Consider the following 115,343-nt stretch of genomic DNA (forward strand, 5'->3'; position numbering starts at 1 on the left):
GCAAGATTAATACCACACCCCGTTTCAGCAAAAACCGTCTGGCCGACGCATCCGAACGCTCGGAATTATGCTTTCTCAATGATAGATAAGCGGACGTTCCCGATAAAAAAACGAACGTAGGCGCACATAAATGCGTAATCCATCGGGTCATAAAAATGGCCGGTGTTGTCGTCGCTAAATCGGTAGGATTTTGAGTTAGAGCTGGTACATGTAGCAAATCGCGAACGTGATCCAGGGCCATGATAACCATCACCAGACCGCGTGTTACATCAATTGCTGTTACTCGCTTCATTTTCGGTATAGAGTTTACTCAATCAGTAGCTGTTTACTTCTTTTTGTACCGGCACTGCGTATTGTCCGACTTCACGTAATACGACTTGTAGTTTAGTGCTTTCGGGTTTGTACATCCCTTAAGGTCAAGCACTTCTACTTTCTGGAAATCAATCGCGTGGCTCTCAGCTTGTAGGGCAATATAGCCTTCGCTGAGGGGCGTGTTGGCCCGGCTAATCCAATAGTCGGCATTGTCAATATGGGCTATTTTCCAGTCGTGCCCGTCGTTTACGAACCCGCCCCCTACTTCGGGTCGTTCGTAGGTCAGAACGGTGTCGCCCTCAACGATATGGTGCACGATTGAATCCCCTAATACAATCGCTTCAGCTGTCACCCATCGGTCGCCATCGTAGGTTTTCGAATCGGAATCAATGCAGTGATTGGGATCAAGCTTGTCGTGCACATATACCTGCGTACCGGGCGTACAGAGATTTCCGGTATGACGTGGTCCCTGTCCTAAACCACCCAGCAACTGCACTTCCAGCGATACCGGAAACGTTTGCCCAATTGACACACTTTTTGCCGACTGTGAATGAACCATTACACCACTGTTGCGAACGTTCCAGGTATCACCACCGGGCGTTTGATTGCCCACAAACCGATAGGTAAACCGTACTTTGTAGTACGAAAAAGGTTTGTTGTAGTACATGTGGCCGTATTTGCCATCGAAGGTTTTATATTGATCGTAGGCAATACGCAGAATACCGTTTTCGACACGAAACGTATTTTTATAGTTGTCGTTCAGTGGCTGTCCGGCAATTTTGATGTCCCAGTTTTTAAGGTCTTTCCCATTAAAAAGCTGAATCCACTCTTGTTGGTTAGCCCCTTTTTGGGCAACTGCCGCCGGGAAGGTTATACATAATAAAACGAAACTGCTGAGTGCAGATAGCCATGATTTCATGAATTGAACTGTTAGGAATGGTGAATAATACGTGATGAGTCTTCTTGAATTTTAAGGCTACACGGTGCATAGAAATAAGTATGGTGAGCAGCTTCAAGTTTTATCGGGCCGCTTCAAGTTATTTTAAGACCTCGACCGTGTTCAGCTCCGGCCCTCCGCCGTGATTGGCAGAACCGGCAACGATATAAATTTTGCCATCATGCACAACGGCTTGTGTACCATGACGCCCCTGTTGCATTCTCGGCCCGGAAGTCCAGCGATTAGTTTTTGGGTCTAGTGCTTCGGCTTCGTTATGCGCCAGTAATTGCACCGTTTCTCCCCCAATAATCCACACCTTGCCGCCCTGTGTTACTGCTGTAGCGCCAGCCCGTTGCGTTGGAATGTTGGACGTCGCGGGCAGTGTTTCCCAACGACCCGTTTTAAAATCGTATACATCTACCTCCGCAATAGTTGTTTCCAGCACTTTATTGATACGAGCCGTCGAACTACGACCACCGGCCAGATACATCTTGTCCCCTACAACAGCGGCAGCAATATGATCGCGGGTGCGGGGAGCGTCGGGCAGGCGTTTCCACATATTCGTCTGCGGGTCATATTCATCCAACCAGGCGACATGGCCATCATAGTGTCCATCAATGATACCGCAGGCCATGTAAATTTTGTCTTTGTATACGACAACGCCCGCCGATCCCCGAAGCCGTTCTTTAGGAATTTCTGCCCCGGTGCGCCATTTGCCCTGTTTAGGACTATAAATGTAAATAGTTGAGATCGGGGTTTCGTGAGGATACTGCCCCTGAAAAGCGCCGATAACGTACAGCTCACCTTTATATGTAACAGCCTGAAAGTGGTTCATTTCGACTGGTGGCGTAGGAAGTGTCTGCCAAACGAGCGTTTTCAGATTCAGGGCCTCCAAAGGTTTTATACCACGACCGCCAACTGCATATAGGCTATCACCGATTAGCGCAGCCGCATTTTCATGACGGGTAGAGCAGGTGTTTTTCGTTGTAACAGGTTGCCAGGTTTGGGCTTGACTAGTAAAACCACTACCAATCAGACACAGAAAATAGAGGCTTTGTAACTTCATAAACAATAAGGTAGAAAGGATAAACGTGACTGATTAACAAACCACAATTTCAGGCGATTTTACTCTAAATTAACGTCCTTTTACATATCCTGACTATAAGCACTATATCTTGGGTAATTTGGTACGCCAGCCGATTGACCGGACCAACAACTTTAAACAAGCCGAAGAACGTTATCGCACGTTTGAGGATTGGGAGCGCAGCGACTTGATCAATGCCCTTTCGGGTGCTTAGAAAAATATTCAGGACAAGATGATTGAGTTGTTCGGTCAGTGTAATGCAAACTACGGTCGGCATTTACAAGAAGGCTTACATCAGATGGCTGGTGGTAACGGACAATAACCTCATGGTCAGGCAAGCGAATAGGCCAGTTATGAAGCAATTCACTAGATCGAAGAACTGGCGCACGAAGCGAAGCGAAGCCGTATTGATTTAGTTTGGTGAAGTGTGTTTAAAAGCTCCCGGACTAGTAATGTGAAAGCTTTTTGCCTTTTTATCCAACCGGAATTACGGTTGAGTTTTTTATGTCGGCCATAACGAAAAAACTGCTGATGTGGAGCGTACCGGGAATGATCGATAACTGTTCCTGATAAAAGTAATTGTATGTTTCCATGTCCCGGCTGACGATTTTGAGCAAATAATCGAAATTACCCGATACCCGGTTGCATTCCAGCACGTCGGGAAGCTCCCGAACGGCCGCTTCGAAGTCGGCAAAGGCGTCGCGTGTTTGTCTGTCAAGCGTCACCTGACAGTAAATCATCAGCAAATTTCCGAGTTTTTTCTTGTTAAGAATGGTGACGTATCGATCAATAACACCCTCACGTTCGAGCCGCTTAATACGTTCATGAACGGGTGTTTTCGATAGATTAATCTGCTGCCCAATCTCCTGAATAGTTAATCTGGCGTTTTGCTGTAATAAATTCAGAATGCTACGATCAGTTTTGTCTAGAATGTCCATAGCGGCATTTTTACGTCGTACTGAAGATGAGGGACCAGTTATTAGATTCATTTCCTACAAAATAATTATTTATTAGTCATATTTCCTAAAAAACAACTTTGTACTAGAAAACAATTATAGTCCATTTACCTTTGTAGTAGGCAATTGAGCAACCTTCCAAACGCATTTGTACAGCATGGTTATTGGTGTTCCCAAAGAAATAAAAAACAATGAAAACCGCGTTGCACTAACGCCCGCTGGTGTAACAGAACTGCATAAATATGGCCATATGGTCTATGTGCAGGTCAATGCCGGTGAAGGTAGTGGCTTTGAGGATGCAGAATACATTGCAGCTGGCGCTATTATGTTGCCAACTATCGAAGATGTCTATGGCATTGCCGAGATGATTATGAAGGTTAAAGAGCCCATTGAGGCTGAATATGACCTGATTAAGCAAGACCAGTTGCTGTTCACCTATTTCCACTTTGCGTCGTCGGAAGAACTAACGATGGCTATGTTGGCGAAAGGTGCTGTTTGCTTAGCGTATGAAACTGTAGAGCGACCTGATCGCAGCTTGCCATTACTAATTCCGATGTCGGAAGTAGCAGGCAGGATGGCCGTTCAGGAAGGCGCTAAATATCTTGAAAAACCGCTGAAAGGCCGGGGGATTTTACTTGGGGGCGTGCCGGGTGTAAAACCGGCCAACGTACTTATTTTAGGTGGTGGCATTGTGGGTACACAGGCCGCTAAAATGGCCGCCGGATTAGGGGCGCATGTTACCATTATGGATGTCAGTTTGGCGCGTCTGCGTTACCTGTCAGATATTATGCCGCCGAATGTGCAGACAATGATGTCGAACGAATACAACATTCGCGAGATGATTAAAGTCTGCGACCTAATTATTGGTGCGGTACTAATTCCGGGGGCTAAAGCTCCGCACCTCATCACGCGTGAGATGTTAAAGCTAATGCGGAACGGTACTGTATTAGTAGACGTAGCTGTTGACCAGGGCGGTTGCATTGAAACTTGCCGTCCAACTACTCACGAAGATCCAACCTTTATCATTGACGGTGTAGTTCATTACTGCGTCGCTAACATGCCTGGTGCTGTGCCTTATACAAGCACCCTTGCGCTAACCAATGCGACATTACCCTATGCATTGCAATTAGCAAACAAAGGCTGGCAAAAAGCCTGCCGCGATAATATAGATCTCAAAATGGGATTGAATGTCGTGGATGGCAAAATTGTTTATAAAGGAGTTGCTGACGCATTTAATCTACCTCTGACGGATGTAAGCACTATGCTTGTGGAAGAGGAAGTAAGTCAATAAAAATATTACTAATTCATCGACAGACGTAGGCTGCATTCGCAAGAGTGCAGCCTTTTTTTCTTAATTTGATGGCGAATCAATCAGTTATTGTATGAATACGCAATCAAAAGTAGCCGTACCGACACTCTATGAATGGGCTGGTGGTATGGAAAAATTTGAGTCTTGGACAGACTTGTTTTACCAGCGAGTTCAGGAAGATTCGGTGCTGGAACCAGTCTTTCATGGTATGTCACCCGATCATGCCCGTCATGTAGCTCATTTTATTGCCGAAGTGTTTCGAGGACCGGCCAATTATAGTCGTGAGGAGGGCAGTCATTATGAAATGATTCATCACCATTTGGGCAAACACTTAACCGAAGTTCAACGTCAACGCTGGATTGGGTTGATTCTGGATACTGCTGATGTAGTTGGCCTACCCGACGACCCGGAGTTTCGTTCGGCTTTGGTTGGCTATCTGGAATGGGGTTCCAGATTGGCTGTCATTAATTCAAAGGTTGATGTAATTAGTGAGCCAATGGATGCACCTATGCCAATCTGGGGCTGGGGCGAAACAGGCGGGCCCTACATTCCTTAGAGTACGTTTACAGTCGCTTCATTTGCCAGTCTGATGCTCAGGCGAAACAGGCAGGTCTTTCATTCTTTGAATACACTTACAACATCTGCTTTACCAACGTACTCCACTCCTCTTCCAGCGGCCCTTCGAAAAAGGGAGCTCCGGCTCGCCGGTACCAATAATTAGCATTGAAGCGATCACCTTCTTTGCGATGTAGATACGCATGCAGCTGATCGTAGCGCGGCTCGCCTTCATGACTTTGTGCAATGTTGTGGGCTTGTTCCCATTTACCGTTGGCATCATACCAGAGCCCCTGTACTACCGGATGCACAGCCGTTGGGGGTTGGGGTTGCGAAAGAGTAGCTATAAACTGGTCGAATGTCATCATTTCTTATTGGCGATTATACACTATCAAACTACCAATCAGTTTGTTAGAGCCAATTATTACGCATAATACCGTTAAGTTGTTCGTAGGGAATAGTTAGCTGAATTGGACCAACTGCATAGGCGGCAATTTCGTAGGAGTTATAGTAAAAAATCATACCCTTACTACTCATACCCACATTGCCCGGCAGGAAAAATCGTCCGTCTCGCAGAAAATAACCTTGCTCTTCAAGATTATTCTGCGGCAATAAATCCTGTTGTTTCCGAAACGCTTTTTCAACCACGTTGAGTAATGCCGTTGTATCAGATACCATGTCAGCCAATGTTAGTATCTGGCCGGTTTCCCGATCGAAGTTGTAAAAAGACATGCTGAAATTTGGATGAGCACCGCCCGTATAAGCAAACGTTTCATACTTGACCGTTAACATTTTAGGTCCGGCATGAACCGTATCGGCGGTGGTTTTCACTTCCCAGCAGCCGCTGAAGCCGCCCATATCTTTTCGCACAATTTCGTAATCAGTAGCAAATAGAGCTGCAGCTTTGCCCAAGTCTGTCTGGGCGTCAGGATGTCCGGCTATAGTTGCACTATCGAGCCAGCCAACAATGCTGCTCACTGCCAGACGGTGCAAACTATCATTGATTTTTCGCGCGCCTGCTGTATTATCTTTCAAAAGAATATAGGTAACAGAAACGTCTACACCAGCATTTTTGGTTGTATCGCAATGGTTCGACCCAGCAAATATATAATGCTGTTTATCTAAAACCGGTGGCCCAGAATCTGTAGAATGACAAGCAGAAAATATATTGATTGAGCCGCAAAAGAATAGGACCAGAAAATACTTCATGAGTAGGTTGCAGTAATCGAAACAAGTGGGTCATTCGTTTATTTATGCCAACGACCCAGGTGTTACACACTACAAACTTAACAAATCTTTAAACCGGATAGCTTGTCGGCGGCTAATTTCGATTTTATCACCCCCTTTTAACGTAACTAATAGGCCTCCACTAAACCAGGGTTCAATTTTTTCGATCCATTGCAAATTAATGATGTGCTTGCGGTTAGCCCGAAAAAAAGTGGATGGGTTGAGCCGGTCTTCAAGGGCATTTAATGATTTGAGTACCAGTGGTTTTTGATCGTCGAAATACAGCCTGACATAGTTTCCCATCGACTCGAACAACCGCACTTTACCTAGTTTGACAAACCAGCATTTTTCACCGTCTTTTACAAATACCTGATCATTTTCGCCTAATATTTTAGTCGATGTGCCCGACGATACAGCCCCTTCCGGAATGTGCTGCTCCTCCTCTACACGATGAATAGCTTCCGACAGTCTCGCTAGTTCGACGGGCTTGAGCAAATAGTCGAGTGCGTTGAACTCGAAGGCTTTGATGGCATATTCATCAAAAGCAGTTGTAAAAATCACCTCCGGGGTTTTCCCTTCGATAGACTGTAACAACTCGAAACCATTTCTACCCGGCATCTGAATGTCTAGAAACAGGAGATCGGGCTCTAGCTCTTCAATCATGGGCAGCGCTTCATCGGCATTGGCAGCTTCGCCAATAATCTGAATTTTGGGGAAGTTTTCGAGCAGCCGACGTAGTTCGTTGCGGGCTAATCGTTCGTCGTCAATGATAAGAGTTTTCATAAAGAAAGGATGAATGAAGAGTTAAGGACGTGATGAATAAAGGCTAGTGAACTGTTCCTGACGGCACCGAGTACATCTTCATTCTCTATTCTTTACTTTTTCTCGTCGGAATATGCCCTCCGACTGAGCAGGAATAGTAATGTTGGCACAGACAACCGGTCCGCCGTGGTGCGATCCGTCGTCAGGATTATCATCTTCCTGAAAAATATGAAACTGGGCATCAGGACCATAAAGCAATTCAAGACGTTGTGATGTGTTCGCCAACCCAAATCCACCTGAGGCTTTCTTATCGCCCAGAACCCCCGTATTGCGAATGATAATATGCAGTTTATCAGCGACAAGGCTGGATTTTATCTCCACAAAACCACCGCCAACAGCTGTTGATACGCCATGTTTAATCGCATTTTCAACCAACGTTTGCAGCATCATGGGGGGCACTTGCCAAAACAGCGTTCGACCATCGAGTTCGATGTACGAAGTCAGGCGTTCCTCATAACGAACTTTTTCGAGGGCTAAATAATCCTCTACCGTTTTAATTTCCTCGCGCAGTTCAACGGTTTTGCGCCGGTCGGCCAATAGCGAGTTTCGTAATAAATTAGAGAGTTGGGTAATGCTCTGCTGTGCTTTTGTGGGATTTTCGTAGACCAATGCCCGAATGCTATTCAACGCATTAAATACGAAATGCGGGTTCAATTGCGACCGCAGCACCTTAGCTTCTGTTTCTCGAATGCTTGTTTTTAGCAGAATTTTCTCAATTTCGGCACTACGGTTCTCCTCAACGTAATGGTAAGCGGTATAACTCAATACCCAGGCGAGCATAGTTTTACCCCAACTCATAATATAGCCAAATAGTGGCCAGGGTTCGTCCATTAGGTGTTGTGGAACAATTAGCCGATCCATAGGCAGGTTCACCATTGTCATAATCAGAGCCAGCACAAAGACGGATAATAATACCCGTGGGGCTAACTGAAAAAACGGCAACCGCACCCAGTTCCACCGCTGAATCATAAGCCGGTAGAGGTGCGTTAGCGTAATGCCAAGAAAAATATTTACAATGGCTAAGTACAGTTCATCAGCTTGGAAGCCATCTTCGAGAAGATAGGCCAAATACTCCACCAGAATAAGGAGCGACCAACCGAATAACTGACAAAACCAATATATTTTTTGCTTAGACATACTATCTATTACGGCCCCACTACCAGTCAATTAGCGAATATACAGCACTATAACCCAGATAAATGGGATACTACACCAATGGAAGAAAAGGAGGAAGGCCGGACCGCCAAGCGGAAGAGGGCACACTCCTACGCCATTGCCAGCGACAGCAGATGGGCGGTGTCGTTAGCCAGTTCGATGGTAAAGACAGCCGAATCATAATCGTATTGGAGCTTGTAAAGGCACAAATTGCTATGCTCGAACTGATCCATTTTTGCGAGTGGCAGTTCGGTAATCCAGCACAGCAGAATACGCATGGCACGACCATGCATTGCCACCAAAACAATTTCTTCTTCGGGGTGCGAGAGAATGACATTAATAGCTTCTCTCTGGCGAGTGGCAACCTGTTCGGGGCTTTCTCCTTCGTCGGTTGACTGCGTGGTATTACCCGATTCCCAGGCTTCGATCAGCTTTCGGTAGTACTCATTATCCAGGTTACCAGGCGCTTTGCCCTCCATAGTACCCCAGCTAATTTCGTTCAGGCCGGTTAGTTTTTCGTAAGGCAGCCCTAATTCAATAAAAGGCTCGGCGGTTTGGTAGGTGCGTTTCAGACCAGATATATAAATCTTGCTGAATGGCACATGCTGATAGGCCTGAAAAAATGCCTGTGCCTGCGCCCGCCCCATATCGTTGAGGTCTGAATCAACGCCACTGCCCTGTACTATACCCCGCCGGTTATAGTCGGTTTCGCCGTGGCGAATCAGATAAATTGTTTTTTGTGTCAAGCGTAGTGCCTTGCCAATTGGCAAATTTTCTCAAATTTGAGTGCAAAATTACAAAAAACGCGCTCTTTATGAAAGCTGGCTTTGACCTTACTACACTTGATTTTCTTAATACCGATTCTATTGGTACTCTCCTTGGTATTGAGTTCGTTGAAGCGGGCGATGGTTATTTGATTGCGCGGATGCCCGTTGACAAACGCACGCACCAACCTTTCGGCATTCTACACGGGGGCGCGTCGGTGGTGCTGGCCGAAACACTGGGCAGCGTAGCTTCCTGGATGCTCCTCGAAGATCCTGCCAAACAACGGGCTGTTGGTCTGGAAATCAACGCTAACCACATCCGTTCGGTGCGCGAGGGCTGGGTTTATGGCCGCTGTACGCCTATTCATACGGGCCGCACTACCCACGTCTGGGATATTCGCATTACCGATGAACAAGGCAAATTGGTGTGCGTAAGCCGGTTAACAATCGCCATAATTGGGAGTTAGAAACCCGTTGCCAATTACGGTACGCACACCAACTTATGGACTATTGATGAGCCAACGCGAAGGCATTTTCAGGATCGGCAAAAAATATAATTATCTGCGCTGGTTTGTATTGGTGTTGCTTTTTCCAGCAACGGTAGGGATTCCCTTCATGATTGCTACCGATAAGCAGATCTATCCCGATCTCAATCTATTAATGATTTGTTATTTAATAGCGAGTTTCCTCTGGATGGCCCTTCTAATTGAATTCGGTCAAAAAACTCTCCGTATAGAGTTGTACGAAGACGAGTTCCTTGTTAAGAAATGCTGGCAGAAAGCCCGCCATTTTCCGTACCAATCTATTCTAAACTATAATGAGCAGCCTTCAAGAATCGAACCGTTTAAGGAATTAACCATCTATCTGTCAACTAATTGGTTTATTATAAGGTCGAATGAATTCGCCGATTATGATTACAAAAAAGACCAACTTACTCATTATGCACAGCCTGATTCGTATAAAAAGGTTGTGACGCTGGCCGAACGGAACCGGCTTCGGTGGGCCATAAGCGGATTAGCTCTTCTCATTCTGGCAACTATCACATTCGGATACCTTGCGCACAACCCCACCGATGAAAAGCCAGCCAGACTCAAAACCGTAACCGACATCGTTGACCAAATTAGGGAAAATAGAAACAAAGGGAATCTAAATGGTTTTACGCTTCAGCTTCACCGCTGGCCAGATTTCTCGTTTTATGTAAGTCGCCGAGATTACACAGCAGATATACGCTCGTTAAAACAAACCGTCGCCTTTAGAGACTCCATTATATTAATCGTTCGGGAAAGCGATTATCGCAAAAAACTAGTGGGAACCGAACCCCTCAGCTTTGGGGATAAATACGACAACTACAAACAGATTAAGGTTTTTGGTGTCAATCAGGGCGATTGGGTTCATCTCCGAACAGATGAATTAGTTTATGAGCCAACCCACACGAATCCTCTTCAGCGCAGCTTTCTACTCAGTATTTTGCTATTGTTCTGTTGGGTAGGGTGGGTTTACATAGATCGGCATGAGGTTCTACAGCCAGATTGATAGATGACCCCGCTGACTTTTTCCGTACCTTCGCGCTTTAATCGTCGAGACGAAAAACTCGTCAACAACAACAGTATGATTCAGAAAATACGGCGCGAGGATGCTCTTGATTACCACTCGAAAGGTCGTCCGGGGAAACTTGAAGTCATTCCGACCAAAGAATATAGTACCCAACGCGACCTTTCGCTAGCCTACTCGCCGGGGGTAGCGGAGCCTTGTCTGGCCATTGAGGCCAACCCGGACGACGCGTTTAAATACACGGCTAAAGGAAATCTCGTCGCCGTAATCAGCAATGGTACGGCTGTGTTAGGACTGGGTGATATTGGCCCCGCAGCCAGTAAACCCGTCATGGAAGGCAAGGGTCTGCTGTTTAAGATTTATGCCGACATTGACGTGTTCGATATTGAGTTGAATACGAAGAATGTAGACGAATTTGTCCGCACAGTTAAGATTATGGAGCCGACTTTTGGTGGCGTCAACCTCGAAGACATCAAAGCTCCGGAGTGTTTCGAGATTGAGGAACGGCTCAAACGCGAGATGAATATTCCAGTCATGCACGATGATCAGCACGGTACGGCCATCGTGAGCGGAGCTGCCCTTCTCAACGCCCTGGAGTTGGTTCAGAAAAAAATAGAAACGGCTAAGTTTGTAATTTTGGGGGCTGGTGCTGCGGCCATTTCGTGTGCCCGCCAGTACGTTGCGTTGGGGGCCAACTACGAGAACATGGTGATGTTCGACGTAAATGGGCCACTCCGCACTGACCGCACCGACCTGAGCGAGATTATGCGTCCTTTTGCTACAACTCGTGACATCCATTCGCTGGCCGATGCCTTTATTGGGGCCGATGTATTCGTTGGCTTATCGAAAGGAAACATCGTCAGTCAGGATCACATTCGCTCAATGGCACCCGACGCGATTGTGTTTGCAATGGCCAACCCTAACCCCGAAATCAATTACGACGATGCGATGGCGGCCCGACCGGATATTATCATGGCAACGGGTCGCTCAGATTACCCCAATCAGGTCAACAATGTACTCGGCTTTCCTTATATTTTCCGGGGTGCGTTGGATGTACGGGCCACGGAAATCAATGAAGCAATGAAGTTGGCGGCAACGTATGCACTGGCTGACTTAGCAAAAAAGCCCGTACCTGATCTGGTAAATCTGGCCTACGGCGAATCAAATATGGTTTTTGGACGAACCTATATTCTACCCAAGCCCGTTGATCCGCGTCTGCTTTCGACAGTGGCCCCGGCTGTGGCGAAAGCTGCGATAGAGTCAGGTGTGGCGCGGCTACCCATCACCGATTGGGATGCTTACGAGCAACAACTGGCCCGACGACTAGGGCAGGACAACCAGATTTCGCGGGTAATTCTGACGAAAGCCAAAGCAAACCCAAAACGGGTAGTCTTTGCTGACGCCGAGAATCTAAAAGTATTGAAAGCGGCACAACAGGTTCGGGATGAAGGCATTGCGCACCCAATCCTGTTAGGCGATCGGACTAAAATCGAACAACTCATTAAGGATAATAGCCTTGATTTAGGGCAGATTCCAATTGTTGACCCACGCGCGCCCGAACAGGACAATCTGATACAGCGATTTGGCGAGGTCTATTTCGAGAAACGTAAACGCAAGGGCGTCAACGCTACCGAAGCTCGGAAAATGATGTATTATCGCAATTACTTCGGGGCGATGATGGTTGAAACGGGTGAAGCTGATGCGTTGATTTCGGGTCTGACCCGTAGTTACCCGGATACGATCCGACCGGCTTTGCAGATCATTGGTATAGAACCGGGCGTGAAGAAAGTGGCGGGGATGTACATTCTGCTAACTAAACGTGGACCGCTGTTTTTCTCCGACACAACGGTCAACTTCAACCCGACCGCCGAAGAGATTGTCGAAATTACCGAACTGACTGCCCAAACGGTCGAGCGCTTCAATATCAAGCCGCGTATTGCGCTGGTAACGTACTCTAACTTCGGTAGTGCCAAGGGCGACGATGCGGAGAAAATGAACCGAGCCGTCGAAATTCTGCAACGGAAACACCCGGATATGATTGTAGATGGTGAAATTCAGGCACACTTAGCGTTTAATACAGAGTTGCTTCAGCAAAACCATCCGTTCAGTAAGCTTGTGGGTGAAGGGGCTAATACACTTATTTTCCCGAACCTTTCAGCCGCGAACATAGCCTACAACTTAATGAGTGAAGCCGCCGGTTTCGACACCATCGGCCCCATTCTGCTTGGCATTCGCAAACCAGTATATGTACTGCAACTAGGTTCGTCGGAGCGCGAAATAGTCAATATGGTAGCTATAGCAGTAGTCGAAGCACAAGGAAAATAATTACGTATTATAAATGATGAATTATGAATGATAAGTCATGAATGCTTCGCGTCAAACCATTCTTAATTCATAATTCCATCACATGGCAAGAATCTTAACCGGTATTCAAAGCAGCGGTCGGCCACACTTAGGCAACATTCTGGGGGCGATTAAACCCGCCATTGACTTATCGAAACAGGCGGATAATGAGTCGTTCTTATTCATAGCCGATCTCCACTCCCTGACAACGATCAAAGATGGCCCGACCCGCCGGGAGTTTACGCGGGCGGTAGCCGCTACATGGCTGGCATTTGGATTAGACACGGAGAAAAATACGTTCTGGCGGCAATCGAGGGTGGCCGAGCATACAGAACTGGCCTGGCATTTAAGTTGCTTCACGCCCATTCCAATGCTCAATAATGCGACCTCATTCAAGGAGAAATCAGACCGATCAAGTGGTCCGGTCAACACCGGTTTGTTCGTATATCCGGTCTTACAGGCGGCTGACATTCTGTTGTATGACGCTGAAATTATTCCGGTTGGAAAAGACCAGCGGCAACACATCGAAATGACCCGAGATATTGCCAGCATGGTCAACCGACAATATAATGATGAACTGTTTGTGCTACCCGAAGCCCGCATTGATGAACGGCTAATGACGATTCCGGGCATCGACGGGGCTAAAATGAGCAAGTCATACAACAACTATATTGACATTTTCCTACCCGAAAACGAGTTATGGAAAGTGATTAAAAAAATTAAGTCAGACTCTACGCCACTCGAAGAACCGAAGGACCCGGATACAGATATTACGTTTCAATTGTATTCGCTGTTGGCCTCCGATGAGCAAATCGCAGCGATGCGCGGTTTATACGAAGGGGGTAACTATGGGTATGGTACAGCGAAAAAAGCTTTTTACGAACTCATTGTTGAGCAGTTTGCCAACGAACGTGAACGCTTTACGTATTACATGACCAACAACGACGCCCTCGAAGCCGAACTTCAGGCCGGGGAAGCAAAAGCCCGTATCGTAGCGGGTAAAACCATTGCGCGAGTTCGGGAAAAATTAGGCTTCAATTAATTGTTAATTAGAAAACTACCGTTAACACAGTTCATTTGGGATAAGTGTGCGTATTGGCTTACTTTCAGCTAGTTAATTAACTAACTAACGTCAATTTGCTCCTCACAATGAATAATCTATCCTCTACTTACAGCCTAAATTCTGTTCATCTAAACAATCGTGAACGCGTTTTTTTACAGTTGGCTTGTTCTGAGCTAACCTACGTTCAAATTGCCGACCAAATGTGCGTTAGCCCACGCACGGTGGACGGCTATCGAGAAACGCTTTTTGAGCGTTTTAATATAAAAAGCCGGGTCGGGCTAGCTTTGTGGGCGGTAAGAACAGGGTTAGTAGTCTTATGAAGCCAACCGGCATAGGCTCATCCATCCGGCAGATGAGCCTATGCCGGTTAATTAGCCGGGTCTGGATTGCCAGGTGGACGACGGGCCGTATTACGAATATTTACTAGTTTGAGCAGCAAATCGAACCAGAATGGGGCTCCGAACGAAAGTGCCGCAGCCGTCAGCACCCAGCCCAAAAGGGCCAGCCAAACGCTTTGACCAGGCTGTAGTGGTGATTTTCCACTTGTAAAGTCCCAGCCAATAGGTAATTTAAGGTCAGCTACTTGATCTTGAACGAATCGGATGTAGGTGGACTGAACAATTATACTGTCAGCAGCCGTCAGGTCAGATTTAATAACAAACGCTTTCGGATTACTAGAATCAGCTTGCACAAGTGTAAAGTCATACTTGTGAAGATATTCGCCAAATTTGGTGTCTTTACTAAATGATTTCCCACCGTTTTGAGTCGTGTTAACCGCTTTTTCCACCAATCGCTCACGGAGGCCATTGTCATTAAAGAGCCGATTCGTCAGGTAAATAGTGTCCACATTTAGTAGCAGTGTTACCACGGCGGCTACTATCCATACAACCCCCTGAGCATAGCGTTTAAACCAGCCTGATACTTGTTCCATGTAGCCGTTGTACCACTTTTCCAGTTCATATTTAAACGTCTGAAAATCGTCAGCTTTAGAAAGAATGGGCTCAATTAACTCCCGAATCAGTTGGTGATTAGGTTGTTGAATTGCCAACTGAATTGCTTTAAGTGTTTTCTGAGTAGAGACTAATTTTCCTGGAACAGGACCACCAGCTTTTACCAACAAATCAATTAGAACCGTCGAAAAGGAGTCAGCAGAAAGATAATTAATAGGTTTAAGAAACCCCCAAAATCTCTCCTGCTTGACTTTGGTAAGTTGATGATTAAAAAAATCGTTTGCCAGTGGACCTAACAATTTATCAAGAGCGATACGAAGCAATTTAGCCCGTTGCTCAAGTAATGTATTAACAAGTTCGACAATACCCGAAACAAAAATACTGAAAACAAAAAAGATAAAAATGAGGCCAATAGCCACATCAAGTAGTGTCGATATATTAATATGCATGGCCGATTAGTAGTTAGATAAGCGTACCTAAAGCATTATTGTAAATCAGCCAGCTTATACTCGATCTGGTAATTAAGCAAATAGCGCAACTGAATCATTCGCAGCTTTTAATATAGCTTCCGGATTGCCGGAGAGTATAGCCCCCGATAATTGAACGGCGGCTCCAGCAATTTTAATCACTCGGTCAATTTTTTGAAGTTGATTGATATTTGCCTCAATTTGCTTTGTCACCTCATCAATCCGAGCCAGAACAGGCTCTAATTCCGTCAATGAAATAGTGATAGCAATAGCCGTAAACGTGGTTGATGCATTCAGCAATGTCCGCTCAAACTCTTCAATTAATTTACGTTTAGCAGGTGATATAGTATCGAAGTTTTCGAAACGATACTCACCCAATGTCTTTGCTAAATCGAAATAAGACCGAGACAATGTACGCGCCTGATCAACAGTTAGTTTCATCGTCACATAGTTTAAAAGGTATCGTTGACTTCGCTGATTAAGGGGACAATTTTAGACGTATAGTCCAGAATATCTCTCTTTACTTCTTTCTTATTCAGGCTCGTCTGCTTATCAAATAATAGCTGATGACCCTGTGCAATTGTTTTTAAAATGTCACTATACACATTGACCCTATCTTTTCTATCTTCAAGTAGTTTATATTCCTTATCCCATTGCTGCTGAAGCAGAATAATTGTAACTGGTTCTTTCGTTTTATTTTCTTTTATCGTGCCTAAATACAAGTTTTTAGCGGCTAATTGCTCGTTCTGTAGAAGTTGCTGGTAGTCGCTTGTAATAATCGTGGAGAGGGTCGAAAGCAGCAATTGTATATTAGGATTGGCGCTACCAATGGCCTTTCCCAGTTTCTTGCGTCGCCATCCATTAGCCGATGCGTCACTTAATAATTTAACAATACCATTAATAGCTTTCACCTTTTCTTTGGGGAAAAGTGCGGTCTCCCCTAAATTACTGGCTAACTTATCTAAACTTTTATCGTACGTAATAATATCATCACCAGCCAATTTGTCTAATGTCTGCAAGTATTGTATGATAACTTTATTGGCGACAACAAAACTCTTTTCGGAAGACTGAAAACTGATGCACTGGTTCTCGGCATTCTTTCTTAACTGTAAAGGATCAAAATTTCCGGCTCTAACGGCTAAATATTGCTTCTGTCGAATACAGGATTCCGATAGATCATTCGCCACGCTAGGCAAGTGGTTTGTGGCCTCTATCGACGTTGCGGCAAACTCTTTAATGGCCCTGTTACTAACGCATCCATTTAACATGAATAGACACCCCGCTAGTAAACAGATACAAACATATTTTTTCATATAAACGGGTGATTTTACAGTCTACAGTCGTTGATAATAGAGCTTATGGCATAACTATTTATCCGACAGCCTGTAAAGATGGAAAATGTTCTAGGTCATACAAGTGGCAAATCACCCTTTTTATTAGAAAGAACTAGACTATTCTCGATCTATCTTTCCGTAAACTTCCCCACGTCCACTATATCTATATAAATCAAGTTTCTACCTTTGTTGTACCTCACTATTTGTAGTCGCCGGTTTCTGAACACACCCTTCATAGGGACTTTTAATTTTCCTCATTCACTCATTAACCCATGATTCCGATACCCATTCCTGAAATCGCCAAACTGATTGACCATGCCTTATTACACCCAACACTGACCGATGCCGAACTTCAGGCGGGTTGCAAGCAAGCATTGGTCTATGATGTAGCATCGGTTTGTATCAAGCCTTACGCCGTTTCCATGGCGAGTGCATTACTGGCGGGTTCCGACGTTCGGGTGGGTACGGTAATTGGCTTCCCGCATGGGAGCAACGCGTTATCTATTAAGGTTGCCGAAACCGTACAAGCCTGCCAGGATGGAGCTGTTGAGATTGACATGGTCGTGACTATTGGCAAGGTCCTGAATGAAGATTGGCGCTATGTTACCGACGAAATCCGGGCCGTTCATTATACCTGTCAGACATACGGGGCCGTGTTGAAAGTGATTTTTGAGACTGATTTTTTGTCCGACGATGCGCTCAAAATTCGACTCTGCAAAATCTGTACGGAAGTCGGCGTTGAGTTCGTTAAAACGTCAACAGGCTTTGGCTTTGTGAAAGATCACACGGGTAAATACGACTATAAAGGGGCCACTGAGCACGATTTGCAACTGATGCTCGACCATGTAGGGCCAGGTGTTCAAGTCAAAGCCTCGGGTGGTATTCGCACGTTAGATGAACTACTAAAGGTAAAACAGATGGGTGTTACCCGAGTTGGCACGTCATCAACAGCGGCCATCATAACGGAGGCTTATCAGCGATTCGGTCTTGTTGATCCCCATATATCTACTGCCCTTATTTCTGACTCGAAAGGTTATTAACCATATAATTTATTATTTATTAAATGCTCAACCTCGGCTTTGTTTCGGCTATTCTAGCTGATTATGACCTCAATGGCGTTCTGAAATTTGCCTCAGATCACCAGTTCAAATGCGTTGAACTTATGTGCTGGCCATCTGGCATAGCCGACGCGCGTCGGTATGCAGGGGTCACCCATATAGATGTTGACAACCTGCAAGTCGAACAGATTCACACCCTGATGAAACTCTATCACGTGTCAATTTCGGGCTTGGGCTATTACCCTAACCCGCTTGATCCTAACCCGGAGCAGGCCGAATTTTATCGGGAGCACATCAAGAAAATCATTCGGGCAGCTGCCAAACTTGGCGTTCCTGTCGTCAACACGTTTATCGGTCGAAATCCGTCGTTAAGTATCATCGATAACCTCAAATCCTATGCTGAACACTGGCCCGCTATCGTAAAAGTAGCCGAGGAATGTAACGTAAAAATAGGTATCGAAAATTGCCCAATGTGGTTTACGGACGATGAGTGGCCGGGCGGCAAAAACTTAGCCACTACGCCCGCTATCTGGGACCGGATGTTCGAGATTATTCCATCGCGGGCATTAGGGTTGAACTACGATCCCAGCCACCTGATTTGGCAGATGATGGATGAGGTTAAGCCTATTTATAACTATCGGGAGCGGCTGCACCACATTCACCTGAAAGATGTGAAACTCTACCGCGACAAGCTGAACCGCGTGGGTAGCATGGCTAATCCACTGGAGTATCACTCGCCCAAACTTCCCGGTCTGGGTGACGTTCGCTGGCGCGATTTTTTTGCAGCTCTAACCGATGTGCGCTACCGGGGGCCAGTCTGCATTGAGGTCGAAGATAAAGCCTACGAAGGAAGCCCTGAAGATGTGAAGACCGCCATTCTGACCGCTCGAAATTACTTAAGTCAGTTCTTGGCGCTGCAAGCATGATTGATACCCTTAATAAATTCGATATCGATCTATTCCTCTGGCTCAACGGGCGTTATATGCCCTGGCTCGACCCGATTATGATCTGGATTACCGAGCGTAACAGCTGGTTTCCACTCTATGCGCTGCTCATCGGCTGGCTGATTTATCAGTATCGTAAAAAAGCGGTCGGATTTCTTCTAACAATGATTGCTGCCGTTGCTCTTGGTGACCAGCTTGCTTCGTCGGTCATCAAACCCCTCGTTCACCGGTTGCGCCCTTGCCACGAATTGGCCCTGCAAAAACTAATTCATCCGGTGCTGGAATGCGGTGGCCAGTACGGGTTCGTTTCATCGCATGCATCAACCACATTTGCCCTGGCAACAAGCGTTTGGCTATTGCTGGGTAAACAACATGCCTGGCTAAAATGGGGGTTTCTGTGGGCCGCTATTGTATCATATAGCCGGATCTATGTGGCGGCTCATTACCCGCTCGATGTGCTGGCCGGAACCGGAATCGGCGTGTTGTCAGCTATGCTTTGCGTACTCGTTTTCAGGAAATTACAAGAACGTATCAGACACCACAAAATAGCTTAATCTGTTTCATGAACCAACTTTATCGGATAGGCTAACAATCCTCCATCCGGGCGGTTGTAGTCTATGAAGTGTCCGTGTAAAAAATTTAGTCACACGAGCCACGAATAGCCTTATGCAAACCGACACGGCAGGGATAGATTTTGCACCTACAAGTCATCTTTTATTTAATAAAACGTTACCATCTGCGTATCTACAACTTAGTGTAATTGTTCCGGTGAGAAACGAAGCTCATCATTTGATTGACACGCTGGAAGCTCTTCGCAAGCAACAGGACACCAACGGATTACCGCTAAATTCATCTCTTTACGAAGTGCTGTTACTGGCGAATAATTGTACTGATTATTCGTACGAGATTGCCGTTCGATATCAACATCAACACCCAGATTTCCCCTTGCATGTCGCCCAGATTCATTTGCCACCCGCCAAAGCAAACATTGGCACGGCTCGGCGACTGCTCATGGACGAAGCTTACCGACGACTAACGATCAGTGGTCGCTCGGATGGCATTATTGCCTCTACCGATGGCGATACGGTGGTTGATAGTCGATGGGTGTGTAACATTATGCTCGAAATAGCGAATGGTAACGATGCTGTGGGTGGTCGCATTCTGACCCGACCCGACCAAAGCCAGGTGCGTTTGTACCACTTGCGCGATGTGATGTACCGAACATTAGTGGCTAAAGCTGAGGCTCAGTTCGACCCCTGTTCACATGACCCCTGGCCTCGTCATTTTCAACACTTCGGGGCCAGCATTGCCGTTACCTGCCGAATGTATGAGCAGGTTGGCGGCCTACCTAAACTACCTTTTCTGGAAGATGAGGCCTTTTATCGGGCTCTGGTACGGATGGACGCTAAAGTCAGGAAAAGCCCCCATGTAAAAGTCTTTACATCAACCCGAATGCAGGGACGTGTGGCGGTTGGTTTTTCGGAGCAATTGCGGTACTGGTCCACAATGGATAAGGCAAATCAATGTCAACTTGCCGAGCCTGCCGAAGCCGTGATTACCCGGCTTCGCAATCGTCAGCGGCTGCGCAGTTATTGGCAAATGCGCGACCATTGTACACCTACAGATACGTTTCAGATTATAGCCAGTGAGCTACTCATTGATCCAAACTGGCTTATGGCCGAAGTGCCAAAAAGTCGTTTTTTCGGGGAAATATGGGAAAAAATTGACGAAAAAATGGCTACAGGCCGATGGGCTGCTCAGTGGCAACCTGTTCCAATTACGGTAGCCATCCAAGAAATGCGGAATTATTTGACGTCCTAATCACTGATGGAGTCGGGTTATGTGGCTACTCCCCCCGACTCCACCAGCGACTAGTTACTGTTTCTGGAACAGATCTAGTCGGTACTTATCCGTCCGCTGACCCAGCAAATGCATAAGCGGTTTTCCTTCACCACTCATTTCCAGAAATTGTTCGTGAACCTGGTCGCCCGTTAGTGGGTAGTCAGGGACAATTGGCGTCCAATGCACAAGTAATAGATGACCGGCTTTATTTAGATGCTCAAGCATTTGCTGACGTGCCCGTTTAAGATCGTCCAGCACTAAATAATAACCTACTTCAGATAGCAGAATCAGATCAAACTGATCGTCGGGAAACTCAGCGGGAATACTCATTTGCCTAACAGTTACCTGCTCGTAGGGAGCCAGCCGTTGGCGGGCAGCTTCCAGCGGCAATTCACTCGCATCGACCGATAGCAGACGGTCGCACCGTTGTGCCAACATTTCGCTTAGTACCCCAATGGAGCAACCAATTTCAAACGCATTGGTATATCTTTCCTGTGGCAAAGCCGCTATGGTAGCAGCATATTTAGCCTGTTCGTAAGGGCTGGTCTCGAACGCCCAGGGATCGTCGTTAGCCCGGTACACATCATCGAAATAAGTGATAGGTAAGCTGGAATCTGGCATATCTTATTGGTAGTTAGTCGTCTCTTCCAGAAATAATTCGCGGGGTTTGTTGAAATGCATCAGTAACTCCGGTGATAAATAAAAAGCTGTTGGATCATCGTTAATTAACCGGCTTACCTGCGAGCGGTGAGCCGCAATAGCTAGATTTCGCTGCGCCATTACCGACTCGATTGGTAAGCTCCACACCATCATCTCATCGCGACCTGGCATATCCTGAGCCGTACCGAGCTCCCATAACCAAATCAGATATTCCAGCACACGCGGCTGGGTCGGAAGTTTAGCCAGCGCAGCCATTAATTGGTGCCAGGATGCCCGATGGTCACGATGTGGGTCACGTCGCCAAGGCACAAGCACTGTCGCCGGTCTAACGCTCATTAATAAGGCATGAACAAAATCAACTGCTTCAGCAAATTCAGGACTATCTGGCGTAAAAACCTGTGTGTCTTTTTGCCGCATAAATAAGGCATTTTCAGCCGGTACATCCAGCAGTCGAAGGGCTTCCAACGCTTCTGTTTCACGCACTTGACGCAACCGATCGGCAGGATAACTCGGCGAATTTGGATGCGACATAGTGCCGTCACTCACAAACAGCACGTGTACGGAATAGCCCCGTTGCCGCAACAAGGCGATGGTGCCGCCACACCCCAATGATTCATCATCCGGGTGGGGGGCAATGACCAAGGTATTACCAATCTGATCGAGATCTACAATATGGGCTGCTTCTTCCAAAAAATAAGCCTTATCAACGCCAGAGTTCATGCGCATTCACTTGGTTATCAAATACATGTCGGCCAATACCAAGTAAGGTTGCATCGGGTGCCGGTTGCCGCAAATAGAAGGTTAGATCGCGGTGAATACGCTCAAATGGCAGCGGACGCATAAGACCCCGTGCCCCCACCGAGCGTTCGGCCAGGGGCATGACCCGCAGGCAAATTTCTTCGATAGCCGTTCGAGTCATATTGGCGTACGCAACAATCTTATCAGTGTCAACTCCACTTGCCAGCCAAGCATCTGTTTTCGCACCAGCCGCGTTAATCCACTGATTACCCGACTCGATCAGACAGGCTATTTCGGCCAGTCGTGTTTGTTGAAACAAATCGTCGGTGCGGCTCATGGAAGACAGAAACGCTCGTGTCGCATCGAACAAGGCTTCCGCCCCGCCCAGTTGTACAGCCGCAAAGCGGATGGCTCCTCCACTGAAATATGGTTGCCGATAATAGTCGTCAGGCTGACCCAGCAAATCATTTTCTTCAAGTTCAACACCCGTAAAATCCAGTTTATAACTAACCGATGCCCGCATGCCCAGCGGTTGCCAGAAACTGTCGTCCTGCGGGATTACCTTCACGCGTTCAGTTGGGACAATACACATCTGCCAACCTTGTTTACTGGCGCCAAGTAGCTGACCTGTCACGAGGGGCCGGTCAATCCAGCCCGCACCTGAGCAGAATGTTTTTGCCCCTTCCAGGCGGTAACGTCCATTGCCGATAGCATGAATTTTTACTCCGTCAGCTGCCTGCGTATTCCAGACACTAAACAGCCGCTTGTGTTGGTTCACATCGGCATACCAGACCTTTTTTTGTTCTGGTGTAGCATACAAATGAATTAGATTCAGGGCGTTGATGTGGCCTTCATAGACACGCCCAACAGCTAAATTAGCGGCTCCTATACGCTTCAGCAGTTGCAGCAGCCGGTCGGTTTCGGGCAGTTGACAATCGAGTTGCTTACCCGGTAGTGTTACTGCCAGTAGACCGGCATCGGCCAACCAGCCAAATGCGTCTTCAGGAAACGTTTTCTCAGTATCTGTCTCAGCAGCAGCATCGGCAATCCGTTTGAATAAACCCTTTATTTGGTCGGTATCCACGCCCAATGATGGTTTTATTGTTGAACCATTCGTCAGGATAGGTGTAGCTGTTTCCATAATATATCAAAGCCACAGAATGACGAATTGTTTTACGTATTTACAACACGAGATGGTTAACAAATGGCGTGTTTTATCCACTAACCTGTGCAGTAGAAGGGTATTAAGTAAAGAAATTTAAAATCCTATCAGCAGGCAACCCGTTTTTTTCGTACCTTTGCGGGAAATTTGTCCGGCACTCATGGCTTCTTTCAATCCAGTTAAGATTTTTTCCGGTAGTCAATCAACTTATCTGGCTGAAAAAATTGCGCATTATTACGGCAAAGATTTAGGTGGCTACACTTGCCGACGCTTTAGCGATGGCGAGATGTCACCCAGTTTTGAAGAATCGGTTCGTGGCTGCGACGTATTTCTGATTCAGTCTACGCCCCCACCCGGCGATAACCTGCTGGAATTGTTGCTGATGGTCGACGCTGCCCGACGAGCTTCGGCCCACTATGTAACGGTTGTTATTCCATATTTCGGCTACGCCCGGCAAGATCGTAAAGACAAGCCCCGCGTGTCGATTGCGGCTAAACTAGTGGCGAATATGCTGGCGGCATCGGGCGTTGATCGACTGATGACGCTTGATCTTCACGCAGGACAAATTCAGGGCTTTTTCGATTTCCCGGTAGACCATCTGGAAGGAACGTCGGTTTTTGTTCCGTATATCCGAAGCCTGAACTTAGAAAATTTGGTGGTAGCCTCACCGGATGTGGGCGGTGCCAATCGCGCCCGTACATTCGCGAAACATTTCAATGCCGATATTGTGCTGTGTGATAAACACCGCAAACGGGCAAATGAAATTGCCTCGATGCAGGTTATTGGCGATGTTGAAGGAGCTAACGTGGTGCTGGTGGATGATTTGATCGATACGGGCGGCACGATGGCTAAAGCAGCCCAGATTATTCTGGACAAGGGAGCTTTGTCTGTGCGGGCAGTGTGTACGCACCCGATCATGTCGGGCATGGCTCACGAAAATATTGCTAATTCGGTGCTGGAAGAATTAGTTGTTTCGGATACGTTGCCTATGAGGCAATCGAACGAAAAAATTAGAGTACTGTCGGTGGCGGAGTTATTTGCCAAAGCCATTGGCCGCATTCGGGACCATGAATCTATTAGTTCGCTGTTTATAAAATATTAGTGGAATACCGGATGTCCACGTCCGGGTATTGTTCATCTTTTTCTGCCGAATGTGGACGTTCGGCGTTACATAACATGAAAAAAATCGAGATTGTAGGGTATCAACGAGCGAATCTCGGCCGCACGGAATCACAAGCGATTCGGGCCGAGGGTAATGTTCCGTGCGTGTTGTATGGTGGTCAGGAGCAGGTGCACTTTTATGCTCCGGCAATCCTGTTCCGCGATTTAATTTACACGCCCAATATTTTTGAAGTGGCCCTAAACATCGAAGGGGCTGAATACCGGGCTGTTCTTCAGGAATCACAATTTCACCCAGTAAGCGATGTGCTGTTGCACGCCGACTTTTTGCTGGTGACCGATAAGAAGCCAATTAAAATTGCTGTTCCAGTTCGTTTAATTGGTACAGCTCCAGGCGTACAACAAGGTGGTAAACTGGTAATTCGCGTTCGGAAACTGCGCGTGAAGGGTAACCTTGAAGACATCCCTGATTTTATTGATGTGGATGTATCAGCCCTTGAGCTTGGCAAATCTGTCCGTATTGGTCAGATTCCAGTAAAAAACATCGAGATGCTTGAAGAAGCGACGAACCCGGTGGCTAGTATCGAAATTCCACGTGCATTGCGTGGTGCGATCGGTACGGTTGCCGCCAAGTAAGACCAATTTTTACGCTAATAGATCACAAAAATGCCCAGCCAGGAAATTGGTTGGGCATTTTTGTGATTATAAAGTATCCACTTACAACTTCATTCTGCTCAGTCGTAGGCTATTGCTCACAACGGACACAGAACTTAGGGCCATAGCAGCTCCGGCAATCATTGGATTCAGTAAAAAACCAAACGCCGGATACAGCACTCCAGCGGCAATTGGAATGCCAATCAGGTTATAAATAAATGCCCAGAACAGGTTCTGACGAACTATACGCACCGTTTGCTTCGATAAATAAAGAGCCTTGGGAACACTGCTCAGATCGGAGGTGATAAGCGTCATTCGGGCCACATCCATAGCAATGTCGGAGCCTTTGCCCATGGCAATACTTACGTCGGCCTGAGCCAATGCCTGCGAATCGTTGATACCATCGCCTACCATCGCCACTACCTTTCCAGTAGCCTGCAATTGTTTCACAAAATTAGCTTTGTCACCAGGCATCATCTCAGCTTTATACTGACTAATACCCACTTGATTTGCTACAGCAGCAGCCGTTTGCGCATTGTCGCCCGTCAACATATACACCTCTATTCCCCGACTTTGCAAGGTTTCAATGGCTTTCGTCGAAGTCTCCTTAACCGGGTCGGCAATAGCAATAACGGCTAACACCTGCCTGTTCTTTTCCGCCCCTCCGAGATGGTCTATTCTTGGACGGTCGATTCCACGACGAGTAAAGAATACGACGGTTTTAGCCTGACTTTGCAAATGTGTGGCTTGCTCGACTAGTTCGGCAGGTAAATCAATCTGATTCTCAGTCAGTAAGCGTTGATTGCCCACAAAATAAGTATCATTCTGATAAGTAGCCATTACACCACGACCCGTTATGCTCTCGAAAGCCTCTAACGTGACTAATTTGCTGTTCGATAAGTAGGTGGCGACAGCTTCGGCCAGCGGGTGCTCCGATTGCATCTCCAACGTGAAAAGAACAGCCTGCAATTGAGCTTGTTCATCACTTGTAACGACCCAATGCAGATCTGTTACAAGTGGTTTACCTTCGGTAATAGTGCCAGTTTTGTCCAGTATAACGGCATTGACAGTATGAGCAACTTCCAGACTTTCTGCGTCTTTGATCAGAATATTGTTCTCGGCTCCTTTGCCAACACCCACCATAATAGCCGTTGGCGTAGCTAGCCCCAGCGCACAGGGACAGGCAATAACCAACACTGTTACGGATGTAAGAAGAGCGGTTGTAAACGGGTCGCTGTTTGGCATAAGATAGTGCCCGAAAACCATCCAGACAACAAAGGTCAACACAGCAATACCAAGCACTACAGGTACGAAAATACCCGCAATTCGGTCTACAACTTGCTGCACTGGGGCTTTACTTCCCTGAGCATCCTGAACCATGCGTATAATTTGCGCCAGTAGCGTATCGGCACCCACCTTTTCGGCATAAAACCGAAAACTACCTTTCTGATTAATGGTTCCAGCAAAGACAGTTGTACCAACTTGCTTTGCCACGGGTACTGGCTCTCCGCTAATCATGCTCTCATCCACGTATGACTGCCCTGACGCTACGCGTCCGTCTACCGGAATTTTCTCGCCCGGCCTCACGACCAGCAAGTTACCCACCAGCACGGATGAAACAGGGATCTCGCGCTCCATATCACCGTCGACCAGGCGGACCGTTTTGGGCTGCAATCCCATCAGTTTTTTGATCGCTGATGATGTGTTCGATTTTGCCCGTTCTTCGAGAAGCTTACCTAATAAAATAAAAGCAATAACGACCGATGCGGCTTCAAAATAAACGTGTAGATGTGTACCCGGCATGGATGCACCCCGGCTATGCCAGAATTCGGGATACATTGTCGTAAATGCACTGAACAAAAAGGCAATACCCGTACTCAACGCTACCAGCGTATCCATATTGGCTTTACCATGGCGAAGCTGTTTCCAGGCATTGACAAAAAACGACCGACCCAATCCAAACACCACCGGTGCCGACAGAAGCATCATGATATAGTTGCCATATGGCAGCTCCATAAAAAACATGCCAATGACAACAACGGGCAGTGATAAAATTGCCGCCCAGATGGTTCGCCGTTTAAGACTTTGTACCCGTTTCTGTTGCGCTTCTTCCTGCACCTGACGAGGGTCGACACCATTGCTTTCAGTTTCCACAACAATGTCGTACCCCATCTCGCGAACGGCATTTTGTAGCTCAATCGGGGTTACGATTGCAGGATCAAACTGTACCCAGGCACTCTGGTTGGCATAGTTCACCCCTGCATCTCTGACACCCGATGTATGTTTCAACGTCGATTCAACACTGACAGCACAGGCCGCACAGGTCATCTCCAGAACAGGATACGTCTTCCGAATCTCAGACGAAATTCCGTGAATGCCGGCTTTCCTGTCTGATTCGGTGGTGGCTGTGATCATGGTTTTAGTTTAGCTGCTCCGCTTTGTAGCCTGCCTTTTCAATAGCTTGCTTCACTACTTCAGCCGTTGAAGTCTCAACAGTCAATACCTTTTTCGGATCCAGTGTATCTACCTGCCAATTGCCTTCACCAACGGCTTCGTTCAGAAATGGTGTTACGGTTGCAATACAGCCACCGCATTTTATATTGGTCTTAAACTTTAGCGTGTCCATGATTTTAGACTTTATTATTATCTAACACAAAGGTCGCCAATAAGCGCTGACTCAAGCTTACAAAATTCTTGATGAGCCTTACAGAATTGGGTTACTTTACGTTAGCCTTTATTATAATGGTATCTTGGGAGCTTCGACATAGCCACCCGACGCCAACAGTCCGGCAGGCACCGTCAAGACACCGGTATGCGGGTCAATCAAGCCGTTTCGCTCGTCTTCGATATTAGTCGCCTGTGTATAAACATCCCCCGCAATAGACCGTTTCCGCATTTCCTGTTTAAAAAGTCGAATGCGATCAGCGCGATCTTCGGATCCCTGTGGACCTCCGTAATTTGCAAAGCCAAAACCTCCCCACTCGCTAACAATAAGCGGAACTTGTTTGCGATAGAAAAACGGATCACCAATCACCAGCGGAAAGGCAGCTACGGTTGCTAGTTCTCCCGCTACCAACTGATCAAGAAGAGATTGCCAATGTGCTAAATCAGGTGTATATAAGTGAGCGGTCAGAAGGTCTGATTTTAGCCGTCCTTCGTAAGAAATATGTTGCCACCCATCGTTGTCCACAACCAGAAATTGCGGATAAGCCAGTTGCATAAAATGGTACATGTTTGTGATGTACTCACGGGTATCGGGATTCGTAGCAATATCCTGCGCGCCCCAGTCTTCATTGTAAAGACTCCAGATTACGACCGATGGGTGCGTGCCAATCAAGGCCAGCATCCGTAGCAACTCGGCCTGGTGATTATGACGGCTTCGGGCCGTAGAACTGTGCGGACTAGGTACCTCAACCCACAGCAACAGACCTAGTTTATCAGCCAAATTATAAATCCGGGGGTCAATACCGGCAATATGAACCCGCACTAAGTTGCAGCCCAATTCTTTCATTGACTGCATATGCCGCTTCATTTCTTCATAGGTTGCCGTGCCGGGCTGGTACAAAATACCGTCAAGATAAATAGGGGTATTGTTGAGGTACACATACCGCCCACGTGCTTCAATTTTACGTAGTCCAAACTGCGTTTCGATCTGAGCCACGTGTCCTTGGTCATCAATAAGTTGCGCAATAAGCCGATACCGAACCGGCATCTGGGGCGACCAAAGTTGTGCTCCCGGCACTTCGAGCGTCACCCGCTGTTGCTTCTGACCGGCCTCCAGCCGCAACGGGAAATCGGAGGTGGCCATCGGTGTTGTTCCTTCTTTCGCTTCCCGCTCAAAAACCTGTAACCGCAGTACATACTCACCAGGGTCATGAATCCGGGTCGTCACACTAAAACGCATAAGACGGTCCTCAATGGTACTAGCCACGCTCACGCGCGACCGTAATCGGTTCCGCTCAACCGTTTCAAGCCACACCGAGCGCACGGCACCCGTGTAAGTCTGATACCAAATACCGCCCCGTTTGTAAACGTGCGATTCCTGTTTCCCACGTGGCGTCTCGGCATCCATTGTATCGGCTATTCTAACTGTCAGTCGGTTATTGGGCCGCAGATGCTCATCGGCCAGTTCGTAAGAGAAAGACGTATATTCACCATAGTGCACGTCTTCGCCCTCAATGGTGCTGAGTAGATGCCCGTTGAGCCATACCCGCGTTTCGTAACCACAGGCACCAAACGTCAACTGAATGTTAGTACGGGAAAGTGAATCACTGCGTTTGGGCAGGGCAAATTCACGCTCATACCAGGCAATAACCTTATCCTGCCACACGGCGGGATTAGATTGCCCTTTAGCCTGCGCCATGTGCTCTTCTATTGAGCCGGGCCACTGGGCAGTTCCTTCATATTGGTGTCCCAGATACCATCTGTTACCCAAACCTGAATCGGTAGGATCAAGCGAAAACTGCCACTCACCATCGAGCAGCCAGTGTGTGTTGGGCCGTAAAACCGCTCTGGGTAGCGGATTAATAGGTTCTTCAAGTACAGAGGATTCTTCCTTACTACCGGCAAAACCAAAATTTGATTGTATTTCAGACATAAAACTCAGGATAATTACTAATTACAATTAAGGTAAGTACCTATTAAACTCAACTGACCCTATAGCAGAACTAGCAAGTTTTGTTAACTACAACTAATTTATGTACCTATTAGAATCTCTAACGGGTTTAACGGCAAAAAATAGCATCTATTCTCCAATTAATTAAATTCTGTACCTTCAGGAAACTATACTTCCCCAACGTTTTAACTCACTTTTAACCACAGGTTAAGTCCAATTTAAGTTCTAGTTAGCACTTTTGTGGACTTAAAATTACATGCGCCGTAACCGGTATGAACAAATTCATCAAAAGCATTCTATCCTTCTCGCTGAAGAACAAATTTTTCATTTTTTTCCTTACGGCTCTGTCCGTTGTAGCGGGAGTAATCAGTTATCAAAGTACTCCAATTGAAGCCTTTCCAGATGTAACAAACACGCAGATTATACTCATCACGCAGTGGCCAGGGCGGTCGGCTGAGGAGATTGAAAAGTTCGTAACCATTCCTATCGAAATTGGCCTTAATTCGGTTCAGAAGCGCACAGACATTCGCTCGACATCGATTTTCGGTCTGTCGGTTGTAAAAGTTTTGTTTGACGATGGCGTCGATGACATATTTGCCCGCCAGCAGGTCAATAATTTACTCAGCAGTGTCGAACTACCCGAAGGCATCAAGCCGGATATTCAGCCACCTTACGGCCCTACCGGTGAGATTTTTCGCTATACACTTCAATCCCCAACTCGCACCGCCCGTGAGCTTAAAACCTTGCAGGATTGGGTTATTGAGCGCCAGTTAAAGAGCGTGCCGGGTGTGGCCGATGTCGTTAGTTTCGGTGGTGAGGTTAAGACCTACGAAATTTCGGTAGACCCCCGCCGATTGATGGATTATGGCATTACACCCCTCCAATTGTATCAGGCCGTTGCCAATTCTAACGTCAATGTGGGTGGCGATGTGATCGAAAAAAATTCGGAGGCTTATGTTGTTCGCGGTATTGGCCTGCTAAAAAACCAGCAGGATATACAGAACATTATTGTCAAGAATATCAAAGGAACACCCATTACTGTACAAAACGTGGCGCAGGTGTCCGAGTCGGCTTTACCCCGGCTTGGTCAGGCTGGCCGCGACAAAAAAGACGATGTTGTGGAGTGTATTATTGTTATGCGTAAGGGCGAAAACCCGAGCGAAGTAATTGAGCGGGTAAAAGATAAGATCAATGAACTGAACACGAGCATTCTGCCCAGCGACGTTGAGATAAACACTTTCTACAACCGCGAAACACTCATTAATTTTGCGACGCATACCGTTACACACAACCTTATCGAAGGCATTATATTCGTGACGGTTATTGTGTTTATCTTCATGGCCGACTGGCGCACTACTGTCACGGTGTCTATTGTCATTCCGCTAGCGTTACTGTTTGCCTTTATTTGCCTGAGACTCAAAGGCATGTCGGCCAATTTACTGTCGATGGGAGCCATTGACTTTGGTATTATCGTTGACGGTGCTGTTGTAATGGTTGAGGGTATTTTTGTAACGCTCGACGAAATGGCCCACCAGCAAGGCATGGCGAAGTTCAACAAATTAGCCAAGCTAGGTATTATACGAAAGACAGGCACCGAAATGGGCAAGGCTATTTTCTTCTCCAAACTGATCATTATTACTTGCCTGGTGCCGATTTTCTCGTTCCAGAAGGTTGAGGGAAAGATGTTCTCTCCTTTAGCATGGACACTGGGTTTCGCCCTGGTTGGTGCGCTGATTTTTACCCTAACTCTTGTGCCGGTGCTGGCCAGCATTCTGCTCAAAAAGAACGTTCGCGAGAAACACAACCCGTTCGTTAATTTTGTGACTAAATATTCCACGAAGACGTTCAACTTTACATTTGCGCACAAAAAAACAAGTATTCTTCTAACGGCTTTGCTCGTGGTGGTTGGTTTATCGGGCTTTACGTTGCTTGGTACGGAATTTCTACCCGAACTCAACGAAGGCTCAATTTACGTCCGGGCCACTATGCCTATGAGCATCTCGCTGCCCGAATCGGTGAAGCAAACCGTGCAGATGCGCCATATGTTCGAGCAGTTTCCTGAAGTGAAAGGCGTTATCTCGCAAACTGGCCGACCTAATGATGGCACAGATCCAACAGGCTTTTATAACATTGAATTTTTGGTGGATATATACCCACAGGATGATTGGAAAAGTGGAATAAGCAAAGAAGAGTTAGTGGAAAGGATGCAGGAAAAACTTAGCGTTTTTCCGGGTGTGAATTTTGGCTTTTCACAACCTATCATGGACAATGTAGAAGAGGCTGTATCTGGGGTAAAAGGCTCCATCGCCGTCAAAATTTACGGTCCGGATCAGGGCATTCTTGAGACTAAAGCGGGTGAGATTCGGGATCAGCTGGCTACTGTTCAGGGTATTGCAGACCTGGGCCTTATCCGTACAACGGGCCAGCCCGAAATGCGAATTGAACTTGACGAACGTAAACTGGCTGTGTATGGGGTTACCAAATCAGATGCAGAGGCTGTTATTGAGATGGCCATTGGCGGTAAAGCAGCTACCCAAATTTACGAAGGTGAACGTAAATTCGACCTGCGTATTCGTTACGACCGACCATTCCGCTCCAGCGAGCTACAGATCAGCCAATTGATGGTGCCGACAGAAAATGGCAGTATGATTCCGATTAAAGAAATTGCCAGGATTTATACCCAAACAGGGCCGGTGCTAATTTTCCGGGAAGGAAGCCAGCGATACGGAGCTGTGAAGTTTTCAGTACGGGGTCGCGACATGGGTAGTGCGGTTGCCGAAGCTCAGCAGAAAGTGCAGGAACATGTTAAACTTCCGGCGGGCTACACGGCCAAGTGGGCGGGTGATTTTGAGAATCAGCAACGAGCCACCGCCCGTTTAGCACAGGTAGTTCCGATTAGTTTACTGGCTATTTTCTTTATCCTGTTCATTTTATTCGGCAATGTAAAAGACGCTGGCCTGGTGCTATTTAACGTACCATTCGCTATTATTGGCGGCATTGCGGCTCTGCTCATTACGCACGTCAACTTCAGTATTTCGGCGGGTATTGGCTTCATTGCGCTCTTTGGTATTTGCATTCAGAACGGGGTAATTCTCATATCTGTCTTTAAGAAGAATCTGCGTAACAGCCTGCCACTCAACGACGCTATACGGGAGGGCGTTATCTCTCGCATACGACCGGTGGTAATGACGGCTATGATGGCCGGTATGGGCCTTATTCCGGCGGCTGTTTCGCACGGTATTGGTTCCGAAACGGCTAAGCCATTAGCCATTGTTGTTATCGGGGGATTAATTACAGCTACGCTGCTGACGCTGTTTATATTTCCACTTATTTTCTATGCTTTCTACAAGCGAAAATTCAGTGATATTTAGTGCCGAACGGAACCAGAAGCTGACAGAGCCAGCAATTTTCGGTTAGCACCGCCCCTATAAAAACAGGCAGGATTCTACGTAGAGTCCTGCCTGTTTTTTATTTGTTTCTCGCTCTGCGCATTACCGCCTGAATCGGATAGGCTATTAATAAAACAGGCCCCAGTCGTCTGGAGCATCGTTATCCTTATCGAAGCCATTTACCCATTCGACAAACAGCAGTCGAAATTGCTCAATTTCTTCACGCAATACGTTCAGGTAGGCTGTCTGGGTCAGTTTTTCGGCTTTGCAGTAAGAGGTTTGGGCCAGGAGTTCACGGGCATGCATTTTAATGATGACTGCATTTTCCATCCGCAGCGTGTACAAATCCCCACCTTCAGCACCAACAATTTTTGGCGCCAGCATCATAGCATTAGCCAGCATCTGCTCGTGCATCATCAGCACATCATCTTCTTTGTTAATCGTTTCGACAATGGCCTGCGTCAACTCCATCAGTTCATTAGCCTTTCGCAAAATAGGCAGGTTCTTGATGCGCCGGTTTTCAGCCTCCATCTCAGCGCGGGCTTCTTCGGGGTCATAGTCCTCATCGAAACCATCCCAGTCCATGAAGCTATCGTCGTCTTCGTCGTCAAAGTTCATTGCAAAATGGGCAGAGGGAACAAACACCTCTGTTTGCCAAAGTAACACAATCGTTTACTAAAAACAAACCCGTATCACTCAAAAATCTATCCACTATGTACGGCAGGAATTGGCTGAACGGCGAGCCGGTTACACAAGGGGCTATACTGGCTGGAGGGAATTACATAAACGCTCTACCTGCTTCAGTGAAGCAGATCAAACCGTACGAAAATGCGCTGAAATAAAGACCTGAATTTACATATTTACATATATGTAGACATACTTGATGAAGGAAATAACTTTCAGCAATTTGGCAACGCAGGCTATCATTTTCAAGAAAACACGTAACTAGGTCGAACAAAAACGAGGGTAACCAGTATATTTGTTGGGTTTAGCTACGTGTTTTTTCCCACTGTATAGAATGACGTATTGTTTAGGAATTAAAGTTGCGTCGGGCCTGGTGGCCATCGCTGACAGACGATTGACCTCGGGCTCTGAAGTATCGTCGAACCGAAAGATTTCGGTTCATGAAGTCGAGAATCATTCTCTGTTTATCATGACATCGGGCTTGCGTTCTGTGCGTGACAAAGCCATCACTTATTTTAAGGAAGTACTCTCCGAACAGGACCGTTCATTCAATAAATTATACAAGGCTGTCAATGCGTTTGGCGAACAGGTGAAGCGAGTAGCACTCGAGGATAAAACCTCTATTGTAGCCAGCGGTTTAAATTTCAACCTGAATGCCATTGTGGGTGGGCAGTTGGAAGATGACGATGAACATAAACTATTTATGCTATACCCGGAGGGTAACTGGGTTGAAGTTGACCAGGGATCACCATTCAAAATAATAGGCAATTCAGGGTATGGCAAGCCCCTGTTGTTCCGGAATCTGTCGTACGAATCCAGTATGGCTGACGCCCTGAAAATTGGCTTCCTGGCCTTCGATGCAACCCGCGTTAGTGCTAATGATGTCGATTATCCGTTAGATGTGGTGATCTATCCTAAAGATAGTTTTCACATGACTGAATATCGGCTTGAGAAAGAAGATATGGACGAAATATCTCACCAGTGGAGCGCCCTATTAGGCAACTCCGTCCGTAAGGTGCCTACTTACTGGATGGACCCTATTTTTGAGAAAGTACGTTCGGTAAGTAAATGAGGCATTGGATTAGTTGACCATTCCTCAGCCATAATCGCGCCGGTAACCCGGTCAGTAGTCTATGCATCTTCATGTTCGGCACAAATCCGAATACACATACGATAGTCCCGTTGCCCTTGGCCCACAGACACTCTACTTGTATCCACGAGCTTATCCGTACCAGCGACTGCTGAAATACGAGTTACTTATTGACCCGTTGCCAGCGCGGATTGTGCGCAATATTGATGTAGAGGGAAACGTCCAGCAACTGGTCTATTTTAATCGCCCAACCAAGTATCTCCATGTGTCTGTTGAGATGGAACTTCAGTCTGATGAATTCAACTCATTCGACTTTGTGCTATTTCCTTTCGACACCAAACGGGTTCCTTTTCGATACCCCAAAGCTGTAGAAGACTTGTTGCAACCTTACCTGGAACGAGTTGGTGTATCGGAGCGCGTTGAGAGTTGGGCCCGGCAATTAGCCGCCGGGGCTAACTGGAAAACTACGGCCTTTCTAATTGCGCTGAACCAGGCCATTCGACAATTCACCTATGAAATTCGTGAATTAGGCGCCCCTTTCCCGCCCGAACAAACGCTAACCCTGCATAAAGGCTCTTGCCGGGACTATACAACCCTATTTATGGCAGCCTGCCGGAGTGTGGGACTGGCAGCACGGTTTGTGAGTGGCTATTTATTTGGTAATCCACAGCAAGAACACCAACTTCATGCCTGGGCAGAGGTCTATTTGCCCGGTGCAGGCTGGCGCGGATTTGACCCGACCGAAGGCTCTTTAGTACTGAATAGGCATATCTTTCTGACATCGACTGCCAAACCAGAGTTGGCCGCTCCTATTAGTGGCACATTTTTAGGACGTGCCAATTCGACCCTTCATTCGGAGTTGATGTTTGTTTAAAGTAACCACTGCTCGGTAGAACTTTGTGTTCGTTACTAACTATTACCTAACAACTATCGACTATCGACTATCTTTGCATACTTATTAAGAATTACTTACCAAACCCATCACGTGGCATTAATTAAGTCTATTTCCGGAATTCGAGGGACGATTGGGGGGCGCAGCGGAAACGGCCTGACGCCTTTGGATGTGGTTAAATTCACAGCCGCATTTGGGCAATGGCTCCGCCAGCGTAACCCCGAACGAAAGACTGTTGTGATCGGTCGCGACGGTCGGTTATCGGGTGAGATGGTCTCAAAATTAGTAGCTGCTACCTTACAGGGAATTGGCCTGAATGTTATTGACCTCGGTCTTTCTACTACCCCTACCGTTGAACTAGCCGTCTCAGGCGAAGAAGCATCAGGAGGCATTATCCTGACAGCCAGCCACAATCCCATTCAATGGAATGCGCTCAAATTACTTAATGAAACCGGCGAATTTATTTCAGCGCAGGATGGAGCTGAAGTGCTCGCAATTGCCGAAAGCGAATCGTTTGAGTTTGCTGAAATACGCAAACTAGGCCAATACCGCACCGATACTACCTGGCTTCAAAAACATATTGACCTGATTCTAGCCCTGCCTTTAGTTGATCGGAATGCTATTGCTACGCGGAATTTCCGGGTTGTTGTCGATGCAGTCAACTCGACCGGAGGGATAGCCGTACCCCTGTTGCTGGAGGCTCTCGGCGTGGAGAATATTACGAAACTGCATTGCGAACCAACGGGTAATTTTGCCCATAATCCTGAGCCACTGCCCGAAAACCTGCGCGACATCATCAAAGAAATGGAAAAAGGCAATGCTGATCTTGGCATTGTAGTTGATCCTGACGTTGATAGACTAGCGCTAATTTGTGAAGATGGGTCAGCTTTTGGCGAAGAATATACGCTGGTAGCTGTAGCCGATTATGTCTTAAAAAATTTACCCGAAGGCAAAGCGGGTAACACCATCTCCAATATGTCGAGTACCGTTGCCCTCCGGGATGTAACCCGGAAGTATGGCGGACAGCATTTTGCCTCGGCGGTGGGCGAGGTGAATGTGGTTGAGATGATGAGAGATAAAGACGCTGTCATTGGCGGTGAAGGCAACGGCGGTATTATTTACCCCGATCTACACCATGGCCGCGACGCGCTGGTGGGTATTGCTCTTTTCCTGACGCATCTGGCAAAGTCGGGAAAATCGGCCTCCATGTTGCGCCGGACCTATCCCAACTATTACATTTCTAAGAACAAGATTGAACTGACTCCCGATATCAATGTAGATGCAGTGTTGGAGCGGATTCAGGCTAAATATGCTAAAAACCCCATCAACACCATCGACGGAGTCAAGATTGAGTTCGACAAAGAGTGGGTTCACCTACGAAAATCAAACACCGAACCGATAATTCGTATTTATTCCGAATCGGATACACTTGCAACAGCCGACCATCTGGCCGGAAAAATTATCGACGATATTCGGGAGATGCTTGCTGAAAAACGGCAACTGTAAATGATCCGTTTATCGTAGTCTTTGCTGGGCCGTTCTAACTAGAGCGGCCTTTTTTTGCCCATCAAAAACCCCCATCTTGTAGAATAAACTACTCAATAATTTTAGATTGGGCAGCGGGACGATTGTATAGAAATAAAATATTCAGTTGATAGTCAATTAACTACTAATCCATAATAATGTATGGCATACTTTTTAACAAGTATGAGTAATCCCAGAACGAATTCAAAACAAGTAAAACTATGAGCTTTTTGAGAGGAGTATTAGCGGGCTTGGCCATCGGCTATCTAACAGCGCCCCGCAGTGGTAAGGAAACCCGTGACAAATTGACCCAAAACGTCAACGATTTACAAAGTCAGTGGGAAGAAGGTGTAGCGCAGGTGAAATCGCAGGTTGACAAACTGGTAGGTAACGCAGAGACGAAGGCTAATCAGTATGCCAATAAGGCTGAAAATAAACTTGACCAATACAAAAACGAAGCAAAGTCGACCTACAATCAGGAGCGGGCAAAAACGGCTTATAACAACACGGTAGACGACGCAGCAGATGCGACAAAATCGGGTATCAATAAAGCAGAAGATGCGTTGAAACTGAACTAGTTCATTCTTGTAGGTAGTTTCTTCGAAACGTTTAAAACAGATGGTCTATGGTGTACACCATAGACCATCTGTTTTTTACTTAATAGCAATGGGTAATTCGACATGTTCCCACTTCAATACAACGCCTTTCCCTGTTACATCATACACTAACCGCTCGTTCATCTGGGCAGATTTAGCGGGCTTCGCCGTCACGCGAAGTATATCCTGAGCCTGGTCGTATTTGAAAGCACCCCACTGGTTGGATACTTTATTAAAAATAACGGTCCATTCTTTTTCTCCAGGAATAGTGAAGAAGCCGTACTTTCCCGCAGGCAGTGCTTTTCCCTCTACGGTGATGTCTTTATCAGTCTCAAACGTCGTAGCTTCATTAGCCCCTGAACGCCAGACCTTTCCATAGGGAGCAAGCGTGCTGCTGGCCTCCCAAACTGGTCGGCCTTTCACGGATGGGCTTCCGTAATTGATCGTAATATTTGTTCCGTTTACTTTGCCACTGGCCATTGCTGGCGGACTGGGCCGATTTGCTTTATCACCCTGTGCCCAAGTGGCTAAACTCATTAATACGCCGAACAATGTCAATGCCATTGTTCGGTTAATACGTGTCATTTTCATTGTAGTAAAAAAGTTAATTATTGAGGCTAAAAGTAGGCAAAACGAGATTAAAACGTTGATTTGTTGAGCAGTTTCTTCAGCGTGATTCCAACAAATTATAGATAGTTAACCTCATCCTATAGAAACGCCCGATACTACAAGCAGTATCGGGCGTTTTTATAGGATAATTATCCGCGTCTTTTATTCCCACTCAATCGTTGCCGGTGGCTTGGACGAAATATCATACACAACCCGGTTTACACCCTTGACCCGATTGATGATTTCGTTTGAGACATCGGCCAGAAATTCATAGGGCAAGTGCGCCCAGTCGGCAGTCATACCATCCACACTCGTCACAGCACGTAAGGCCACTACGCGCTCATAGGTGCGTTCATCACCCATAACGCCTACCGATTGCACCGGCAGTAACATAGCGCCTGCCTGCCAGACTTTATCGTATAAACCTTCGCGTTTGAGACCATCAATGAACAGGGCATCGACTTGCTGTAAAATCTCTACTTTTTCGGGGGTCACATCGCCTAGAATACGAATTGCCAGGCCAGGACCCGGAAACGGATGCCGTCCCAAAATAGCTTCGGGCAGGCCCAACGTCCGACCAACAGACCGTACTTCATCTTTAAACAGGGTATTAAGCGGTTCCACAACTTTCAATTTCATGAAATCGGGAAGTCCACCTACATTGTGGTGCGACTTGATAGTTGCCGAAGGCCCTTTTACTGAAACGGATTCAATAATATCCGGGTAGATCGTTCCCTGCCCAAGCCAGGACACACCTTCAATTAAATGAGCCTCATGGTCAAACACCTCAATGAAAGTCCGGCCAATTGCTTTGCGCTTTTCTTCGGGGTCGGTCAATCCCATAAGGGCGGCATAAAACAGCTCTTTCGAATCAACGCCTTTTACATTCAGACCCAGCGTTTTATAGGACTCCAGAACACCCGAGAATTCGTCTTTCCGAAGGACCCCATTATCAACAAAAACGCAGTAAAGATTTTTTCCAATGGCTTGGTGAATAAGCATAGCCGCCACCGACGAATCAACTCCACCCGATAATCCCAGTACGACTTTGTCGTCGCCGAGTTTCTGTTTCAACTCCGCTACGGTCGTTTCAACGAATGACTCAGCCGTCCAGTCCTGGGTACAGCCGCAAATATCGACGACGAAGTTATGAAGCAGCGTTTTGCCTTGCAGCGAGTGCGTTACTTCGGGATGAAATTGAATACCGTACGTGGGCTCATCATCTACCTGAAAAGCCGCCACATGGACAGTGTCAGTTGAGGCAATAATTTGAAAGTTATGCGGAACACTCGTGATCGTATCGGCGTGCGACATCCATACCTGCGAGTGCGGGTCAATCCCCTTCATCAGCGGACTTTCGGTAGTGACGGTGCCAAGTTTAGCCCGGCCATATTCGCGTATGGAGGATGCTCTCACTTCGCCCCCGCTACTATGAGCCAACAGCTGTGCTCCATAACAAATGCCAAGAATAGGCACTTTATGACGGAAGGCGGCTAAATGAACCTCAGGCGCGTCGGCATCACGAACGGATGATGGGCTGCCAGAGAGAATGATGCCCTTCACATCGGGCGTAATTGTAGGGAGATGATTATACGGATGAATTTCGCAGTAAACGTTCAGTTCGCGCACCCGGCGGGCAATGAGTTGAGTGTACTGCGAACCAAAATCCAGAATCAAAATCTGTTCGGTGGCCATGAATAGGTCTCTAAAATGCAAAGTTAGGGCATTTTTCGTGAAAACGTCCTACATACTCCTAACCCCGCAGGCTTAATGGATAACTGTCAACCGGCATCGAACGCCCCCCGTCCGGTATTGCATGATGAGAACGTAGGTACCAACCGGCAAAGCAGCTACCGAAAACGATAGAAATGATGTACCCGACGATACCTGATTATTTCGTTGAAGCACAACCATACCTGCTTCGTTGGTTAGGGTGAGCGTAATGGCATCACCACTCCAGTCTAAGGGCAAGCGCACCCGAACTTGATCGCTGGCCGGGTTTGGATACACCAGAGCACTCGAATTAGACAAAGACCCCGCGTTGGTTAAATCCAGTTCCGGGCCGATTTTAACGCCCACCACCAACTGTAATGAAGCTGTTGCGACTGGAGAATAGCCAGATTCGGCCCGACGACCCAGTGAGCGCACCCGGTATTCATAAATTTTACCGAGTTTAAGTGAGTCAGCACCGTTGGCTCTTCGAAGGTCTTTGTAAAAAGTGGCTGCGCCTGGGACAACAGCCAGCGGTTTAAATAGGCCGCCCGTATCAGCCCGCTCAATGGACCATTGCGACACGCTGTCTGAGGCAGTATCCCAGCTAAGTTTAATGGCAGTTGTGTCAACCGGAGTAGCCCGAAAATCGGAAGCCACGGGCAGTGGCGGAGCAATAGGAACCTGATAAAAAGTTAGTGCCCGCATTCCCCGACGATTACGAATAACAGGCCCTACGTAGTATCCCACTTGATTGTCCTTATAGGATGAGGGCAAATAGGTCAGATGTTTGGCTGTAATGGATTTTGTCAATTTTAAAATCAGGCGATTATCCTTTTCAATCACTGATTTGATCAGACCACTTTCGCCCGTTGGGTAATTGGTATAAATGAAATTTGATAAGCTTTGTGTGTACCGGGCGCCCGTAGCTGGATTGGTAATGGTTGTATCGGCGGGCCAATGCATTTCCTGATCCGGTTCAAACTCAAGTGTAATTTCATCCTGAGCGGGTGTGCTATAATAAAGCCGCTGAAGGTTAGGCGATTGAATGTTGCTGGTATCGGTAGAGGCATAAAAATCACGGGCAACGAGCCGGTATAATTCCAAGCTAAATTGTCGATAGCCCGCTTCGGTATAATGTAAGCCCTGATAACCGGGCAAACCGACCGTAGCAATTGGCTCATTATCGCCAAATATAGTTTTTGACCGCCGTTGAAAGTCCCGCAACACGCCTGCTGACACTACATTATCCGTCAGTATATTAATCTGTGAGTGATAGACTTTTTTCAACCCCGGATAATCCTGTTTCCAATAGCTGTAAAGCTGTGGAAAAACGCGTACATATACAGTAGGGTCACTGACGGCTTCTGCCTCGCCCTGCCGCCAGATCATAGCTTTCACCTGACCGACAATACCGGCTTTGCTGGCTCGATAAAATAACCGGCCATAGAGACTATTCATTCTGGCAGGCTGATTACCATCCCTATTAGCGTGATCGGTAATTGTTGTTGACCCAACGGCTCCATTAATTATGGCCGTCGGAATCCCCTGTTGTTCCTTGATCAAACGTTGTAATTCAACTCCCCACAAGGCATTGGCACCCTCGGTCGTATTGGTCAGACACCAGGCTGTATCAGCCGGATTGTAGTCCACAGCACCATTATTGACGCCAAATGTGCGACAAAATTCACTTTGAAAGGGTTTATCGGCAAATCGTCCGACGGCATTCGACTGGCCTGTAATCAGAAATACATCTCCACAAACGATACTATCGCGGAACGCTACCTGAACGGAATCGCCCGGTGGATCCCGGTGGGTAAATAATTGAAAACTATATTGGCTTAACTCAGCTTTTATAGTAGGTTTGAAGGCAAAACTCCTCGTGATAGAGTCAACAGCTACGCGAGCATACTGGTAGCGCTGCTGATTCCGAAGCACCACAAGCGAAACTGATTTTACATCATTACCCAGTGCGCGTCCGGCAATAGCCACGATGCACTGGTCTGTTTTGTCACGGGGGTAAAGCTGTAGCTTCGCGGGCCATTTAGTAAGCACAACAGGGGGTTGGGCCCACCCGCAAATCGGTCGAAATAGGCTAAATAATAGAAGAGTTAGGATTAATCTCACGGAGTTACGGTATAAAATAATGTACAAACATACTTGATTGTAACTGAAGATATACGCTACCCCTGTCAGACAGGAAGCGAGTCTATATGAAATAGGCTTTACTTATGGGTATAACACGTATTTCTTCCTAATTTGTTTGTAAACATTTAAACCTGGCTCCCAGCTCTCCCGAATTTTATTCTCTGAAACGCCCGCCAGCAGTTGTAACCGAAGCTGATCGGTACCCACGAGCCGGTCAATCCCGTTGTTAGCCAAGAAAAATTTGCTTTTATCCGTAGCCCGCTTAAAAAAATCAAAGAAATAATCCAGCACTAATCCCTTCTTTGAGATAGTGACATTGGAGAGGTCCAGCCCATAACAAAGCTGCCCTTCTAATGGCGGATTTACCGCACCCGGCTTATCAACGGGAGTAAATGTATATGGTCCGTACTGCGTATAGGGCGAGCCGATCACCTGAAACTGCTTATCAGTTCCACGACCGACACTCACAACAGTTCCCTCAAAAAAGCAAAGCGATGGATAGAGCAAAACGGCCTGTTGGTTGGGCAAGTTTGGCGAAGGGGGTACGGGCAATATATAAGGCGTTTGGTGCGTGTAGTTTTTAAGCGGTACTACTGTAAGTGGACACGTTTTAGCACCAGCCAACCAGCCTTCACCGTTAATCATCCGGGCTAGTTCGCCCATAGTCAGCCCATACACTACGGGAATAGGATTCAGTCCGACAAACGATTTAAATTTTGGATCAAGCACCGGCCCGTCAATGTAGTGACCGTTAGGATTGGGACGGTCGAGCAAAATCATTGGTTTGCCAGCTTCGGCGCAGGCTTCCATAACATAGTGCATGGTGCTGGTATACGTGTAAAACCGCACGCCCACATCCTGAATATCAAAGACAATTACATCCAGCGAATCCATCTGCTTCGGGGTAGGCTTGCGGTTTTTACCGTAGAGCGATGTGATCATAATGCCCGTACGAGGATCGCGGCTACTGCTAATTTCTTCTCCGTCGGTGGCCTGCCCACGAAAACCATGTTCCGGCGCAAAGATTGTTTTTATGGTTACACCCCGCGCAATCAGGCTATCGACCAAGTGCACTGAGCCTACGCGCGATGTGTGATTGACAACTAACCCAACGCGTTTCCCCTGTAATACAGGCAGATATAAGTTCATTTGATCTGCACCAGTCTGAATAGCTGGCGATGGTTTAGACGGGTTCGTTTGCGCCGAACAGGTGATGGCTAACGTGCTAAAGCCAATAAAAAAGAGTTTCGTCAATAAAGTCATAGCCGGAAGAAGGGAGAGCGTCCTGCAAAACTCTTACTTTTACGTACGAGAACAAAACAGTTTTTAGTTGTTAATTAATACAAGACCGCCCGTGCGGTTGTTAGTCAACAGCAATCAGCTGGTCAGGGCTTTTTTTATACTACTAACTAAGGGCCGAACGGGCGACCCGGCATTGACTACCGACTGATTTTGAACGTTCCTGTTTTTTTAGCCAGAAAAGTCCGTCACGCACCTGAGGGCAGCTTTTCAGCCACCGTTACGCGCGTTGGCATAGCCAGCATTGCCCTCGGGTTGGCTATTCTAATTATAGCATTTGCGGTCTTGTTTGGCTACAAGCGGGCAATTGAGCAGAAAATTTTTCAGTTTGGTGCACATTTGCAGGTTAGCAAGTTTACCAACAATGCTTCCTACGAACAAACGGCGCTGCCGCTCAACACAAAGCTTTACCTCGACAGCACCCGAACTCTGGGCGTGCGGCATATTCAGGCAGTAGCCCTGAAAGCTGGCATTCTGAAAACATCCGAAGAGTTAACGGGTGTGATTCTAAAGGGTGTGGGTCGGGATTACGATTGGAATCTGTTTCGAGGGTCACTTATAGCCGGAAAGGTACCCATTGTTGGGGCCGATACGGGTTCCGGCTCTACGGAACTGCTGCTTAGTCAACTCATGGCTAACCAGTTAAACGTGACCGTTGGTGAGTCTATCCCCCTGTATTTTCTGGGTAACCCGCCACGAGCCCGCAAAATGACAGTGGTCGGTATTTACGAAACGGGCCTGGAAGAAGTCGATAAAACGATTGCACTGGGCGACATCCGGCTTGTGCAACGACTGAACCACTGGGGACCCGATTCGGTAGGGAGCTATGAGATTTTCGTAAATGATTTCGATCAATTGAAATCCGCAGCCGATAATGTTTTTGCCGTCATGACGCCCAATATGCGCCTGACCCGAGTAACGGACCAGTACCGCCCCCTCTTCGACTGGATGTTGTTGCTCGACCGCAATATGGTCATCCTGCTAACCCTCATTACGTTTGTTGCCTCATTTAATATGGTATCGGTACTGCTGGTGCTGATGATGGAACGAACACCAATGATCGGTCTTCTGAAAGCCCTCGGCGGCACTAACTCGTTCATCCGGCGCATGTTCGTGTTTGTCGGAATGAATATGGTTGGCTGGGGTCTGCTTATCGGTAACGTAGTAGGGCTGTCTGTTTGCTTCGTGCAGGAACGCTTCAAACTGATTCCCCTCGACCCAAAAAACTACTTTATCAGCTATGTCCCGATTGCTTGGGATTGGCCGACAATTCTGGCGTTGAACGTTGCCACCCTTGTACTGATTGGACTGGTACTCTGGTTATCCACCATCATTATCAATCGGATTCAGCCAATAAAGGCGCTGGCGTTCAAAAAGTAATTGGTCCGCACGGGTGGCTTATTTCTGATACGTAAACTTCAGGATATAACCTTTTTTTCCAGCGCCTTCGCTGGAAATATATAAATCACCGTTTGGGGCGAAACAAATGCCTTCAGGCTGGCGAAACTGCTTCGGATCGAGTGGCACAGAGTAGATAATTTTGGCTTGTCGATTCGTGATGAGCAGGCGTTTTCCAGTCGAGGTCAGCATGTACCACTCCCCCGTTATTGGATGCACGGCAATACCCGACGGTTTGTACGTTTTCGGGTCGATGCCCGCGCCGTCAAGTTGCTCATCAGTCAGGCTCATGTCTTTGTAGACGGCCCGGTTCAGCAAATCGAACGAATAAACAGCTTTATCACTCAATCCTTTCCCGTCTTTGACGGCAATGAGAAGCCGTTTAGTTTTAGGATCATAGCCCAACCCTTCTACTTCAGTTTTCTTGGGCAAATCGGTATTGGTTTTCTTAATCTGTGTTGATTCGGGTTCAAATTGAAAAAGTGTCCCGTTGCTTTGGAGTACGTAAACCTGTCCCTCAACATATTCGATACCTTCAAAGTCGCCGTAGCCCCCAAAGCCAAAATCCTTCACTACGTTTCCTGTTTTCGTATCGAACACATAGACAACGGCCTCTTCGTCCTGAACGCAAAGGAGTTTATCGTTTTTATAATACGTCAGGCCCGATATTTCTTTTAATTCTTTGGGCAGCGTATAATTTTTATCGGGGGTAGCCAGCCGGTAGGGAAGTGAAAAATCTGCCGCAAGCGTTCCGGCTTCAGTTTTTTCGGTTTTTTTCGACGAGGGTCCACATCCCGCCAGAAGCAGCATAACTCCAATAAAAAGACGATTCATAAACGAACAGGTTTTTAACAAATGTAAGCAGTTGATTTTGAGCCATATGTGTACTAGCTAGAGTATACACACTCATCCCCTTGAAAACCAGACTCATACTGCAAAAAATGGCATTCGGCAAGGTTTAATTTAGGATGCGTTGTCAAGGATACACCTTTGTTCCAGTCAAACGAAATAAAAACTAAATAAGCCATGAAAAATGTATTCATTCTGATGCTGGGATTGGTAGCCGGAACCGCATCATTCGCTCGAACAGTTGACCATAAAACACCCGAAACGTCTCTTTCCATCACCAGTGATCAGAGGATCAAACTTGTTGTTGGCCAGGAGAATAACACCGCTACGGTTACCCTTCGCGACACCGAAGGCCATGTCTTATATAATTCCAACGTCAGTCTCCGTAACGGACTGTTGCAAACATTTAACATTAACGAACTTAGCGCGGGTACTTATCAATTGGCCGTTGCCATTGGCAGTGACGTAGTTGTCAAAACATTTGTGATTGACGACCAGCCCGCTCAGAAGTTAGTAGCCTTTCGTTCATAAACCTAATTGCGTCATTCAGATTCCCGAAACCGGCATTCCGCCGGTTTCTTTTTTGCTCCAAACTAAGAATAAGTATTTTTGTTTGTAAACCCTACGTACCATGACTTACCGCCTGACGACTTCGCAAAAGTGGCAACTTGCCCTTAGCGTGTTCGTTATTTATTGGCCCATTCGTTTATATGTCAATATATCGTCGCTGGGTTGGTTATTAATGGTCCGAAATGTGCCCTTCTGGATACTGGAAACGATTCTGACCGTTCTATTTTTCTATGCCTGGCTCACTGTAACGGAATGGCTTCAACAACGACTTTTTAACATCTTCGGCGAAGGATTTCTGATTGAATTCAGAATACCGGCCCAGTTAGCAACCTTGGTAATTGCCAGTGCCCTGGCGCTGGTGTTTAATTTTGCGTTTTTTATGATCTGGCGTGGTTTAGATACCGCAATAGAGCACCGCTTTGGCATTAATCGAGAACAGGAAGTCCATCCGCAACGCCCTGCCATGACGCCCGCCATTCTGGAAGAACGGCGCAAACGGGGTGATCAGCGCCGACGGGTGAATAACGGATTAACCGTTATGGCTATGCTGTCGGCCTTTTATCTGGCAGCCAACCGCCGGGCTTACCGGGAATTGGAGGTCGTGCAGGTGCGGGCCGAACGGTTAGAGAAAGAGAATGTTCAGGCCCAGTTTGCAGCACTCAAAAGCCAGGTAAACCCGCATTTTCTGTTCAATAGTCTCAGCATATTATCATCATTGGTACATGCCGATGCTGAGTTGTCCGAAAAATTTATAGACCAGTTATCGCGGGCATACCGCTATATTCTGGAACAGAAAGACAATGAACGGGTACTGCTCAAAACCGAACTTGAGTTTATTCAGGCGTATCGATTTTTACTTAATATCCGCTTCGAGAACAAATTTGACGTGGTTATTAATGTGCCCGAAGCCGATCAGACGCGATATAGCATTGCTCCGTTAACCCTGCAGTTGTTAGTGGAAAATGCAGTAAAGCATAATCGAATGTCGGTGAAAGAACCCTTGAAAGTTCATATTCAGATTGATGAGGATTGCTTAATTGTCAAGAACAATCTACAACTCCGGCCGCAGTCAGAAACATCAACGGGCATGGGCCTACAAAACATAATTACCCGTTATGGGCTGCTCACCGACCGACCCGTTTGGGTTGGCGAGACTGAAGGTAATTTTGTCATAAAAATTCCATTACTCACGTAAAGATCGCCTATGTGCTGCTGGAGCGGAGCCAGTTGCTTAGGCGAACCCAATTGCTTATTTACTCCGCTCCGGTAACTTATCTGCACATTTACTATTCTGTCAAAATATGAACGTAGTCATCATCGAAGACGAAAACCTGACTGCTAAACGGCTCGAAAGTTTACTTCATAAATATGACCCGGCCATCACAGTGCTGGCTCGAATTCCGTCAGTATCCGAAGCAGTAGCGTGGTTTGATGAATCAGCCCGTCCTGCTGTTGATTTGGTATTTATGGATATCCACCTCGAAGACGATCTGGGGTTCCGTATTTTCGAGCAAACACAACTCACCACGCCAGTTATTTTCACAACGGCGTATGATGAATACATGATTCAGGCGTTCAAGGTCAATAGTATTGATTACCTGCTCAAACCCATAAATTATGATGAGTTAGTGGCGGCTATCGAAAAATTCAAATCGTTGAAAAAACAATTTGGGCAACCTGCCTCAACCTCCCATGATATTGAAACGCTCCTGAACCTGATTGGCAAATCGAACCAGACCGACTACAAAGAACGGTTCATGATTACGGTCGGCACTAAAATCCGCAGCATTGAAACCGGCGATATTGCCTATTTTTATCTGGAAGAAAAAGTCGTCTTTTTGGTTACGAAAGAAGGTCTGGTACTACCTGTTGATTATAGCTTAGACAAACTTACACAACTACTGAATCCCCGGCAGTTTTTCCGAATTAGTCGTCAGTTTCTGGTATCGCTGCCCGCTATCCAAACCATACATACATTTTCGGCAGGTAAACTCAAACTCGACATGACGCCCAAATCACGCCAGGAGGTCTTTGTTAGTGGCGACCGGATGACGGAATTTAAAGACTGGCTGGGCAAATAAAAAGGCGACAAACTGAAGTTTGTGGTGACAGGTTCTGAAACTTGTCGGTTACTTCCCCCAATGCAATAACCGTCGGGATTTATTGAGCCAGGAGTGAGTACTGAGGCCGACGCATTGTCAGACACGGTAGGCCCGTTCTAAGTCCGCCTTTGCCAGATAGCTATCTACTCTTTGTTCATGCCCTTAACTAGTACGTTCCTCGGCATTCTGGTCCTCATTGGGCTTATTTCCTTCGTCCGTCTGCACGCTTTTTTGGCTTTTCTAGCCGTTTCAGTAGGCGTTGGTCTGGCTCTGGGACTGCAACCATTAGCAGTTTTAGAGGCTATTCAGAAAGGCATTGGTGGTACGCTGGGGTCCATTACCGCTATCATTGCTCTGGGTGCGATGTTGGGCAAGTTAGTAGCCCAAAGTGGTGCGGCTCAGCGAATTGCCGTCAACATCATGACGTTGGTTGGCACTAAAAACGCTCGATGGGCCTTTTTGGTAACAGGTTTCATTGTTGGTTTACCGCTCTTTTATTCCGTGGGATTTATGTTGCTGACCCCGTTGGTCATTACGGTTGCCTACCGATATAAGTTGCCCGCACTCTACATTGGACTGCCCATGCTGGCGTCGTTATCGGTCACGCAAGGTTATCTGCCACCCCACCCGGCCCCATTAGCGATTCTGAAACAATTCAATGCCGATATGGGCTTGACACTCTTTTACGGTATCATCGTTTCAATTCCAGCCATTCTCATATCGGGTGCGTTATTTGGGTCTACCTTGAAACGCTATACCACATTACCCAACCCCGCATTCATTGCCCCCGACTTACCAGACGACCAAATGCCATCGGCAACGGTGAGCTTCCTGACCGTTTTACTACCGATTCTGCTAATTGGCTTCAGCACCCTATTTGGCCCCTTACTGCCCGCTGGTTCGGTTAGTCAGCAAATCCTACTCTTCATAGGTGAACCCGTTGTGAGCATGTTCTGTGCAGTTATGGTGGCAACGATCACGCTGGGTCTTCGACTGGGAAAATCTATGCCGACTGTTACCGCTCTGCTGGCCGATTCGGTTAAAGATGTTGCTATGCTGTTGCTGATCTTTGGTGGCGCGGGTGCGCTGAAGCAAGTACTAACGGATGGCGGAGTGAACCAGGCCGTTGCCGATTTGATGCATAATTCTTCCCTGCACCCCTACGTGCTGGCTTGGGGTATGGCGGCCCTTATTCGCGTATGCGTGGGTTCATCAACGGTTTCGGGAATAACCACCGCCGGATTTGTGGCTCCGTTACTAACAGCTTCGGGTGTAGAACCCAATTTGATGGTATTAAGTATTGGAGCTGGCAGCATGATGTTTTCTCACGTTAACGACACGGGTTTCTGGCTGTTTCGGGAATATTTTCAACTCTCAATGGCCGATACACTTAAAACGTGGTCGGTGATGGAAACGCTGGTTTCGGTGTCTGGTTTAGGCGGAGTGATGGCCCTTAATTGGGTACTAGGGTAGTCTTATTTAACCCGTAATAATGATCGGAGATAACCAGCACTTGTGCACTATCAAGCTAGGCTTTCCTGTCTTTGGACTACACGCTGTACCTGAAACCGTTTTCTAAAATAGATAAACGACGCGATCACCAGTACGCCATAAACTACCGACAATATATAGGCTCCACCCATAAAAAACTCCCGGTAGCTAATATCAGCGTGCCCGAAATTCTTGTAGATCAATACGGCCACACTCCCCAGATAGCCGTACCAGTCGGCCAGTGTTACAATAAATCCCACTGTACTCACGTACCGGAACGAAGCAATTAGTCGCTCAAAATAGAGGCCGTTGCAGGGTACATAGGCCATATATAACCCTAAGCCCGTTAGCAGAAACCAGTTACCGGGCGAAATCATACCGTTTGAATAGGCGTATGTACTTACCCCCACCAGTGTTCCACCCGCCAGCATCAGACCATTAAGCAGAGCGAAGGCCCGGAAATTATCGGTTACGCGTTGAAGCAATGCCATGACAATAAGAATACCGAGGGCTACCAGCGTTTCAGTTTTGGCAAAAATGCCGGGGTTCTGAACACCCGCATCTTTCAGAATTTCGGGACCAAAATTATCGCGGAAGTCCCGGAAAGCGGATAATAACACGTAAGAAGCGATGAGCAAAACCAGACCCGGTCTGAAGTTTCGCACAAAGGCCCGACGTTCGGCTCCGTCCATCGGCTTGCGTTCGGTACGGAGGGCGCGGTCTTCATCGGTAGGCGGGGGCAGCAGCGTTAGCGCATAAAGCGACACGAGCATCGGCAGCACAAATAAACTACCCGTCACGAAGGGTAACCAGAATTCAGACACGCCCCAATCAGCCCGAATAGTCAGCGCAACCGTTTTGACAAAGCCCGATGCAAAAATAAAGGAGGCCGTCAAACCCGCGACGAGCCCATCTGTCTGCCGACGCCCTTCCAGAAAGCCAAGCATGGTCCCATAAATCAGTCCAAGCGGCAGTCCGTTCAGAAACAGAAAAATAATATTATACGGAGCGGGTACGAGCGCAAAGCCAAGAAGTGCCAACAAAGCCACGGCGACAAAAAACAAGATATTGATGGCTCGCCGACTCGGTGACATCTCGGAAACGACTTTGATACCAATACCTTTAGACATGGCATACCCAAACACCTGGGCCGTAACAAGCCATATTTTATAACTAATTCCGGCAAACGCCATACCTTCAAACGTGACCGCCGTAATGCCTTTGCGGAAAGCATACATACAGGCATAGGTGCAAAATGCAGCCGTTGCCCCAAAGAGCATGAACGCGGTCGGATTTCGGAGAAAGGCGGGTGAGCGCATGGGTTTTGTCATTCTGGCAAAGCTAACATAAACTACTTCTCTTCCTGCTGCCTTAAGGGATACGAATCGGCTGAACTATTTGCTCGTGTAGCCAACCGGACAAAGACGTGAAAAGAGAAAATAGGCAGGTCAAATGAGATTATGTTTCAGTGTTAATAGAAATGCGTTTTAATCCACTCGATCCGCGTTTCTTTCCACAATTGACAGATAATAAGCTATATCTGGCGTTAACAAGCCGGGAATTTTCGCTTGCTCATCCCACGCCCGAAGTTGCAGAATGCCCTTAAAATACGGGTTAGTCTCAAAGGCGGTGGCTTCTCCAACTGTCATGGGTCCACCCTGAAACTCCAGTGTTTTTAGGCTTGCCTCCGACAATCGGGCAAAGTAGCCGGGATTTTTAAACACCAAATAGCGTTTTGCATTAACATGGTTTTCAATCAGTTGCGCCACTTTTTCCGAGAATCCCCGCTCACGCAGGAAGTCTGCTCCCAATCGCTCGTGGTCAACGGTTCCGTAGCCATCCATGTAGCCCCCAGCCAGTTCGGGGGGGAGCAAATGACCGATGTCGTGCAGAAAAGCTGCTACAATCGTATCCTGGTCGGCCCCAGCGTTCTCGGCTAACTGGGCACATTGGAGAGCATGTTCGAGTTGCGTTATGGGTTCACCGAAATAAGCGTCGTCACCGCTTTGAGCAAAAAGCTTGGCAATTGCACTTGTTGTCATCTGTAGCACAGGAGGGGCTTCTGGGGGTAAATTTTGATTAACCAACCAAAGGTGGGCTTGATACCCAGTATTACATATAGGACAGATACGTCCGTTCGATGCTTCCGTCGTCGTATAAATCAATCAGCGCGTACCCGGCTTTCGTTTGCTGGTAAACATCGCTTTTCCACCAGTTTCCACTAACGGCTCCATTGCACAAGTACGTAACACCGTTATAATCAACCCGGTCGAGCAGATGCATATGGCCGCTCAGGGCCGCTTTCACGTTCGGATACTGGTAAAAAAGTTTAATCAACTCGGGCGTATTGGAAAGTACCAGAGCTGCCGGAATTGTCCAGTTGCCTTCCTTAACATTCGTCTCACTGAAAAATCCGGTTGGGCTGAAGATCGGAATGTGCGACATCACTAAAATGGGCGTTTTTGAACCAGTTTTGGCTAAATCAGCTTTCAGCCAGTCCATCTGCTCCGGGTCAATATAGCCGGTATACCATTTACCGTCGGGCTTGGGCTGTACGCTATCGAGAATGATAAAATGCCAGCCATTTTTATCGAAACTACGGTACCGACCGCTAATTTTCATCTGGTCAACGGCCCATTTTTTGCCATACATCGGCTCACTTTTGGCATTCTCAAAGCCCCAAATGTCGTGATTGCCAATACAGTATTCTATCGGCAGTGAGTTATTGGCTTTTACAATTCCATTCCAGGCATCCCATTGTTTCTGAACATCATCACGATCCTTCGCCAGCGCGTCCATAATTACATCGCCACCATGCAGGATAAAAGCGGGTTTGTCGGCATGATTCTGCGCATGATGAAAACATTTGGCAACGCTTTCCATCGGCTTGCTATCTGGCGTAATATGCGTATCACCCAGGTAAGCAAAGCGAATAGACCGTTTTCGGACGGCTGATGCCGGGGTAATCAAGCCGTCGGAAGCGGGCAAAAAGGGCAGTAAGGCGGCTGATTTGAGAAGGTTTCTGCGGTTCATTACTTGAATAAGGGCTAAACGTGATAAAACAAACTAGTCAGCGGGTAGCGTCGATGATGGTATCAATCGGCGCACCAACTGGATGATCACTTTTAAAATCGAATCCCAGCAACCGTGCGAGCGTTGCCGCTATCTGGTTCTGGAACAGCACTGGCCCACCGGCCTGCTCACCTGTTGCCCGAATACCCGGTCCCATAGCAGCTATCCATATCTGGTAAGAGTCGGCGGTTTTTGTGCCGTGATCTTTCCAGCGGGCTTTGGGCGTGTGCCCCCGGCCATGATCGGTAGTGACTAAGATCGCCGTTTTGCCAGCATACTGGGGCATTTTTTGAACTAGTTGCCACAAATCGGCTAGGTAACTATCAATTGACTTCACCATTCGAAGATGATCGTAGTAACGCCCGGCATGAGCCAGTTCGTCGGTTTCATCAAACGACAGAAACAAGATACGAGGCTGTTTTTGCTTTACGTACTGGCGGGCCGAAAAATACGTCAGAAAATCAGCCCGCACACCATCGCCAAAATCCCGTGGGTATAAGGTGGTCATGTCACTCAACACCGAATCGGCAGACGTAACGGGTCGAGTAGGTTCATTCGCCGAATTAGCCGGAATGCCGCTACGGTGCTCATTAACAGCGGCTTCAATAACATCCCATGACGAAAATACGGCGACTTTCCCGGCCAAGCCCGGTTGCTGATTCAAAAACTCCAACACCGTTGTATTTGGATTGTCGATTTTATCGTTCGACTTAATTCGGTCATCGGCATAACCACTAAGAATTTCATTATAACCAGGGTAGCTGAACCAGTGCGGATTCGACACGTTGACTCGGTTGCCCTGTTGCCGATTGCCGTAGAGTTGCCCCTGCTGCCCAATCATATTCCACAGAAAGGGCATAATTCTTTTTCGGCGTTCGGTTGTTGTAGCGGCCCAAAACTGCTTACGGGCACTGGCCGTATCGCGACTGTATGCTGGGTCGAAAAGCAGCGTTGAGTCGGCTCCGTTAAAAACCTCTTGCCAACGAACGCCATCGAGCGTCACTAAAATCAAATTTTGAGCGGGTTGAGCCAGAGCCGAACCACCCATTAAAACGCTAAACCATAAGCAGAGTAGTCGCATATATTACCAAAGGGCCGGTACAATTAATAAAATTGTACCGGCCTGAAATTAGTGAATTACTTTAGCAACCACATGGCGGCATTAATGTCGTCGCTGCCACCAAATTGGCTCGCGATAGCGGCTGTGTTGTTGGTCGTATTGTATGACCGCTCCGTTGACGGATACTGCCACCGCACCGGAATCCGCTGACTGTTACCCGTTCCGGGACCCAATAAAAACGTTGGCGTCCCCGTCCGACGTTGATTGTAGAAAGCCTCCATACCCGAATTCTGCGCAAACGCCAGGTACTTCTGCGTCAGAATCTGCTTCTGCCCTTCGGCGGTACTACCCGCGTATTTTACGGTTGGCTGCGCATAATAATCCGCAAAACTGACGTTCACGGTGTAGGTGTTGAACACTTTATAGCCACCGTCAGCCGAGAAGTAAACGGTATTAGCGCCCTCCGTCAGCCCGTAAAGACTCCACGATGCCTGAATGCCTTTTTTGTAATAATCTTCAGCACTGCCTGTCGACCAGCCCCGGTTGATGCCTTCGGCAATGGTAAACTGCAACTCAGGATAACCGACTATAATGTATGGCTCGGCGGTGTAGGTGCTATAATAATGTTTGCGATTCTGAAACGAATATACTCCCTGATTGGCCTCCGACGACATAAGGGCCAAATCTTCGCCAGACGATGCGCCTACAAACGCGGCAAAGTCGGTTGGCTTAGCACCAGCTTTTATCTGAGCACCGGCAGGTTCGGCCACAACGAATGTGCGGGGATCTTTCAGGCTCGTCAGTGTACCAAGATACGTAGCGGCCATGTTCTCCCGGGTGGCATTCTGACCGAAATTATCCGGGTTGCGGGCATACTTGTTGAAGGTGCTATTGTACACATATTGCAGGTTATCGTCCATCGAAGCCATCACCGGATATTTAGTCGGATTAGAAAGGACATCGGCGAAACGCGCTTTCACGTTCAAATCCGTATCGGCTTCTTTTTTACTTAAACTTATCAGCACCCGCAGTTTAAACGTGTTCACAACTTTCTGCCACTTTGCCAGACTATTACCGAGATAAATATCGCCCGTCAGGTTATTATCACTTTTGGCAATGAGCGCAGTCAGGTCAGCATTGGAAGCGTCGAGCCATGTGAGAACTTGTACATAAACCTCTTTTTGGGTGTTGTATTTGGGCGTTTGGTTATCTAATCCCTGCAAGGCATCCGTCAACGGAATATCGCCTAAACGCTTGGTCATGTTCTCGAAAAAGAACGCCCGAAAAAACTTCCCTAAAGCTGAATAGGCGTTCACATCGGGCAGACCGGCCTTTTTAGCTTCCTGCTCCATTTTCACCACGTTTTTCAGTGTTGTGTAGGATAGGCCCGTTGAGGTCCAGGCATAATCGTTGGTAGCGTAGTAGTTATAATTGCTGGCATAGAACTGATTGTATCGTTGCGAATCGTTCCAGGCACCGCCCCCAGCCACACTATACATGTCGTTTAATACCCCGTTGAATACCAGCGAAGCAGGTGCGCTGGTTGGCCGGTTCGGGTCTTGTTCAAGTTCATCGAATGGCTTTTCGCAGCCCGACAGCGTCAGACCAAGAGCCGTAAGAGAGAGTATAAAAAGTTTATTGAGTTTCATAAATGATATAGTATGATGGTGCGAACGAGACGCCCGCACCATTGTGTTCAGTTAAAATGTCAGGTTTAAATTGATACCGTACCGGCGTGTAGTCGGTGTTTGCAGCGATGAAGCACCACCGGTCACGAATTGATCGAGATCGATGTCTTTACGTGCGGCAAAGTAGAGCAGGTTACGACCAACCAGTGACACACTGGCCTGCTTTACGCCCAAACGACTCAACATTGTTGGGGGCAGCGTATAGCCAATTATTACCTCGCGCAGTTTGGCAAAACTCCGGCTGATAAGCGATGCTTCGGCCTGACCATACACACGGGCGATATAGTCCTGAGCGTAGGTTTTAGTCGTGTTGGGTGTAAATTTCAATTCACTATAATTGGTGACATTACCATTAACATCGTAGTTGATTGTTCCGCTGGCAATGGCTACGCCATCACCTACGTACGACGTAATACCTTTTACGTCATTCTGGCGGGCTATTCCTAAAGCCCCTTCCACCGTTGCGATATTACGTCCACCCTGGAAGGTTTTCTGCTCGACGTAATCCATGATGACACCCCCTACCCGACCGTCGAACTGGAAACTGAAATTGATATTTTTGTAACTGAATCGGTTATTAATTCCCCAAACGAATTTAGGGTTTACGTAGCCCAGAAACTGCGATACAGGATTGGCAATGGGGCGTCCACCAGCGTCGTTTACCAATTGTCCATCAGGAGTCCGCACAAAGGCTCCGGCAAAATAGCCGTCCGTTCGGTCACCGATGTTAATGTAGCGAGAACTGCTGCTACCGCCCACAAAATAGTTCGATGCCAGCGTGTTGATGCCGCCAGCGGGATAAACTTCTTTGAGCCGCTCGGTATAGGTCGAGTAGTTGGCCACAACGTCCCAGTTGAAGCCCCGCGCGGTGCGAACCGCTTTGCCCGTCAGCGAGATTTCGCCCCCCTTTTTCTGAGTGCTGATTCCGTTGACTAATCGCCCTGTGTAGCCCGTTGCTTCCGACGATGGCAGCGTGAAAATGCGCGGACCATCGTTGCTGACATAATAAGCAGCATCGATCGCTATCCGATTATTTAGAAAGCGAATATCCAGCCCAACCTCGCTTTGTGAGGTCGAATTTGGCTTCAGGTTCGGGTTGTTCAGCGTATTGGCGTAGTAGGCAGACGGTTTGTTATTATATAATAACGGTAGCGTGTAAACAGCCGAGTTTTGATAGGTTGGTCCGCCGTAGGACGAATTATAATCAACCCCGTAGCCAAGTGGGAACGCAGCTCCCGGCGTTGACCCAATGGTCGATTGAGTCAGGCCATCTTTTACGTTCGCATACGAGGCTCGCAGTTTCAGAAACGAAATACCCAGATTTGAGGGTATAGTGACGTAATCCGAAATGACTGTGCTTAACGCCACCGACGGATAGAAATAGGCATTGTTACCTTTCGGCAAGGTCGAGAGTTTGTCTACGCGGCCCGTAGTGGTCAGTGTGGCATAATCGCGGAAGGTAAAATCAGCCGAATAATAGGCCGACAAGACGCGCATATCCGATTGGAAATTGGAAGCGATAACCGGATTAGATGAGTTGGCGAAGTTATACACACCCGGCACGTTCAGGTAGTTCGTACTGGCGTAGTTGGAATTGTAATTGAAGATCCGCGCTTCACCACCCGCTAAAGCATTGATGGTCAGATTGGGTGAGACTTTTCGATTATACTGAAGCAACACCTGATTGATATTGTCGAACATATTCCGACGGTCTTCGCGATAATCGCCCCTGGCTTCCTCACGACCATAGGTCGTTGCCGAATACGGCAATTTTTCTGTACGGAGAAGATTATAGGTTGTTAACTGGGTCTTGGCTGTCAGTTGTAACCCATCGGCGATTTGGTAGCGCAGTGACGTGTACCCATAAATATTACTGTTATAATGGCCCCGCAGCCAGTATTTTGCCAGAAACCAGGGGTTATTATACCGTTGATATTCGGCATAAATCTGCTGTGTACCTTCTTTGCCGGGTTGCCAGATTTGCTTCATATCGTCGATATTCCAGTCGGCACCGCCCCAGGCAATAATATTGTAAATGAGCGAGTTGGGACCGTAGTTCACATCCGGAAAGTTGGGCGTGTATTGGCGATTGTAGTTCAGACTCGACTCAAAGCGCAACTTGGGCGAAAAATTATAGCCACCCGTCACGTTGAAGTTGGTGACGTTCAGTTTCGTGTTCGGCACCAGACCTTGCTGGAAATTGTGCGAAAGCGAAAACCGCATGTCATATTTCTCGCCCGATGCCGCCACTGCAATATTGTTGTTCGACAGAATACCTGTTTGTATGAAGCGGCTTAGGTTGTCTTTACCACGTGGCAAAAAAGGGGTTGGTTGCCGGTCGCTGGTGTACACAACGTTATTACCGTCTGCTTTTGGGAAAGTCGTGGTAAACGTCTGGCCCGGCACTACCGGACTGTCATACTGCGGTATCAGTTGGCCATTCAGAGCAGGTCCCCAAATGTCGTAATCACCATCGTTCTTACCGTTTCCTTTACCGTCGCCAAAAGCATACACGCCGTGGTCGCCGGGGCCGTATTGATCCTGCACTTTGGGAATAGCAATGAATCCCTGATCGGCCATCTGGCTGGTATTTACCTCTACCGAGAAACCGCGTTTATCTTTCGTGCCGCGTTTGGTCGTAATCAGAATGGCTCCGTTTTTTCCCCGAAACCCGTATAAGGCCGAGGCCGACGCGCCTTTCAACACGGTGTACGTGTCAATGTCGTCGGCGCTGATGTTCCAGGTGTCGGACGTAATAGGAATACCATCCACAACGAACAAAACATCCTGATTACCCCGCAACGTAACAGACGGACGACCCAGTAATTCGGCTGATGCGCCAATGGTCAAACCAGCTACTTTACCCGCAAGCGAGTTGATCGGGTTTGGTTCGCGGGCTTTGAGCAACTGCGACCCATCAACGGTTTGGATAGCTACGCCCGTTTGCCGAACGTCTTTCTTGATACCTAGGGCCGTTACAACGACTTCGTTCAGCGCTTTCGCAGTGGCCGCCATCGTAAGATCAATTACACTGCGGTTACCCACCGTAATATCCTGCGTTTCGTAGCCAATGAAAGAGAAAGTCAGCGTGTTTCCAGACTGGGCGTTGAGCGAATAACTCCCATCGGCGCGGCTGGTTGTGCCGGTGTTTGACCCTTTCACGATGATTGACACACCGGGCAATGGCTGATTATCATCACTGGAAACAATCCGACCAGTGATCGTTTGTGCGAGGGCGGACAAGCCCGACAGCAGACAAAACAAAAACGCCACAATGACAGCTCGAAACGGCTGTTGTGGCCATAAAAGAGGTAAACAAGGCTTCATACGTTCTACAGGTTAATTCCTACTTAGGTAATTTCCCGCAAAAGTACACTGCCATTATTAAGTCAATGTTGGCAATCTGTTAAGGCTTTGTGAGCAGATTAATTGAAAATTAATGTACGCGTAACAAAGCCGATAGACATACAGAAATACAAAACCATTGAACAGGCAACCACCCAATTATCCAACCAATCACAGCCACTGCCGGATGCTCTCTTCGGCATAACCCGCCCCCGAACTCATGCCTTTGCCGCCTATACCTGTTACGATGCGAATTGTTTCGTCTACATCGTGTTCAAAAATTTCGTCTTTTGTTTGGCTGTAAAATCCAGCCCACGTTTTTTTAATCGTTAACGGAAACGTAACAATGCGCCGGGCTTCGGCCAACATCAGGTCATTGATAAAATCCTGAGTGTGGTAGCCAAGGTCTTCAGCCTGTGTGGCCTCGGCGTACTCATGCGAATCGCCGATAATAATGGAACCGTCTATGGCCTGCTTAAACAGAATATGGATACCCCATTTCTTGAGTTCGGCCAAGTGATCAGGCAATTGAGTTGTCAGATTGGCGTATGACGGGCACTCCTGAAAGGCTTCATAGCGACGAATCGTTAGGCCCGTCAGTATATTTCCTGGCAAACTTAAGCCAGCAACTGGCTCTGCCAGTAACATTTGTAGCTTACTGACAACCAAACCAGCGTCGGCCAGTACGTCGGGAAATAGCAACCGGACTTCATGTCCACTACAAATCAATACCCGCCCAGCCTGAAACTGCTGCCGATTACTCAGGGTCACAATAGCTCCGCTGGCGTCCGACCGGGCATCGACCACTACAGAGCCGGGCCGATAATCGACGCCGTATTTCTGCTGAGCGAAGGCAATCAGGCGGTGAACCATCTGCTCCGGCTCAACGCTCATCTCCTGCGGAAAGAAGATGCCGCCTACTACATAATCGGGTTTCAATGATGGATACTTGGCCAGACATTGCGCTTTAGTGAGCAATTCGCTAGTGTAGCCAATGCGTTGGTAGCGGTCGTGAAGTTCGTTGGCCAGTGTCCATTCATCGGCATCCGACGCAATATAAATGGTGCCGTTTGTCCGCACGGTCAAATCGGTTTCCTGCTGAATGGTCTGGTATATTTTCAAACTCCGGCGACCATACTCGAACCACCGCCCCGCCAGTCCTGACGGTACGACCTGCCCAAAATTTCGGACAGTTGCCCCAACCGGATAGCGGTCTTTTTCAAGTAGCAGCACGCGCCGTCCGGCTTTAGCGGCATGGTACGCATGGAAGGTGCCAAGTGCGCCTGCACCAATAATAATCAGATCGTAAGAAGAAGTCATTTTACAGAATAATCCTCGATTGCTATAACAGGGTTTTCGCTTAAAGCAGTAGCCTTATTAAGGCAAAAGTCATGAAGTTTTGATAGCGAATGAGTTGTCAACTAAGAGACAATTCGTGATTTTTCAGAAGAGCGGGTAACTCCTGAAGTGAATCAAGTAATAAATCATGTGGGGACGATTCCAGCTGCTCGCGTGAGTGCGTACCGTTCGTCAGGCCCAAATTCAGCGCAACCCCTGCTGCCCGACCCGACAGCAGATCGGAAGGTGTATCGCCAATATTTATAACAGCTTTCGGGTTTGTTACACCAAGCAAGTTCATTGCCCGCTCAATCATCTGCGGATAAGGCCGCCCGCGTTCTACCTCGTCACTGGCAATCGATACCTGAAGCAAACTATCAGACATACCCACCCGCCGACCATCGAGCCCACTGAGCCAGCCGAGTTTTTCCAGAATAATGTCGGTTACAACCCGATAAAAACCCGTTGTCAGAGCAATAGCAATGCCACGCTCGTGCAGATAAGCAAACGTATCCAGGCACCCTTCGGTGGGTGTTGCCCCCTGCGTGAGGTAATGATTTTCCAGAATTCGCCGGAACGTCGCATACGAAACATCGACTAGTGGCTGAATATCGGGATTATGTTCACCTAATTGTTCTTTCCAGAGCGTTTCAAACACGTACCGTTTGGCAAGACCTTGCATGGCCAGAATCCGTTCACTTGTAACAAATAGACCCGTTTCGGCGGCTGCTTCAGCAAAACACCGCTCTACCTCGTGGTGGTCAGTTACGGTTGTACCGGCCATGTCAAAAACCACTAATTCAATTGGATGCATGGTTGAGAAAATCAGAAGGGAAAGTGGGCAAAGCAACAAAAAATTTCACTATCACCGACCCTACTTTGTGTTAAGAAAAAAAGAAATCCATGCGTCTATACTTTATCCTTCTTTCACAATTTCAATAAAATCGCGGTACTCAACATACGTATAGCCGGGTGCTACCTGTTGAATAATCTGCTTGGCGATGAATGAGATTGTGGAATTTTGTTTCGATTCAGCCAATCCGGTTATGGCTGTCCACTGTTTGGGACTGGGTGGAAAAATTATCATATAGCACGTTTCAGGTTGATAAGTATACTCAAACTCAAGCGTAAATGAGGTGCGCTTGCTGCGATACGCGATTTTCCCACCTCGACCGTCCGGGATAATTTCTACAGTGGGCATATTCAGAAAAGCAGTAAATGGATGAGAGAAGTTGACTCAGATTAAGAGACTATTTCGCTCTGGTCTCTCTATTTCTCAACCGGCAGTTCTTGCAATGTATATAGCCGTCGGTTTGGCTGAGCCGATGAAATACGCCTTAAATAACGTAAATGCGAATTACTTAACCGCTTGTCTATCCCTGTTTAGTGGTTCTTTAACTTACTTCTCAACTCACTAATCACCTGCCGGGTTTCGTCGATACGCGTTTTGAGCCCCTTTTTGTAGTACCAAGCTCGAAATTCTGGATTATCCTGGTGCATATCCAGTTCTTTTTCTAATTCCAGAAGGTAGCTGGTGCTTTGATTTAGATACGTTTCGACAGTTTCAGGATTATAAAACCCGCCCTCATCAACGGTTACATATACGGGCGTTGTGTGTGCTGCCTGCATGGAATCGCCGTAGCATCGGGCCGCAATCCAGAGGCCATGCACCACAGACGGCAGCTCTATCTCAATTGTCAAATGCCCCGACGATTGCCCCGGATCATTCTTCGTTACACGACCCAGCACCCGACCATGTGCAACTATTTCCAGAACATCAAGCGGGGTCTGTAGCGGGTGCCCATGCGCTTCGGCTTTGATGGTTAGTTTATCCCCTTTCTTCAACGCAATCCGGTCGCCGGGTAATGTCTTATTCACCCGTAAATCAAGAATAGGGCCGCTGGTTACAAACGTATGACCAGCGGCTACACCTGCCTTCCAGCTTTCATAACTGAACGGTTTATCGAGATTCGTATAAAAGCGGGCATTGCCGATCCGGGCCGACTGTTCGGGAGGTCCATGATCATGGTCGTGCCCGCACCAGGGGAAATCTGAACCAGCCGTAGCCGTGAGCGGAAAGCCCAAATCCAGCAGGTGATAATAGTATTCGGTATGCAACGGATGGGACGATACGCAATATTGAAGTAGCTCCAGCATGTCAACCTTACCACGCAGGCCATCGAGGGTTAGCCCCCGGTATCCATGAAACGATTCGGCCTGATGCGCATATCCGGTAAGCCCACCGCGTTTGTGCAGTTCATCGAATACATTGTCGTAGTAGTAATAATTTTTCCCATACCGCACAGCACCCGTCGCGCCGAAACTCAGTGCATGGCCCAATTCGGGCGTGCGTGGGTCTTCCTGACCGGACGTTAACAAATAATTACCCTGCCGATAATTTCCCTTTACGCCGAAAGCATACTGAGGATAATAGGTTTCCCAGAAATCCCCCATCTTGAGCAGAACGCCTACATTAATATCTTCGGCCTGAATCCAATCCATTAACGGTTGGTTTTCGCGCGGTGAACGCCGGATATGGATATGGTCATCAGCGGAATACCAACCACGTGCGACCATGTTTATCCAGCGCGTCATCGTGTACGTTTTCTGGAAAACTTTACCCGGCTTGATCTTTAGTGTGTGATACTGGTTAATGTATTCATTGCCTTTCATCAAAGTGAGTTGATAAGTACCCGGCGGCAACTGAAGCTTAATCTGACCTGATACATAGAATGAGCTATCGGGCTGGAAAGCAAATCCATCGGCATGGTCCCATAACCCATACGAAACCGCCACCGTTTGATTGGGTGTTTCAATTATTGATTTTCCTGCCCGAGTCAGTCTTACACGCACAGGCGTCAATTTTCCTGTTAAGCCATCTCGTATGTCAAGCTTAAGCAATCCAGTCTGCTGCGCTTGGGCAAGCGTGGATTTCACTTCGAACAGGAACAGAAATCCACTCATCAGGAAGCTGTAAATAGCGACAACGGGTAGTGAAGTGCGGTGCATGTAGTACTTTGTTTTGGCTAACCACGTTAAGATCACTGATGCACAACGGTGTTTATTTTTTGTGCTATTTGCAAGCAATGAGTCAACTGATAAATACATCCCAACCGCTTTCTCTACTGTATCAGCGTTCTGATTTAGTCGCCATAAATAAACCACACGGCTTGTTGGTTCACCGGTCGCATATAGCGAGTGACGCCAGCGAATTTGCCGTTCAGCTTCTCCGCGACCAGTTGGGCCAGCGGGTGTATCCCGTACATCGGCTGGACCGTAAAACGGGCGGGGTGCTGTTGTTTGCGCTATCCGAATCCATGAACTCTATTATGCAGCAGCAGTTTGCCGAAGGGTTGATAAACAAAACATACTTGGCCATTGTGCGGGGTTATACCAATGACGAACAGGACATCGACTACCCACTTCGACGGGATCACCGCAACGGCGGTGATGCGGCATCCCGACCGGGTGTAGAACAGGAAGCGTTTACGCACGTAAAAACACTTCAGCGTACAGAGATTCCGCTACCATTTGGCAACCACGCAACTTCCCGCTATTCACTAGTAGAGTTGACGCCCACCACCGGACGAATGCATCAGTTGCGCAAACACATGGCCCACATTCTTCACCCCATCATCGGTGACCGGCCCCACGGCTGCAACAAGCAAAACAAACTATTCAAGGACCATTTTGAGATGAACACGATGCTTCTACACGCTCAACGTATTTCGTTTACGCATCCCATTACATCAGAAGTGATTACAATAACGGCACCCTGGCAGACTGAGTTTGGACGGATGTTTTCGACTTTATTTGAATCCGGTTCGTTACCTATTTACTAATAAATTAATAGCAACCGCTAAAATTGACGTATCATCAAAAACGTAACGAACTTTTCGGGTAAATTTCTTTAGATATTCCCTTATAAGTTAAAACCCCATTTGTTTTCTCATGAATCAGTCAGACAACTCAACGCCCGATCAGAGTAGTTCGGGCACTCCCTCACGTCGTCAGTTTCTCCAGACCGGGGTATTGGCGGCTACCAGCTTCCTGATTGTACCTCGCCATGTGCTGGGTGGCAAAGGCTTTATTGCGCCCAGCGATAAACTCAACATTGCGGGTGTTGGTTTCGGCGGCAAAGGTTTCAGCGATACAAACAATTCGTATAACAACGGTGCCAATAACATTGTAGCTCTCTGCGATGTAGATTGGGGCCTTCCCCGCGTTAAAGAAAACTTCACGAAGCACCCCAATGCGAAACGCTACAAGGACTTCCGGGAGATGTTGGATAAAGAGGGCAAAAACATTGATGCTGTAACGGTGTCAACCGCCGACCATACCCACGCGGTCGTAGCGATGGCGGCCATGCAACGGGGCAAGCACGTATATGTACAGAAGCCCCTGACGCATAATATCTACGAGGCCCGGATGCTAACCGAAGCGGCCCGCAAATACAAAGTCGTTACGCAGATGGGCAACCAGGGCTCGTCGAACCCACAGCAGAAACAAATGGTGGAGTGGTTCGATAAAGGGTTACTTGGAACGGTACATACCGTTAACCTCTGGACCAACCGTCCCGTTTGGCCGCAGGGCATTCCGGTACCACAGCCAGCCTCCGAAACACCCGTCGATCTGGATTGGGACCTTTGGCTCGGACCAGCTCAAAAAGTTGGTTACACGCCCGCTTATCACCCGTTCAAGTGGCGTGGCTGGTGGAATTTTGGCGCAGGTGCGCTCGGCGACATCGGCTGCCACATTATGGATACACCATTCCGGGTACTCGGACTTGGCTACCCAACAGAGGTGGAAACCAGTATTGGTCAGGTATTCCTGAAAGACTGGACACCCGAATATATTCCAGAAGGTTGCCCTCCGTCGTCGCACGTGGAAATAAAATTCCCGGCAACGGCAAAAAATAAGTCGGTAGTAAAAATGATCTGGGAAGATGGCGGTCTTCGTCCATTCCGTCCGGATATGCTGCCAGCAGGTGAACCTATGCCTGAAAATGGCGAAAATGGTGTACTCATACACGGCGATAAAGGTTTACTGATCTGCGGCATGTATGGTGAAGACCCAAAACTCTATACGAAAGATGGACAGAAAATAGTAGGCGATCCGAAACCAAAGCTAGCCGATGGTGTCAAGCCTTTGCCAGAGAACGGGCACCAGGTGTTTTGGACGGAAGCCTGTAAAGCCGGTTTCAATAGCAAAGAGCACAAGGCACTTACGTCGTCGTTCGATTTCGCTGGTCCGCTTACGGAGTCTGTTCTGATGGGTAATTTAGCCATTCGTAGCTATACACTCCGTCAGGCCACCGCCAACGGAAAAGGCTTCAGTTATCCAGGCCGCAAGAAGCTACTATGGGACGGTAAAAACATGAAAATTACCAACCTCGACGAAGCGAATCAATTCGTTAAACGCGAGTACCGCGAAGGCTGGTCCCTAACGACCTAGTAGTTAATGTACCTGTAACCACAGATAGCATTTAACAATCACAGAAAGACGAAGGCCACAGAAACGTTTCTGTGGCCTTCGTCTTTCTGTGATTGTTAATATTAATTACTCATTCTAAAGAATAGTGATTGAAAAAGGGTTCGCAGTCGCCCGTGGGCTACGAAGGCCCAGATAAGCAGCATATACATGGAAAAATCCTGATACGAGATTGGGAAGGCCATGTTGTTGATGTAATACTGAGTAGCTGTGAAATCGAGCGTAGGCGTAAAACCGAGGAGATTTTCATAGCCTAGTATAAGTGTCAAACCAAGGGCATAGAATAGATATTGAGGTTTGCGAAAGGCCCATAAAACACCAGCCATTGCCGTAGCACCAAAGCCTACATAATGTTTCCAAGTCAGTGATAAATCGGTTGTCGTCGCGATATAAATAGAATACACCTGAACGGTCGTTAATACAGCCAGTATGAGTCCATAGCCGTAAAATTCTTTTAATTGAGCACGCTGCATAAAACAGTTTGTTACGGAAAGAGAAAAAATACGAAAGATAAAAATACATTAAAAACGACTACGCATATAGACTAACAACAATTATTTTTTCGATCCTCCCTCATTAAAAAATACAACCAAGCCGTCTTTCCCAGCCACGATTATGTCCTTGCGGCCAGTTTTGTGCAAATCAGCAATAGCAAAGTAGATGCCCGTTCCTTTGCCAATGCCCGATTGCCCGTAAGCAATATCATGTTTTACAAACTGTTTTTTCGGCGCGTCCCATGTGAAATAATACAGGCCGACAGGGTCGTCGGAGCCGGGATCGTTGTCGTTGTGAGCTCGAAAGCGTTTACCCGTTACGAGTTCAGGGCGACCATCACCCGTAATATCCAGCCACTCCAGGCAGTGGTACTGCGAGTTTTTGTCATCAATCAGATGCTTGGTCCAACCACGTAGCCCAGCCGCATCGCGGGTCTGTTCGTACCAGTGCAGACCGTAACCATGCCCCTGCCCTACAATGAGGTCGTTACGCTTATCACCGTTAACATCGGCGACGATGATGGGCACGCTGGCCGTACCAAGGGCAAATTCTTTATGCAATGTCCAGGGTCCGGCAGTACGATCCAGCGGAGCTTCGAGCCAGCCATCACTAACAATAAGATCACCCCGACCATCGCCATTAACATCGCCAAAGCCCAGACCGTGGCCCTGCGTTGGGGTTACAGTAATTGTCTTAAATACACCCGGACTAACCAATTTGATATATTTGAGCGGATGGTTCGGATTGTTCGGCACAATGTCAATGGTACCGTCTCCATCTACATCCCAGGCGCGAGTCGTTTCAACATTGCCCACCTTACCAATTTCATGCAGCGCCCAAGGCGTATTGTCTTTACCGGGGCCTGGATTTTCGACCCACCGGAGCGTTTGGTCAAACCAGCCACCGGTTATAAAATCCATCCGTCCATCAGCATTAACATCAAGCGGAATGGTCGAAAAATCGTCGTAGTATTGTTCTTTCCGAGGTTCATTTCCAATCAAATGCCGATGCCGGAAACGCGGGCCTTCGTACCAGAAATCACCTGATACAAGGTCGAGTGTGTCGTTATTATCCACGTCGAACACACCCACCGATTCATAACTTTCAGCAGCCACAAAATAACGCTTGAATCGTAATGCTGCTGGCTCTGGACTGGTCAGACTAACTAGGGAGAGCAGAATAAACAAACCGATTAGTATTCGGTGCATATGCGAGGGAGTTTATGTACGTTTAGTATTTAGCTATGTCATCCCACAGAGTTAACCTGCTGTAGTCGATAATAGACGATTAAAGGATACAACAAAGTCGATGTGGGAGTTACAACAAAGAACTTGCTGAGTCAAAACTCGGATTCTGTTACGAAAAAAGGTATTCTTGTCCGCTTCATACTCTATGTATGCTGGATCATATTATACTGGACGCAGTCAGCATTTTGCCAACGAGTAGCTGAGTCTCCCTTTAAAGTTTCGTTTACCCAATCGGCGGCTGTTTCTGATGAGTCGGGCACACCAAAGAATTCAGAAACCTGGTACTTCCCGGCTGAAAAATTCATTGACAGTTCACAAGTGCTTACGCGAGTACCCAAAACTCAAGTTAATGACTCTATGCGGGCTAACCCCAGCTATATATTTACATCAGGCGACAATGTTTTTCAACGAAAAGTGAAGACCCGAATTGATACGTTTAGGCTTAATTGGTTTTCATATTACCTATATAAATTGGAGGAGCCTGTGCTATACAATTATTCGTTGAATAAAGACGTATACCGTCTTACGTGGATAAGATCATTCCATCCTCCAGTAGTTATTTCACTGGAGAAAAAGGGATCTAAAGTCCGGCTCTTCACTAAAATGCTGACTAAGCTTCCAGAGTTACCCGGCCACCGGTATACATCCCGGAATGGAACAATACACGTAGCTGATACATCAGACAGAATTCCATTTAAAATAAATACAGTAAGAAAGCTAACAAAGAGAGACTATCAGGAATTTACGCATTTAATTAGCAAGCTAAAGGCATTATACATTTCTCCCTTAGGGTTTAGAAATTCAATTGGCACTGATGGTTCAGAATGGATTTTGGAAACGCACCGATCAGACGGTTACTATTTTTTTGTAAGATGGTCGCCTACCGGTGATCAACCATTACGCATTCTGGGCGATTACTTGCTTGACCTCAGCGATGTCAAAAAAGAGATGCGGTACTAATCACCTTGCTTATGCGCCTGAACGCAATTCCCCTGTTACGCATTTTTTGAACTCGCCCAAGCTGAACAATTTCATATTAACTGCTTAGGCTTTAACTCTGACTGGCAGCACCGGTTTGAGGACGGTTTGCCTGCGTATTGACAAAACTCAAAAGAGAGTTTGATACTACATCTACCAGAACCTCATGGCCACTATTGTACTGGGCAAAGGTGTTTTTCGAATGTAATAGCTTACAGGCTTATCACGCCGAATTAGTTGCCAGAAGTTACCCTTTACCCCTTCAACCATCCCAGCCTGTAAACTGCTCACAATGGAAGTTACACCCCTTTGGCAATCGTCTGTTAGTCAGTAAACCAATTGCAAATTCAGTAAAACTGGCAGGTTAGTTAACCTCACGCATACCTCTTTCTCGTCAACGTCTTTCAATGCACAGTAGGTATTTCTCGCTACGTTTCAACGCTTTTTGAGACAGTTAGGACTGTTTTGTCCACGATGGTAGCTATGCATTGACTTCTGTTCCAAGCAGCTAAAAAAAATGAGGGAAAGCAAAAGCATCCTCCAAGTATACTATATCTATATAGTATTTTAGTTATATATTATTTTTTAATAACCTATTAATTATTTTTTAATTATTTTCTAATCTCTATGAGTAGTTCTGTATGCTTAAGTAGTTTTTCCACAAATAATCTTGCTAACGTCTAACTTACTATTAGTTCAAACCTAAACCTTTGGCATAACGCAACCACCTTATGGAAAAACACTTACCTCCCCGAGCTTTATTCGGCAGGCTGCTCAGAGTATCCAGTATTCAACTCTTACTGGCTATTTTTTGTCTTAGTCTCACCTACGCGAAGAAACCATCTGATCAAAAATCACTCAAAAATCACCCTACAATTATCGCTGACAGAACCCTGACCGGACGGGTTACTGATGAGAAAGACGAAGCACTACCAGGCGTAAGTGTCCTTCTGAAGGGCTCGCAACGAGGTACTGTTACAGACACCGACGGTCGCTATAAGTTGGATGTACCCGATGGAAGCTCTGTTCTCGTGTTCTCATTTGTTGGTTATCTTTCTCAGGAAGTTCGCCTTGGCAATCAGACATCGGTTAACGTGAAACTATTGGCAGATAGTAAAGTGCTGGACGAGATTGTCGTTATTGGCTATGGTACGTCCAAAAAATCTGACCTCACCGGCGCTGTTTCAGGCGTCAAAGAAGCACAGCTTATGGAACGCCCCGCCCCTTCCTTGAGTCAGGCACTGTCGGGCCGAATGCCCGGTGTACAGGTGAACACGAACTCCGGTCGCCCAGGTGGACGAACCACTATTCGGATTCGGGGTTTCAGTTCAATCAACTCATCCAACAACCCGTTATATGTGGTTGATGGTGTTTTGCTTCCACAAGGTACTGGAGATCAGTTCAGTTCGCCAATTGACTACATAAACCCCAGCGACATCGTTTCAGTTGAGGTGTTAAAAGACGCTTCTTCTACCGCTATTTATGGAGCCAGAGGAGCCAACGGTGTTATTCTGGTACAGACCAGAAAAGGTAAATCCGGCGAAAGTCGCGTTACGTATGACGCAACCTTCAGCGTGAACACCATTGGACCCAATAAGCCGCAGGTGTTGAACGCCAAAGAATATCTGGCAACAGAAGACCTCGCTTATGCCAACATAAAGAAATATGACCCCACTGGCTGGGCTTCGGGTAAATACGCTATTCTGGACCCAGTCGTAAGACGGACGGCTTTCAGCGCAGCGCATCCGGGCGTTTTTGACGCTAACCTCAACCCTTTGTATGATACCGACTGGTTCAAAGAATCATCCCAGAATAAGCTTTCCCAAAGCCATCAATTAGGATTCAGCGGTGGTAACGAACGTACACAATATGCACTGTCTTTAGGCTTTCGTGACGATGAAGGTCTCATTAAAACATCATACCTAAAACGCTACTCTGGCCGATTCAGCATTGACGATCAGGTAAAAAAGTGGCTGAAAATTGGTGGTACGCTGAGCTATAACAATCAGAGTGAGAACTTAGTGGACATCAATGATGCCGTAGCGCGGCAGATTGTCGAAGATTTTCCCTTCCTGCCTGTTAAGTACGCGGATGGTAAATATGCTGAAAACAGGGACTATCCTCAAGCCGAAGGAACGATGAGTTCGGTACACCGGCTTATGGACCGTAAGTACATTCAAAATACGCAAACAACCCTCGGTAGTCTGTTCACGAATATTACGTTTGCTAAAGGGCTGGAAATGAAGACTGTTGTGGGCGCTAACGTTCAAACGCAGGAAATTGACCAGTCGCAGACCCGTACCTTGGATATTGGTGCCAGTGGTACGGCTTCGGCTAACAACAACCGCACAACATTCTGGTCATTAGAGAACTATCTGACCTACAACAAACAGATCAACGCCAATAATGGTATCACGGCTCTGTTGGGTATTTCGTGGCAGGCAACGGATCGATTTGGCATGGGGGCCAGCGTACGTAACTTCGCAACCGACTATTTTACCTTCAATAACTTGGGAGCTGGTAGTACACTCCCAGCCGTTAGTTCATATGCTGACCGGAATTCATTCAACTCGTATTTCGGCCGGATCAACTATAACCTGATGGATAAATATCTGGTCACCTTCACAGGTCGGGCCGATGGTTCATCTAAGTTTGGCGAAAATCACAAATTTGCGTTCTTCCCATCGGCCGCGTTAGCCTGGCGTGTTTCGGAAGAAAGCTTTTTGAAAGGCAACCCGGTTATCTCGAATCTGAAAGTGCGGACCAGCTATGGATTAACGGGTAACTCAGAAATACCTGCTTACTCGTCTCTATCGCTGCTAAGCTCGAACTATGCTACCATTTACAATGATGCTAAATTTGGCGGAACGGGGATCAACCGTCTGGCAAACCCGGATTTACGCTGGGAAAAAACGGCTCAGAGCGACATTGGTTTAGAACTGGGCTTATTCAAAGGTCGTATTACTGTTGAAGCTGATTACTATTACCGGCTTACCACCGATATGTTGCTCGATGCACCAGTGCCGCGTACCAGTGGGTATGCTACCATCCGGCGGAATGTGGGCTCGATGCAAAATCAGGGCTTTGAATTTGGCCTGAATACAGTCAATATCGACCGGGGTGGTTTCCAGTGGAACAGTACCTTCAACATTTCGCTCAACCGGAATAAAGTGCTGTCGCTGGCGACACCATCGGATATTTTCGGAGTGGGTGGACCAAACTTTATTAACCAGACCAACATCATCCGTGTTGGTGAATCAGTAGCCTCCTTCTGGGGTCTTACACGCCTGGGTACCTGGAGTGAAGCCGAGCGGGAAGAAGCAGCTAAGTTCACCAGCTATCGCAATGGTTTGACCATCCTGCCCGGCGATCTTAAATACCTGGACGTAAACGGTGATAAAGCTATTACCGATGCTGACCGGAGTATCATTGGCAATGGTAGCCCAAAATACTGGGGAGCCTTTACGAATACCTTCCGCTACAAAAACATCGATCTGACCCTCGAACTTCAGTTCTCGCAGGGTAACGATGTAATGATGATGAACTTCCACCCCAGTGAGGATCGGGTTTCGATTGCCAATAGCTACAAGAGTGTGCTGAACGCCTGGACACCAACCAATCAGAACACGCCTATTGCTGAAATACGCGAAACCCGGGCGGGTTATGTAACCAACGTTGATAGCCACTGGATTTATGATGGTTCGTTCCTACGCGGTAAAAACCTGTTACTAGGCTACAGCTTCCCGGCAGCACTAACCAATAAGCTCAAACTGAATCGACTCCGGTTGTACGCAACAGCGCAGAACTTCTTCCTACTGGTGAGTAACAAAATCATTGGCGATCCAGAAGTAACGCCTACTAACCAGGGTGTGAATGATAATAACAGCGCCTTCTCGCAGGGCGAAATCTGGCACAACTATCCCAAACCAACAACCTACATGGTAGGCTTACAGATTGGTTTATAATCCATTCATTCGGTTAAAAAGACATTCACGATGAAGCATACTATAGTGAAACAGGTGGGCAAAGTGTTACTCAGCGGAGCAATACTACTTGGCCCGATTGGTTGTAAAGATTTTCTGGTGGAAAAAGCGCCCTCGAACTTAACACCCGACAATTTTTACACCATTCCCGACCATGCCGAAGCGGCTTTGGCTGCCGTCTATGACAATTTGCGGTTTATGGGCGATGGCTCCGGTATTTTCTCGTCAAACTGGCAAATGCTCGAAGCACCTACCGGCACTTCCATAACAGAAACGGCGCAGAATTCTGACCTGAACAACTTGTACGGTCTGGTCTATGATGGCAATACCCAGCATATAGTTAACTACTGGAATGGCTGGTATAGAGTGGTTGCTCAAGCCAATCAGACACTAGCTAAAGTTCCGGGTATTACGCCTATGGATGCCGCTCAGAAAACCAAAATTCTGGGCGAAGCAAGTTTTTTGCGAGCGACAGCTTATTTCAATATCGTTCGGCTTTGGGGCGATGCTCCCCTGATTACCAAACCTCAAACGGCAACTTCAGATGATTTTCTGCCGGTACGGGCCAAGCAGGAGGATATCTATAAACTAATTGTCGATGATCTGACAGTAGCCGAAACGGCTGGTTTAGCCTGGACAGATGTGAGCGGCCGGGTTAATCTGGCAGCCGTAAAAGCTCAATTGGCTCGGGTATACCTAACTATGGCCGGACAACCCTTAAATAAAGGGGCAGCGTACTATAAACTGGCGGCTGACAAGTCTAATGAGATCATTACGTATGCCAACGCCAATCCGGCGAACATCAATCTGTTTGCAACGTATGAAGATGTGCATAAAGAGAGCAACAAGAACAAAGTAGAGCACATTTTCATGCTTCAGTATAACACGCTGGTAGCGGCTAATCCGATGGACAATATGTATCCGAACTTTAAGCCGGTTACCTCCAATGGCGTAGGCGGCACGGGTAGTACGGTTCCTACACCTGCGTTTTATAAGTCGTATGAAGCGGGCGATATACGGGCAAAAGATCAGGTTGGGTACTTCTACACCACCTACTTTACCAATGGCACCGGTGCTCCGTTTGACCTGGGTGCTCCCTACATTTTCAAGCACTTTAACCGGACGGCCAATGGTTCGCCAGGCAGCACGCCGACCAAAAACAATAACCTGAACGTACCTCAAATACGGTATGCCGAAGTTTTGTTGATGTATGCCGAAGCGCAAAACGAAGTGGGCGCGCCAACTCAGGCGGCTTATGATGCGTTCAAACGCATACGTGACCGTGCCGGACTGACTACGCCTGCCTTAGGTGCATATACGCAGGCAACCTTTCGGGAAGCTGTTTGGCGGGAACGGTGGCATGAGTTATGTTACGAGCAAATCACTTGGTTTGATATGGTTCGCCTACGAAAAGTCTATAACGAAACCACTAACGGGTTCGATGATTTCGTTGGTCATATTAACAAAAGCTCGAATCAGGCGTTGCAGGCTAAGCACCTTTTATTTCCGATTGGCAAACAGGAGTTGCTGAATAACCCGAACCTGAAAACACAAAACCCAGGCTATCCCGGCATTTAAGTAAATACGTTCAATCTTGGCTCCTCAACTATGTTTACGTAGTTGAGGAGTTTTTTTATGCTCATCACCCGATTAGTTCTTTCCGATACATACTTGGTGTTTGCCCCGTTACGGCCCGAAATGTCTTGTTGAAATGCGAGAGGTTATTGAACCCAACGGCAAAGCCAACGTCGGCTACCGTGCGGGCCGAGTGCAGCAGCCGACGAGCCTGATTGACGCGATATTCGTTTACGAAATCAGTAAATGTCAGCTGGGTCATGCGCTTAAAGTAGCGGCAAAAGGCGGGAACGGTAAGGCTGGCAAGGTCAGCCACCGCATGAATGTCCACTGGTTCTGCATAGTGTTCTTCAACATATTGGCAAACCCGATTTATACGCTCCTGCTCTTTGGGGTTAAGGTCAAACTGAACACCATCGGCATGAAGTGGCTCAACATCAGGCGTATCGGCCAAATGCTGCAAAATTTGCAATAACGTCAGCAACCGCTCGAAGGGAGACTGATCGGGTAACTTCGTTAACCATGGCCCCACGAGTTGCTTGGTAGCGGTCCCGAATGTCAGACCCGTATGTGCCCGCTCGAACAAACGCCGAACGGCAGTCAGTTCGGGTTTTTCCAGAAACGATTCGCCCATAAAATCATCGCGCATCTGCACAACGATTTCTTCATATTGCCCTTCTTTTCCGTAGCTAAAGTTGAGGTGGGGAAGGTTCGGCCCGATAAATACCAATTCACCCTCTTCGTAACGGGACACATTCGTACCCACTCGTCGCTGGCCGTTTCCAAACGGGATATAGACGATTTCGAACTCCGGGTGATAGTGCCAATATACCCGGCAGGTTTCAGCTTCCGTGCCATGAATAACCCGAAACGAACTCCCTGCTTCGGGCTCTATTTTTTCAAATTGAAGTTTCATAAGACGAAATGGGTGTTATACAGAGATTCACGCAGGAAAAGGAGATTTACAAAGATCTTATGTATCTCCTCTTTCTCCGTGAATCTCTGTATAACATTTTACACTCGGAAACCGTAAACCGGTTTCAATCGTTTACATAGTAATATAATACTTCACAGAAATAACATGAAACGAATTCACTTATTGGCGCTCAGTCTGCTGTTGATGGCGGGTTGCGCACAGGGACAATCCAAAGATTACTCGCCAGCTAAACTTCCCACCTTGAAAGCTGGCGAAGCCGTTGCTACCTTTGCGGGGGGCTGCTTTTGGGCAATGGACGAAGGGATGAAGCAACTCAAGGGAGTTCGGGAAGTAGTTTCCGGTTATGCCGGAGGCAACGTCAAAAACCCAACGTACGAGCAGGTCAGCACAGACGAAACTGGTCATGCCGAATCGGTGCAGGTCTATTACGACCCAAAAGTCATTACCTATTCGCAGTTACTCGATGCCTTCTTTGCCGGTCACGATCCCACGACGCTCAACCGTCAGGGACCCGATGCGGGACGCGATTATAGGTCAGTAGCTTTTTATCGAACGCCAGACGAGAAAACCGAGATTATAACTGCCATCAAACGTACCAACGAATCGAAACATTACGCCAACCCAGTCGTAACAGAAGTAACACCGCTTACCGTTTTCTACCCAGCCGAAAACTATCACCAGAACTATTTTTCGCTACATCCCGACCAGCCCTATATTCAACGCGTATCGCTGCCGAAAGTCGAAAAATTACGCAAGGCTATGGTTGGACATCTTAAAAATAATACGTCGTTAACAATGAATGAATAGATTATGATCTTAAATGGTCAATTCAGCATTAGTAACGGATAATAGATTGTTAAAAATAGCCGGTCCAAACCGGCTATTTTTGTGCTATGAATACAACTATTTCACTTGGCAAACCACACAGGAACGTGTTTATACGAAACTTACTGACGTTTTTCCGGAGTCGGCAGGCGATCGCTGTTGGTTTGGTATTTGCGTCAGACAGCCTCCTGTTTGGTAGTTGGGTGGCGCACATTCCGCACATTAAAGAAAAATTACACCTTTCCGATGCTGATCTGGGGATGACCCTTTTCGCCCTGCCCATTGGCCTGCTGGTTATGAACCCGCTAACGGGCTGGATTATTGGTAAGCTTGGGGAAACGCGAACTTGTTTCTGGTCGGCAGTAGGGTTAACGCTGGTCATTTGCATTCCTATCAACGCACCCAATACAGCTGTAATGGCCTTTGGCCTTTTTTTAGTTGGCCTGGCAAATGCGCTTATTAATGTGGCGATGAATACCACGGCGACAAACGTAGAGCGTTCGCAGGGCATCTCTATTATGTCGTCGTGTCATGGCATGTGGAGCTTAGGTGGCTTACTTGGATCGGGCATCGCCGGTGCTGTGATTGCGCTACACGTATCGCCATCGATACACATGGCAGCCGTGGCTGGGCTGGTGTTGCTCGGTACATTTCTGCTTCAGCCGGTATTGAGCCCTATCCCCTCAAGTAGCCGAACCGAGTCGGGCGAGAAAGCCGGATCGTCGTTTGTATTACCTAATCAGGATTTATTTCTAATGATCCTGATCGGTCTGGCGGTGGCTATGGGTGAAGGGGCTGCCCTTGACTGGAGCGCGGTGTATTTACGCGAAACGCTTGGCGCAACCAGCCAGATTGCGGCTTTGGGATTCGGCGCATTCTCCCTATCAATGACTGGCTTCCGGTTCATTGGTGATGCTATTCTTCCTAAAATTGGTGCTAAACGCTGGCTTCAGGTTGGTGCGTTAGTAGCGGCATCTGGGCTGTTGATCGCCATTGTCCTTCCATATCCAGCAACGGCTTTAGTCGGTTTTGCCCTGCTGGGAGCGGGTTGCTCGCTTGGTGCGCCAATTCTTTACAGTGCCTCTATGCGCGTGCCGGGTATTCCGCCAGCCGCTGGTTTGGCTACGTTCGCTACCTTCAGTTTCATTGGCTTTTTGGCTGGCCCGCCTATCATTGGTTTTGTAGCCGAATCCTTTGGCCTTTACTACGGGTTGGGGCTTGTCGCCGTAGTATTGCTTATTTCGGCAGGATTAGCACGGGTTGTTAAACTGTTCTGATTTACTGGAGTAAACCAGATCCGCATCTAGTTTACCTGGTAATTGCCCTTCTACCAGGTAAAATCCGTAGAATTGTCAATAAAACGTAATCAACGAGACCATGACATTAGCCGTTGCAACAGTGCCGAGAAGGCGTAATAAATCAGGGGTACTTATCTGATTTACGAAACACTGAACGAACGTGCCCTGTATTACCGTGGTTACCGCGACGTAACAACTGGCAAGAAAACGCCTGCCGAAATTACGGGAAGTAGTTCATTGCAACCAATGCTTGTGTCGCTGATTCATGGCTTTTTATTTACGCACATTGATAGAAAACGATATTTATTGGCAACAAATGAGTCAGGTATTCATCCTGACAAAGGCAGCAACTTATCAAATGACATTGCCATTTTCGATAAGTCAGTTGGCCTGATATTGACTGACAAATACTTCAGCGTACCAGCCCGAATTGCTATTGAAGTAGATGTCCGCATCGAACCTGAAGAGTTCTCTGGCAAAGAGTCAGGCTACGTGTATGAAAAGACAGAGCGTCTGCTTGAATTCGGTGTAGACACAATAATTCGGATTACCGCCCAGCCAAAAAAAATATTTGTGGCAACTCGTACGTCGCCCTGGTTAACCCAAAACTGGGATGCTACCTGCCCGTTCTAGACGATGTTGTTCTTAACCTGGCTGATTTATCAACCGAAGAAGGAATTGAGTTTTAAGCTTGCCCCTAATCCTCATTGACCGCTATCGCCAGCATGTACCAGGCGGCATGAGGCAACCATTGCTCGGCCCACCGCCAATCACTATCTTTCCCGGTCATTTTGTAGGACAGGTTGAAATCGATATCATCTTCGTTGGTCAGTCCAGATGTAATCCCGTTCACTACACCGCCGGGCGCGTTTGTGTATTCAAACGTACCAAAAAAACCATAAGTCGGATTGTTGTGACCCGCCCCCTGCAACATACAGGCATCGTAAGGATTTACCCCCAGTATCCAGTTTATCTGGTCCAGCGCAAAGCTTTCTAGCGTGTCGTGAAAGACCTTATCGTCGCTAAATAGTGGAGCACACAAGCGAGCCGCCGTTGCCATCGACGCAATTCGGGCATTTTCGCCCTGCCACCACGGTGATGCCTCACTACCGTGCGGAAAGAAAAATGTACTGCGTCGATTTCCCAGTGTATCCTGCACCAACTGCCGACTATAGCCAAATGGGTTGTTAACTTCGTGTGTTACCGCCAGTTCAAACGTCATCGAGCGTTTGATAGCCTGCTTGATTTTGCTCTGCATTTCGGCAGAAGCCAGTGGATAGTAATACGCCAAACTGACCAATGGCAAGCCCGCATCGGATGGATGAAAAAAGGGACGGTCCTGGTCATCTGCCCGCCAATAATCTTTGTAGTTTTTCCACGATGAAAGTCGGTTTAGGAGTTGCAATGCCCGTTTATCGGCGGCTTGCTTATAAGCACTTTTTTGAGTGGTCTTGTACAATTCCGTTGCTGCGCTCAACGCACAATAATCGTCAACGATGTTTTCTTTACCATCATTGGTCATGGCTACGTTTTCTTTCTCCAAAAAGGCAAAGGCATTTTCAGCAGCTTTCAGGTAATCGGCAGGGCTAAAATCACCCGTTTGGTCGGCGGCATACGTAGCGGCCATCGCCAGTGCCGCAATAGCTACGCCCCCACCCGACCGGTAGCTAACCTGATACTTACGCCAATTCGTTTCGTCGGCGGTACTGGTGAGGGTCTGATCTTTCGTTTGCTTAATACGATACGCTTTATCTTCGGCTTGGATAACCCGGTCTTTGGCCAGCTTACCCGGCCCTGGTGCTTTTACCGACCGATAAAACGACCCATTTTGGGCTTGTACACGTACTAAGTAATCGGCGCCAAACATCGCTTCGTCAAGCAACCGACGGGTATATTGTCGAAAATCCGTGCCTTTTCGCTTCATCAACTGACCATGCGTTTTCAGCAAAGTCCAGGCCGTTAATGAAATTTGTTGAGGATTAAAATATGACGAGAAGGTAAGATGCGACAGGTGCTTGCCATAATCACCGGTAGCATCGTACCAGCCGCCGTGAACGTCGAGCGTATCAGAAGTTCTGCCCGCCAGCACCGACTTTCGATCCGCCTTATCTAACAGACCTGAACTCCGCTGTCCTTTAAAATAATAGATCACATCAGACAAGGTGAACTGCTCCAGCACATTTTTACTAATTGAAAATGGGTATGACGATACTGTTTTGCCGGACGCTGTAATCTGCAATTGATAGGTTCCCTCGGTAACATGGGGGCTAAAATCGAGGGTCCAGAAAAGCCAGTTTTTCCACTTATTGACAGGGCCGCTGAACACCGGTTTCCCCGAATAAGCAATTTTGCCAGTCGCTGTGTTAATGAGCTGAAACGTTGGAATAGTCAACGGCTGATCGGCCATCACCATCGCCCGTTTGGACTTTGTTGTTTCGTAGCCTACCTGGTTAGTGAGTACCTTAACATTCTGTGCACGAAGCAAGTACGAACTATTGATAAACAGAAATAGAGTGGCTGTCTTGAGTAATTGGAGAGACATAAAGTCAGATTCTTTACAGGCTAGTTAATTTCCAGAAAATGTACATTCACTTTCCAGCACCCCAAAAAATGGCGTTGTGAAAAATTTTCATGAACGCGTCATTTTTAAACAAATCGGGATGATGACCCATGAAAACATACACATTACGCGCCTTCACCCGCTCATTTGACCAAACTACCGGATGATCACCACCCATTTTTATGGTTGACTCAGGCGAATACGTTGACTCATCGACAGTGGCCAGCACATTGACGTTAGGGCGCGGACTTTTGTTATACGTGTACCATTCCTCCTTCGCAACCTCAAACGTGGCCGGTACGCCTTTCATACAGGGGTGATTTTTCGCTTCTATATGTACGGTTGCTTTGGCGAAGCTGGCAATGTAATTTTTATACCGAATGCCACCCATAAACTCCGAAAACCAGGGCCACATCTGATACCCATCGAACTCACCCAACAACGTAGCATGATGAAACCCAATCCAGCCGCCTTTCCCTTCTGTAATGTATTTTTGGAAAGCGACTTTTGCCGAATCACTCCACGCATAAGGCGGGTAATTCAGCTGAATAAACAATTGATACTGCGCCAAAAATCGATCATTTATGGGATCAGCATTCTCAATATAATCAATCGTAAAATTATTCTCAGCTGCTACTTTCCCAAGCCATATTTTTGCCGCAGCGACAAAGGGGGCATGAATACCACCCGCTTCGGTCATAGCGACGACTCTAAATTGGGGTTTCTTCATCTGCGCGACGGCTGAAATGCTCAACCCGGCAATAAACAGAAGTACAAGCAGGGAGGTTAAAATTCGCATTCTCATTTGTTTCTTCATCAAAATAAGGCCGAAAAAACAAATATGCGTATAAAGCGAACGAGCCTGACCAAAAAAATGTGGGTCTGTATCCAGTATTTAGCGAATCAAACTTAGAGGTCCTTCCTTCTGATCGAGCGTTACCTTACCGCGCTGCTTTAACTGATACTTTATACTCCAGGAATACACACCGTTTTCACATAGCTGGCCATGATAGTAGCCATCCCACCGAAACGGAGAGGCAGACGTCTGAAAAACAACTTCACCCCAACGATTGAAAATGGCGAGCGACGTTATAGTAATATCACCGCAGCCAAATGCCAGAAAAACATCATTAAGTCCGTCGCCATTGGGCGTAAAACTGTTGGGCGCATACAAGACACAATCACAGGCACCATAGCTAACCATAATCGAGTCCGTAACGGTTGCACAGGCGTTTTGAACACTTGCCCGAAATATACCTGAATGGCCCACGGTTCGTTCTACATCCGCAAATTGATCCATCCAGGTAAATACTCCTTCGGCAATGGTAGGTTTGATTGTAAATTGCTCGGCCCCACACAACTCTTCATCCGGCCCTAAATCTAGTTGTGGAGGACGAATGTATTTTACCTGAATACTATCAGTAACGACACAAGTAGCCTGCGTAACCCGAATGCTATACTGCCCCCCCTGACTAACGGTATAGGTGTTTTGCGGGGAACCATCCTGCCAGCGATAGGTTGACGCGGCATTACGCGGAACGTTTAGCGTAAGCGATTGTCCATTGCAAAGCGTTGTGTCAGCACCGAGCTCAAAGTCAAGCGAGTAGTCAATTGTAATACTGTCACTTAATGTTTTACAGGCTGTTACAACCGTTACAGAATACTTGCCAGGTTTGGTTACCAATAATGTAGGATTGATACTGCTGTCGTTCCAGCGATAATCGATTCCACCCGGCGTTGTGGCATCGAGCAAACGGGTACTTTTATGACCGCATAACGTGGTGTCTTTTCCCAACTCAAGATTAACGGATCGCAGGGAAATATCATCAACAAGCAGATAATAAAAGCCCAGAAAAGGGGGTGATTTATAAAAACTGCCTATTGTTACGTATTCCTCGCCACCTCTGGCAGTCATAATACCAGATATACGTTGCCACTGTAAGCGCGAAACGCTAGGCAGGTTATCAAGCACTTGCGGCTTGGCATTAAACATTTCCGTACTCGTTGGAGCGGTAACGGGCTGAGTCGAAAAATAAGCACCAATCGTTCCTGTAAGGTACTTATTTGGTGTATCCGTGGCGATATACATCTCAAAATAGTAGCACTCATTTTCCTTCAACGGCCTCGTCAGGCGCACGGCGAAATATTCTGCCCAACCCTGATCGAAAAACAGCCGCCCGACGCCCTGACCCGTATGGGGTGGCACAAACATCTGCCCCGTCTGAAAACATTGATGATAAAAGTCAGGCGTTGCCCGATTGGGATTATACCAGGGGACGGCTTCCTTTAGAAGGTTGTCCTGCTGAGGACAATTTTGGTAAGTTTCAAAGCTACCATTGGGAATGAGATTTTGCCCCGCAGTTATTCCAGGCACGATTACTACAAGCCAAATCAATAGCCAACTATATCCTTTTTGCATAGCCCAGGCGCCATTACTTTGGGTTAGGCATTGATTGCCCAGACTGCCAAATAAGGGGTATCTAAGGTACAGATTTTTATCAATACGAGTGATATCAGCGAAAGGTTGCCTAGCTGTATTTTATACTACAGTTTTAACAACACAAGCCGCTCAATTAGTGAGCGGCTTGTGAATGGTGCGAAGATTAAAAATATTTTCCTGGGTAACGTGTTTTCGGTTAATGCTAAACCAGTTTTCCCATTTAGGCAATGCTGGTTTAGCCAGAGGAAAGTGTTCTAATGACTTTTCAAAGATAGTGGATGCTTCAATTTTTGCTCAGGAAGAGTTGTGAATAGCAAGATTTAGTAAGTGAGTGATCTGAATTGAGATGTAAATGGTATTTACAGCAGGCAATAGCTAAGGTAACTACCACTTGCGATGCCAGACCTTTCGCCTGGAGTAGTTTTTATGAGTATAGTATTACCTCAAACCATGATCTAACCGTTGTGTCAGCACAGGTAGACAGTGGTTTAACCGGAGTTGGCTGCCTCAGAACTCAGTAGTGGTTAAACCTCAACAGAAAGTCTTCTTTGTAACTTCGGCTCAGTGGCAATGACTGCGCCCCAATGTTCAGTTCAGTGTCATTGAAGGATTCTACTTTGTGAATGTTAACAGCGTAGGACCGATGAATACGAACCAGCGATGGCAAGTTCATTCGCTCCAGAATTCCACTCAACGTTAGCCGAATTACATATTTTTTATTGGCCGTAACCAGCGTAGTATACACGTTATCAGCCTCCAGATATAGCAATTCATTCACATTTATTTTGACAAACTGATAATTCTGCTTAACGAATAAATGGTCATCAATTTGCAAAATCGTTTCCCGATCACGCGCGCCCCGTTCCAATGGAACAGGCATAGCCGAAACTGGTTTAGGGTGCTGGGTAAAGTTATGGATAGCCAATTCAATGGCATTTCTCAGACTGGCTAACTGGTAAGGTTTATTGACGTACGCAGCAGGATACGTTTGTTTGGCCCGCTCCAAAGTTTCCCGGTCAGTCAGGGCGGTCAAGTAGATAACTGGAATAGACCGCTCAGCAGTCAGGTGTCGAACGGTTTCAATACCATCCCAATCACCTTTAATGGTAATGTCGCACAACAGTAAATCAACCCGTTGTCGCTGAAACAAATCGAGTGCTTTACGACCATTATTAGCAATACCCACAACGAAATAGCCGTCAGCTTCCAAGCTATCACTCAACTCCATAGCCAAAATACCTTCATCTTCAACTATTAAAATATGTATTCGTTCGTCACTGGTCATTAAAGGTTATGGGTTTACGGCTTTCCGCTAAAATTGTCTAGACAAGAAAAACTCTCTTTAACGTATAAATTACTATACGTTGAAGCTACTCAAATAATTACATACATTCATAAAAACAGCACCTGCCAGCTCATTAATTTGTATAATCACTTGTTGTTAAAAAATATATTTGTCCAACACACAGGCATCTTTGTTGAATACATACAACAAGTAGAAATACCAATTTCCGAAGCGTACTTGTGTAGCTGTTTTGCTTAGAGCGCGATCAGGCTGCCATACGAGCTTGTGGTATATGCAGACGACATAGCGTACCATTTTGCGTAATTAATTCAAATCGACCATCTAACTGCTCCGTCAATGATACAACCAAGCGTTTACCAAAGGATGTTCGGTTATCGGACTTTTGCCAATCGGCAGCTTTCATGCCGGGTCCATTATCCTGAATTTCCAGCGTAATGCCGGACCACGACGCGCTATTGGCATAATCCAGTTTAATACGCAGCAAAGGCCGCTCTTGATCAGCGAATGCATATTTAAAGGAATTCGTAATTAGTTCATTGACAATCAACCCCATTGGTATGGCTATATCTACATCCAACTCCCGTAGCGTAACATCTACCTGAAGATCGAAGTTAGTCGACTCATACCCGTAGGCTTGCATCAGGCTCTCTGCCAAGTCGGTTAGGTATTCGCGTATATTGACGATAGTTACCCGATCCGTCTGATATAAACGCTGGTGAATTAATGACATAGCTTGCACTCGCTGCTGCCCTTTTCGCAGAGCTTGCACGGCTTTATCATCAGTCAGGCCGTTTGCCTGTAAGGTAAGCAGGCTCGATATAATGGCTAAGTTGTTTTTAACGCGGTGGTGCAATTCTTTCATCAACGTGCGCAATTGGTCCGACTGACTCACTAATTGTTCACTGTTGCTTGTTATAATTTCATTCTGAACAGATAAGCGTCCATTGGCCCGGCGAATGGCCCAATACTGGCCAACTAAAATGCTCATCAGTAACCCAAGCAAACCTAGTCCTCCGGCCATATACTGAACCTGTCGAGTTTGTAGCTGGTTTTGATGGTCAAGAATAGAGATTTGATTAATTCGTTTCTGTGTTTCGTATTTAGCTTGAACTTCGGCTACAGCACGCGTTTTTTCAACATCGGTAATGGCTTTTATCTGCGCTATCCGGCGATTTTCATCAGCCTGAATAACAGCAATCTCTCTTTCTTTTACAGACTCAATGCGGGCAATTTCCCGCGTTTTAGCCAAGGCAAGATTTGCCTGAATAGTCGCTAATTCATTAGCTTTTCCAAGTGTATATTGGCCTTCTAACCGAGCTATAGTACGCGTCTTGTCAATATTCATCAGCGAATCCTCGATTCGTTTTTGCTGCACAGCGTACTTATAGGCTTTGTCGTATTGCCCCGTGCTTGCGTACATCTGCGACATCATTTTATACACCGACCGAGTTAGGGGTGCATTTTTGCTCACTTCTACTAATGTTATAGCTTTTTCACCGTAATGTATGGCCTGGTCAGGCTTTTTCAATAGCTGGTAAGCGGTAGATAAATTGCGATAATTATGGACAAGGCTGCTTGTGCGGTTCAATTCCAAATTGATAACCAACGCCTTATTAAGATACACAATGGCCTCCTCATACTTACCCAGCACCGTAGCATTTTTACCGAGATCATTATAAATAACTCGGTATGCCTCTGGTTTGGCATGAATTGAGTCATTGATAGCTATTGCTTTCAGAAAACATTCTTTTCCCCGCTCATAGTCTTCCAAATCTTCGTAAATGATACCCAGATTGATATAGTTCTCGGCCAAGTTTTGGTTAGCCTTAAGTGCCTGATTTATGCTGATAGCTTGTAGTATATAAGAACGCCCTTTTTCGAGATTGGCCCGCACACGCAAATCTCCACCCATGGTTTTGTACAGAAGCCCCAAGTTATGATACACTCTAGCGACTGATTTAAGTTTATGGCTTTTTGTGAAGTAATCTATGGCATCCTGGGCACTTCGGATAGACTCTTCAAACAAACCCTGATTCAGATAGATAGACGACGTCAGCAAGTTATAGTCGCCCATACCTTCTGTATAATTTATCCGTTGACAATGCTTTAGCATCGGTTTCAGGTAAAAGTGAGCCGAATCAAGCTGGCTTTGTTTGAAAAAAGTATTCGCAATTTGATAATATGTAATCGCTCGGGTCGTATCGGGTAACTTATGCGTCAACGTTATTTTTAAGCTATCGATCAACTGGCGCTGAGCCTGAGCGGGATGATTGGCGACCATTGGTAACGCCAGGAGGCAACATAAAGCCCATATATGACTTTTCATGATAAAAAGAGAGTACCGTTTGCTTTATATGTGGATTACTTAACTGCGATCGGATATAACCAAAAGGAAATATACAATAAATCTTAAGTTTAATAGAAAGCAACTAACGTTTATGAAAGTACAAAGGAGGTGCTTTTTACGAATCCCATCGTTATAGTTTGTAAGTTTTGCGAATCAATTTAGATTGACAGTCCAGCCCAAGAACGATTCTCCAATTAATATCTCTACCCTACCAAACAGTACTATAGTTACTAATTGCAGTTAGTGGTGTAACCTTCTAGCAGCAGGTCTTTGACCAGTCGGTAACTACTACAGCATCGTTTTTGCTCCCAGAACGAATCTGTAATGAGCGTGTCGTTACTCGTTTTTTTGTAAGCTGATAACCTTGTCCAGCAACATAGGTAAAATGAGCACTGCGGCTCACACCAATGAGATTTTGGTGATTCCGTTAGTCGTTTCGCTCAACATTTTAGTGGCTTGCCAGTTCGAAAAGAGTACTCCCCAACTATAACCGGTTTTCGTGTCGGTCCATCTCAACCTCACAACTCTTTATTTTATTATGCGACCTAACCATCTCTTTCTTAGACTATTGATTATCCAGCCAACTATAAACCAAACCACTTATGATGATATTAAGCGTACTGCTGACTACCATTTAATTAATAAGTTTATTATTTTCAATAAATATAAATAAATTGTTTACTAAATTGCTATGTGGTTAAGATTAAAGGGAGCCAAGTTGATACTTGTAGAAACGAAACGCTGACTTCATTGAAGTCAGCGTTTTTTGAGCGTGGTAAAACAAGTTAATCAAAAATTAGCCTACCCGCCTGCATACTTTCAACAAAGGTTATGTTTAACAGCCGTTATTCTAGACGATACCATCAAAAAATCCTGATTAGCCCCTCTACTATATTCTAAGTACTTTCATCCGGGAAGGATTAAGAAACAAAAAAGCTTTATACGTAACGTATAGGGCTTTTCTATTTCTCAATGGGCGTATATGCCCATTAATACGCATTGATGATCAGTTAGTTAAAATTTTCGCTAGCATATATCAAGATGATATCAATAATGACTAATCAGGTAAGTAGTTTATAGCATACGCCTTTAGGTTTGTACCATGATATTATTCCAAGGTGCGCGCTCCTGTTCTGGCTACCATCAATAGCTCACATTTGTGAGCTATCCTACTGCTTTGGCAAACCCCGCAGAGTTGCCTCAAAGCATATGCTAGGGAAGACCACCCCTAGATAGCTCAAAGCTTATTAACACCACAATGGATGGATATCCAGTAATCTGATTGGTATATTTACCGCTACCACGAATAGTGTAGAGCTCACCTGCTACCTTGTTGAATGCAATATACCTACCTTGATACTACTATAACCGGTCAACTTCGAACATCCATAGCCGACAAAAAGATTGGTATTGGTCTTTTTGTACTGCTGACCCTGGTATACGGCATTTTCTTTATTCGCAATTTTTCTGGTCCACTAGCTGAAATATTACCCGGAGATACGGATCAATGGGAGTACATGGGGTATTATCTATCGCAAAATTTGTCGTTCACGCCCCTACCACATCTGAATCTGATTAACGACCAAACGTTCTTTCCCTACGGTACCAACCATACATTTCAGGGCTGGAGCTTTGAGTCAAACATGTGGTTTTCGGCAAATTACCTTTTGTTTGGTACAGGTCCCTGGCTAAATATATATTATCTTTTAAGTTTATTAACAGTCAGTATTGGTACATACCTGTTGCTCCGAACGGATTATGGTGACCGTCGTGCGTGGCTCGCTGGCTTGATTGTTTCTTTCCTTAATTTTTACGCGCTTAATAAATATCCGGGCCACTTTGCTTACAGTGTAATTCACTGGACGGTCCTGAGTATGTTAGCCGATTTCCTGCTGGTTCGAAGGATAGTTTTAAACACACCTATTACAATGCGCTTTGTGCTACTAAAAATGCTTTTATTAACCTTGTGTCTGGGGTTGGATATAGGTTATGTGATGGGCTATGCACTAAGCTCTTTTGCGCTAAGTGTGTTATTTGTATTTGGCTTGATGGCGTACCGGTCTTATAGCCAACCGGCTAGAATAGGGGTCTGTCTGCGTCAGACTATAGCGGCCTGGTGGCAGGAAGGGCATTCCGTTCGATCGATTGCCTTAGGGCTGGCTACTATTTTTCTTGCTTTTCTTTATGTTCCGTTATTGATAGAAGTAGCGCACCAAGCCACCGCCTTCACCTTCGCCGATCGATTTGCAGGTGGACATGGCTGGATGCACCCAATGCGGCTACTATTGCCCTTTTTCCCCGGCTTTAACGCTATAAATAATTTGTTGGTTAACCGACTGCACGATGTGCCTGAGGGATATGGAGCTGGGAGTCCTGGGTGGTTGTTGCTAAGGTTGGCTATCACTGGTTTTTGGTACACACCAAAAGTTGTACGCTGGGCCTACGTTCCACTGGTTGTTTTTTTTGTCCTGCACCTTATTTATCATCCTATCCAATTTCCAACGTTACAAATCTTTCCTTGGTGTCGATTTAATCGCCATCCATCACGGGTAACCCTTATCTATCCAGTCATTGCAGCTATTTTGGCGCTGCATCTACCAACTAAATTGACTCCATTTATCTGGATACCTTTGGTCATCATTGGTTTACTTGAAATAAGTACGGTGTATCAGTTCCGGTATGCCTGGAAACCCTATTATTTTTCGCCGTCATTTAAGCCGTATATGGAACGGGTCCGGCAGCAACCAGGCGAAGCTGTTCTAGACTGGCCTTTTTGCGTAGTCGGTGGTAATGGAATAGGGGGGGTAAACGGTTTGTGCCCACTTTATAAACAAACCAGTATGCTGTATACGCTTAAACGTTTTCACGAAAAAAAGACCATCGGACAGTACTTTGGCCGCCTGCATATTTCGCAGATTCAGTCATTTTCACAAGCCGGCTGGCCGCAAGTACTCGATCATGCCGACCAAACTGATTTTATGCAAGCCGACCAGCTTATGACCTGTCTTACTAAGGAACAATGGGTATTTTTTGATAATTTTTACGAGTTGAACGACTTCGCAGGTATCAATTTATGCGTAGATCTAATGCCTGAGTTGTGTGTGAAGGCGTTTTACACCCGATATGGCCAGCCGGTAGCAACAACCGAAGTACCGGGTGCAGGGCGGGTCGTTTTTATTCCTAAACCTGCCCGCGACCGGACTAAGGTTAACAGCCTTTTAGGAAAGCTTGTTCGTTTTCCCTGCGGCTGCTCCAACGCTGGTTATGTAAAAGAGAAAAGCTCAGTGGCAGTGCTTCGCTGATGTCAAAACCTGTTCTGTTTAGGCCGATTGGCTAATGCGGTCTACTTACGAGAACCCCGGTACCCTATGAAACAGTCAATATCTGTTAGTGTAAATGTAGTCTTACCTGTTTATAAAACTCAGCTTACCGATTACGAGCGTGTTAGTTTAACGCAATGTTTACGCGTATTAGGAAATTACCCTATTTGGTTAGCGGCCCCCCACTCCCTCGATATCTCCGCTTACCTTGACATAGATTCAAGATTGCAGGTCCGCACATTCGACGATAGCTACTTTGCCGACTTGCAAGGCTATAATCGGCTTATGTTGTCAGAAACGTTTTATCAGGCTTTTGCCGATAAGGAATACGTGCTGATTCACCAATTAGATGCTTTCGTATTTCAGGATGATTTAGCCTACTGGTGTCAGCAAAACTATGATTACATTGGAGCACCATGGCTGCGTGACCGCGATTTTACAGGCTGGTTGGACCAACTCGATTTCAACATTCGGCAACGCATAGCCAGGGTATTGAATCTCAAGAAATCGGATGACGTGACGCCACGAGAAATCTATAACCTGAATAGTGTTGGCAATGGTGGACTAACTCTTCGGCGCATATCAGCCATGCTTCGTTGCTTAAAACGGTTCAAACAAAAAATTGCCGAGTACGAACGCATCTCTATGTACCAATATCATGAAGATGTATTCTGGAGTATTGAGGTCAATCGGTATTGGCCGCATTTACGCATTCCTTCCTACAGAAAGGCCCTTTATTTTTCGATCGAATTTTACCCAAGTTGGTCAGTAGAACACTATAATCAGGGTAAACTACCCTTCGGTTGTCACGCCTGGAACATTCATGGTACTGACTACTGGCGGCCTATTTTTGCCCAATATGGCTACCAAATCTAATTGATAATAGGAAGCCGTACGTGTCCTGTGGAGTCTTTATTGAGACCTGATAATATGTTTGTATAACTCCACATGTTCTGCGGTAAATTTATCCCATGAGAACAAGGATGCCTGTTTTAATCCTTTTGCAGACAAGTCAGCTCTGAGGGTTGACGATTTTGTCACGGTAACTATAGCTTGGCAAAGTGCGTCGGCATCCGTAGGTGAAACTTGGATAGCTGCCTTGCCAACAACCTCGGTAATAGCCGCAATAGTAGAGGCAATTACAGGTAAACCGCATTGCATAGCTTCCAAAGGGGGCAAACCAAAGCCTTCATAGAGAGAGGGATAAATAAACGCCAGTGCTCCACTATAAAGCGGTGCCAGTTCTTCGTCCGGCACAAAACCCGTAAAGATCAATCGTGAGACCAAGGCCGGACTTTTGCTGGCTTCAGCCATAATCTCATCAAATTTCCAGCCCTTCGCCCCAACCAGCACTAACTGCACATCAGAAGCTACCTCTCCGCTATTCACTAATTGCCCAAATGCACGAATTAGGTGGGCAATATTCTTGCGGGGTTCGAGTGTGGCCAAACTCAGTAGATATGGTTTATCGCCAATACCTAGTTTTGTCTTAATAGCCTGTTTCTGACCCTGATCAATAACTGGATAAAATAACGTGGGTGAAGCAGCCAGTAGAATAGGTACTACTCGATTCGTATCGAAACCAGTATGCGCACAGAAATCATCTTTTGTTGCTTGCGAAATCGTCGTTACCCAAGCTTCGGGTGGGAGTGTTGCTAATACCTGCTTAACCGTTTGTTCACCAGACGTAAACCAGTTGGGATACAAAATTGGAATCATATCATAGATGCTTTGGACCATGGGTAAAGTCCGGCTTTTGCGAATGGCTTCGGGGATTGGGAAAAAGGTAGCATGATATAAGGTCTGGTCTGATAAACTTGCTGCATTGAAATCGGATACATCCTGATTTAATAGTCGACGTGTTCGGTAAGTAAGTTCTCGAATTACTTTAGTTGGTTTACTATCGGGGGAGAAATAACCTAGCAGTCTATTTTCAACCCTAGCCAAGCTTTGCTCACTCGAATTATTAACAAAGACAGGTGCATTACCATTAAACACAGAATGGGAGTAGCGCATAGTCTCGGTTAGATGAGTAGGTGCAGCCAGCATCAAATTAATTTCGTTGGAGTGATGCAAGCCAATTACTAACTGTTCAATAACACGACTAATGCCTGTTCTAGCCTGCCTATGGTAGAAACCGATTCCTAGGGGGCTAGCGTCAAGAATTATATTCATGATCAAATGATAAATTGTTACGGGACTTGCTAAAAGTACTGGACAAAGATTTAAGGTGCACCACGTTGTATTTAAAAGGTTGGCGGCCATGACAGCTTCAGTGGTAAATGGTCCCAATTGCTAGCAACGCTGACATACATATACAACGCGGCCATTCCATTCTTTTTGATGAAGGCATCCTTTATGATAACTTTCTTGGCAAAAGATTGGGTGTTACCCATCTGGTAAGTCTTGTGGTGGGCAGACTGCGCAGTGGAGCGGTGCAGGAGAAACAACAAAAAGCCCGATTCCGGCGCGGGAGTCAGGCTTTTAGTGTAGGGACAAACTTACTAAACTAGTACTAGTGGTCCTATAGGGACTCGAACCCCAACCAACAGTTCCGAAGACTGTGATGCTATCCATTACACCATAGAACCAATTACCGGCTGTAAAAGTAGCGCTATTTTCTCAATTTAGAGCTACTAAAAAGCTTTCTATTGCTAGAAACTGACAATAACCTCGTTTTACGTGCAGTGGAGTGTATCGGAAATCTGATTGCAGACGAGAGTAAAAAACTAAACTTCAGGCCACGATCTCCTTAATCGACGTTCCCTCGACCGTTCCATAACTAGGCAACCACACGCCTGCACTTTTCAAAACGGTGTCTCTTTAATGAGTGAACCCATTTCTACGTTATATGTTGGACATCTAATCCTTTACGCCGGTTAACTCGCTAACGGTCATCTTGCCAACGCTTAACTTGGCCGTTTTTAAGCTTCGGTAGAGTGTTTTTTAGTTTTATCAGACTAACCTTATTTTACATTTAACTTATTGAAATCAGCCCACCGTTTTACGCGTAAATTGATGAACCGTTTTAGATACAGATCGTTCAGGAACGCGTTTGACCAATTATCAAATCGCTCACACTGAACGCCTAGATAAAAGAAATAAACGCTTACACCTAACATGGGCAAGAGTCTCTTTTCCTCACCACTAATCTCAGTAATCGACTCGTAACCAGCTAGGAAACTTTCTGCTTTTTTTCTAAATTCACTCTCATCAATCTCAGTACTATGTATCTGTAAAATGTAGTAAGCTATGTCATAACAAAGCATTCCATTACCACAAAAATCAAAATCGAATAGAGTAGTCTTGTCATCTTCATCAATGTTTAAATTATCGAACCAGATATCTAAATGCACAATTCCCCGTCGGATTTTATTGTTATCAATTTTAGTAAATTCATATAATAGATAGCCTTGCATATCCTGCATAAACTGCATTTCTTTTGTTTCCTCAGGAAGAAATGCTTTCAATTGATTAAGCGAATCAACCAGCATAATCTCCGGCGTATACTTAGCCCTATCTAGGGTTAAGTTATGGGTGATCTTATGAAATTTCGCCATAATTTCCCCTACTTTAAAATGCAAGTCAGACGAGTAGGTAAGTAGTTTCTCTCCCTCAGCAAATGAAAACATAACCCCAAATCGTTTCCCTTCCGGTGCATCAATTTCCTGGATATATTTTCCAGCTATATCATTCAACGGGTATGATACCGGAACGCCATTTTTTTGTATCAGATTTAGTAATTTTACTTCTTCCCCAATTTCATTTTCGGTACGCCAGTTCAGGCTATATACCCGAAAAACTGCTTTAACCGAACCATCAGTAACTAAATATGAATGATTAATTCCCGCTTTCAATAGGCGACATGTTGCGCTCGATGATAAACTGTACTTCGTCTGCAAAAATTGGGAAAGATGCGTTGCGGAAAGAATTGACGAGGTGACGGGAAAATAGGCCATAGGGCTTGCTGAGTATAATTAAATTTGGCGTTGAGTGTAGTTTGTTTGACCCACGACGAAGAAAGGCCACACGTTTGGAGAAACCCAACCTGCTTGTTCAGGCAGTTTTCAGAACCTGGGGAGTTGGGCTTTCGTGGTAGCTTATACGAGCAGCCTCGATTTGATAATACCGGTGTAGACGCAACAATCTAAAAATACCCACAACCAACAGAACACCAGTGAAGGGAGCAACTACATACAACCAATAATTCGAGTAAATCTGACTTACAACGGCTGGTCCGAAACTACGCGCGGGGTTTGTACTGCAACCCGAAAATGGCGACTCGATACACACCATGAACCCATACAGAAACGGCATGGTGTAGGGGGTGTAGTTTCGGAGTTTTTTGCTGCCCACAAAAATAAATATGGTTGTAATCAGCCCAATAGTAGTAAGCACTTCCCCTAAAAAAGCGTCGAATACGCCTGCCTTACCCGGTTCTGTCAGGCCGTAGTGAATACTTTTCCCCTGGTCTCCCCATAATAACAATGGCAGACAGCCGATGATAGCACCAATCATCTGACTGCCTATATAGCCAATCATAACCGACGTTTTCATTTTTCCCCGCAGCCAGAAAGCTACGCTAACGGCTGGGTTAATGTGCGCTCCACTGATTTTACCAACCGGCGATAGTGTAACTAAACAGCCAGTAGTACCAAACAAAAAACCCGTCACGATTCGGCGCACGGGTTCAGATGGGATCAGGCTGGTCATACTACTTCCCGTTCCCCAATTAAAGATAACGATACTCAGCCCAACCGAAAGCAACAGCGCGGTACCTATGAGCTCAGCGCCAAAAAGTGCAATTGTAGATCGAGTTATCGCCACACCAACGTTTATTATTTGCCCGCAAATATGAGCATTATGACAGAAAGGCAGGCTATCTAACAATTAAGTTCTAACTGCACGAGCGATAGACGATGTGGTATTTATTTAGAGGAACTTCTGACAAAAGAATTCATTTATTATCAATCAGATATCATAAAATGCTTGCGATGATATTGCAAGTACTGACAATCAATGATATGTTTCGCCTTCCTAAATAATTTACCATCTATCCCAATTAATGCGAAATCATCTTTTATACCAAAACCACCAAAATCATACATAACATGATGATTTGGACATAAGCACAAAATATTAGGCAAAATATCCGGTCCATTGTGTGGCATTCCTAGTGGTTGAATATGGGCCGCTTCTGCATATAAACCCGTATTAGTACGAATCTCCACACGACATACCTGACAGCGGAAACCATACATTTTTTTAACGTATGACGACAGGGCAGTATCCCGGATTATTCGTTGAACCATCGTCTCAACTCGTTTTGGTTTTCCGTAAATAGGTTGATCTTCATTAACTACAACTAAATCTACTAATTTATCAATTTTAATTAACCTAAACCGCCAAACAAAGAAGTCTGACAAACCTTGCGCTCGCCAATAATCGGCAATCCGGTACAAGCCATCATATCGATAGCCCTCTGATGGAGAAAAAATAGATTGGTGGTTATATCCACGTATTACGCGAACTGGAATTCCTTGCTGACAATTTAGCGCTAAAGCTAGATTTTGATGGGAAAGCTGTTGATCAGAAACTTGCAAACCCGTTACCTGACTACGCCCACCGTGTCCAGTATAAATAATGACATCCCCATAATCTTCGTCATCTTCATATCCACCAGACAAGACAATGGAATCAGCTCCTTCAGTTTGTGAACCACTAATACCGGCTTGCAAAGGCTTATGCACACCATATTGCGATAAATAGTAGCGGTTTTCAAATTCGCTTCCTTCAGGAATACCCGTTATTTCTCCAAAAACACGCAAAGCCGCTAATGATATTTAGGAAATGGATTACAGAAAAATTTCTGTAATCCATTTTTACAATCCTAGTATTTGCAAGTCTATAACCCCAGTACCTTCTTATTAAAAGCGTCGTCACTTCCCGTTCCGGCAAAGTCGTCGAACGCGCGTTCTGTAACGCGGATAATGTGACTTTCAATGAAGGGCGCGCCCTCGGCGGCTCCTTGCTCCGGGTGTTTCAACGCACATTCCCATTCCAATACCGCCCAACTGTCGTAGTCGTACTGCGCCAGTTTGCTGAAGATTCCACCGAAATCGACTTGCCCATCGCCCAGCGACCGGAACCGACCAGCCCGATCTACCCAGCCCTGAAAACCACCATACACGCCTTGCTTACCCGTTGGATTAAACTCGGCATCTTTTACGTGGTAAGCAAAAATCCGCTCGTGGTAAAAGTCAATAAATTGCAGATAGTCAAGCTGTTGCAACACAAAATGACTTGGGTCATAGTTGATGCCCGCGCGTGGGTGGTTACCCACCTTTTCCAGGAACATCTCGAACGTGATACCATCGTGCAAATCTTCGCCAGGGTGCAGTTCATACCCAACGTTCACACCCGCTTCGTCAAAAGCATTCAGGATAGGCATCCAACGGTTAGCCAATTCCGTAAAGCCCATCTCGACCAGACCCGCCGGGCGTTGCGGCCACGGATACATAAATGGCCATAGCAATGCTCCTGAGAACGTAACGTGCCCCGTAAGGCCGAGGTTTTTAGAGGCTTTAGCCGCCAATATTAGCTGGTCCGTTGCCCACGCCTGCTGCTCTTTAGGGTGACCCGCCAACTCGGCCGGACCAAACCCATCGAACATAGTTGCATAAGCTGGATGAACAGCGACTAGCTGCCCTTGCAAGTGGGTAGACAGTTCTGTTACTTCAACGCCGATATCGCTAAGTTTACCCTTCAGTTCATCACAATAGGTCTGACTTTCGGCGGCCAGCTTGAGGTCAAAGATTTTCGGATCATTCGTCGGAATCTGGATCCCTTTGTAACCCAGATCAGCCATGTATTTGGCAATAGATTCGAGCGAATTGAATGGGGCCTCGCTACCCAGAAACTGAGCAAGGAAAATGCCCGGACCTTTCATCGTTTTCATATGTGTTCAATTTTGAATGAGCGACTGACCAACTTAACCGTCAGCCCGAATGGTCGATCAGTCAGGTTTATTCAGGTCAAATATGTTTACAGGCTTTGATCTACTAAGCACTCATCAGATTTCCACCCACGCCTGCTTTCTGTTGCTCTCCAGAATTTTTTCGCAGATGAGCAGTTCGCGATAGCCGTCGGCAAAGGTTGGGAAAGTGGGTTTGTCGGGTTGTTTTCCAGCGGCAACAGCATCGTACACTTCTTTGAACAATTGCTTCGAGGTGTCTGGAAAACCTTCGTTGTGGCCACCGGGAAATGAGATAACAGAACGGGCTTCGGGGTGCGCCAGCGATGGGTCGCGCAGAAGCGATTCGTTGGCACTGTCACGATTACCAATCCACATTTTATTGGGTGCTTCGGAGTTCCAGGCAAATGTTTTGTTCGAGCCCGCAATCTCCAGCTTCATCTGGTTTTTACGACCTGCTGATACCTGCGACACCGTAATGACCCCCCGGTTTCCATTGTCGAACCGCAGCAACACATTAGCGTGATCTTCAGTATTGATGGGCACATCGGCATAATCGTCCGGCGACAGCATCTTGTCGGAGTACGTTTCAACCGGCTTTAATGGCTTCTTCCGTAACTTATGAATTGTATTAAAGTCGGCCATCACAGCCACAGTTTTCAGACCCGTAATGTATTCTAAGCTGTCCATTAAGTGCGAACCAATATCGGCAATAGCCCGTGAATCACCTGATTTGTCGGGTTCGAGCCGCCAGTTATAATCGGTATTATAAAACAGCCAATCCTGTAGATAAGAACCAATTACAGAATACACATCGCCCAAATCACCCCGTTCACGCATTGATTTCATTTGCCGAACCAGTGGGTAGTATCGCAGGTTGAAATGTACAGCGTTTACTAAACCGGTTTCTTTTGCCAGTTGCACAAGTTCTTCAGCTTCATGGAGGTCTTTGGCCAGCGGTTTTTCACAAACAACGTGCTTACCAGCCAGCAAAGCCGCTTTTGACTGACTGTAGTGCAGGAAGTTGGGCGTACAGATGTGGATTACTTTAATGTCCTCCATCTTGAGCAACTCATCAAACGTACAGGCGCGTTCAATTCCAAGTTGGTCCGCTTTCTGACGAGCTAGTTCGGGGGTTACTTCGCAAAGCGCAACGACGTTTGTATTAGGTAAACGACGCAGGGCTTCGATGTGCGCGGGTCCGATAAATCCGGTGCCAACGACGCCGATGTTAATTTTTTGCATGAGTAGGGTTTTGTATCCCGGACGGCCACATCCGGGTGAAATAATACACCAAAACATCTGGACGTGGCCGTCCAGCGGGGCCGCTGATGCGGCTACATTTACTCAATAAACTGTGTCCACTTCTCTGTTGAGTTGTTCGACGCAATGCATGTATCGATAAAGGCAAGTCCTCGTATTCCCTCCTCAACACCAGGAAAATCTGTATGAAGTAAATCAGGTTCTTGGCCGTTCATGCGGGCACGGAGCGTAAGGGCAAAATTGCGGTATATGTTAGCAAAAGCTTCCAAAAACGCTTCAGGGTGCCCGGCTGGAATCCGCGTGGCGGCTTTTGACTCAGGCGATAACTCGCCAACACCCGTTCTGATACGACGCGCCCCATTTTCGTTCGTTTTGTAGATCAGTGTGTTTGGCTCCATTTGCCACCATTGTAAGCCGCCCAGTTCGCCATAAACACGAATGTTAAGATCATTTTCTTCACCGTTGGCGATCTGACTGGCATGCAAAACACCCCTGGCTCCGTTGTCAAAATGAAGCAATACATTACCGTCATCTTCAAGTCGGCGACCGGGCACAAACGTTGTTAGGTCGGCACAGAGTTCGGTAATTTTCAACCCCGTTATATACTCTGCCAGATTCTCCGCATGGGTACCAATGTCGCCCATGCACCCCGCTGCCCCCGATCGTGCCGGGTCGGTGCGCCAATCGGCTTGTTTATTGCCCGAGGTGTCGATCAAGGTGGCCAGCCAGCCCTGCGGATACTCGACAATAACTTTCCGAATCTTTCCCAGTTTCCCGGCTTTAATCATGGCGCGCGCTTCTTTTACCATCGGGTAGCCCGTGTAATTATGCGTCAGACAAAATAGTAGCCCCGTTTCCTCAACAATTCGGGCCAGTTCTTTCGCTTCGGCCAGGTTGAGCGTCATTGGTTTGTCGCATACGACATGAAACCCATTTTCTAGGGCCAGCTTGGCGGGTGGAAAATGCAGGTGATTCGGGGTTACGATTGAAACAAAATCCATTCGTTCACCTTCGGGCAATTCCTTTTCGCGAAGAATCATTTCCTCAAACGACCCATATACACGTTCTTCGGGCAGATAGAGTGTGTAGCCAGTTGCTTTAGATTTTTCGGGGTTAGCACTGAAGGCACCGCAAACGAGTTCGATTTCGTTATCTATTGCAGCCGCCCGACGATGAACGGCACCAATAAAGGCATCAAGTCCTCCGCCTACCATACCCATTCGCAATTTTCTATGCATTGGTATTTAAGTTGAGTGTAAACAAGTTAGAAAAGAAGTTTACGTTATTTGGTTTACTGGTTTAGGGTCAACTTTTACGTTTACTCTGAACTGATTCACTGAATAAGGAAACCCATTTATTTTTTGAGACCGGAAATTAGCGGTTTTCTCTTATTTTTCGGAAAATTTGCACAAAAACGGACATCTAGCGGGGAGTTTTCCCCTGGTTGCTGCCTTTTACGTATCAAACGAACAAATACTCACTAAATCCCCTCTTGCAGAAAATGGACCTAACCGTCAATCGTTCGCGACTGTTCAACGCCAGTTGCTTTTCGCTCATCACCACCGCTATGGCATTCGCTATCCGGGCTGGTGTCCTAACTCAGTTGGGTAAGGAGTTTAACCTGACGGCCGAACAGTTGGGCTATGTCAACGCTATGGCTTTTCTGGGTTTTCCAATTGCCATGATTTTTGGTGGTCCACTTTATAATGTAATTGGTCCCAAGCGCATCGTGTGGGTAGCTTTTGCCACACACATCCTGGGTTTGATAATGACTATTTTCGCGGGTGGTTACTGGACTTTACTATTGTCGACTTTCTTCGTTGGGTTTGGCAATGGCACGGTCGAAGCCGCCTGTAACCCTATGATCGCCGACATGTATGATGGTAATGTAAAAATTAAAATGCTCAGCCGCTTTCACATGTGGTTTCCGGGTGGGATCGTGATCGGGACATTAGTCTCGAAATTCATGACCGATGCCAATCTGAGTTGGCAATTACAAATCGGCTCGATTCTGATTCCGGCGGTGATCTATGCGTTTATGTTCCTGGGGCAAAAATTCCCGGCCAGCAAGGTAGAAGGGGCTGCATCGACCGGCGAAAACCTGAAATCAATGATCTCGCCTTTGTACTTGTTCATGCTTGCCTGCATGGCCCTGACGGCTATTTCAGAGTTCGGGCCTGAGCAGTGGGTTGGTCCAATTCTGGGTAAGGCAGGGGCTAGCCCAATGCTTATTCTGGCATTGGTGACGGGGTTGATGGCCGTAGGACGGTATTTTGCCGGACCGGTTGTACACAGCCTTAACCCAACCGGCGTGTTGCTTGGCTCAGCTATTTTTGCGTCTCTGGGCGTTTACTTGATGAGCACTGCAACGGGGCCAATGGTCTACGTTTCAGCGGTGATTTTTGCCATTGGGGTGTGTTACTTCTGGCCAACGATGATTGGCTTTGTTGCTGAATATATTCCTCGCGCTGGTGCATTTGGTATGTCTATTATGGGCGGCATGGGCATGTTCGCGACCTCTATATTCCAACCGATTATTGGTGGTTGGATTGATTCGGAGACAACAGCAGCTACGGGTCGTGGGCTATCGGGCGATGCTGTCGAGCTGGCCGCCGGGCAAGCGACGCTGTCACACATGGTCTTATTCCCAGTCATTCTCATTGTCGCTTTTGGTGGCCTATACTTCTTTATGCGCAACCGCAAACCCAGTCACGCTGACGATGCACTGATTGCACAACAGCCTCAGTTATGAGTTAATAGAATAAAAATATAGTTAATAAAAAAGCCTGAAATCTTTGATTTCAGGCTTTTTTATTAACTAACTCATTAAAAGTCAATTAATTAGCCATTTGCTATTAAACCTATTTGTTGAGTTATTGTCAGTTATATGAAAAACCTAATCGAATTCATCTAATCAATAATGCCGTGGCTTTACTAGATGCGTATTCGCAACCTCTAACGGCAGTTCAGGTCGCCTACCTGCTTCGGCGGGCTACGTTTGGCCCTACGCCCGGTCAGATTACATCCTTGACTGGGCAAACGGCCGCTCAGATTATCACGCAACTCCTGACTGACCAGCCTACGCCCCCTCCCCCGCTCGATCTGGTAACGAACAAGACGTTTCATGACCAGCCGTTTGTCATGACAAATTCGGGCAAATTTGAAAGCTACGTCAAAATGTGGTGGGCCAACCTGATGCTCAATCAGCCTGTATCGCTACTCGAAAAAATGACCCTGTTCTGGTCTAACCACTTCGTAACAAACGATTCCACAGTCAACGATTACCGATATATGTATCGGTACAATACGTTGCTCCGGCAAAATGCGCTGGGCAATTTCAAAACGTTCACTATAGCGATGACGCAGGAACCGGCCATGTTGCGGTTTCTGAATGGAAACCAGAACGTGGTCGGTACGGCAAATGAAAATTACGCCCGCGAACTTCAGGAACTCTTCACCATTGGTCGCAATGGCGGCTATACCGAAGATGATGTCCGGGCAGCGGCTAAAGTTCTGACAGGTTGGACCGATACGGGCTACCGCGACGCAACCAACGCAGCGATCAGCAGCACGTTTAGGTCGACCAGGCACGACACGACCGACAAAACCTTCTCGGCGACGTATCAAAATACAGTTATCAAAGGGCGGTCGGGCGCTACGGCAGGTTTGGATGAGTTGACCGATTTGATCGACATGATCCTACGCAATGTCGAAACACCTCGCTATATCTGTCGGAAACTCTACCGCTGGTTTATCAACTCTGACATTTCTACCGATGTCGAATCGAATGTCATTCAACCGCTGGCGGATCTATTCCGCAAAAGTAATTTCGATATAAAACCGGTACTGAGTGCTCTTTTTCAGAGTCAGCATTTCTTTGATGCAGCGTTGCAGGGAGCGGTTATTAAATCGCCGACTGATTTAGTTATCGGCACATTTCGATTTTGGGGTTTACAGGCCCCCGATCAAACCCAGAACCTAACCGCTTTTTACCAGATAGGTAATTACATCTATGCCCGCCTTAAAGAAGAGCAGCAGGATTTGCTCAATCCGCCAAATGTGTTTGGCTGGACGGCCTACTACCAAACAGGCTATTATCAGCAATGGATTAACTCGACCACGTTGGGTTTACGCGGATATTTTAGCGACTCACTGACAACCAATGCGTTGAAATTAAACGGCAAACCAGTTATCGACGTATTGGCCTATGTCAAAACGCTCTCCGACCCAACTGATGCGGCTAAATTAGTGAACGACCTGACGACACAACTGCTGGCCGTTTCGCTCAACCAGACGCAAAAAGATTTCCTGACCGATACGATTTTGCTCAGCTCCATTCCTCGCTACGAGTGGACCAGCGAATGGAACGACTACGCCAAAAACCCAACCGATTCCGCAAAAAAGCAAGCGGTTCAGATAAAGCTGACTACGTTTCTGCAATATATTTTCCGCATGGCTGAGTATCAGGTCAATTAATTATAAGTGAGCCAATAACTGACCCAAAATCATTCACTGCACCGGCAACCCGGTCCATCCCTCTTTACCTATGAAACGTCGTAATTTTCTACAACATGCGGCTTCGGCACTGGCCCTGCCGGTCCTGATTGATGGATTCGGGGCTAAAGCCTTTGCGCGCCCTTCGTCGTTTGTACAGTCGCTGATAAACCTGGCTGATCAAACCGACCGGGTACTGGTAATTATCCAGTTGCAGGGAGGCAATGATGGGCTAAACATGGTGATTCCACTCGACCAGATGAGTGTATATACCTCACCGAGTTTCCGGGGGAACATCGCCATACCAGAAGCCAAAGCGCTTAAGTTGAAAAATTATGCCGGAACGGGTCTGCACCCCGCCATGACAGGTATGCAGCAACTATTCAACGATGGCAAACTGAGTATGGTGCAGGGCGTATCCTACCCGACGCCTAACTTCTCGCACTTTCGGGCGAGTGACATCTGGATGACCGCCGTTGATTCCAGTCAAACAGCCACTTCGGGCTGGGCCGGTCGTTACCTCGATAAACAATTTCCCGGCTTCCCGGATAGCTATCCGACCACTGCCATGCCCGATCCACCAGCGATTCAGATTGGTTATGTGACGGCTCCTACCCTACTCGGCTCAACGAATTCGATGGCAATTGTCCTGCAAGACCCCGATACGTTTGCCCGGCTGGTTGGCGATAAACCCAGCAACCCCATTGTTATTCAGCCCGGTTATGCCGGTCAACAAATCGATTTTATTCGTCAGCAACAGGCCAGTTCAGTGAGTTATGCCGGTCAAATCAAAACGGCGGCTGGCAAGGGCAAAAATCTGGCAACGTATCCGGCCACAAACACGCTGGCATCTCAACTTAAAATTATTGCCCGACTTATTAGCGGAGGCTTACAAACGAAAGTTTATTATGTCACGCTTGGCGGCTTCGACAATCATGCCAATCAGGTTGATGCGACCGATACAACCACCGGCACCCATGCGAATTTACTCCGTACGCTATCCGATGCAATTCTTGCTTTTCAAACCGATCTGGCCGAGTTGAAACTGGAAGACCGGGTGGTGGGTATGACATTTTCAGAGTTTGGTCGGCGAGCCATTTCGAATGGCAGCCGGGGTACGGATCACGGCACATCAGCACCGATGTTTGTATTTGGCACGGCCATTAAGTCGCCAATGGTAGGCAAGAACCCTAACTTGAGCGATTTGGATAATAATAACCTGAAAATGCAAACTGATTTCAGACAGGTATATGCGGCCATTTTAACTGATTGGTTCGGTACCGATGCCAGTGTTGAAACCGCAGCCCTGTTTCGGGATTTTCCCGTAGCGACCGTATTCCGTGCTGCTCCCCAGACTGTTACGGCTGTTGAGCCGTTGGCAACGGATGCCCGGCTCTATCCTAACCCAGCATCTGGCGAGGTTGTACTGGAATCGGATTGGCTCTACAAGGGCATCAAGTCCGTGCAGGTTTCCGATATGCAGGGTCGGTATATGTCATTGAGTACATCGCAGCCAACGCCGGGTTCGGTTCGCTTTAATGTGGGGAACCTACCAATTGGCAATTATGTGTTACAGGTTGAGACGGGACAAGGATTGCTTACAAAGCGGATAATGGTAACACGGTAAAATTAGGAGTCTGTGATAGCCCGAACGGAATTATCCAGCTCCTTTTCAGGATGTATCATTGGCCGTAAACAGAGACTAGCGATCATCATAGATGTCTGCATTAACCTTATTCAGTTGGCATAAATTAAACTTTTCTTTGCTGAGCAGGTCTTATAAACAGAACTCATTATTCAAAATACAATGCGAACTGTTTTGCTTAGCGTGTTATTCCTGACCGCTGCCTGTCGCCGTCCTTCAGCCCAATTTGCGGCTATGATGACTCCTGTTAATCAACCAACCGACTATAGCCAACAACTGAAAGCAGGTGACGAAATCATTGCGATGGGTAATGATCCTTCGTGGTCATTGACGCTTAACTCCTCCAAGGGATTTTTACGTTTCAACTCGTTGACCGGCGACAGTCTACGTACGGCTGCTCCAGAGCGTCAAACCGATTCGGACGGGGTAATTCGCTACAGTGCAATGGGAGACAGTTCTCAGTCGGGGCGAATCAACATCTTGTTTCGGCCTGATAGCTGCGTCAATAAACTATCGGGCCAACGGTTTGATTACCGGGTAGAAGTCGATTTCCGGGGCAAAAACTACGTGGGCTGTGGCGTATCACTACGACAGCTTACGCTGCTACAGGACATTTGGGTATTGACCGAACTTCAGGGACGCGCAATTAAGGCCAGCGGACCACGAAATGAGGTACCCCGTTTAGAGATTTCACTTACAGAGGGTCGCGTAACGGGTACAACAGGTTGCAACCGACTCAACGGGACCATTAAAGCTGATACTCGACAGATTGTTTTCGGACCGCTGATGACAACGAAAATGGCTTGTGAGGGCGATGTCGGTCAACTTGAGAGCAAATTCCTCACTGAACTGGCTAATCCTATGACTTACCGGGTTGGAGACGGCAAGTTGATTTTGCTTCGGAATGGCAAACCAACTATGACATTTAAAAAAGTAGATTAACCTGCTTTTAACCTATAATTTAAGCGAACGCCTACACCTTGGCGTTCGCTTTTTCGTTACTTTTGTTTCTCAATAAAAGTCAATCGAATCATCAAATAAGTTTACCTGACTCGGTTAGTGTTTGGCGGTTTACCTAAGCAATCTGCATAAATCTAAAATCTCTATGAAAAACTTATGGCTTCCCTCCCGCGCGTTGCTGCTGGCGGGCGTGCTGGCAACGGCTGTGTCCGGTATAACGATGTCTGCCGAGGCCCAAACGACTGCCAAACGCACTATAGCCACCAAATCTGCAATGACGTCGGCAGAAAACCCCGTTGCGCTGAACCGGGTGCTGGTTTTCTCAAGAACTAAGGGCTACCGTCATGGTTCTATTCCGGCGGGTAAGGTGGCAATTATGAAACTTGGTCAGGAAAACGGGTTTGCCGTTGACACAACTGAAGATGCCACCAAGTTTACCGAAGCGAACCTTAAAAAATACAGCGCGGTAATCTGGCTCAGCACCACTGGTGACGTACTCGACGATGCACAGCAGGCTTCTTTTGAGCGGTACATTCAGGCGGGTGGCGGCTTCGTTGGTATTCACGCGGCTGCCGACACCGAATACGACTGGCCTTGGTATAATGAATTGATTGGGGCGTATTTCTTAAATCACCCTAAGCAACAAAACGCCGAAATTGACATCATCGACAAAAACCACCCATCCACCAAAATGCTGCCCGATCGATGGAAGCGGTGGGATGAATGGTATAGCTATAAAAGCATTGCCAAGGATATAAAAGTTTTGGGCAAACTCGATGAAAAAACGTACGAAGGCGGCAAAAACGGCGACAATCACCCGTTTATCTGGCATCATGATTTCGACGGCGGCAAGTCCTTTTACACAGGTGGCGGCCACACGGATGAGTCATACGTAGATCCGCTGTTTTTGCAGCACATTCTGGGCGGTATTAAATCTGTTATGGCAACCAGCCTGAAATTCGGGCAAGTAAAAACGCAACCGTTTCCCGAAGAAAACCGCTTTGAGCAGCAGGTCTTGATTCAGGGTATGGATGAACCAACTGAACTGGCCGTGCTGGACAATGGCAAAGTGCTGTATGCCCAGCGTAAGGGCGAACTGAAGGTGTATGACCCAAAAAAGAAGTCAGTAAAAATAGTAGCGAACTTTCCCGTTTTCACCAAGTTTGAGTATGGCCTTATGGGGCTTAACATAGACCCAAACTTTAAGCAGAATAAGTGGATTTACGTTTACTATTCTCCCATAAAGGGAAATACAGTTGCTGATACGGCTCAACATCTGTCACGTTTTGTGTATGATGATGTACGCGATACAGTATTGCTAAATACGGAAAAAGTATTGTTGACCATCCCCGTCAAACGCGACGGTTGCTGCCACACGGGTGGATCAATTGCCTGGGATCGCAAAGGAAATCTATATCTTTCTGCTGGCGATGACACAAACCCGTTCAATTCTGACGGCTTTGCGCCCATCGACGAGCGGCCAAACCGCCGAGGCTGGGATGCCCGCGCAACATCGAGCAACACCAATGATCTGCGCGGTAAAATTATGCGTATCCATCCCGAAGCGGATGGCACATACACAATCCCCGAGGGCAACTTATTTCCGAAGGGAAACCCTAAAGCCCGACCCGAGATTTATGTAATGGGCAATCGCAATCCCTACCGTATTTCGGTTGATCAGCGCACGGGTTTCCTCTACTGGGGAGAAGTTGGCCCGGATGCCGGTGAAAACAGTGAAAAATATGGTCCACGTGGTCACGACGAAATGAATCAGGCGCGGCAGGCCGGCTATTTTGGCTGGCCGTTATTTGTGGCTGACAATCGTCCTTATCACCAACGTACTTTTGCCGACAGCACAACAGGGGCGCCGTTCGACCCGATGAAGCCTATTAACAACTCGCCTAATAATACGGGGCTTACAGAGCTTCCTCCGGCCCAAAAAGCCTTTATCTATTACCCTTATGCCGATTCGCCGGAATTTGGAGCGATTGTCGGCAAAGGTGGTCGGAATGCAATGGGTGGCCCCGTTTATTACTTTGATGATTATCCAGAGTCGTCGGTAAAATTCCCTCAGCATTATAACGGTAAATTCTTCGCCTACGACTGGATACGCGACTGGATACATCCCGTTACAATGAAAGAGAATGGCGATTTTGTGAAGATGGAAACGTTTATGCCCAGCGCAAAATTCTCGCACATAATCGACATGCAGTTTGCGAATGACGGTTCGCTTTATACCGTCGAGTATGGCCAGAAATGGTTTGGGGCAAACAGCGACGCCCGCCTGTCGCGCATTACCTACAACGCTGGCAATCGTAAGCCGGTTGCCGTTGCCAGTGCTAGCAGAACAGTTGGTGCAGCGCCACTAGCGGTAAAGTTCGATTCGAAAGGGTCGATGGATTATGACGGCGACGCACTGAAGTATGAGTGGTCGTTCGGTAATGGAATGCCAAAACAGATGACCGCCAGCCCAACCGTTACGTTCAGTAAGCCAGGCGTTTACCCAACTACGTTGAAAGTGACTGACGCGGCTGGGCATGTAGCGACGCAAACAATGGAAATTAAAGTCGGAAATGCCGAGCCACAGGTAGAAGTAGCTGTAGCCGGAAATAAGACATTTTATTTCCCTGAAAAGCCGGTGAAATATGCGGTTAAAGTTGTTGACAAGGAGGATGGTACGTTGCAAAAAGGTATCAGCCCCGACGATGTGACGATGACAATTGACTACCTCGAAGGCTTCGACAAAACGATGTTGGCCCAAGGTCACCAGGCCAATTTGGGTTCATCTACGGGCAAGCGATTGATGGAGCTAAGCGATTGCAAAGCCTGCCACTCAATTAACCAAAAATCGATTGGACCGGCTTACCTCGATGTAGCCAAGAAATATAAAGGTGCTCAGGTTGAAGGCAAACTGGCGCGGAAAATTATTACTGGCGGTGGCGGTGTTTGGGGTGAGCAAGCAATGAGTGCCCACCCACAATTGAAAGAAAGTGAAGCGGCTGATATGGTTAACTACATTCTGTCACTTGCCGACGAAAAGAAAGTTAATCGTCAGCCACTCGCGGGTGATTATGTGCCTGCACAACAGAAAAAAGACGGTTCGTATGTACTGACTGCCAGTTACACCGACCGGGGTAATGGTTCCATTGGGCCACTAACTAGCTCAACATCAATGGCTCTTCGTTCGCCAATGGTGAAAGCTGTTTCGGCTGATGTGAAGCAGGATATTTTCCAATACGACATCCCAAAGATGGGACCAGCCGCCATTGGCACAAAATCGGGTAGCTATCTGGTGTTCAATGACATTGATTTAACAGGCATCCAGGGACTTACGCCATCGGTATTTGCCTCGAACGATCAAGTTGCTGGCGGCAAACTTGAAGCCCGGCTCGACTCGCCCACGGGTACGCTGTTGGGTGAGGCTGATGTGAAACAGGGTACGGCGGGATCGGTCAATTTGCCGTTCCGCCAGCCAGTGTCAGGTGTACATAAACTCTACTTAGTTTTTATAAACCCTAGTGCCGGACCAAAAGCCTTGTTTGCGCTGGATAAAGTGCAGTTCTCGACACAGGGAATGTAAACCCATTGCTTAGTATAAGATAGTACGAAGAACCCCCGGTCTTATTGGCCGGGGGTTCTTCGTTTTCACCAATGCGTTTTAACTTGTATATCATAAAAATAATCTTCTTTTGCATTCTGTTGTCTCTTCAGTAGTTTGCTACTCAGAAACTCATTCAGAATGACCAGACTCTACTTCCCTCTTTTTGTCTTTGTTCTCTCCCTTTTGGGGATTACAGCAATGGCCCAAACCCCAATTGATAGCCTCTTGCCAGTTCGTGGCTTTTGCATTGCGGCCCCACAGCCCAAACAACTCGACACGTTTATCAAATTCATTAATGAAGAACTCGCTCCCCGGCAGGTCAACACGTTGATTCTACGAGTTGATTTCAACTATCAATTTGATAGCCATCCTGAGCTTCGCGATAGTCTGGCGCTGTCAAAACGAGAGGTAAAAAGGCTGGTGAAAGCCTGTCAGAAGAACAACATTCGATTGATACCCCAAATCAATTTACTGGGCCATCAGTCCTGGGCCAGTAAGACAACTAATTTACTACGCGTTTATCCAGAATTTGACGAAACACCACACGTAAAAATGCCGGAGAAATACGTCTGGCCCAATGCCGACGGCTTATACTGCAAAAGTTATTGCCCGTTGCATCCGGGTGTACACGCGGTCGTATTTGAGTTGATGGATGAAATTTGTGATGTCTTTCAAGCCGATGCGTTTCATGCGGGCATGGATGAGGTTTTTTACATAGGTGACGACAAATGTCCGCGCTGTTCGGGCCGCGACAAAGCCGATTTATTTGCGGGTGAGGTTAACTCAATCCGCAACCATCTGGCTCAGAAAAATCGTAAACTCTGGATTTGGGGCGACCGACTCATCGACGGCAAAACCACGGGCATTGGCATGTGGGAAGGAAGTTTCAACAATACATACCGAGCCATCGACCTGATTGCTAAAGATGTTATGATTTGCGACTGGCACTACGAACGACCTGACCAAACTGCTGTTTATTTCGCAACAAAGGGCCTTAGCGTAATTACCTGCCCCTGGCGAAAACCAGGGTTCGCCGTTACACAAACGCAGGATATGGTAAAATTTAGAAAATCGGTTACGCCCGTGATGAAAGACCGATTTCAGGGCATGATGCAAACGGTATGGTCGGGTGCGGGGCCGTTTTTAGATGAATATTACGGCGTAAGCGTAAATCCAGAATCAGGCGAAAACACGGCCACTAACTGCTTCAAATCTATGTTTGGCGAGATAAAAAAACTGAGTGAGAGTAACTAACTGTTTACTTTCTGTACCTGTCTAGAAAAACCCTTCGATCCCCGGACCGGCTGTGTTACGTCAAACTCGACCAGAACAAAATAGGCGAAACCCCGTTGCTGAAGTTCTTTTACCGCTTCCTGACCTAAGGTTAAGCTATCCCCTGATTAAGACCTACTACATGTTCTGTTCAACAGTTCAAATTATGTACATGTCTATCAGAGGTAATGGCTAGGCAGGAATTTATCATTCACAATTTCTGGACAGTTTATCTTCTTCACTCATGACACCTTTTATTCGTACGTTGCTTGGCACGTGGTTTGTTTGCAGTACAAACTTTCCGATGTGGCTAAAGGGTGATAAAACAAACCCTACCTTTACGTATTCAATCACTGACAAAAAAGGGGAAATCACCGTCTTACTGGACGAAGTCAAGTACCAGAAAAAGGGCAAAACAAAAACACTTACCGGTTTCGATTATCAGGATCAAACTGATTCATCGGCCTTCGTCTGGCGAGGAAAAGGACTCTTAAGTTTGGTACGGAGCCAGTGGAAAATCGTTCTGCAAGACCCCAATGGGCAATGGGCGGTTATTTGGTTTTCGAAAACTCTATTTACGCCTGAAGGTGTCGATATTATCAGCCGGACATCACAACTCTCCGCGCCGGCGCTCAAGCACATAAAGTCGTTAATGGCCAACAATCCTCCGTTAGCAAAACACCTGAATACCATGCGTGAACTGCCCATTTGATAGCCAGAATCTGTACTCTTGTGAGTAAGCTACCCTGTGGTGAACAATTAGTTCTTGTGTAAGAAACGATTTGAGCTTGTCTACACCCCGATGAAAATCAAAAATCTCCCATGCATGACAGGTAACCTTTTGGATAACTGAGAGTTTTCCGCCAAACGCTCATCTCATGACCAGGACGCAATTCATTATAGCTCTGTTATTACTATTCATTCATAGCAGCTTTTCTTACGGGCAAACGACCCAAACCGGCACTGTGGAGACCGTTCTACAGCGTGAAATGCAGGAGCGTCGTATTCCGGGGCTTCAGGTTGCGATTATTCAGCACGGCAAAATTGTCCTGCTCAAATCGTATGGTATTGCCAATCTCCAATACACAGTTCCCGTGACGAACCAAAGCGTCTTCTCAATTAATTCCTGTACGAAAGCGTTTACTGGCGTAGCGATCATGCAGTTGGTGGAGGAGGGAAAAGTGACGCTTACGGCTCCCGTGTCCCGCTACCTTGATAGTCTTCCCATAACGTGGCAACCCGTAACCGTACGGCAATTACTGACCCACGTTTCGGGGTTGCCGGATATTCTTCGGGTGCTTGACTCCGCTCCGGGAAGTTTCGGGATGAGCGAGGATACCGTCTGGGCGAAAACGAAGTCGATGCCGATGGATTTCCCGACTGGAACGCAGTATAGCTACAATCAGACGAACTACGCTTTGTTAGGGAAAATCATCGATAAATTCCGCAAAAAACCATTTACGCAGGTGTTCAGAGAACGGCAGTTTCAGGTGGCTGGTATGCCCGGCACTGGCTTTGGCGATTCGCGCGATGTTATTCCCAATAAAACACAATCGTATGGGTACATCAGGAAAATTGACGGGCAAGTACTTAGTGAGGATAAACTCACCAACAATTATGAAGTATTTCCGCCGTTTCGACGGACGGCTTCAGGCATGAACAGCACAGCCGAAGACGTTGCCCATTGGATCATTGCGTTGCAGCAAGGCAAACTCCTCAAGACCAAGACCGCACTCAACGAACTATGGACAGCAGGAACGTACAATAACGGTTCGCCTACCCAGTGGGCCATGGGATGGGTAACCAAACCCCGCCCCAAACATAAGGCGGTGATTATAACAGGTGGTGGCCGCTCGGCGTTTTTTGTGTATCCTGATGATGATCTGGCCATTGTCGTTTTAACCAACCTGGCAGGCGCTTATCCGGAGGAATTTATTGATGAACTGGCAGGCTACTATAACTCGGCGATCCCGGCATCCGATCCCATTACGGCACTCCATATGCAATTGCGGGAACGCGGCTTTGACCATGCTATCGACGTAGCAAATGACGAAAAGAAGAAAAATTCAGACTTCAACCCGTCAGAAGACGACCTGAATGACTGGGCCTACCGCCTAATGAGCCGAGGTCAATTGAAAGAAGCGCTCGGCATTTTCAACTTAAATGTGAGCCTGTTTCCGAAAAGCTGGAATGTATATGACAGTTACGGTGAAGCGCTTTTAAAAAACGGCCAAGAAAAAGAAGCCATTGCGATGTACAGAAAATCGATTGCGCTGAACCCTGACAATCAAAACGGCAAAAAAATAGTAGAACAAATTTCGAAATAACCCTCAAATCCAAGGCTATTTTTGTAGTTTGCTGCACCTCTCTGCTCGTATGAACTACACCAGAATGCCGATTGAAATAGAATCGCCGGAAGAGATAGGCTATTCAACCATCAAGTATAATCTGGCAGAAAGTTCGGTGCGCGATATTCAGTGGAAAGACCTGAATCTCAATTTAGATGAGTTGCTTTTGTCGTATAGCCATCACCGGGGGCATCCCGACCTGCTCGACTGTATCGCCAGCGAGAGTACGATTCTAAAGCCGAAAGATGTGTTGGTCTGTAGCGGGGCGGCCACTGCTTTGTTTATCGTAGCCACTACCCTACTCAGCCCAGCAGATCATCTGGTTGTGGTACGACCTAATTACGGAACCAACCTCGAAACACCGCGAGCCATCAATTGCGCGATGAGCATTATTGATCTGACGTTTGACGAGCATTTTGCCGTGAACGTAGATCAAATCCGCCGGGCCATTCAACCCAACACCCGGCTAATTAGCCTTACGAATCCGCATAATCCCACAGGTACCGTTATTTCTGAGCGCATCCTGACCGAACTGGTTGATCTGGCGGAGGCTCACAATTGCTACCTCCTCGTTGACGAAACTTACCGCTATTTAAATTTCCAATCACCCCCCTTCCCTTACTTAGCGGAGAAAAGTAAAAATGTAATTTCGGTTAGCTCCCTGTCGAAAGCGTTTGGTGTACCGGGCATCCGCATTGGGTGGATCATTTGTCAAGATGCCGGACTAATGCATCAGTTTCTGGCGGCAAAAGAGCAAATCATGATTACCAATTCGGTGGTGGACGAACAGGTTGCCCTGCACATTTTACAACGCCGGAACGATTATTTGACGCAGGCACACCAGCACATCCGTGGTAACTTCGCCATCATCTGTCAATTCTTCTCTCAATCGCCTTATCTCGAATGGGTAGAGCCGACAGCCGGAGTGGTTTGCTTCCCGAGCCTAAAAGCTAACTATCCAATTGAGGTCGAAGCGTTTTACCAGTCGCTATATTCGCACTACCACACCCTTGTAGGACCGGGACACTGGTTCGAACAGGAAAAGATCTATATGCGAATCGGCTTTGGCTACCCTACTCCCGACGAACTAACCACCGGCCTGCAAAACCTTGATCGCTGTCTGGCCGAGCACCTAAAATCATAAGTCAGCTACGTACCATCTAGCACATTGTGCTATGGCCATTTCTCTTTTTTACGTATTATTACCGTTTCCATAACACTTGCTTATTAATCTGTCCGACCAGTCGCCTGACAATTATTATTTGGCAATAAAAAAGAGGTTTAATACAATATTCTTGCCCGTTCGATTTTAGCGGTACTAATCTTTTTTCTCATCGTTCATTTTTTTGTGGTGTTTCCGGTTGTCCGTAGGCGTTAAAGAATCACATGAATGAGTAACTGCCACCTTCCAATTACAGCTCAATAACCCAATCGTTTACAATGGATTTTTCGAAGTACAAAAAAAGCACAACGTCAGTATGGGCGGGTGAAACCGACCACCTTGCCAACGGTGCCATTACAACACCAATTGTGAAAAGTGTTGCCTTTGCCTATACTGATCTGGATGAATGGCATAACGTGGCAACGGGTAAGGCTGACGGCTACATTTATAGCCGCAATACAAACCCCACCGTACACGTACTCGAAGAAAAAATCCGAATTTTGGAAGGTGCCGAAGCCGCAACGTCATTCGCTACGGGGATGGGCGCGATCAGCAATACGTTGTTTGCGCTCTTGGGACCGGGAAAACGCGTTGTTTCGATTAAAGATACGTACGGCGGAGCCAGCCGACTCTTTCTGGATTTCCTCCCTCGTTATCAGATAAATGTTACGCTTTGCGAAACCGTAGATTTTGACGAACTGGAAGCCGAAATTGCTAAAGGTTGTGACGTTCTCTATCTGGAAACGCCCACCAACCCTACCCTGAAAGTTGTCGATATAACACGGCTGGCAGCGGCAGCTAAAAAAGTTGGCGCCATTACCGTAGTCGATAACACGTTTGCTACTCCCATCAATCAAAACCCGCTGGCGCTGGGCGCGGATTTGGTCGTTCATAGCGCGACAAAATTCTTGGGTGGCCATTCCGACGCGATGGGTGGCGTGCTTTGTGGAACAAAAGAACTGGTTGACAAAGTATTTCAGTTTCGGGAAATCAACGGAGCCAGTCTTCAGGCCGATCCGGCTTATATGATTGCCCGTGGTATGAAAACGCTGGAACTTCGCATTGAACGACAAAATGCATCGGCACTAAAAATTGCTCAGCATTTGAAGGCCCATCCTAAAGTCAGTGATGTCTTTTATCCGGGCCTCGAAACTCACCCCGGCCATGCTATTGCCAAAGCACAGATGTCGGGATTCGGCGGCATATTAAGCTTCTCATTACATGGCAGTTACGACAATGTGAAAAAGTTTCTACCGAAACTCCAATTTGTCCATCTGGCAGCCAGTCTGGGATCGGTAAGTACATTGGCCGGGCCGCCACGAACCACCAGCCACGTAGAACTCACCGAAGAACAACGAAAACAGCTTGGCATTCCCGAAAGCCTGATTCGTTACTCCGTCGGTATTGAAAACGTTGACGACCTAATCGATGATTTAGATAACGCCCTGTCCTCTATATAATCCACCGCTCACGCATGAACCTCTTTTACAAACCACTTGCTGGCTGCCTACTGGCCGGGCTGGTACTGCCGTTTGGTAGTTTCGCCCAAACCAATCCGACGCAGCAGACCAGTAGTTCCAACGCAACCGCTTTACTGACCAGAATGGATAAAGTTGCCGATGGACTAACCACAAAGGTTGTTGACTGGCGACGTGATATTCACCAAAATCCCGAACTGGGGAATCATGAGTTTCGCACAGCGGCTAAAGTAGCGGCCCATTTGCAGTCGTTGGGAATCGAAGTAAAAACAGGCGTGGGCAAAACGGGGGTCGTGGGGCTGCTCAAAGGGGGCAAACCGGGTCCAGTTGTGGCGTTGAGGGCAGATATGGATGCCTTGCCTGTAACCGAGCGCGTTGATTTACCGTTCAAATCGACCGTTACAACCGACTACAACGGGAAAACGACGGGAGTGATGCATGCCTGCGGTCACGATTCCCATGTGGCCATGCTGATGGGTGCCGCCGAAGTGCTGGCATCGGTACGGAGTGAGTTACGAGGCACCATAAAGTTTATTTTCCAGCCCTGCGAAGAAGGTCCGCCAACCGGCGAAGAAGGTGGTGCCAAACTAATGGTCAAAGAAGGTGTACCGGATAACCCTAAAGTGGATGTTATTTTCGGACAGCATATTGCTTCTGGAACCGCTCTTGGGCTATTTACCTACCGGCCCGGCAGCGTGAGCGCGGAGAATGACATCTTTAAGATAACCATACACGGCAAACAAACGCATGGGGCTGCTCCCTGGTCAGGCGTTGATCCGATTGTTACAGGAGCACAAATTATCATGGGGCTGCAAACCATTGTGAGCCGAAATATGCCCCTCACCGAACATGCCGCCGTGTTGACAATAGG

At 46.9% G+C, this 115,343-nt stretch carries 96 protein-coding genes, 1 tRNA gene and 1 pseudogene (2 of these 98 running past the window's edge); 48 read left to right on the plus strand and 50 right to left on the minus strand.

Features of this window, described 5'->3' with window-relative positions; all coding sequences use genetic code 11:
• From ACFS25_RS22625 to ACFS25_RS22635, 3 genes are all read right to left on the minus strand, one after another.
• Nucleotides 1–292: the 5' portion of a DUF1624 domain-containing protein gene (locus tag ACFS25_RS22625; protein ID WP_381505532.1), read on the minus strand. It extends 878 nt beyond the left edge of the window; only the first 292 of its 1,170 coding nucleotides appear in the window; the start codon lies at nt 290–292; the stop codon falls past the left edge of the window.
• A gap of 33 nt (nt 293–325) precedes the next feature.
• Nucleotides 326–1,231 (minus strand): 3-keto-disaccharide hydrolase, encoded by a 906-nt coding sequence (locus tag ACFS25_RS22630; RefSeq protein WP_381505534.1) that lies wholly within the window; start codon nt 1,229–1,231, stop codon nt 326–328.
• 118 nt (nt 1,232–1,349) lie between these two features.
• Nucleotides 1,350–2,315 (minus strand): Kelch repeat-containing protein, encoded by a 966-nt coding sequence (locus tag ACFS25_RS22635; RefSeq protein ID WP_381505537.1) that lies wholly within the window; start codon nt 2,313–2,315, stop codon nt 1,350–1,352.
• A gap of 109 nt (nt 2,316–2,424) precedes the next feature.
• Here ACFS25_RS22635 and ACFS25_RS22640 point away from each other — a divergent pair, with 109 nt between their 5' ends.
• Nucleotides 2,425–2,547, plus strand: a complete 123-nt coding sequence (locus ACFS25_RS22640; RefSeq protein ID WP_381505539.1) for a catalase-related domain-containing protein — start codon at nt 2,425–2,427, stop codon at nt 2,545–2,547.
• A gap of 259 nt (nt 2,548–2,806) precedes the next feature.
• On the opposite strand, the gene ACFS25_RS22645 is transcribed toward ACFS25_RS22640, so the two are convergent.
• Entirely contained in the window at nt 2,807–3,271 is a 465-nt protein-coding gene (locus ACFS25_RS22645) for an Lrp/AsnC family transcriptional regulator (RefSeq protein WP_381505541.1), read from the minus strand.
• 175 nt (nt 3,272–3,446) lie between these two features.
• Here ACFS25_RS22645 and ald point away from each other — a divergent pair, with 175 nt between their 5' ends.
• Nucleotides 3,447–4,580: an alanine dehydrogenase gene (ald, locus tag ACFS25_RS22650; RefSeq protein WP_381505543.1), complete on the plus strand. Its 1,134-nt coding sequence runs from the start codon at nt 3,447–3,449 to the stop codon at nt 4,578–4,580.
• A 91-nt stretch (nt 4,581–4,671) separates the two neighbouring features.
• Entirely contained in the window at nt 4,672–5,154 is a 483-nt protein-coding gene (locus ACFS25_RS22655) for a group II truncated hemoglobin (protein ID WP_381505545.1), read from the plus strand.
• Between the two features lie 76 nt (nt 5,155–5,230).
• Here the strand turns inward: ACFS25_RS22655 and ACFS25_RS22660 are convergent, their stop codons facing one another.
• The 5 genes from ACFS25_RS22660 to ACFS25_RS22680 all read right to left on the minus strand — a co-directional run bounded on the left by ACFS25_RS22660 (nt 5,231) and on the right by ACFS25_RS22680 (nt 9,103).
• Nucleotides 5,231–5,518: a hypothetical protein gene (locus ACFS25_RS22660; RefSeq protein WP_381507056.1), complete on the minus strand. Its 288-nt coding sequence runs from the start codon at nt 5,516–5,518 to the stop codon at nt 5,231–5,233.
• A gap of 46 nt (nt 5,519–5,564) precedes the next feature.
• Nucleotides 5,565–6,362 (minus strand): DUF3298 and DUF4163 domain-containing protein, encoded by a 798-nt coding sequence (locus ACFS25_RS22665; protein WP_381505547.1) that lies wholly within the window; start codon nt 6,360–6,362, stop codon nt 5,565–5,567.
• Between the two features lie 69 nt (nt 6,363–6,431).
• Nucleotides 6,432–7,163 carry a LytR/AlgR family response regulator transcription factor gene (locus tag ACFS25_RS22670; protein ID WP_381505549.1) on the minus strand — a complete coding sequence of 244 codons (732 nt, stop codon included), beginning with the start codon at nt 7,161–7,163 and terminating at the stop codon, nt 6,432–6,434.
• A gap of 78 nt (nt 7,164–7,241) precedes the next feature.
• The gene (locus ACFS25_RS22675) at nt 7,242–8,339 is read right to left on the minus strand and encodes a sensor histidine kinase (protein WP_381505551.1); all 1,098 of its coding nucleotides are present in this window, start codon (nt 8,337–8,339) and stop codon (nt 7,242–7,244) included.
• A 128-nt stretch (nt 8,340–8,467) separates the two neighbouring features.
• A complete protein-coding gene (locus ACFS25_RS22680; RefSeq protein ID WP_381505552.1) occupies nt 8,468–9,103 on the minus strand; it encodes a histidine phosphatase family protein in 636 nt (211 codons plus the stop codon).
• 68 nt (nt 9,104–9,171) lie between these two features.
• Here ACFS25_RS22680 and ACFS25_RS22685 point away from each other — a divergent pair, with 68 nt between their 5' ends.
• From ACFS25_RS22685 to ACFS25_RS22705, 5 genes are all read left to right on the plus strand, one after another.
• The gene (locus tag ACFS25_RS22685) at nt 9,172–9,588 is read left to right on the plus strand and encodes a hotdog fold thioesterase (RefSeq protein ID WP_381505554.1); all 417 of its coding nucleotides are present in this window, start codon (nt 9,172–9,174) and stop codon (nt 9,586–9,588) included.
• Nucleotides 9,589–9,634: 46 nt separating this feature from the next.
• Nucleotides 9,635–10,654 carry a hypothetical protein gene (locus ACFS25_RS22690; RefSeq protein ID WP_381505555.1) on the plus strand — a complete coding sequence of 340 codons (1,020 nt, stop codon included), beginning with the start codon at nt 9,635–9,637 and terminating at the stop codon, nt 10,652–10,654.
• Nucleotides 10,655–10,729: 75 nt separating this feature from the next.
• On the plus strand, nt 10,730–12,997 hold the full coding sequence (locus ACFS25_RS22695) for an NADP-dependent malic enzyme (protein ID WP_381505557.1): 2,268 nt from the start codon (nt 10,730–10,732) through the stop codon (nt 12,995–12,997).
• An 82-nt stretch (nt 12,998–13,079) separates the two neighbouring features.
• Complete coding sequence (gene trpS, locus ACFS25_RS22700; RefSeq protein ID WP_381505559.1) at nt 13,080–14,057, plus strand: tryptophan--tRNA ligase; 978 nt, start codon at nt 13,080–13,082, stop codon at nt 14,055–14,057.
• Between the two features lie 107 nt (nt 14,058–14,164).
• Nucleotides 14,165–14,398 (plus strand): response regulator transcription factor, encoded by a 234-nt coding sequence (locus ACFS25_RS22705; RefSeq protein ID WP_381505561.1) that lies wholly within the window; start codon nt 14,165–14,167, stop codon nt 14,396–14,398.
• A gap of 47 nt (nt 14,399–14,445) precedes the next feature.
• Here ACFS25_RS22705 and ACFS25_RS22710 read toward each other — a convergent pair whose 3' ends face one another.
• From ACFS25_RS22710 to ACFS25_RS22720, 3 genes are all read right to left on the minus strand, one after another.
• Entirely contained in the window at nt 14,446–15,477 is a 1,032-nt protein-coding gene (locus tag ACFS25_RS22710; protein ID WP_381505563.1) for a hypothetical protein, read from the minus strand.
• A 72-nt stretch (nt 15,478–15,549) separates the two neighbouring features.
• A complete protein-coding gene (locus tag ACFS25_RS22715) occupies nt 15,550–15,936 on the minus strand; it encodes a hypothetical protein (RefSeq protein WP_381505565.1) in 387 nt (128 codons plus the stop codon).
• A gap of 11 nt (nt 15,937–15,947) precedes the next feature.
• On the minus strand, nt 15,948–16,808 hold the full coding sequence (locus ACFS25_RS22720; RefSeq protein ID WP_381505568.1) for a hypothetical protein: 861 nt from the start codon (nt 16,806–16,808) through the stop codon (nt 15,948–15,950).
• 293 nt (nt 16,809–17,101) lie between these two features.
• Here ACFS25_RS22720 and deoC point away from each other — a divergent pair, with 293 nt between their 5' ends.
• The 4 genes from deoC (at nt 17,102) to ACFS25_RS22740 (ending at nt 20,652) form a co-directional block, all read left to right on the plus strand.
• Nucleotides 17,102–17,869, plus strand: coding sequence for a deoxyribose-phosphate aldolase (gene deoC / locus ACFS25_RS22725; RefSeq protein ID WP_381505570.1), 768 nt, complete (start codon nt 17,102–17,104; stop codon nt 17,867–17,869).
• Between the two features lie 23 nt (nt 17,870–17,892).
• Nucleotides 17,893–18,813, plus strand: a complete 921-nt coding sequence (locus tag ACFS25_RS22730) for a sugar phosphate isomerase/epimerase family protein (protein ID WP_381505572.1) — start codon at nt 17,893–17,895, stop codon at nt 18,811–18,813.
• Nucleotides 18,810–19,385 (plus strand): phosphatase PAP2 family protein, encoded by a 576-nt coding sequence (locus ACFS25_RS22735; RefSeq protein ID WP_381505574.1) that lies wholly within the window; start codon nt 18,810–18,812, stop codon nt 19,383–19,385. Before ACFS25_RS22730 ends, ACFS25_RS22735 begins: the two co-directional genes overlap by 4 nt.
• Before the next feature lie 112 nt (nt 19,386–19,497).
• The gene (locus ACFS25_RS22740; protein ID WP_381505576.1) at nt 19,498–20,652 is read left to right on the plus strand and encodes a glycosyltransferase; all 1,155 of its coding nucleotides are present in this window, start codon (nt 19,498–19,500) and stop codon (nt 20,650–20,652) included.
• Nucleotides 20,653–20,706: 54 nt separating this feature from the next.
• On the opposite strand, the gene ACFS25_RS22745 is transcribed toward ACFS25_RS22740, so the two are convergent.
• From ACFS25_RS22745 to ACFS25_RS22755, 3 genes are read right to left on the minus strand one after another with little or no spacing between them, the layout of a single operon-like run.
• Nucleotides 20,707–21,294 (minus strand): class I SAM-dependent DNA methyltransferase, encoded by a 588-nt coding sequence (locus ACFS25_RS22745; RefSeq protein WP_381505577.1) that lies wholly within the window; start codon nt 21,292–21,294, stop codon nt 20,707–20,709.
• 3 nt (nt 21,295–21,297) lie between these two features.
• Complete coding sequence (locus ACFS25_RS22750) at nt 21,298–22,053, minus strand: PIG-L deacetylase family protein (protein WP_381505580.1); 756 nt, start codon at nt 22,051–22,053, stop codon at nt 21,298–21,300.
• Complete coding sequence (locus ACFS25_RS22755) at nt 22,037–23,212, minus strand: acyl-CoA dehydrogenase family protein (protein ID WP_381505581.1); 1,176 nt, start codon at nt 23,210–23,212, stop codon at nt 22,037–22,039. The genes ACFS25_RS22750 and ACFS25_RS22755 overlap by 17 nt, the downstream gene beginning before the upstream one ends.
• Nucleotides 23,213–23,393: 181 nt before the next feature.
• On the opposite strand from ACFS25_RS22755, the gene ACFS25_RS22760 reads away from it, so the two are divergent.
• Nucleotides 23,394–24,335, plus strand: a complete 942-nt coding sequence (locus ACFS25_RS22760; RefSeq protein ID WP_381505583.1) for a ribose-phosphate pyrophosphokinase — start codon at nt 23,394–23,396, stop codon at nt 24,333–24,335.
• Between the two features lie 74 nt (nt 24,336–24,409).
• Nucleotides 24,410–24,988, plus strand: coding sequence for a 50S ribosomal protein L25/general stress protein Ctc (locus ACFS25_RS22765; protein WP_381505585.1), 579 nt, complete (start codon nt 24,410–24,412; stop codon nt 24,986–24,988).
• Between the two features lie 81 nt (nt 24,989–25,069).
• Here the strand turns inward: ACFS25_RS22765 and ACFS25_RS22770 are convergent, their stop codons facing one another.
• From ACFS25_RS22770 to ACFS25_RS22780, 3 genes are all read right to left on the minus strand, one after another.
• A complete protein-coding gene (locus ACFS25_RS22770) occupies nt 25,070–27,421 on the minus strand; it encodes a heavy metal translocating P-type ATPase (protein ID WP_381505587.1) in 2,352 nt (783 codons plus the stop codon).
• Nucleotides 27,422–27,425: 4 nt separating this feature from the next.
• Entirely contained in the window at nt 27,426–27,632 is a 207-nt protein-coding gene (locus ACFS25_RS22775) for a heavy-metal-associated domain-containing protein (protein ID WP_381505589.1), read from the minus strand.
• A 111-nt stretch (nt 27,633–27,743) separates the two neighbouring features.
• Nucleotides 27,744–29,603, minus strand: coding sequence for a glycoside hydrolase family 2 protein (locus ACFS25_RS22780; RefSeq protein ID WP_381505591.1), 1,860 nt, complete (start codon nt 29,601–29,603; stop codon nt 27,744–27,746).
• A 290-nt stretch (nt 29,604–29,893) separates the two neighbouring features.
• Between ACFS25_RS22780 and ACFS25_RS22785 the strand changes: the two genes are divergently transcribed.
• Nucleotides 29,894–32,992, plus strand: a complete 3,099-nt coding sequence (locus ACFS25_RS22785; RefSeq protein ID WP_381505594.1) for an efflux RND transporter permease subunit — start codon at nt 29,894–29,896, stop codon at nt 32,990–32,992.
• A gap of 144 nt (nt 32,993–33,136) precedes the next feature.
• Here the strand turns inward: ACFS25_RS22785 and ACFS25_RS22790 are convergent, their stop codons facing one another.
• Nucleotides 33,137–33,628: a hypothetical protein gene (locus ACFS25_RS22790; protein WP_381505596.1), complete on the minus strand. Its 492-nt coding sequence runs from the start codon at nt 33,626–33,628 to the stop codon at nt 33,137–33,139.
• A 95-nt stretch (nt 33,629–33,723) separates the two neighbouring features.
• On the opposite strand from ACFS25_RS22790, the gene ACFS25_RS22795 reads away from it, so the two are divergent.
• The 5 genes from ACFS25_RS22795 (at nt 33,724) to ACFS25_RS22815 (ending at nt 37,778) form a co-directional block, all read left to right on the plus strand.
• Complete coding sequence (locus tag ACFS25_RS22795) at nt 33,724–33,852, plus strand: hypothetical protein (RefSeq protein ID WP_381505599.1); 129 nt, start codon at nt 33,724–33,726, stop codon at nt 33,850–33,852.
• A gap of 176 nt (nt 33,853–34,028) precedes the next feature.
• Nucleotides 34,029–34,766 (plus strand): peptidase, encoded by a 738-nt coding sequence (locus ACFS25_RS22800; RefSeq protein WP_381505601.1) that lies wholly within the window; start codon nt 34,029–34,031, stop codon nt 34,764–34,766.
• Nucleotides 34,767–34,827: 61 nt separating this feature from the next.
• The gene (locus ACFS25_RS22805) at nt 34,828–35,658 is read left to right on the plus strand and encodes a transglutaminase family protein (RefSeq protein WP_381505603.1); all 831 of its coding nucleotides are present in this window, start codon (nt 34,828–34,830) and stop codon (nt 35,656–35,658) included.
• A 111-nt stretch (nt 35,659–35,769) separates the two neighbouring features.
• On the plus strand, nt 35,770–37,182 hold the full coding sequence (glmM, locus tag ACFS25_RS22810; RefSeq protein ID WP_381505605.1) for a phosphoglucosamine mutase: 1,413 nt from the start codon (nt 35,770–35,772) through the stop codon (nt 37,180–37,182).
• Nucleotides 37,183–37,421: 239 nt separating this feature from the next.
• The gene (locus tag ACFS25_RS22815) at nt 37,422–37,778 is read left to right on the plus strand and encodes a YtxH domain-containing protein (RefSeq protein ID WP_381505607.1); all 357 of its coding nucleotides are present in this window, start codon (nt 37,422–37,424) and stop codon (nt 37,776–37,778) included.
• Nucleotides 37,779–37,853: 75 nt separating this feature from the next.
• On the opposite strand, the gene ACFS25_RS22820 is transcribed toward ACFS25_RS22815, so the two are convergent.
• The 4 genes from ACFS25_RS22820 to ACFS25_RS22835 all read right to left on the minus strand — a co-directional run bounded on the left by ACFS25_RS22820 (nt 37,854) and on the right by ACFS25_RS22835 (nt 43,526).
• Nucleotides 37,854–38,387, minus strand: coding sequence for a DUF2911 domain-containing protein (locus ACFS25_RS22820; RefSeq protein ID WP_381505609.1), 534 nt, complete (start codon nt 38,385–38,387; stop codon nt 37,854–37,856).
• A gap of 180 nt (nt 38,388–38,567) precedes the next feature.
• Nucleotides 38,568–40,100, minus strand: a complete 1,533-nt coding sequence (gene guaA, locus ACFS25_RS22825) for a glutamine-hydrolyzing GMP synthase (protein WP_381505611.1) — start codon at nt 40,098–40,100, stop codon at nt 38,568–38,570.
• Nucleotides 40,101–40,172: 72 nt separating this feature from the next.
• Nucleotides 40,173–42,170: a sialate O-acetylesterase gene (locus ACFS25_RS22830; protein ID WP_381505613.1), complete on the minus strand. Its 1,998-nt coding sequence runs from the start codon at nt 42,168–42,170 to the stop codon at nt 40,173–40,175.
• Between the two features lie 174 nt (nt 42,171–42,344).
• Nucleotides 42,345–43,526 (minus strand): exo-beta-N-acetylmuramidase NamZ family protein, encoded by a 1,182-nt coding sequence (locus ACFS25_RS22835; protein WP_381505615.1) that lies wholly within the window; start codon nt 43,524–43,526, stop codon nt 42,345–42,347.
• 189 nt (nt 43,527–43,715) lie between these two features.
• On the opposite strand from ACFS25_RS22835, the gene ACFS25_RS22840 reads away from it, so the two are divergent.
• A complete protein-coding gene (locus ACFS25_RS22840) occupies nt 43,716–44,942 on the plus strand; it encodes an ABC transporter permease (protein ID WP_381505617.1) in 1,227 nt (408 codons plus the stop codon).
• Nucleotides 44,943–44,960: 18 nt separating this feature from the next.
• On the opposite strand, the gene ACFS25_RS22845 is transcribed toward ACFS25_RS22840, so the two are convergent.
• The gene (locus ACFS25_RS22845; RefSeq protein ID WP_381505619.1) at nt 44,961–45,794 is read right to left on the minus strand and encodes an SdiA-regulated domain-containing protein; all 834 of its coding nucleotides are present in this window, start codon (nt 45,792–45,794) and stop codon (nt 44,961–44,963) included.
• Between the two features lie 192 nt (nt 45,795–45,986).
• Here ACFS25_RS22845 and ACFS25_RS22850 point away from each other — a divergent pair, with 192 nt between their 5' ends.
• From ACFS25_RS22850 to ACFS25_RS22865, 4 genes are all read left to right on the plus strand, one after another.
• Nucleotides 45,987–46,340: a DUF3244 domain-containing protein gene (locus ACFS25_RS22850; protein ID WP_381505621.1), complete on the plus strand. Its 354-nt coding sequence runs from the start codon at nt 45,987–45,989 to the stop codon at nt 46,338–46,340.
• 100 nt (nt 46,341–46,440) lie between these two features.
• The gene (locus ACFS25_RS22855) at nt 46,441–47,574 is read left to right on the plus strand and encodes a sensor histidine kinase (RefSeq protein WP_381505623.1); all 1,134 of its coding nucleotides are present in this window, start codon (nt 46,441–46,443) and stop codon (nt 47,572–47,574) included.
• Between the two features lie 106 nt (nt 47,575–47,680).
• On the plus strand, nt 47,681–48,460 hold the full coding sequence (locus ACFS25_RS22860) for a LytR/AlgR family response regulator transcription factor (RefSeq protein ID WP_381505625.1): 780 nt from the start codon (nt 47,681–47,683) through the stop codon (nt 48,458–48,460).
• A 177-nt stretch (nt 48,461–48,637) separates the two neighbouring features.
• Nucleotides 48,638–49,954 carry a gluconate:H+ symporter gene (locus ACFS25_RS22865; RefSeq protein ID WP_381505628.1) on the plus strand — a complete coding sequence of 439 codons (1,317 nt, stop codon included), beginning with the start codon at nt 48,638–48,640 and terminating at the stop codon, nt 49,952–49,954.
• 50 nt (nt 49,955–50,004) lie between these two features.
• Here the strand turns inward: ACFS25_RS22865 and ACFS25_RS22870 are convergent, their stop codons facing one another.
• From ACFS25_RS22870 to ACFS25_RS22915, 10 genes are all read right to left on the minus strand, one after another.
• A complete protein-coding gene (locus ACFS25_RS22870; RefSeq protein WP_381507059.1) occupies nt 50,005–51,291 on the minus strand; it encodes a DUF5690 family protein in 1,287 nt (428 codons plus the stop codon).
• A 168-nt stretch (nt 51,292–51,459) separates the two neighbouring features.
• Nucleotides 51,460–52,014, minus strand: a complete 555-nt coding sequence (locus ACFS25_RS22875) for an HD domain-containing protein (RefSeq protein ID WP_381505630.1) — start codon at nt 52,012–52,014, stop codon at nt 51,460–51,462.
• 70 nt (nt 52,015–52,084) lie between these two features.
• Entirely contained in the window at nt 52,085–53,005 is a 921-nt protein-coding gene (locus tag ACFS25_RS22880) for a metallophosphoesterase family protein (protein ID WP_381505632.1), read from the minus strand.
• Between the two features lie 37 nt (nt 53,006–53,042).
• On the minus strand, nt 53,043–54,125 hold the full coding sequence (locus ACFS25_RS22885; RefSeq protein WP_381505634.1) for an alkaline phosphatase family protein: 1,083 nt from the start codon (nt 54,123–54,125) through the stop codon (nt 53,043–53,045).
• A 56-nt stretch (nt 54,126–54,181) separates the two neighbouring features.
• On the minus strand, nt 54,182–55,753 hold the full coding sequence (locus tag ACFS25_RS22890) for a SusD/RagB family nutrient-binding outer membrane lipoprotein (RefSeq protein ID WP_381505636.1): 1,572 nt from the start codon (nt 55,751–55,753) through the stop codon (nt 54,182–54,184).
• Nucleotides 55,754–55,804: 51 nt separating this feature from the next.
• Nucleotides 55,805–59,119: a SusC/RagA family TonB-linked outer membrane protein gene (locus tag ACFS25_RS22895; protein ID WP_381505638.1), complete on the minus strand. Its 3,315-nt coding sequence runs from the start codon at nt 59,117–59,119 to the stop codon at nt 55,805–55,807.
• Nucleotides 59,120–59,308: 189 nt separating this feature from the next.
• Nucleotides 59,309–60,457, minus strand: coding sequence for a TIGR03364 family FAD-dependent oxidoreductase (locus ACFS25_RS22900; RefSeq protein WP_381505640.1), 1,149 nt, complete (start codon nt 60,455–60,457; stop codon nt 59,309–59,311).
• A gap of 97 nt (nt 60,458–60,554) precedes the next feature.
• A complete protein-coding gene (locus ACFS25_RS22905; RefSeq protein ID WP_381505642.1) occupies nt 60,555–61,289 on the minus strand; it encodes an HAD family hydrolase in 735 nt (244 codons plus the stop codon).
• A gap of 102 nt (nt 61,290–61,391) precedes the next feature.
• On the minus strand, nt 61,392–61,676 hold the full coding sequence (locus ACFS25_RS22910) for a hypothetical protein (RefSeq protein WP_381505644.1): 285 nt from the start codon (nt 61,674–61,676) through the stop codon (nt 61,392–61,394).
• Between the two features lie 182 nt (nt 61,677–61,858).
• Entirely contained in the window at nt 61,859–63,484 is a 1,626-nt protein-coding gene (locus tag ACFS25_RS22915) for a CehA/McbA family metallohydrolase (protein WP_381505646.1), read from the minus strand.
• 77 nt (nt 63,485–63,561) lie between these two features.
• On the opposite strand from ACFS25_RS22915, the gene ACFS25_RS22920 reads away from it, so the two are divergent.
• Both ACFS25_RS22920 and ACFS25_RS22925 read left to right on the plus strand, forming a co-directional pair.
• Complete coding sequence (locus tag ACFS25_RS22920; RefSeq protein ID WP_381505649.1) at nt 63,562–64,317, plus strand: pseudouridine synthase; 756 nt, start codon at nt 63,562–63,564, stop codon at nt 64,315–64,317.
• 109 nt (nt 64,318–64,426) lie between these two features.
• Nucleotides 64,427–65,929, plus strand: coding sequence for a Gfo/Idh/MocA family protein (locus ACFS25_RS22925; RefSeq protein WP_381505651.1), 1,503 nt, complete (start codon nt 64,427–64,429; stop codon nt 65,927–65,929).
• 101 nt (nt 65,930–66,030) lie between these two features.
• On the opposite strand, the gene ACFS25_RS22930 is transcribed toward ACFS25_RS22925, so the two are convergent.
• Entirely contained in the window at nt 66,031–66,438 is a 408-nt protein-coding gene (locus tag ACFS25_RS22930; RefSeq protein ID WP_381505653.1) for a hypothetical protein, read from the minus strand.
• Nucleotides 66,439–66,519: 81 nt separating this feature from the next.
• Nucleotides 66,520–67,668 carry an FG-GAP repeat domain-containing protein gene (locus ACFS25_RS22935; protein WP_381505655.1) on the minus strand — a complete coding sequence of 383 codons (1,149 nt, stop codon included), beginning with the start codon at nt 67,666–67,668 and terminating at the stop codon, nt 66,520–66,522.
• Nucleotides 67,669–67,791: 123 nt separating this feature from the next.
• Here ACFS25_RS22935 and ACFS25_RS22940 point away from each other — a divergent pair, with 123 nt between their 5' ends.
• The 4 genes and pseudogenes from ACFS25_RS22940 (at nt 67,792) to ACFS25_RS22955 (ending at nt 74,246) form a co-directional block, all read left to right on the plus strand.
• Nucleotides 67,792–68,667 carry a hypothetical protein gene (locus tag ACFS25_RS22940; RefSeq protein WP_381505657.1) on the plus strand — a complete coding sequence of 292 codons (876 nt, stop codon included), beginning with the start codon at nt 67,792–67,794 and terminating at the stop codon, nt 68,665–68,667.
• Between the two features lie 39 nt (nt 68,668–68,706).
• A pseudogene (locus tag ACFS25_RS22945) lies at nt 68,707–68,808 on the plus strand (glyoxalase superfamily protein); the annotation flags it as partial.
• A 608-nt stretch (nt 68,809–69,416) separates the two neighbouring features.
• Nucleotides 69,417–72,650 (plus strand): SusC/RagA family TonB-linked outer membrane protein, encoded by a 3,234-nt coding sequence (locus ACFS25_RS22950; protein ID WP_381505660.1) that lies wholly within the window; start codon nt 69,417–69,419, stop codon nt 72,648–72,650.
• A gap of 30 nt (nt 72,651–72,680) precedes the next feature.
• Nucleotides 72,681–74,246, plus strand: a complete 1,566-nt coding sequence (locus tag ACFS25_RS22955) for a RagB/SusD family nutrient uptake outer membrane protein (protein WP_381505662.1) — start codon at nt 72,681–72,683, stop codon at nt 74,244–74,246.
• A gap of 64 nt (nt 74,247–74,310) precedes the next feature.
• Here the strand turns inward: ACFS25_RS22955 and ACFS25_RS22960 are convergent, their stop codons facing one another.
• Nucleotides 74,311–75,159 (minus strand): helix-turn-helix domain-containing protein, encoded by an 849-nt coding sequence (locus ACFS25_RS22960; protein ID WP_381505665.1) that lies wholly within the window; start codon nt 75,157–75,159, stop codon nt 74,311–74,313.
• A gap of 165 nt (nt 75,160–75,324) precedes the next feature.
• Here ACFS25_RS22960 and msrA point away from each other — a divergent pair, with 165 nt between their 5' ends.
• From msrA to ACFS25_RS22975, 3 genes are all read left to right on the plus strand, one after another.
• Nucleotides 75,325–75,987: a peptide-methionine (S)-S-oxide reductase MsrA gene (gene msrA / locus ACFS25_RS22965; RefSeq protein WP_381505667.1), complete on the plus strand. Its 663-nt coding sequence runs from the start codon at nt 75,325–75,327 to the stop codon at nt 75,985–75,987.
• A gap of 86 nt (nt 75,988–76,073) precedes the next feature.
• A complete protein-coding gene (locus ACFS25_RS22970) occupies nt 76,074–77,282 on the plus strand; it encodes an MFS transporter (RefSeq protein WP_381505670.1) in 1,209 nt (402 codons plus the stop codon).
• A 267-nt stretch (nt 77,283–77,549) separates the two neighbouring features.
• Entirely contained in the window at nt 77,550–77,936 is a 387-nt protein-coding gene (locus ACFS25_RS22975) for a hypothetical protein (protein WP_381505673.1), read from the plus strand.
• 64 nt (nt 77,937–78,000) lie between these two features.
• On the opposite strand, the gene ACFS25_RS22980 is transcribed toward ACFS25_RS22975, so the two are convergent.
• The 5 genes from ACFS25_RS22980 to ACFS25_RS23000 form a co-directional block, all read right to left on the minus strand.
• Nucleotides 78,001–79,845, minus strand: coding sequence for a glycoside hydrolase family 9 protein (locus ACFS25_RS22980; protein WP_381505675.1), 1,845 nt, complete (start codon nt 79,843–79,845; stop codon nt 78,001–78,003).
• Nucleotides 79,846–79,891: 46 nt separating this feature from the next.
• The gene (locus tag ACFS25_RS22985) at nt 79,892–80,662 is read right to left on the minus strand and encodes a ThuA domain-containing protein (protein ID WP_381505677.1); all 771 of its coding nucleotides are present in this window, start codon (nt 80,660–80,662) and stop codon (nt 79,892–79,894) included.
• Nucleotides 80,663–80,758: 96 nt separating this feature from the next.
• Nucleotides 80,759–82,237 (minus strand): T9SS type B sorting domain-containing protein, encoded by a 1,479-nt coding sequence (locus ACFS25_RS22990; protein ID WP_381505679.1) that lies wholly within the window; start codon nt 82,235–82,237, stop codon nt 80,759–80,761.
• A 580-nt stretch (nt 82,238–82,817) separates the two neighbouring features.
• The gene (locus ACFS25_RS22995) at nt 82,818–83,588 is read right to left on the minus strand and encodes a response regulator (RefSeq protein ID WP_381505681.1); all 771 of its coding nucleotides are present in this window, start codon (nt 83,586–83,588) and stop codon (nt 82,818–82,820) included.
• 265 nt (nt 83,589–83,853) lie between these two features.
• Nucleotides 83,854–85,935, minus strand: coding sequence for a tetratricopeptide repeat-containing sensor histidine kinase (locus ACFS25_RS23000; RefSeq protein ID WP_381505683.1), 2,082 nt, complete (start codon nt 85,933–85,935; stop codon nt 83,854–83,856).
• Nucleotides 85,936–87,293: 1,358 nt separating this feature from the next.
• Here ACFS25_RS23000 and ACFS25_RS23005 point away from each other — a divergent pair.
• Together ACFS25_RS23005 and ACFS25_RS23010 are read left to right on the plus strand one after the other, a co-directional pair.
• Entirely contained in the window at nt 87,294–89,258 is a 1,965-nt protein-coding gene (locus ACFS25_RS23005; RefSeq protein ID WP_381505685.1) for a hypothetical protein, read from the plus strand.
• A 66-nt stretch (nt 89,259–89,324) separates the two neighbouring features.
• Nucleotides 89,325–90,152: a DUF5672 family protein gene (locus ACFS25_RS23010; RefSeq protein ID WP_381505687.1), complete on the plus strand. Its 828-nt coding sequence runs from the start codon at nt 89,325–89,327 to the stop codon at nt 90,150–90,152.
• A 36-nt stretch (nt 90,153–90,188) separates the two neighbouring features.
• Here ACFS25_RS23010 and ACFS25_RS23015 read toward each other — a convergent pair whose 3' ends face one another.
• A complete protein-coding gene (locus ACFS25_RS23015; RefSeq protein ID WP_381505689.1) occupies nt 90,189–91,451 on the minus strand; it encodes a glycosyltransferase family 4 protein in 1,263 nt (420 codons plus the stop codon).
• A 107-nt stretch (nt 91,452–91,558) separates the two neighbouring features.
• Here ACFS25_RS23015 and ACFS25_RS23020 point away from each other — a divergent pair, with 107 nt between their 5' ends.
• Nucleotides 91,559–91,789 (plus strand): hypothetical protein, encoded by a 231-nt coding sequence (locus ACFS25_RS23020; RefSeq protein ID WP_381505690.1) that lies wholly within the window; start codon nt 91,559–91,561, stop codon nt 91,787–91,789.
• A 6-nt stretch (nt 91,790–91,795) separates the two neighbouring features.
• Here ACFS25_RS23020 and ACFS25_RS23025 read toward each other — a convergent pair.
• From ACFS25_RS23025 to ACFS25_RS23055, 7 genes are all read right to left on the minus strand, one after another.
• A tRNA-Arg gene (locus tag ACFS25_RS23025) sits at nt 91,796–91,867 on the minus strand.
• Between the two features lie 375 nt (nt 91,868–92,242).
• Nucleotides 92,243–93,235: a phosphotransferase gene (locus ACFS25_RS23030; protein WP_381505692.1), complete on the minus strand. Its 993-nt coding sequence runs from the start codon at nt 93,233–93,235 to the stop codon at nt 92,243–92,245.
• A 97-nt stretch (nt 93,236–93,332) separates the two neighbouring features.
• Entirely contained in the window at nt 93,333–94,103 is a 771-nt protein-coding gene (locus tag ACFS25_RS23035; protein ID WP_381505693.1) for an MIP/aquaporin family protein, read from the minus strand.
• Nucleotides 94,104–94,243: 140 nt separating this feature from the next.
• On the minus strand, nt 94,244–95,104 hold the full coding sequence (locus ACFS25_RS23040; protein ID WP_381505695.1) for a YDG/SRA domain-containing protein: 861 nt from the start codon (nt 95,102–95,104) through the stop codon (nt 94,244–94,246).
• Between the two features lie 77 nt (nt 95,105–95,181).
• The gene (locus ACFS25_RS23045; protein ID WP_381505697.1) at nt 95,182–96,234 is read right to left on the minus strand and encodes a sugar phosphate isomerase/epimerase family protein; all 1,053 of its coding nucleotides are present in this window, start codon (nt 96,232–96,234) and stop codon (nt 95,182–95,184) included.
• 114 nt (nt 96,235–96,348) lie between these two features.
• Entirely contained in the window at nt 96,349–97,494 is a 1,146-nt protein-coding gene (locus ACFS25_RS23050; RefSeq protein WP_381505699.1) for a Gfo/Idh/MocA family protein, read from the minus strand.
• Nucleotides 97,495–97,592: 98 nt separating this feature from the next.
• Nucleotides 97,593–98,732, minus strand: coding sequence for a Gfo/Idh/MocA family protein (locus ACFS25_RS23055; RefSeq protein ID WP_381507061.1), 1,140 nt, complete (start codon nt 98,730–98,732; stop codon nt 97,593–97,595).
• A 281-nt stretch (nt 98,733–99,013) separates the two neighbouring features.
• On the opposite strand from ACFS25_RS23055, the gene ACFS25_RS23060 reads away from it, so the two are divergent.
• From ACFS25_RS23060 to ACFS25_RS23110, 11 genes are all read left to right on the plus strand, one after another.
• Complete coding sequence (locus ACFS25_RS23060; protein WP_381505701.1) at nt 99,014–100,264, plus strand: MFS transporter; 1,251 nt, start codon at nt 99,014–99,016, stop codon at nt 100,262–100,264.
• 173 nt (nt 100,265–100,437) lie between these two features.
• Entirely contained in the window at nt 100,438–101,988 is a 1,551-nt protein-coding gene (locus ACFS25_RS23065) for a DUF1800 domain-containing protein (RefSeq protein ID WP_381505703.1), read from the plus strand.
• A 70-nt stretch (nt 101,989–102,058) separates the two neighbouring features.
• Nucleotides 102,059–103,633 (plus strand): DUF1501 domain-containing protein, encoded by a 1,575-nt coding sequence (locus tag ACFS25_RS23070; RefSeq protein WP_381505705.1) that lies wholly within the window; start codon nt 102,059–102,061, stop codon nt 103,631–103,633.
• A 180-nt stretch (nt 103,634–103,813) separates the two neighbouring features.
• Nucleotides 103,814–104,593 (plus strand): META domain-containing protein, encoded by a 780-nt coding sequence (locus ACFS25_RS23075; protein ID WP_381505707.1) that lies wholly within the window; start codon nt 103,814–103,816, stop codon nt 104,591–104,593.
• A gap of 163 nt (nt 104,594–104,756) precedes the next feature.
• On the plus strand, nt 104,757–108,191 hold the full coding sequence (locus ACFS25_RS23080) for a ThuA domain-containing protein (RefSeq protein ID WP_381505709.1): 3,435 nt from the start codon (nt 104,757–104,759) through the stop codon (nt 108,189–108,191).
• A gap of 159 nt (nt 108,192–108,350) precedes the next feature.
• A complete protein-coding gene (locus ACFS25_RS23085; protein WP_381505711.1) occupies nt 108,351–109,466 on the plus strand; it encodes a family 20 glycosylhydrolase in 1,116 nt (371 codons plus the stop codon).
• Nucleotides 109,467–109,728: 262 nt separating this feature from the next.
• Complete coding sequence (locus ACFS25_RS23090) at nt 109,729–110,196, plus strand: lipocalin/fatty acid-binding family protein (protein WP_381505713.1); 468 nt, start codon at nt 109,729–109,731, stop codon at nt 110,194–110,196.
• A gap of 166 nt (nt 110,197–110,362) precedes the next feature.
• Nucleotides 110,363–111,811, plus strand: coding sequence for a serine hydrolase (locus ACFS25_RS23095; RefSeq protein WP_381505715.1), 1,449 nt, complete (start codon nt 110,363–110,365; stop codon nt 111,809–111,811).
• A gap of 49 nt (nt 111,812–111,860) precedes the next feature.
• Complete coding sequence (locus ACFS25_RS23100; protein ID WP_381505717.1) at nt 111,861–112,976, plus strand: pyridoxal phosphate-dependent aminotransferase; 1,116 nt, start codon at nt 111,861–111,863, stop codon at nt 112,974–112,976.
• 296 nt (nt 112,977–113,272) lie between these two features.
• A complete protein-coding gene (locus ACFS25_RS23105) occupies nt 113,273–114,454 on the plus strand; it encodes a cystathionine gamma-synthase family protein (RefSeq protein ID WP_381505719.1) in 1,182 nt (393 codons plus the stop codon).
• A gap of 14 nt (nt 114,455–114,468) precedes the next feature.
• Nucleotides 114,469–115,343, plus strand: partial view of an amidohydrolase gene (locus ACFS25_RS23110; protein ID WP_381505721.1) — the 5' portion only. It continues 478 nt past the right edge of the window; 875 of the gene's 1,353 nt are visible here — the first part of the coding sequence; its start codon is at nt 114,469–114,471; its stop codon lies beyond the right edge, outside the window.

Source organism: Spirosoma flavum (genome assembly GCF_042686045.1).
In the GTDB taxonomy this organism is placed as follows: Bacteria; Bacteroidota; Bacteroidia; order Cytophagales; family Spirosomataceae; genus Spirosoma; species Spirosoma flavum.

Excerpts from the sequence above, each read along its gene's own strand:
- ACFS25_RS22630 (WP_381505534.1), bottom strand. The coding sequence starts at position 1,231 with ATGAAATCATGGCTATCTGCACTCAGCAGTTTCGTTTTATTATGTATA.
- ACFS25_RS22635 (WP_381505537.1), bottom strand. The coding sequence starts at position 2,315 with ATGAAGTTACAAAGCCTCTATTTTCTGTGTCTGATTGGTAGTGGTTTT.
- ACFS25_RS22645 (WP_381505541.1), bottom strand. The coding sequence starts at position 3,271 with ATGGACATTCTAGACAAAACTGATCGTAGCATTCTGAATTTATTACAG.
- ald (WP_381505543.1), top strand. The coding sequence starts at position 3,447 with ATGGTTATTGGTGTTCCCAAAGAAATAAAAAACAATGAAAACCGCGTT.
- ACFS25_RS22655 (WP_381505545.1), top strand. The coding sequence starts at position 4,672 with ATGAATACGCAATCAAAAGTAGCCGTACCGACACTCTATGAATGGGCT.
- ACFS25_RS22660 (WP_381507056.1), bottom strand. The coding sequence starts at position 5,518 with ATGACATTCGACCAGTTTATAGCTACTCTTTCGCAACCCCAACCCCCA.
- ACFS25_RS22665 (WP_381505547.1), bottom strand. The coding sequence starts at position 6,362 with ATGAAGTATTTTCTGGTCCTATTCTTTTGCGGCTCAATCAATATATTT.
- ACFS25_RS22670 (WP_381505549.1), bottom strand. The coding sequence starts at position 7,163 with ATGAAAACTCTTATCATTGACGACGAACGATTAGCCCGCAACGAACTA.
- ACFS25_RS22675 (WP_381505551.1), bottom strand. The coding sequence starts at position 8,339 with ATGTCTAAGCAAAAAATATATTGGTTTTGTCAGTTATTCGGTTGGTCG.
- ACFS25_RS22685 (WP_381505554.1), top strand. The coding sequence starts at position 9,172 with ATGAAAGCTGGCTTTGACCTTACTACACTTGATTTTCTTAATACCGAT.
- ACFS25_RS22690 (WP_381505555.1), top strand. The coding sequence starts at position 9,635 with ATGAGCCAACGCGAAGGCATTTTCAGGATCGGCAAAAAATATAATTAT.
- ACFS25_RS22695 (WP_381505557.1), top strand. The coding sequence starts at position 10,730 with ATGATTCAGAAAATACGGCGCGAGGATGCTCTTGATTACCACTCGAAA.
- trpS (WP_381505559.1), top strand. The coding sequence starts at position 13,080 with ATGGCAAGAATCTTAACCGGTATTCAAAGCAGCGGTCGGCCACACTTA.
- ACFS25_RS22705 (WP_381505561.1), top strand. The coding sequence starts at position 14,165 with ATGAATAATCTATCCTCTACTTACAGCCTAAATTCTGTTCATCTAAAC.
- ACFS25_RS22710 (WP_381505563.1), bottom strand. The coding sequence starts at position 15,477 with ATGCATATTAATATATCGACACTACTTGATGTGGCTATTGGCCTCATT.
- ACFS25_RS22715 (WP_381505565.1), bottom strand. The coding sequence starts at position 15,936 with ATGAAACTAACTGTTGATCAGGCGCGTACATTGTCTCGGTCTTATTTC.
- ACFS25_RS22720 (WP_381505568.1), bottom strand. The coding sequence starts at position 16,808 with ATGAAAAAATATGTTTGTATCTGTTTACTAGCGGGGTGTCTATTCATG.
- deoC (WP_381505570.1), top strand. The coding sequence starts at position 17,102 with ATGATTCCGATACCCATTCCTGAAATCGCCAAACTGATTGACCATGCC.
- ACFS25_RS22730 (WP_381505572.1), top strand. The coding sequence starts at position 17,893 with ATGCTCAACCTCGGCTTTGTTTCGGCTATTCTAGCTGATTATGACCTC.
- ACFS25_RS22735 (WP_381505574.1), top strand. The coding sequence starts at position 18,810 with ATGATTGATACCCTTAATAAATTCGATATCGATCTATTCCTCTGGCTC.
- ACFS25_RS22740 (WP_381505576.1), top strand. The coding sequence starts at position 19,498 with ATGCAAACCGACACGGCAGGGATAGATTTTGCACCTACAAGTCATCTT.
- ACFS25_RS22745 (WP_381505577.1), bottom strand. The coding sequence starts at position 21,294 with ATGCCAGATTCCAGCTTACCTATCACTTATTTCGATGATGTGTACCGG.
- ACFS25_RS22750 (WP_381505580.1), bottom strand. The coding sequence starts at position 22,053 with ATGAACTCTGGCGTTGATAAGGCTTATTTTTTGGAAGAAGCAGCCCAT.
- ACFS25_RS22755 (WP_381505581.1), bottom strand. The coding sequence starts at position 23,212 with ATGGAAACAGCTACACCTATCCTGACGAATGGTTCAACAATAAAACCA.
- ACFS25_RS22760 (WP_381505583.1), top strand. The coding sequence starts at position 23,394 with ATGGCTTCTTTCAATCCAGTTAAGATTTTTTCCGGTAGTCAATCAACT.
- ACFS25_RS22765 (WP_381505585.1), top strand. The coding sequence starts at position 24,410 with ATGAAAAAAATCGAGATTGTAGGGTATCAACGAGCGAATCTCGGCCGC.
- ACFS25_RS22770 (WP_381505587.1), bottom strand. The coding sequence starts at position 27,421 with ATGATCACAGCCACCACCGAATCAGACAGGAAAGCCGGCATTCACGGA.
- ACFS25_RS22775 (WP_381505589.1), bottom strand. The coding sequence starts at position 27,632 with ATGGACACGCTAAAGTTTAAGACCAATATAAAATGCGGTGGCTGTATT.
- ACFS25_RS22780 (WP_381505591.1), bottom strand. The coding sequence starts at position 29,603 with ATGTCTGAAATACAATCAAATTTTGGTTTTGCCGGTAGTAAGGAAGAA.
- ACFS25_RS22785 (WP_381505594.1), top strand. The coding sequence starts at position 29,894 with ATGAACAAATTCATCAAAAGCATTCTATCCTTCTCGCTGAAGAACAAA.
- ACFS25_RS22790 (WP_381505596.1), bottom strand. The coding sequence starts at position 33,628 with ATGAACTTTGACGACGAAGACGACGATAGCTTCATGGACTGGGATGGT.
- ACFS25_RS22795 (WP_381505599.1), top strand. The coding sequence starts at position 33,724 with ATGTACGGCAGGAATTGGCTGAACGGCGAGCCGGTTACACAAGGGGCT.
- ACFS25_RS22800 (WP_381505601.1), top strand. The coding sequence starts at position 34,029 with ATGACGTATTGTTTAGGAATTAAAGTTGCGTCGGGCCTGGTGGCCATC.
- ACFS25_RS22805 (WP_381505603.1), top strand. The coding sequence starts at position 34,828 with ATGCATCTTCATGTTCGGCACAAATCCGAATACACATACGATAGTCCC.
- ACFS25_RS22815 (WP_381505607.1), top strand. The coding sequence starts at position 37,422 with ATGAGCTTTTTGAGAGGAGTATTAGCGGGCTTGGCCATCGGCTATCTA.
- ACFS25_RS22820 (WP_381505609.1), bottom strand. The coding sequence starts at position 38,387 with ATGAAAATGACACGTATTAACCGAACAATGGCATTGACATTGTTCGGC.
- guaA (WP_381505611.1), bottom strand. The coding sequence starts at position 40,100 with ATGGCCACCGAACAGATTTTGATTCTGGATTTTGGTTCGCAGTACACT.
- ACFS25_RS22835 (WP_381505615.1), bottom strand. The coding sequence starts at position 43,526 with ATGACTTTATTGACGAAACTCTTTTTTATTGGCTTTAGCACGTTAGCC.
- ACFS25_RS22845 (WP_381505619.1), bottom strand. The coding sequence starts at position 45,794 with ATGAATCGTCTTTTTATTGGAGTTATGCTGCTTCTGGCGGGATGTGGA.
- ACFS25_RS22850 (WP_381505621.1), top strand. The coding sequence starts at position 45,987 with ATGAAAAATGTATTCATTCTGATGCTGGGATTGGTAGCCGGAACCGCA.
- ACFS25_RS22855 (WP_381505623.1), top strand. The coding sequence starts at position 46,441 with ATGACTTACCGCCTGACGACTTCGCAAAAGTGGCAACTTGCCCTTAGC.
- ACFS25_RS22860 (WP_381505625.1), top strand. The coding sequence starts at position 47,681 with ATGAACGTAGTCATCATCGAAGACGAAAACCTGACTGCTAAACGGCTC.
- ACFS25_RS22865 (WP_381505628.1), top strand. The coding sequence starts at position 48,638 with ATGCCCTTAACTAGTACGTTCCTCGGCATTCTGGTCCTCATTGGGCTT.
- ACFS25_RS22870 (WP_381507059.1), bottom strand. The coding sequence starts at position 51,291 with ATGCGCTCACCCGCCTTTCTCCGAAATCCGACCGCGTTCATGCTCTTT.
- ACFS25_RS22875 (WP_381505630.1), bottom strand. The coding sequence starts at position 52,014 with ATGACAACAAGTGCAATTGCCAAGCTTTTTGCTCAAAGCGGTGACGAC.
- ACFS25_RS22880 (WP_381505632.1), bottom strand. The coding sequence starts at position 53,005 with ATGAACCGCAGAAACCTTCTCAAATCAGCCGCCTTACTGCCCTTTTTG.
- ACFS25_RS22885 (WP_381505634.1), bottom strand. The coding sequence starts at position 54,125 with ATGCGACTACTCTGCTTATGGTTTAGCGTTTTAATGGGTGGTTCGGCT.
- ACFS25_RS22890 (WP_381505636.1), bottom strand. The coding sequence starts at position 55,753 with ATGAAACTCAATAAACTTTTTATACTCTCTCTTACGGCTCTTGGTCTG.
- ACFS25_RS22895 (WP_381505638.1), bottom strand. The coding sequence starts at position 59,119 with ATGAAGCCTTGTTTACCTCTTTTATGGCCACAACAGCCGTTTCGAGCT.
- ACFS25_RS22900 (WP_381505640.1), bottom strand. The coding sequence starts at position 60,457 with ATGACTTCTTCTTACGATCTGATTATTATTGGTGCAGGCGCACTTGGC.
- ACFS25_RS22905 (WP_381505642.1), bottom strand. The coding sequence starts at position 61,289 with ATGCATCCAATTGAATTAGTGGTTTTTGACATGGCCGGTACAACCGTA.
- ACFS25_RS22910 (WP_381505644.1), bottom strand. The coding sequence starts at position 61,676 with ATGCCCACTGTAGAAATTATCCCGGACGGTCGAGGTGGGAAAATCGCG.
- ACFS25_RS22915 (WP_381505646.1), bottom strand. The coding sequence starts at position 63,484 with ATGCACCGCACTTCACTACCCGTTGTCGCTATTTACAGCTTCCTGATG.
- ACFS25_RS22920 (WP_381505649.1), top strand. The coding sequence starts at position 63,562 with ATGAGTCAACTGATAAATACATCCCAACCGCTTTCTCTACTGTATCAG.
- ACFS25_RS22925 (WP_381505651.1), top strand. The coding sequence starts at position 64,427 with ATGAATCAGTCAGACAACTCAACGCCCGATCAGAGTAGTTCGGGCACT.
- ACFS25_RS22930 (WP_381505653.1), bottom strand. The coding sequence starts at position 66,438 with ATGCAGCGTGCTCAATTAAAAGAATTTTACGGCTATGGACTCATACTG.
- ACFS25_RS22935 (WP_381505655.1), bottom strand. The coding sequence starts at position 67,668 with ATGCACCGAATACTAATCGGTTTGTTTATTCTGCTCTCCCTAGTTAGT.
- ACFS25_RS22950 (WP_381505660.1), top strand. The coding sequence starts at position 69,417 with ATGGAAAAACACTTACCTCCCCGAGCTTTATTCGGCAGGCTGCTCAGA.
- ACFS25_RS22955 (WP_381505662.1), top strand. The coding sequence starts at position 72,681 with ATGAAGCATACTATAGTGAAACAGGTGGGCAAAGTGTTACTCAGCGGA.
- ACFS25_RS22960 (WP_381505665.1), bottom strand. The coding sequence starts at position 75,159 with ATGAAACTTCAATTTGAAAAAATAGAGCCCGAAGCAGGGAGTTCGTTT.
- msrA (WP_381505667.1), top strand. The coding sequence starts at position 75,325 with ATGAAACGAATTCACTTATTGGCGCTCAGTCTGCTGTTGATGGCGGGT.
- ACFS25_RS22970 (WP_381505670.1), top strand. The coding sequence starts at position 76,074 with ATGAATACAACTATTTCACTTGGCAAACCACACAGGAACGTGTTTATA.
- ACFS25_RS22975 (WP_381505673.1), top strand. The coding sequence starts at position 77,550 with ATGCTTGTGTCGCTGATTCATGGCTTTTTATTTACGCACATTGATAGA.
- ACFS25_RS22980 (WP_381505675.1), bottom strand. The coding sequence starts at position 79,845 with ATGTCTCTCCAATTACTCAAGACAGCCACTCTATTTCTGTTTATCAAT.
- ACFS25_RS22985 (WP_381505677.1), bottom strand. The coding sequence starts at position 80,662 with ATGCGAATTTTAACCTCCCTGCTTGTACTTCTGTTTATTGCCGGGTTG.
- ACFS25_RS22995 (WP_381505681.1), bottom strand. The coding sequence starts at position 83,588 with ATGACCAGTGACGAACGAATACATATTTTAATAGTTGAAGATGAAGGT.
- ACFS25_RS23000 (WP_381505683.1), bottom strand. The coding sequence starts at position 85,935 with ATGAAAAGTCATATATGGGCTTTATGTTGCCTCCTGGCGTTACCAATG.
- ACFS25_RS23005 (WP_381505685.1), top strand. The coding sequence starts at position 87,294 with ATGCAATATACCTACCTTGATACTACTATAACCGGTCAACTTCGAACA.
- ACFS25_RS23010 (WP_381505687.1), top strand. The coding sequence starts at position 89,325 with ATGAAACAGTCAATATCTGTTAGTGTAAATGTAGTCTTACCTGTTTAT.
- ACFS25_RS23015 (WP_381505689.1), bottom strand. The coding sequence starts at position 91,451 with ATGAATATAATTCTTGACGCTAGCCCCCTAGGAATCGGTTTCTACCAT.
- ACFS25_RS23020 (WP_381505690.1), top strand. The coding sequence starts at position 91,559 with ATGGTCCCAATTGCTAGCAACGCTGACATACATATACAACGCGGCCAT.
- ACFS25_RS23030 (WP_381505692.1), bottom strand. The coding sequence starts at position 93,235 with ATGGCCTATTTTCCCGTCACCTCGTCAATTCTTTCCGCAACGCATCTT.
- ACFS25_RS23045 (WP_381505697.1), bottom strand. The coding sequence starts at position 96,234 with ATGAAAACGATGAAAGGTCCGGGCATTTTCCTTGCTCAGTTTCTGGGT.
- ACFS25_RS23050 (WP_381505699.1), bottom strand. The coding sequence starts at position 97,494 with ATGCAAAAAATTAACATCGGCGTCGTTGGCACCGGATTTATCGGACCC.
- ACFS25_RS23055 (WP_381507061.1), bottom strand. The coding sequence starts at position 98,732 with ATGGGTATGGTAGGCGGAGGACTTGATGCCTTTATTGGTGCCGTTCAT.
- ACFS25_RS23060 (WP_381505701.1), top strand. The coding sequence starts at position 99,014 with ATGGACCTAACCGTCAATCGTTCGCGACTGTTCAACGCCAGTTGCTTT.
- ACFS25_RS23070 (WP_381505705.1), top strand. The coding sequence starts at position 102,059 with ATGAAACGTCGTAATTTTCTACAACATGCGGCTTCGGCACTGGCCCTG.
- ACFS25_RS23075 (WP_381505707.1), top strand. The coding sequence starts at position 103,814 with ATGCGAACTGTTTTGCTTAGCGTGTTATTCCTGACCGCTGCCTGTCGC.
- ACFS25_RS23080 (WP_381505709.1), top strand. The coding sequence starts at position 104,757 with ATGAAAAACTTATGGCTTCCCTCCCGCGCGTTGCTGCTGGCGGGCGTG.
- ACFS25_RS23085 (WP_381505711.1), top strand. The coding sequence starts at position 108,351 with ATGACCAGACTCTACTTCCCTCTTTTTGTCTTTGTTCTCTCCCTTTTG.
- ACFS25_RS23090 (WP_381505713.1), top strand. The coding sequence starts at position 109,729 with ATGACACCTTTTATTCGTACGTTGCTTGGCACGTGGTTTGTTTGCAGT.
- ACFS25_RS23095 (WP_381505715.1), top strand. The coding sequence starts at position 110,363 with ATGACCAGGACGCAATTCATTATAGCTCTGTTATTACTATTCATTCAT.
- ACFS25_RS23100 (WP_381505717.1), top strand. The coding sequence starts at position 111,861 with ATGAACTACACCAGAATGCCGATTGAAATAGAATCGCCGGAAGAGATA.
- ACFS25_RS23105 (WP_381505719.1), top strand. The coding sequence starts at position 113,273 with ATGGATTTTTCGAAGTACAAAAAAAGCACAACGTCAGTATGGGCGGGT.